The organism is Paracoccus sp. SY (assembly GCF_002901215.1).
GTDB lineage: Bacteria > Pseudomonadota > Alphaproteobacteria > Rhodobacterales > Rhodobacteraceae > Paracoccus > Paracoccus acridae.
This window is the reverse complement of the sequence record NZ_NWMQ01000014.1, coordinates 1-83,561: the sequence shown is the minus strand read 5'-3', so window position 1 is coordinate 83,561 and position 83,561 is coordinate 1. Positions and strand designations below refer to the sequence as shown.

The window sequence follows — 83,561 nt, the reverse complement described above, 5'->3', positions numbered from 1 at the left end:
GCATCCAGGGCCGCGTGGTTGGCAGCCAGCCAGCCACCATAATCCCCTGCCAGAAGCATGGCGATCCGCTGCGACATCGCGGCAGCCGTATCGTTGCGGCCTATCACGCTGTGGGCGTGCTGGCGATAGAACAAGGCTGGTCGCGGATCATGGATCAACGCCGCGCCGGCGCCCGAGGTGACCTGATAGGCCCACCAGTCATGCGACTCGATATCCCGCGCCCGGGCCTCTGGGGCGCAGCGGCGCAGGATCGCGGCGGCGGGCGCATTGAAGACCGAGGTATTGCCCGCCATGATCGCCTGGACCAAGGCATTGCGAAATCCCAGGGGCCGCCGGAAATGGCGGGACTCGGCTGTCGGAACCAGGGCTGCATCGGTGATGATCGTGCGGGCCGCATAATGGGCGGGGCCGTCCTGTCGTGACAGCGCGGCCACGGCGCGGGCCAGCTTGTCGGGAAACCACACATCGTCCTGGTCGCAGAAGGCGATCATGCCGTCTGTCGTGGCCGACAGCAGATGGAGGAAGTTCTGGGTGGCGCCCCGACGCGGTCCGTCGATGATCCGAACCTGCCCCGCAGGGCGCCTAGCCGCGAAATCTGCTGCAATGTCGCGCGTCCCGTCATCCGATCCGTCATCCGAGACGATCAGCCGCCAGTTCCGGTGCGTCTGTGCGGCGATGCTATCCAGTTGCGCTTCGATGAAGGATGCGCCGCGATAGCTGGCCAGAAGGATCGTCACGCAATGGTCATGGGCTGGAAAGGCAGATCGATCCACCGGCTGTGTCCTTGGTCGGGCAGGGCCGGTTTCTGCCCTGCCGCCCGCGCCGATGCAACCGTCAGCCCGCCTGCCGGGCGATATCCTCGATCAGCACGGCCTTGACGGACAGGTCGGTGCTGGCCTGCGCCGCCTTCTGCAATCGTTCGCGCAAGGGGGCCAGCCGGGCCTCGGACGTGAAGTTGCCGTCAAATCCGCCTGTATTGGCATGGATCAGCAATTCGCGCAGCAGCGCGTCCCGCAACCGGTGTTCCTGCTGCTTCATGGCAGGCAGGTCGGCGCCGCCCGTCTCGATCGTCAGGGTCAGGATCATCACCCCGCCCATGTCCCCGTTCCGCATCAAGGGCACGAAGAACTGGCTCGGGAAGGTGAACCAGCCCTCGGCAGGGGCGGCCGTTTCCCCATGGGCGCCCTGGCCCCCGCCATGATCGCTGGCTGCGGCATGATCATCGGCGGGTGGCGGTGCCGGGTGATCCGATGCCGGCTTGGCATGGCCGTCGGGGGCGGCGGCGTCTTCCGCCGCACCGTGATTGCCGGACGTCGCCCCGGTTGCGGCATGACCGGCTTCCTGGGCAGGGCGCAGCATCTCTCCGGCAGCGACGCCGCCCACCAGGGCCAGAACGGGGATCAGAAGGGGCAAGAGCTTCTTCATCGGCGGATACCTCAGTAGGGCAGGATCACATCGACGATCTGCTGGCCAAAGCGGGGCTGCTGCACATCGGTGATCTGCCCGCGCCCGCCATAGGAGATGCGCGCGCCCGCGATGCGGTCATAGGCGATCTCGTTGCTGCGGTCGATGTCGGCGGGGCGAACGAAGCCGCTGACGGTCAGTTCGCGCAATTCATAGTTCACGCGGACTTCCTGCGTGCCCTCGATCTGAAGGGTGCCGTTGGGCAGGGTGTCGATCACCGTTGCGGCCACCCGCAGGGTCAGCTTGTCGCGGCGGCTGATGTTGCCGCTGCCCTTGTAGGTCGAGGACGATTCGGCCTCGGCCAGGTTGTCGAAGCTGGCGCCTTCGGGCAGTTTTTCGTTCAGGCGCTGCGGGATGCCGATCATCTGCGGGATCGACACGCTTTCGCCGGACTGGCGGCTGCGCCCCGAAGTGTTGGTCATCTGCGCCTCGTCGTCGATCTCGATCACTACGGTGAGGATGTCGCCGCGCGTCGCCGCCCGCCTGTCGCTGATCAGGGACGAGGTGGTCCCGGCCCACAGCGACGCTGCCGCCTCGGGGCGGCCGGAATCGACGGGGATCTCCAAAGGCGGGTTGGTCATGGCGATGAACTCTTCGCTGTTGCGCGGAGAGGTCAGGCTGGGCGGCTTTCCCAGGTGATCGGCGCGCGCGCAGGCCGAAGCCGCCAGGACGAGGCAGAGCAGGGGAATGGTTTTCATCGGTGTTCCTTACTTCAGCGCCACAAGGCTGCCGTCCGGCTGGACGACGGCGCTGATCGTTGCGCGGGATTCAAGGTTCATGACGCGGATCACGTCGCCCGCCGCACCGTCCGACAGCGTCCGGGCGGTGGTGACGATCCGCAGGGCACCCCGCTGGAAGACCAGCGAATGCATCTGGTTGCGCCCGATCAGCCTGGGCGCCTGCAAGAGCGACGCCTGCAGCGGGCGGCCTTCGTGGATGGTGATGCGGGTCTGCAGCCCGATGGCCTGGGACGGGTCCGAAAGGCCGGGACGGTCGCCGTCGATGGCGCGGATGTCGGCGGCGGTGATGACAGTTCCGGCGGGCAGGGTTCGCGCGGCGGCCAGCACCGCCGCGGATGCGGGCAGGGGCGCCAGGGCCAGAAGAAGAACCAGCCACCGCATCAGCGCACCTGCGTGGTGGCCGCCAGCATCTGGTCGGCGGCGGTGATGACCTTGGCGTTCAGTTCGTATCCGCGCTGCGCCTTGATCAGTTCGGTGATCTCTCGCACGGAATCGACTGAGCTGTCCTCCAGATAGCCCTGGCGCAGCGCGCCCAGGCCGTCCTGCCCCGGCGTCGTCACCTGGGGCGTGCCGGATGCCGCGGTTTCCAGGAACAGGTTCGAGCCGATCGCCTCGAGCCCCTTTTCATTGGAAAAGCCTGCCAGCGTAAGTTGACCCAGCAGTTCGGGTTCGACCTGGTCGCTGAAATAGGCGTAAACCTCGCCCGCCGCGTTGATGGAAATGGTGCTCGCGTCGTCGGGGATGGTGATGCCCGGCACGACCGGATAGCCGTCCGAGGTCACGATCAACCCGTCGGGCGACCGCTTCAACCCGCCGTCGCGGGTATAGGCAGAAAGGCCGGAAGGCAGCGTCACCTCGATATAGCCCTCGCCGTCGATGGCCAGGTCCAGGTCGCCCCCGGTCTGGGTCAAGGCGCCTTGTTGCAGATTGACGCTGACCGCCGTAGAGCGCACCCCCAGGCCCAGTTGCACGCCTGCGGGAATGACGGTGCCGTCGGCGGCGGTCACGGTGCCGGGACGGGTGGCCTGCTGGTAATGCAGGTCGGCGAATTCCGCGCGCCGGGCGTTGTAGCCGGTGGTGGACATGTTGGCGAGGTTGTTCGAAATGACCTCGACACGGGTCTGCTGCGCGCTCATGCCGGTTGCGGCGATCTGCAGGGCTCTCATGGATGGTCCTTTCAGCGGGTCATGCCGGAGATCGCGCTGCGGATGCGCTGATCTTCGCGGTCAAGGAAGGATTGGCCCAGTTCGTAGGCACGCTGGACCTCGATCATGCGGGTGATCTCGAAAACGGAATCGACGTTCGATTCTTCCAGGAAGCCTTGGCGGATACGGGCGTCGTCAACGGGTTCGGGCGCGGCGTCGGTCGTGAAGGTGGTGCCGCCCTGACGGGTCAGTTGCGCATCCTCGGGGGCGGCGAAGACGCCGATCTTGCCGAAGGCCACGCCGTTCGCGGACAAGGTCCCGTCAGCGCCGACCGCGACCTCGCTGGCGCCTGCGGGAACGATGATCGGTGCCATCCCCTCGTCCAGCAGGCGGAAACCGTCGGCGGTCATCAACTCGCCCTCGGCAGAGGGAAGAAAGGCGCCCGCGCGGGTCAGGCGGTTGCCTTCGGGCGTTTCCACCAGGAAGAAGCCCTCGCCCTCGATGGCAAGGTCATAGTTGCCGTTGGTCTGGGTCAGCACGCCCTGGTCCAGATCCAGCATCCTGCCGCGCGCATGGGCCATGGACAGCGTGTCGCCGCTGCGGTCGAGCGCGGACAGGTGTTCGGCAAAGATCACTCCCTCGCGGCGAAAGCCGGTGGTGTTGGCGTTGGCGATGTTGTTGGCCACCACCCGCATTTCCGCCATCAGCCCGGCCTGCCGGGTCAGCGTCGCATAGATCGCGTTGTCCATGGTCAGCTTCCCGCGATCAGGGGAATGATCTGCCCGAGATAGAAATCGGACAGCGCGGTGGTCATGAAGCTCATGGTGACCCAGAAGACGGCCAGCATCAGCCCGACCTTGGGCACGAAGGTCAGGGTCATCTCCTGGACCGAGGTCAGCGCCTGGAACAGCCCGATCACGACCCCCGCGATCAGCGCGACCGCCAGCATCGGTGCCGAGATGCGGACCGCGATCAGCAGCGCCTGGCGCAGCATGTCGAACAGCAGCGTTTCATCCATGGATCACACCGGCATCCGCAGGATTTCCTGATAGGCCTCGACCACCTTGTCGCGGATGGCGACAACGGTTTCCAAGGCGACCTCGGCTTCGGCGATTGTCTGGACCAGGCGGTGCGTTTCCACCTGGCCGGTCATGGCGCCGGTTGCAACCTGGTCCACCTTGCCCATCTGGGCGGCGAAATCCTCGGCCGCGTTCGACAGCGCCTGGACGGCGGGACCGGGCTGGCCCGGCGCCACGGCGGTGCGGGCGGCGGAATAGGCAGTGGCTGCATTCAAACTGGTGAACATGGGCGACCTTTCTAGCGGCGCAGAAGTTCCAGAAGCGACGCGCCCATCTGGCGCGTCTGCTCGAACATTTTCAGGTTGGCCTCATAGCTGCGGCCCGCCTCGCGGGAATCCGCGATTTCGATCACCAGATCGACATTGGAGCCGAGGTAATAGCCGTCCTCGTCCGCCAGGGGATGCGAGGGATCGTAAAGGCGGGGCAGTTCCGATCGGTCGAGCCGCAGCTTCGAAGCCTCGACCTCGCCGGTCGGGCGGCCGAAGCGGGTCGCCTCCTCGAAGGTGACAAGCTTGCGGCGATAGCCGGGCGTGTCGGCATTGGCGATGTTTTCGGCCGTGTGGCGCAGGCGTTCGCTTTGGGCGCGCATCCCGGACGCGGCCAGGTGCAGGGCGGAAACGGGACGGTCCATCACGCCCTCCGCCCGATGCTGGTGCGCATCAGATCCAGCGCCGAGCTGTAGATGCCAAGCGACAGGTCGTGCCCGCGCTTGACCTCGGCCGCCTTCAGCATCTCCTCCTCGAGCGCGACGGAATTGCCGTTGGGCGACACGCCGGTTTCAACGGGCGTCTGGCGCGTCAGGGGCGACCATTCGGGCGTGGCCAGATGGCGCGGGTCCGTGGTTCGCATCGCGGAGAACGCCGCGCTGCGATAGCTGTCGGCGAAGGACGCCACATCCTTGGCCTTGAATCCGGGTGTATCGGCATTGGCCACATTGCGGGCCACGACAAGATGCCGTTCGCTGGCATGGGCACCCAGGGCGCGGGCCATGCGCATCATTTCGATCTTTTCAAACATGAGGCTTCTCCTCATTGGCGATAATCCGGTCTTAACCGCGATTCGTTTAGAAACGGTTGAGAGGGCCGAAATTCGGCGCGATGTGCCAATGGAGCCTGAGCATCGACGGAGCGCCGATCCTTGCGGGAAAAGGCCAGGTGCCTCAGATCGTCGGTTGGATCGGTCCTGCGCGGAAGACCTGTCGATCAAGAAACCAGGAGGCGTCCGATGATGACGGTCACCGGCTGGTGCCAGACGATTGGCGTGAAACGGGCTGCACTGACCGGTGGCATCCTGGAGAAGCGGTGGATCCCACAGCGAACCATTGAGTCGCTCTTTGCGTCTGGAAGCGCGGCACCGGGGATGGGTGCTGACGTCGATGAGGTTGCCGCTGACGCCAAAGCTTCCTTTGCATTGAGGAGGCTGATGCCTCACGACCGGGTGGCTTTGGGGCTGGGCTGTTCTCTCGACGAAAGATTTCGAGCGGCGAACAGTCCCCTCGGATTCGGTCAGGGCTTTTGTCCCAGACCGAGGTTTGCGGACGAAAGGGCGAAGCCAAGCTGTTGAAATCTGGTGACCCCGACAGGACTTGAACCTGTAACCTGCCCCTTAGGAGGGGGCTGCTCTATCCAGTTGAGCCACGGGGCCGCCTTTGCCCTTTTGACCCGTGACAAGGCATTTGGCAAGGTTGTCGCGGGGTCGGACGAACGCTAACATCGGGCAAAGACCTGATCTTCCGGTGCCAGATGAACGTCCCCAGACCCCGCCGCCCCTTGACCCTTCGGGACGTGTCCGAGGCATCCGGCGTGTCCGAAATGACCGTCAGCCGGGTCTTGCGCAACCGGGGCGATGTGTCCGCCGCCACGCGGGAAAAGGTGCTGACCGCTGCCAAGACGCTGGGCTATGTCCCCAACAAGATCGCGGGCGGGCTGGCCAGCCAGCGGGTCAACCTTGTCGCGGTGGTGATCCCGTCCCTGTCGAACCTGGTCTTTCCCGATGTGCTGGGGGGCGTGTCGGCGGAACTGGACGATACCGGCCTGCAGCCCGTGATCGGCGTCACCAATTATTCCCCCGCGCGAGAGGAGATGGTGCTGTACGACATGCTGTCCTGGCGACCGTCCGGGGTCATCCTGGCGGGGCTGGAACACAGCAAGGCATCGCGCGCGATGCTGGCGAATTCAGGAATCCCCGTGGTCGAGATCATGGATATCGACGGCGAGGGCATCGACACCATCGTGGGCATTTCCCATCGCCGCGCAGGGCGGGAAATGGCTGCCCGGATCCTGGCTGCGGGCTATCGCCGGATCGGCTTCGTCGGCACCCACATGCCCGAGGATCACCGCGCCCGAAAACGCCTGGCGGGGTTCGAGGAGGGCTTGGCCGAGGCGGGCGTCGCGCTGGAGGCGCGCGAATATTACCAGGGCGGATCCTCGCTGCTGAAGGGGCGCGAGTTGACCGAGCGAATCCTGACCCGCGCGCCGGACCTGGATTTCCTTTATTTCTCGAACGACATGATCGGGGCAGGGGGGCTGCTGCATTGCCTGGACAAGGGATACGACATCCCGGGCCGCATCGGACTTGCCGGCTTCAACGGCGTCGATCTGCTGGACGGGCTGCCGGTGCGCCTGGCCACGACCGATGCAAGGCGCGTCGATATCGGCAGGCGCGCGGCCCGGCTGGTCGCTGGCAAGGACATCATCCCCGAAGACCGGATCGTCGCACTGACCCCCACCTTCCTGCCCGGTGACACGATCCGTCATGGCTGACGCTTGCGGCAGGGGCTTGGGGTGATTAACTTTGCCTCATGCGTATTCCCTATCTTGACCGTTTGACGAACAAGGGTCCCCGCGTGTCGGTGATCCGCCTGCATGGCGCCATCGGCATGGCCGGGCGCGGCGGCGGCCTGTCGGACGCGGCGCTTGCGCCCGTGATCGAACGCGCCTTTCGCAAGGGCAAGCCCGTCGCCGTGGCGCTGTCGATCAATTCGCCCGGCGGATCGCCGGTGCAGTCGTCGCTGATCGCCGCCCGCATCCGGCGACTGGCCGACGAGACGAAGACCCCCGTTCATGCCTTTGTCGAGGATGTGGCGGCCTCCGGCGGATACTGGCTGGCCTGCGCGGCGGACCGTATCTGGGCCGATAACAGTTCGATCCTGGGGTCGATCGGCGTGATCTCGGCGGGCTTCGGTTTCCAGGATCTGATCGCCCGCTGGGGGATCGAGCGCCGCGTGCATACGGCGGGGCGGTCGAAATCCACGCTGGATCCCTTCCGCCCCGAACGTCCCGAGGATGTGGAGCGCCTGCACAACGTGTTGGAGCCGATCCACCAGGCCTTCAAGGATCATGTGACGGCCTGTCGGGGGGACCGGCTGGCTGCCGACCGCGATCTGTTCACCGGCGAATTCTGGGCCGGGCGGCAGTCCGTGGCCTTGGGGCTTGCCGACGGCATCGGCCACCTGGTGCCGCAGATGAAGGCGCTTTACGGCGACAAGACGCGCTTTGTCGTCCATGCCCCGCGCCAGTCGCTGTTCCGCAGGCTGGGGCTGTCGGCCAGCACGGTGCTGGACGCAGCCCAGGAACGCGCGGCCTTTGCCCGCTTCGGTGCCGGGGGATGAGTGTCCGCATCGTCATCCTGTTCCTGATGGTGATGGTTGCCCTGGCGCTGATACGCGGTCCGGCCTTTCGCCGCAGCATCCGCCGTCTTCTGGGTATCCCACCGTCCCGTCGCAACCGCAGGTAACCGGATTTGTCCCCGTTCAGGTAAGATTCGTTCAACAAGCGCCTGAAACTGCGCAAGTTTCGCATCTCACGGCTGGCTGTAATAAATTTCCTTTCAAGAACAGCAACTTAAGATATTGCCTAAATTTCAGGCAAAGTCATCATCCTGTAACGATTGCTGGTTGGGAACATCCTGCCTCACAGGACTCTCACAGAGTTATCCACAGCGGCGGTGGACAGCTTTGACCTTGTAATCCTTGCCCCGAACTTGCAGCCCGCGACGGGAATCACCACTCTGACGGACATGACCCAGGACACGACCCCCAAGACCGGCCACGCGCTGATCCAGGACTATCTGCGCCAGCTTGACCGCAGCCCCGGCGTCTATCGCATGCTGGATGCGCAGGGGGCGGTCCTTTACGTCGGCAAGGCGCGCGACCTGAAGGCGCGGGTGTCGAACTATGCCCGGCCCTCGGGCCATTCGGCCCGGATCGCGCGGATGATCCGCGAAACGGCCAGCATGATGTTCCTGACCACGCGCACCGAGACCGAGGCGCTGCTGCTGGAACAGAACCTGATCAAGCAGTTGAAGCCGCGCTACAACGTGCTCTTGCGCGACGACAAGTCATTCCCGAACATCCTGGTCGCAAAATCCCATGCCTATCCGCAGATCAAGAAGCATCGCGGGGCGAAGTCGGAAAAGGGCGATTACTATGGCCCCTTCGCCAGCGCGGGGGCCGTGAACCGCACGCTGACCCAGTTGCAGCGGGTGTTTTTGCTGCGCAACTGCACGGACGCGACCTTCGAATCGCGCACGCGCCCCTGCCTGCTGTTCCAGATCAAGCGCTGCAGCGCGCCCTGTGTCGGCCGGATTTCGGAAACGGATTACGGCGCGCTTGTGTCGGATGCCGAACGCTTCCTGCAGGGCAAGACCACCGTGATCCAGGCGAACCTGGCCCGCGACATGGCCGAGGCGGCCGAGAACATGGAATACGAACGCGCCGCCGCCCTGCGCGACCGGATCAAGGCGCTGACCGCCGTGCAATCGGTCCAGGCCATCAACCCCAAGCGCGTGGCCGAGGCCGACATCGTCGCCCTACACATGGAAAGCGGTCAGGCCTGCGTGCAGGTCTTCTTCATCCGCGGCAATCAAAGCTGGGGCAACCGCGACTTCTATCCGCGCCTGGGCGGAGTGGAATCGCCTGCCGAGGTGATGCAGGCCTTCCTTTTGCAATTCTATGACGACAAGCCGCCGCCCCGGATGGTCCTGCTGTCGCACGCGCCGGACGAACCCGACCTGACGCAGCAGGTGCTGTCCGAACGGGCCGCCCGCCGCATCGTCATCGGCGTCCCGCAGCGCGGAGAGAAGTTCGATCTGGTGGAAAACGCCCTGCGCAACGCTCGCGAAAGCCTGGCGCGCCGCATGTCCGAAAGCGCCACGCAACTGCGCCTGCTGGAGGGCGTCTCCGAGGCATTCGACCTGCCCGCCGCCCCCCGGCGGATCGAGGTTTACGACAACAGCCACATCATGGGCACGAATGCCGTGGGCGGCATGATCGTGGCCGGGCCGGAAGGCTTCATCAAGAGCCAGTATCGCAAGTTCAACATCAAGGGGACCGAGATCACGCCGGGCGACGATTTCGGCATGATGAAGGAAGTCCTGTCCCGCCGCTTCACCCGCCTGCTGAAGGAAGACCCCGACCGCCAGACGGAAGCCTGGCCCGACCTGCTGCTGATCGACGGGGGCGCGGGGCAGGTATCCGCCGTGGACGGAATCCTGGCCGATCTGGGGGTCGAGGACATTCCCATCGTCGGCGTCGCGAAGGGCATCGACCGCGACCAGGGGAAAGAGGAATTCCACCGCCCCGGCCGCGCGCCCTTTGCGCTGCGCATGAACGACCCGGTTCTGTATTTCATCCAGCGCCTGCGGGACGAGGCGCATCGCTGGGCCATCGGCACCCACCGCGCCAAGCGCGCCAAGTCGGTCATGGCCAATCCCCTGGATGAAATCGCGGGCATCGGCGCCGCCCGCAAGCGCGCGCTTCTGGCCCATTTCGGCAGCGCCAAGGCGGTCAGCCGGGCGGGCCTTGCGGATCTGCAGGCGGTCGAGGGGATCTCGGCGGCGATGGCGCAGAAGGTTCACGACCATTTCAACGCGCGGGGCTGACCGGCGCGGGGAAGGATGTTCCAAACTTCGCGGCCTCGGGGGAAAAGGAAACGTGAAGCCGGCGCGATCTCTGGCAATATTCTGGAATAACAAAGACTTGCGTTCTCACCGGGACTGGCCCGGCCGGGCCATTCGCCTGCCAAAGACGTTTGCGGTATCATCCCACCGCAGGCTTCAGCCCTGATCGCGTTATGGTTGCCCCTCTCAACCTGAGAAAGAGGCTATCATGACCCGTTTGCCCGAACCCGGCATCCTTGCCCCGCGGTTCCTGCCTGCCGGCCTGCCCAAATCCACTCGGGGGGATGAATTCAAGCCGCATCTGACGGAACTGACCGGGATCGTGACCGACAACAACAGCAATGGCAGCGATCCGGTGTTGTGCGTCAGCGACGCCGAGGGCCGCAACTGGACGGTCGAGCTGGCCTGCCGCGCAAGGAATGCCGAAATCGGCCTGACCAAGGCCGTGGCGATCCCCGGCGATCCGATCCGCGTCATCGGCCACCGCACCCGCCGCTTTGGCGAACAGCGCATCAAGGCCGTCCACCTGACCATCGCGGGCCGCGCCTATCCCCTGTTCGAGGGCGCGATCGGCTGAACCGGGCCGCAATCCGGGGGCGCGGCGCATTTCGATGCGCCGCCCCTTTCAAAGTCCCGCGCCACGGACTAGCTTGCCCCTATGCGCTGGACCGTCCCCAATATCCTGACCCTGCTTCGGCTGATCGCGGCCCCCGCCGTGCCGCTGATGTTTCTGTATTTCAGTCGCCCCTGGGCCGACTGGGCGGCACTGGCGCTGTTCCTGATCGCGGCCGTGACGGACTGGATCGACGGCTATCTTGCACGCAGCTGGCAGCAGGAAAGCCGCTTCGGCGCCGCCATGGACCCGATCGCCGACAAGGCCATGGTGGTGATCGCGATCGTCGTCATCACGGGCTATTCCGGCATGAACCCCTGGCTGATCCTGCCCGCCACCCTGATCCTGTTCCGCGAGGTCTTCGTGTCCGGCCTGCGCGAATTCCTGGGATCGAATGCGCGGCTGCTGAAGGTCACCAAGCTTGCCAAGTGGAAGACCACCACGCAGATGGTCGCCATCTCGGTCCTGTTCCTGGGCACCGGCCTGGCCTATGTCGAACACGGCCGCCCGCCCCGCGTGGGCGAACCGGGCTTGCCGTTTTCCCTGTCCTGGGCGGATCTGGCGACGCAGGTCGGCCTGCTGCTGGTCTGGATCGCGGCGGTCCTGACGGCCTGGACCGGGTGGGATTATTTCGTGAAGGCGCGCCCCTATCTGCGCGAACCTGGCCATGACGCTTGACGTGCTGTATTTCGCCTGGCTGCGCGAACGCATCGGCCAGCCGCGCGAACGGATCGAAACCGACGCCGCCACCGTCCGCGACCTGATCGCCGATCTGGCCGCGCGGGACGACTGGCACGCGGCCGCCTTCGCCGACCTGGCCGCCGTGCGCTGCGCCGTGGACCAGCAGCTTGCCGGCCTGGACGCGCCGCTTGCAGGCGCCCGAGAGGTCGCCTTCTTCCCGCCTATGACCGGCGGCTGATCCATGTCGGCCCGCGTCCAGACCGCGCCCTTCGACCTTGCCGCCGAACTGGCGGGCTTCGGTGCGGGCGCGGGGGCCATCGTCACCTTCACCGGCGTGGTACGCGACGACACCGGCGCCATGGCCGCGTTGGAGATCGAGCATTACCCCGGCATGACCGAACGCGCGCTGTCCGATTACGGCAGCGAAGCCGCCATCCGCTTTGCCCTGACCGACTGGCGCATCGTCCACCGTCATGGCCGCCTTGCCGTGGGCGAGCCGATCATGATGGTCGCCACGGCCGCCCGTCACCGCCACGCCGCCTTCCAGGGGGCCGATTACCTGATGGACTGGCTGAAATCCCGCGCCCCGTTCTGGAAGCGAGAAATCGGCCATGATGGCGCCGCCGCCTGGGTCGATGCCAAGGCCAGCGACGAAGACGCCCTGGCGCGATGGTAGCTTCTTCGTTGCCCAAATACCCATGCCCGGCCGCCGTCCATGATCCGGCCTGACCTGCGCGCCTGGCTTGCCGCCCGGTCCGAATCCCTGGTCGCCGCCGCCATCCTGCTGGCGGGGCTGTGGCTGGCCCTGCGCGGCGGCTGGTTCTTCGCCGCGATTGGGGCCCTGGTGCTGCTGGTCGGCCTGTCGCTGCTGCTGGGCGCCATCCGCCGCCTGCCATTCCGACGCGGCATCACCGCCCCCGGCGTGGTCGAGGTGGACGAAGGCGCCATCCGCTATTACGGCGCCGCCGTGCTGGGAGGAGAGATCGCCCTGCGCGACCTCGTCGAAATCCGCTTGCTGCGCCTGAAGGGCAGGGGTCACTGGCGGCTGCGCAGCACCAGCGGAGAGGCGCTTCTGGTTCCCGTCGATGCCGCAGGCGCGGATGCCCTGGCCCATGCCTTCACGGCCCTGCCGGGCCTGGACATGGGGGCCGTATCGACGGCTCTCGCCCATGTCGCCGATCAGCGCGACGCCGTCCGCACCGTTTGGCGGAGACCGGGTTGAGGCGGGTTGACTTGGCCCCCGCGTCACGTCACCTGTGACCGGCAAGAACCCAGAAAGGCCTCTGTTTCATGTCGATTCCACAACAGGGCGGAGGCCCGATCGAAAGCCGCGACCAGCTTGCAGCCTATATCGCCAGCGGCGAAAAGCCCCGCGACGCCTGGCGCATCGGGACCGAGCACGAGAAGTTCGGCTATGACAAGGCCAGCCTGATGCCCTTGCCCTACGAGGGCGCCTGTTCGGTCCATGCCATGCTGTCGGGCCTGCAGGAACGCTTCGGCTGGAACCCGGTCATGGAACAGGACAAGCTGATCGGCCTGGAACGCGACGGCGCCAATATCAGCCTGGAGCCGGGCGGCCAGCTGGAACTGTCGGGCGCGCCCCTGGAAACCATCCACCAGACCTGCGACGAGGTGAACCAGCACCTGGCCGAGGTGAAGGAAATCGCCGACCGCATCGGCGCGGGCTTCATCGGCCTTGGCGCGGCGCCGGTCTGGGGCCAGGACGACATGCCGATGATGCCCAAGGGGCGCTATCGGCTGATGACCGACTACATGGACCGCGTGGGCACGCTGGGCAAGCAGATGATGTATCGCACCTGCACGGTGCAGGTGAACCTGGACTTCGCGTCGGAAGCCGACATGGTCCAGAAGATGCGGGTGGCGCTGTCTTTGCAGCCCGTCGCCAATGCGCTGTTCGCGAATTCCCCTTTCCTCGACGGCAAGCCCAATGGCTGGAAAAGCTGGCGCGCCCATATCTGGCAGAACCTGGACAATGCCCGCACCGGGATGCTGCCTTTCGTCTTCCAGGACGGCTTCGGCTATGACGCCTGGGTGGATTACGTCCTGAACGTGCCAATGTATTTCGTTTATCGCGACGGCAAGTATATCGACGCCCTGGGCCAGTCGTTCCGCGATTTCCTGGACGGCCGCCTGCCCGCCCTGCCGGGCGAGGTGCCCACCCTGTCGGACTGGGCCGACCACATGACCACCGTCTTCCCCGAGGCCCGCGTCAAGAAATACATCGAGATGCGCGGCGCCGACGGCGGCCCCTGGCGGCGCCTTTGCGCGCTGCCCGCCCTGTGGGTCGGGCTGATCTATGACCAGTCGTCGCTGGATGCCGCCTGGGATCTGGTCAAGGACTGGGACGACGAGACCCGCGAGGGGCTGCGTCAACAGGCCGGGATCCACGGGCTGCAGGCCAGCGTGAACGGCATCCACATGCAGGATCTGGCGCGCGAGGTCGTGGCGATCGCCGAACAGGGCCTGAACAACCGCGCCCGTCCCGGTGCGGGCGGCCTTGTCCCGGACGAGACGCATTTCCTGAACGCGCTGAAGGAAAGCCTGGACAGCGGCAAGGTGCCGGCCGACGAACTGCTGGAAAAGTTTAACGGCGAATGGAACGGCGACCTGACGCCGATCTATCGCGAATATTCCTATTGACCGGGGCAGGCCGGGTCAGAACCGTCCTATCAGGCCCAGCAGCGGGCCTGCCAATGCCCATCCGCCTGCTTGCCGCCGCCGTAGAGGTCGAAGGAAACTGTTGATCCTGTCGGATGGCAGCCTTGACGGGCAGGGGCGCCCGTCCGTGGCGCCCCTTGCCTTGGGTTCAGGCAGCGGCCCGCCGGCGGCGCAGCAAGGCCAGGCCGCCCAGGCCCGCCAGCAGCAAGGGGGCTGCGGCAGGCAGCGGCACCGGGGCAGGGTGCTGGGCATCGACCACGGTGCGTCCGAAATCGGTATAATCGGTGAAGAAGCCGTCCAGGCCCCAATCCAGCATCGGCTGGATCATGGCGAAGGCCTCGTCCTCGCTGAGGGGACGGAAGGTATAGGCATGGACCTTCAGGCCAAGACTGTGGGCGGCCTGGATGAAGGACTCGGTGATGCCGCCATAGCTGACGCCGACGCCGGTCGCGACCGACGCGATCTGCTCCAGCGTCCTGAACCCGTCGCTGCCGTTCACGCCATAGATGCCGTCCTCAATACGCACTGACCCCAACTGCGCGACCTCGGCCTCCATCCCGTTGGTTTCCAGCAGGCTGGTCAGGTTGATGACGGACTGATGGGCGAAGGATTGCAGGATCACCTTGTCGGCCGCCGTGTCAAAGCCGTTGCTTTTCAGCGAAGCGATGATCTTTGCTTCCTTTTCCGCGTCGAAGGGCGCCTTCGCCTCGGGATAGATGCCGACGGATGTGCCATTCGCGGCGTTCTGGGCGTTCAGGAACACCAGCACCTCGTCCAGGGTCGGTACCTTGTAGGGATCGGCCATGCTGGGGGTGAAGCCGGGATAGGTCGAATCGGGCCGCGACAGCGCGCCGGTGGGCTTGACGGTCAGCGTCTTGATCTCGGCCAGGGTGAAGTCCTTGACGTTGTAGGTCCCGTTCCGGGGCTCGAACAGGTCGGCCACATCGGTGGTGCGGGTCAATGTCGTGTCATGCATGGCGACCAGATGGCCGTCCTTGGTCATCTGCACGTCGGGTTCGATGTAATCCGCGCCCAGCTTGATCGCCAGTTCATAGCTGCCCAGCGTTTCCTCGGGCAGATAGCCGCTGGCGCCCCGATGCGCGACGACGATGGGCGCCTCGCCCGTCAGGGTGTTCCAGGTCGCGGCATGGGCTGCAAGGGGCAGGACCAATGCCGAAAGGGCCGCAAGGGCGGCAAGCTGCATCTTCATGAAAGCGTTTCCCAATCTTTAAACCATCATGCCTGCGCAGCCGGCCGGCGCGCAGCTAGGCGAGGATGCCCAAAATGGTTAACGGTTCTGCGACGCTTTTGTTCTGGTTTTATAAAATCCTTCTGTTCTAAGCCTTTCGGCCGCACCGCACGACAATATGAGCGTCCGGCACCTTGCGCCGTGCCCCCCTTGGTGGCAGGCGTTGGGCAAAGCGAAAGGGGCAGGCGATGAAGGCGGATGCGATGGTGTGGGTGCAGCGGGTCATGGGCGCGGTTTTCGCGGTCGGCGTCGTGTCCCTGGTCGGGGCCATCGTCACCCAGGTCGGCCAGGCCGAAGGGCTGCCGCCGCTGCCGATCTTCGTGGGGCTTTTGGGGATCGTGGTGCTGATCCTGCTGTCGGGCGCCTGCCTGGCGATGATCTCGCTGGCGATTTCGGCGCGGCGCGGGGCCGAGGCGTTGCGCCGCATCGCGGGACAGGGCGGGGCCGCGCCGGTGGTTTCCCCGGTGCGGGTCTTCAACCAGCCCTCGCTGCGCGAGGTGGTATCCGAGCCGCAGCCCGAACCCGCCCCGGCGCGTCCCGCCCGTCCGGCAGGCCGGACCCTGGTGGCCGAACGCTGATACGCCGACCCCGGCCCGTGGCAGCCGGAATGTGCAGGAATCTTTAACGTTGTCCCGAATCCCATCCTGCATTTAGCGTGAAGCGATGCATCGGGGGGATCATGCGTAGATTTTTCCTGGCTATTGCCGTCATCGCAGCACCGCTGACGGCGCAGGCGTCGGTCGTGACCGATGCCTTTACCAGCTTCTGGGCCTTGGGGGACAGCCTGACGGACAACGGCAACCTGCCGCTGCCCGTCTTTGCGGCGGGCCGTCCGGGCGCGCCGATCTCGCCCGAGGCGGGCGAGGCGGCTTATTATGCGCCCAATGACAGGCCGCGTTTTTCGAACGGTCGCACCTTCGCGGAATACGTCGCGGCCGAATTCCGGGCCGCAGGGCGGCCGACCGGCAATCTGGCCCGGGGCGGTGCCGAGGCGGCCGAGCCGATCGATCCCGCGGATCCGACGCCCGGCCTGCTGGCGCAGCGTCAGCAACTGGCGGCGGCTTCCGGGGGGTTCGGGACGCGGCCCTTGGTGTCGATCCTGATGGGGGCAAACGACATCTTTGCGGGACTTGCCAGCGGCGATCCGCTTGCAAATGCCATAGGCGCGGCGACCAGGGCTGCCGACGCCGTTGCGGACACGGCCAGTTTTCTTGGCGCCCATAGGGTGCGCGATTTCCTGATCGCCAACCTGCCCGATCTTGGCGCGACGCCTGCCTTTGCCCTGTTCCAGCCCCAGGCCCGGCTGCTGGCCAGTGCGGCCACCACGGCCTATAACGCCCGGCTTGCGGCGAATGTGGCCGCGCTCGAGGCGGGCGGGCTGAATGTCATCAGCCTGGATATCCATGCGCAGCTGAACGGCATCCTGGCCGATCCTGCAGCCTTCGGCTATGGCGACGCGACGCTGCCCTGCCTGTTTCCCAGCCCGAGCGTGGCCGCTGCGTTCGGACAGGCGCCCGTCTGCAGCGACACGGAATCGCTGTCGCGGCTGTTCTTCGACCCGGTCCATCCCAACCTTTTGGCCCATGCCCAGTTCGGGCAGACCGCGCTGAACCTGATCGAGGCTGATCTGGCGCCGGTCCCGCTGGCGGGCGGGCTGCCCCTTCTGCTGACGGGGTTGGGCGCGTTCGTCGCCCTGCGCCGCCGCAGGGCCTAGCGCCGGCCGATCCGTGGTTCAGACCCGTCAAGCAGGCGGGCGATGTTGGCGCGATGGCGGACACAGATCAGCACCGCCATGAACAGGCTGACGGCGATCAGGTCGCCATGGCCCAGGCCCCAGGCAAAGACCGGCGACAGCGCGGCGGCCAGCAGGGCCGACAGGCTGCTGATGCGGCTGATCAGCGCCGTCAGCAGCCAGATCCCGCAGGCGATCAGGCCCAGCGGCCAGTGCAGCGCGATCAGCGTGCCCAGGAAGGTCGCGACCCCCTTGCCACCCTTGAAGCCCAGCCAGACGGGGAAGCAATGCCCCAGAAAGGCCGCGCCCCCGGCAAGCACCGCCGCCATGTCGCCGCCGAAATGGCGCGCGATCAGCACGGCAATGGCGCCCTTGCCCGAATCCAGCAGCAGCGTCGCCAGGGCGGCAGGCTTGTTGCCGGTGCGCAGCACATTGGTCGCGCCGATATTGCCCGACCCGATCTTGCGCAGGTCGCCCAGTCCCAGGGCGCGGGCGATCACCAGACCGAAGGGGATCGAGCCCAGAAGATAGCCGAAGACGGTCCACAGGATCAGGGTCATGCCGCACCCCCGAAGACGCGCCGGCCCGCGACCCAGGTTCCCAGGACGCGGCCTTCCATCCGGGCGCCGTCGAAGGGGGTGTTCTTCGATTTCGACAGCAGGGTGAAGCGGTCCAGCACGAAGGGCGCGTCGGGATCGAACAGCACCAGATCGGCGGGCGCGTCCGGCGCCAGCCGCCCGCCCGGCAGGCCCAGCCGTTTCGCGGGGTTCAGCGACATCGCCCGCCACAGTTGCGGCAGGCTCAACCCGCCCTGGTGATACAGCCGCATCGCGGCGGGCAGCAGCGTCTGCAGGCCCACCGCGCCGGGGGCGGCGGCCTCGAAGGGCAGGCGCTTGGATTCCTCGTCCTGGGGGGTGTGGAAGCTGGCGATCACGTCGATCAGACCGTCCGCCACCGCCTGCACCATCGCCAGCCGGTCGTCTTCCGACCGCAGGGGCGGGGTGAAGCGGAAGAAGGTGCGGTAATCGCCCACATCGTATTCGTTCAGCGTCAGATGGTGGATCGAGATCCCGGCCGTCACGTCCAGGCCCGCATCCCGCGCGCGCTGCAGGGCGGGCAGGGCGCGGGCGGTGGTGATCTGGTCGGCATGCCAGCGGCAGCCGGTCATCGCCACCAGCGACAGGTCGCGATCAAGCCCGATCACCTCGGCCATCGGCGACACGGCGGGGATGCCATAGATCGAGGCGAACTTGCCGCCGGTCGCTGCCGCCCCGCGCGACAGGCCCGCATCCTGCGGATGGCCCACGATCAGCGCCCCCAGGCCCCGCGCATAGGTCATGCAGCGCGACAGCAGCCGCGTATCCGCCACCTGCCGCACGCCGTCGGTGAAGGCCACCGCGCCCGCATCGGTCAGGAAGCCGATCTCGACCATCTCGCGCCCTTCGCGGGCCTTGGTCAGGCTGGCCATGTGGCGGATGTTGACGGCGGCGTCCGCCGCGCGACGCGTCACGAATTCCAGCGATTCGGGCGTGTCGATGGGGGGCAGGGTGTCGGGGCGGGCGACGATGGTGGTGACACCGCCTGCCGCCGCCGCAAGGCCCGCGCTGCGGAAGGATTCCTTGTGCCGTTCGCCCGGCTCGCCGATCTTGACGCCCCAGTCGATGATGCCGGGGGCAAGCGCGCGGCCATTGCAGTCGATGACGGTTGCGCCCTCGGGGGCGTCCGCGTCGATGCCCGCGATCACGCCGTCGCGGACCAGCAGGCTGCCGGTGGCATCCGTCTGCGCCATGGGGTCGATCAGGCGGGCATTGGTGAAATGAAGAATGGTCACGACCCGGTCTCCGTCCTGTCGGTCTGGCGTGATTGAATGTCCCGGATCATGGCGGCGATCCGGCCCGCCCCGGCGATGCCGATGAAGCCCGCCTCTCGCTGCGGCTTGGGCGGGCGGTTGTCCAGCCAGGGCGGATCGACGATGACCGAGCCCGGTTCCTCGGGGTGGATGGTCAGGTCAAGATCGGGCGTGATGTCCCAGGCGCGCAGGGCCGATCCGTCATGGACCAGCATCCGCCGGTCCGTCAGGGCATAGCGGCAGCGCCGCAGGCGGGCGATCTGGAAGCGGCGCGGCAGGATCCTGCAGATCAGCCCGATGACAAGCGCCACCACGCCGATGCCTCCGAAACCCGCGACGAAATCCGGCTGGGACCGGCCCAGAAAGGCGATCAGCAGGAACAGCAGGCTGCCCAGCGACAGGATCGTGCCCAGCATGGTCCAGAAGCGCACCGGCAGGTCGGGGCGCCCCGCACCGATGGCCCGCCCCTGCCACAAGAGCCGTTCGCCGGGATGCAGCAGGCCGGTCCAGTCCGCCCCGTCCAGGGTCCCGCCCAGGGTTCTGTCCAGCATCAGACCATCACCCCCGCCGCGGCGCGGCCGCGTTCCGCGCGCAGGTTCCGCGCCAGCAGGTCCAGCGCCGCCATGCGCACGGCCACGCCCATTTCCACCTGGTCCTGGATCACCGACCGGTTGATGTCATCGGCGATGGTGCCGTCGATTTCCACGCCCCGGTTCATGGGGCCGGGATGCATGACGATGGCGTCTGGCGCGGCGCAGGCCAGCTTTTCGGCATCCAGGCCGAAGCGATGGAAATATTCGCGTTCCGACGGGATGAAGCCGCCGTCCATGCGTTCCTTCTGAAGCCGCAGCATCATCACCACATCGGCGCCGCGCAGCCCTTCGCGCATGTTCTCGAACAGCTCCACCCCCATCTCGCCCGCCCCGGCCGGCATCAGGGTGGCGGGGCCGATCAGGCGCAGCCGGTTCTCCATCTTGCCCAGCAGAAGCAGGTTCGACCGGGCCACGCGGCTGTTCGCGATGTCGCCGCAGATGGCGATGGTCAGGCGGTGCAACCGGCCCTTGGCGCGGCGGATGGTCAGCGCGTCCAGCAACGCCTGGGTCGGATGTTCATGCCGCCCGTCGCCCGCGTTGATGACAGCGCAGTTCACCTTTTCGGCCAGCAGGTTCACCGCGCCCGAATTCGGATGGCGCACCACCAGCAGGTCAGGCTGCATCGCGTTCAGCGTCAGGGCCGTGTCGATCAGCGTCTCGCCCTTCTTCACGCTGGAATGAGCCACCGACATGTTCATCACGTCCGCCCCCAGCCGCTTGCCCGCCAGTTCGAAACTGGCCTGGGTGCGGGTCGAGTTCTCGAAGAACATGTTGATCTGGGTCATCCCCGCCAGGGTGTCGGCGTGCTTCACCGTGCGGCGGTTTAGGGCGACGTAATCCTCGGCCAGATCCAGAAGGGTGACGATCTCGGGCGGCGAGAGGTGGTCGATGCCAAGCAGGTGGCGGGCGCGAAAGCTCATGGCGGGCCTCAGGATCGGGGTCGCGTTTCTATCGCAGATGGCCGTTCGGGCGGCAAGCGGGCAGGGGGCTGCCTGCCCCCCGCGCGTGCCGCGCGTCCCCCGGGGATATTTGGGCACAGAAGATGTCAGGCCTGGCGGGGGTTGCGGGCGGGCAGGTCGGCCATGATCCGGCGGCGCGCGTCGGGCGACAGGCTGGATCAGGCGGCGATTTCGTCCAGGCTGCGCCAGCAGCCGGTGCAGAGCCGCGTCGCCGGGTCGATCACGCAGACCTTGATGCAGGGGCTTTCGATCATCCTTGCAGATACCGCAGCCGGTCGAGCGCGCCTTGCAGGATGTATCCCGCCGCCACCTGGTCGATCACCTCGGCCCGGCGCTTGCGGGATGTGTCGGCTTCCAGCAGGGCGCGTTCGGCGGCGACGGTGGACAGGCGTTCGTCCCAGAAGCCGATGGAGAGATCCGTCAGCCGTTCCAGGTTGCGGGCGAAGGCGCGGGTCGATTGGGCGCGCGGGCCTTCGCTGCCGTCCATGTTGCGCGGCAGGCCCAGCACCAGCCCCACCAGCCCGCGATCCTTGGCGATCGCCAGCAGTTCCGCCGCATCCAGCGTGAACTTCTGCCGCCGGATCACCGTCAGGGGGGATGCGACCTGCCGCAGCCCGTCGCTGACCGCGACGCCGATGGTCTTGGTTCCCAGGTCCAGCCCGGCGATGGCCCCCACCGGGGGCAGGCTGGACGCAAAATCGGCGATTTCGGGATGGATCATTCGCCAAGCCCTGCCTCGGTTGCGGCCTGCCGCACGATATCCAGGGCCTCAGGCTGGGTGGCGAACCGCGCTTGGGCCTCGGTCCAGATTTCGCGCGCGTGGTCCGCATTGCCGATCACCACCAGCGAGGAAATCAGCCGCGCCCATTCCTCGGGCGTGCCGCCCTGGCTGGCCAGCCGGGATTCAAGCTGGCTGACCATGCCCGCGATCATCTGCTGGCGCTCCTCGGGGGTCATGTCCTCGGCGGCGGCCATGGCCTCCGCGTCGGGGCCAGGCATGGGCACGGGCGGGACGTAATCGGGCTGGCCGGCCAGCCAGGCCAGGTCGGAAATGGCGGTGCGGATCGGCGCGATCCAGGGCGCATCCTCGGGGCCTTCCTCAAGCAGGCTGCGCCAGATCGGGAAGGCGCGGTCGGGACGGTCGTTCTGCAATTGCAGCATCCCCAGCAGATAGCGTGCCTGCGGATGGGTGGGCTCCCTGGTCAGGGCGCGGGCCAGCACCTCCTCGGCCTCGGGGGTGATGAGGCCGCTTGCGGCCTCGATCATCAGGGCCGACAGGCGGACCAGTTCGTCGGCGCTCGCATCGTCGCCGCGCAATTCGACCAGGCGCTGCTGCGCCTCGCGTGCGGCAGCCAGGTTGCCCAGCCGGATCTCGTTCGTGGCCAGCAGGGCCAGACCCTGCGGATCGTCGGGATTTCTGGCGACCGCTTCGCGCAACTGCTGGATCAGCGCCGCAAAGTCCTCGGGCACCTCGGGGGTGACAGGGGCGGGGGCCCTGGCTTCGGCTTCGGCCTGGCTGGGGCGGCTTTCATAGATCTGCCGGGCGTTGGCGATGCGTTGCGCGATGGGAAGATCGTCGCGCCCCGGCTGGCCCTCGCGCACATAGAGCGTCACCGCCCCCGCGAAAAGCAGCGCCAGAACGCCCATGGCCAGCAGCCCGCGCCCGCCCGCCTTGCCTGTCGTGTCCTGCGACAGCCGGCGATCGGCATCCAGAACCTTTCGCCCGATCTCGGTCCGCAGGCGGGCTGCATCCTCGGGCGCGATCACGCCGCGTTCCAGGTCGCGATCGACCTCTTGCAGCTGGTCGCGATAGACCCGCAGGTCGAAGGCCGCGGCGGGTTCGCCCGTTCCACGGTTGCGCAGCAACGGCGCGATGATGGCAAAGCCGACCGCGCCCGTCAGCACGGCGCAGATGATCCAGAACATGCAAGCCCTCCGGTTGAGGCCCCTTTTAGGGCGCTTTGACCGGCGCGGAAAGCGTCAGCCTGTCGCATTTTGCCGTGATCGGGCGCAACACGGCTTGAGCCTGCGCCCGGGTCTGGTCATCCTGTCCGCAAATCGAACGGAGGTTTCATGCCGTCACGCCGTTATTCGGTCTTTGCCATCGCGCGCGAGGCGCTGCGCCAGCACAGCGGCTGGAGCCGCGCCTGGGCCAGTCCCGAACCGCGCGGCCGCTACAAGGTGGTGATCGTGGGCGCGGGCGGGCACGGGCTGGCGACGGCCTATTACCTGGGCAGGAATCACGGCATCACCGATGTCGCGGTGATCGAGAAGGGCTGGCTGGGCGGCGGCAACACGGGCCGCAACACCACCATCATCCGGTCGAACTATCTCCAGGATCCGTCGGCGGCGATCTATGACAAGGCGCTGAAGCTTTACGAAACGCTGTCGCAGGATCTGAACTACAACGTGATGTTCAGCCCGCGCGGGCTGATCATGCTGGCCCAGACCGAACACGAGGTGCGGGGATACAGGCGCACCGTCCATGCCAACACCCTGCAGGGCGTGGCGACCGAATGGATCGAGCCTGCGCGCCTGAAGGAACTGGTGCCGATCATCAACATCGACGGACCGCGTTATCCGGTGCTGGGGGGGCTGTATCAGGCCCGCGGCGGCACGGCGCGGCACGACGCGGTGGCCTGGGGCTATGCGCGCGCCTGTTCGGACATGGGCATGCATGTCATCCAGAACTGCGAGGTCACGGGGATCGAGACCGCGAACGGACAGGTCCAGGCGGTCAACACCACCAGGGGCCGCATCGGCTGCGACAAGCTGGCGCTGGTGGTGGCCGGTCATTCCAGCCAGCTGGCCGAGATGGCGGGCTTCCGCCTGCCCATCGAAAGCGTGCCGTTGCAGGCGATGGTCAGCGAGCCGATCAAGCCCTGCATGGATGTGGTGGTGATGGCCAACACCGTCCACGGCTACATGTCCCAGTCCGACAAGGGCGAGATGGTGATCGGCGGCGGCACCGACAGCTACAACGCCTTCACCCAGCGCGGATCCTGGCACCATATCGAGGAAACCGTCCGCGCCCTGATCGAGACCTTCCCGATGATTTCTCGCCTGAAGATGCTGCGGCAATGGGGCGGGATCGTGGACATGACGGGCGACCGTTCGCCCATCCTGTCCACCACGCCGGTCGGCGGCATCTTCGTGAACTGCGGCTGGGGCACCGGGGGCTTCAAGGCCATTCCGGGATCGGGCTGGGCCATGGCCGAACTGGTGGCCCAAGGCAGGCCCGGTCCCTTGGCCGCCGCCTTTGGGATGAACCGTTTCCGCGAGGGGCGCTTCATCGACGAATCCGTGGCGGCCGGTGTGGCACATTGATCATGGATCCCACCTTGCAGGATCGTTCGGGAACCCAAGGGGCATCGGCGTCATTGTCCGATAACCAAGGGTTGAACCGAAAGGGAAAAGCATGGCCGAACCCAACAGCAATCGCATGTATATCATCATCGGGGCCATCGTCGTCATTGTGGCGCTGCTGTTCTTCTTCATGTCCGGCGGCGACGATCCCGCAGCCGACGCGACGGCAACGGACGGCACAACCACGACCGCGCCGGCAACCACGACCGATCCGGCCGTCGATGACGCCGTCGAAGTCGAACCGGCCGCGCCAGCCACGCCCGGAACCACGGCCCCGGCGAACTGACCGCGCCAGCCTTCGCGTTTCTTCTTCGCTGAAGTATCCGCGGGGGTCCGGGGGCAGCCAGCCCCCGGCCTTTCCGCCCGAACCACCCGCAGCGTTTCCGCGCGGGTGGTTTTCGTCGTTTATCCCCCACCTGCCGAGCCTGTCATGCTGATCCTGACCTGCCCCTATTGCGGCGTCAAAGCCGAGGAAACCGAACTGTCCCCCGGGGGCGAGGCGCATCTGAAGCGCGTCGGACCAGGCGGCACGGCCGAGGAGTTCGAGGCCTATCTGTTCGCCCGCAAGAACATCAAGGGCGTGCATTTCGAACGCTGGCGGCACGCCTATGGCTGCGGCAAGTGGTTCCTGGCCGCGCGCGATACCCATACGATGCAGGTCTATGGCACCTACAAGGCCCAGACGGCGCATGCGACCGACGAGATCGTGGCGAATGCCCGACAGGCCCGGACCGAATGGGTGCCCGACTGGCCCCAGGGATCCGAGGCGGTGGTCGCATGAGCCATACGCCCCCCTTCCGCCTGCCGCGCGGCGGCCGCCTGATCGACCGTGCCTTCCAGCTTGCCTTCCGCTTCGACGGTCGCCACCTGCGCGGGGTCCAAGGCGACACGCTGGCGTCCGCCCTGCTGGCCAATGGCCAGATGCTGATGGGCCGGTCCTTCAAGTATCACCGCCCGCGCGGTCCCATCGCTTCGGGGGCAGAGGAACCGAACGCGCTGTTCGGCCTGGGCCAGGGCGGCCGGTTCGAACCCAATCAGCGCGCCAGCACCACCGCGCTTGTGGCGGGCATGGTCCTGCGCAGCCAGAACTGCTGGCCCTCGTTGGACGCCGATGTCGGCGCGATCAACAACTGGCTGTCGCCGCTGCTGCCCGCCGGCTTCTACTACAAGACCTTCATCCACCCGCGCCCCTTCTGGAAGCACCTGTTCGAGCCGGTCATCCGCCGCAGCGCAGGACTTGGCCGGGCGCCCGTGGGTCCCGACCCCGACCGCTATGAACAGGCCTATGCCTTTGCCGAAACGGTCGTCGTGGGCGGCGGCATCGCCGGGCTGACGGCGGCGCGGGATGCGGCGGACAAGGGCGGCCGGGTGATCGTGCTGGAACAGGACCCGGTCTGGGGCGGGCGCACGCCGACCGATCACGACAGTGGCCAGGCCGCCATTGACGCGCTGCTGGCCGACCTGCACGGGCGCGGCAACGTAACCCTGCGCCGCAACTGCATGGCGACGGGGCTTTACGACCACGGCTATCTTCTGGCGCGCGAGGCTTTGGCCGATCACGACCCGAACCAGGGCATTCCCCGTCAGCGGTTGTGGCGCATCCGGGCGGGACATGTGATCACGGCGACCGGCGCGCTGGAACGCCCGCTGTCCTTTGCCTGCAACGACGTGCCGGGGGTGATGCTTGCTTCCGCCGTGCGCGACTTCATCAGCGACTACGGCGTGGCGCCGGGCCGGCGGATCGTGGTCGTCACCAACAACGACGACGCCTATCGCACCGCGCTGACCGCTCAGGCGGCGGGGCTGGAAGTCGTGGCCATCATCGACGCCCGCCCGCAGGCAAGGGGCGACCTGCCGCAGGCCGCACGCGCGGCGAACATTCCGGTCATGACCGGCAAGGCCGTCGCCAAGGTCAAGGGCGGCACCCATGTCGAGGGCGTGGCGATCTGCGACCAGGCGGGCGACGGGCGCGTGACCGGCAGCCTGGATTGCGACGTGGTCGCCATGTCGGGCGGCTGGTCGCCGGTGGTCCACCTGTACAGCCATTGCGGCGGCCGGCTGACCTGGGACGAACCCGAGGCGATGTTCCGCCCCGACCCGTCGCGCCCGCCCTTGGGTGCGGATGGGAAATCCATGGTCACCGTCCTGGGCGCCGCCAATGGCGATCTGCGCTGCGCGGGCGACCTGGAACGGTCCGAAGCGCCCACCATGCCGGTCTGGGTCATGCCGCAAGACGCGCCCTACAAGCTGCGCGCCAAGATGTGGCTGGATTTCCAGAACGACGTGAAGGTCAGCGACGTGGAACTGGCCGCGCGCGAGGGCTATGCCTCGGTCGAACATGCCAAGCGATACACGACGCTGGGCATGGCGACCGACCAGGGCAAGAACAGCAACATCAACGGGCTGGCGGTGCTGTCGAAGGCGCTGAACCAGCCGCTGGAAGCCACCGGCACCACCACCTTCCGCCCGCCCTATACGCCCCTGACCCTTGGCACCATCGCGGCCGAGGCGCGGGGCGAGGCCTTCCAGCCCCTGCGCAAGACGCCGATGCACGACTGGCACGCTAGCCACGGCGCGTCCTTCGAACCCGTGGGCCATTGGCGCCGCCCCTACAGCTATCCCCGCGCGGGCGAGGACCGGCATGGCGCCGTCAACCGGGAAATCCTTGCGGTGCGCAACGGCGTGGGCACGCTGGACGCCTCGACCCTGGGCAAGATCGTGGTCAAGGGGCCGGACGCCGGGCGGTTCCTGGACATGATGTACACCAACATGATGTCCACCCTGCCGGTCGGCAAATGCCGCTATGGGTTGATGTGCAACGAGAACGGCTTCCTGATGGATGACGGCGTGGTGGCGCGCCTGTCCACCGATACCTGGCTGTGCCACACCACCACCGGCGGGGCCGACCGCATCCACGGGCATATGGAGGACTGGCTGCAATGCGAATGGTGGGACTGGCAGGTCCATACCGCCAACCTGACCGAGCAATATGCCCAGATCGCCGTCGCCGGACCCAAGGCGCGCGAGCTGCTGCAACGCCTGCCGGGCACCATCGACCTGTCGCAGGACGCCTTGCCCTTCATGCAATGGGCCGAAGGCGAACTGGCGGGCATCCCTGCGCGCATCTATCGCATCAGCTTCTCGGGCGAGCTGTCCTACGAGATCGCCGTGCCTGCGGGCCGCGGGCTGGAACTGTGGGAACGGTTGCACGTCGAGGGCCGCGACCTGGGCATCACCCCCTATGGCACCGAGGCGATGCATGTCATGCGCGCGGAAAAGGGATTCATCATGATCGGGGATGAAACCGACGGCACGGTGATCCCGCAGGATCTGGGGCTGCACTGGGCGATCTCGAAGAAGAAGCCGGACTATATCGGCAAGCGCGCGCAGGCCCGCAGCTTCATGAAGGACGGCAGCCGCTGGCAACTGGTGGGGCTGGAAAGCCTTGACGGCCGCGTCTTGCCCGACGGCGCCTATGCGGTGGAACCGGGGGTCAACGCCAACGGGCAGCGCAAGACGCAGGGGCGCGTCACCTCCTCCTATCATTCGCCGACGCTGGACCGCCCCATCGCCATGGGGCTGGTGCGCCACGGTCCGGCGCGAATGGGGCAGGTGCTGGAATTTCCCCTGCCATCGGGCGAGGTGATGAAGGCGCGGATCGTCGATCCGGTCTTCTACGACAAGGAAGGAACCCGTCTGAATGGCTGAGGCGCTTGCAGACATCGCCCGTGTCACCGGGTTGGGAATGGTCACGATCCGCGCCGACCTGGACCGCGCGGGCGACGCGATTGCCGAGGCTGCGGGCCTGGCAATCCCCGGGCAGACCCGCATCGTGACCGATGGCAGCCGGTCGCTTGGCTGGATGTCGCCCGATGAATTGCTGCTGATCCTGCCATCGGCGGAACTGGCCGACGCGATTGCGGCGCTGACCGACGCCCTGGCTTGCGAACATGCGCTTGTCGTCGATATGTCGGACGCCCGCGCGGTCTTCGACGTGACCGGCCCTCATGCGGGCGATGTGATCGCCAAGCTGATGCCGGTCGATCTGGACGACCTGCCGCCCGACGGATTGCGGCGAAGCCGCGCGGCCCAGACGGCGGCGGCGCTGTGGCGCATCCCGGGCGGTTTCCGGCTGATCGGGTTCCGGTCCACGGCGGACTACCTGCGCCTGATCCTTGAGAACGCGGCCATTCCCGGCAGTGGGCTGGCCCCGCGCTAGGAACCCGGCCCGCACCCCTTGCGTTTGACCCGCGAATGCGGGACCGTGCGCCCGACCAAGGCTCAACCCATTCTGAAAGGACAGAAAATGGCTTTCACGCTTCCCGATCTTCCCTATGCGCATGATGCACTGGCCGAAGGCGGCATGTCCAGGGAAACGCTGGAATACCACCACGACAAGCACCACAAGGCCTATGTGGACAAGCTGAACGAACTGGTGGCGGGCACCGAATGGGACGGCAAGTCGCTGGAGGACATCGTCAAGGGCACCTACCAGAAGGGCGCGGTCGCCCAGAACGGCATCTTCAACAATGCCAGCCAGCATTGGAACCACGCGCAGTTCTGGGAAATGATGGCGCCGAAGCCAGGCGCCATGCCGTCGGAACTGGAACGGGCGATCACCGAATCCTTCGGCTCGGTCGATGATTTCAAGAAGAAGTTCACCGAAGGCGGCGTTGGCCAGTTCGGCTCGGGCTGGGTCTGGCTGGTCAAGAACGCCGATGGCGGTCTGGAAGTGACCAAGACGGAAAACGGCGTGAACCCGCTGTGCCACGGCCAGACCGCGCTTCTGGGCTGCGATGTGTGGGAACACAGCTATTACATCGATTTCCGCAATGCGCGTCCGAAATACCTGGAAAACTTCCTGTCGAATCTGGTGAACTGGGAAAACGTCGCCTCGCGCATGTGATCCTTGCCCCATCGGCAAAAGGCCCGGCGGATCCGTTCCGCCGGGTTTTTTCTTGTGATCGGCGCGGCATTGGCTTTCCGCCGCGTGCCGGTATAAGACAGGGCGCAAGACGGTTGCGGAAGGCAAGGATGGCCAATCAGAACGACAACTTCATCGACGAGGTGTTCGAGGATCTGCGCCGCGAGCGCCTGTTCCGGCTGTTTCGCCGCTGGGGCTGGGTCGCGGGCCTGCTGATCCTGGGCATCGTCGCGGGCGTGATCTGGCGCGAATACAGCCAGTCGCGCGCGGAAGCCCAGGCGCGGGCCTGGGGCGATGCGATCGTGGCGGCCCAGGCGGGCGACGATCCGGCGGCGATCATGGCCGTCGATCCGCAGGGCGCTGAATCCCGCCGCGTGCTGGCGGCGCTTCTGGCAGCCTCGGAATGGTCCGAAAACGACGGCGACGATGCGGCGGCCGCTGCCCTGCGCGATGTGGCAGGCGACACCGCGGCCGGCACGGTGCTGCACGACCTGGCCGAATTGAAGCTGGTCATGCTGCAGGGCGAAACGATGGATCCCGCGCAGCGCGACGAAATCCTGTCCCGGCTGTCGCGCGCGGGGGCGCCCTTTGAACTCTTGGCGCTGGAACAGAAGGCGGTTGCGCTGATCGGTGCCGGCCGGACGGAAGATGCCGTGAACCTGATCCGCCAGATCCAGCAAAAGGACGGCATGACCGAGGCCTTGCGCCTGCGCCTGTCCGAGATGATGATCGCCCTTGGCGTCGAGCCGGAACCATCCGAAAACATGCCCGCGGGCTGATCCAGCGGGCAACCGAACGATACGAGGGAGAGGCGAGGAATGACCGCCACGCTGCGACTGACCCTGGCCCTGGCGGCCGCCCTTGGCCTGCAAGCCTGCGGCGAACGGGACACGATCCTGCCGGGGCAGCGGCTGGACCCGCTGGCCGTCACCTCGCCCGACGGGCCGGCCATCGAAGGCCCGGCGCCCGTCACCTCGACCGCCCTGCGGCTGACGGCGCCGGTGACGAATGGCGAATGGACCCATCGCGCGGGCAATGCCGCCCATCAGCCGGGCCACCTGGCGGTGGGTCAGGGCACGACCCGCATCTGGACCGCCGATATCGGCCAGGGCAGCGGCAAGCGCCACCGTATCAGCGCCGATCCGGTGGTCGGCGGCGGCCTGGTCTTCACGCTGGACAGCCGCACGCGGGTGACCGCGACCACGACCGGCGGCGCGACGGCCTGGACCAGCGACATCGCGCCCGCGCTGGAAACGCGCGACAGCGTGTCGGGCGGCGGCCTCGCCTATGAAGGCGGGCGCGTCTATGCCACCAGCGGCTTTGGCGAACTGGTCGCGCTTGACGCGGCATCCGGCCGGGTGCTGTGGCGCCAGCGGGTCGATGCGCCGATCGGCGGCGGCCCGGCGGTGCAGAACGGCGTCGTCTATGTGCTGGGCCGCAACGACATCGGCTGGGCGGTGCGCGCCGCCGACGGCAAGGTGCTGTGGCAGACCTCGGGCACACCCTCGACCGCGGGCGTGATGGGCGTCTCGGTGCCCGCGATCCAGGGCAATACGGTGATCTTCCCCTTCGCATCCGGGCAGCTTCTGGCGGCGGACCGGGAAACCGGCGCGACCTTGTGGACGGCGCAGATCGGCGGGATGCGGATCGGCCGCGCCATCGCCAATATCCGCGACGTGACCGGCGATCCGGTGATTTCCGGCAACATCGTCTATGGCGGCACATCGTCGGGGCGCATCAACGCGGTCGAACTTGACAGCGGCATCGAGGCCTGGTCGGCGCGCGACGGGGCCAACAGCCCGGTCGTCGTGGCGGGCGGGTCGGTCTTTGCCGTCAACGACCAGGCCGAGCTGATCCGCCTGGACGCCGCGACCGGCGGCGTGATCTGGCGCGTTCCGATGCCCTATTACACGACCGAGCGCGTCCGCAAGCAGGACCGCATCCACGCGCATTTCGGCCCGGTCCTGGCCGGTGGCCGCCTGTTCGTCGTCTCCTCGGACGGCGTGATGCGTGTGTTCGACCCCAATTCCGGCGGCCTGGTGGGACAGGCGCAGATCCCCGGTGGTGCCGCCACCGCCCCTGCCGTTGCGGGCCAGACGATCTATGTCGTCTCGCGCGCGGGCCAATTGCACGCATTCAGATGACATTCACACTCGCCATCGTCGGTCGGCCCAATGTCGGCAAATCGACCCTGTTCAACCGCCTTGTCGGCAAGAAGCTGGCCCTGGTCGATGACCAGCCGGGCGTCACCCGCGACCTGCGCGAAGGCGCGGCGCGGCTGGGCGATCTGCGCTTTGTCGTGATCGACAGCGCCGGCCTGGAAATGGCCGAGGATGACAGCCTGCAGGGCCGGATGCGCCGCCTGACCGAACGCGCGGTGGACGAGGCCGACATCTGCCTGTTCGTGATCGACGCCCGCGTGGGCGTGACCGCCGCCGACGAATATTTCGCCGAGATCCTGCGCCGTCGCGCGAAGCACGTCATCGTCGCCGCCAACAAGGCCGAGGGTCGGGCGGGCGAATCCGGCGCGATGGAGGCTTACGGCCTGGGCCTGGGCGAGCCGCTGCGGATCAGCGCCGAACATGGCGAAGGGATGGACGATCTTTATCGCGCCTTGGTCCCGCTGTCAGACCAGATCGAGGCCGAGCGTCCCGCCCCGGTGGCCGCCGAAACCGACATCGACATTTCGGACGAGGATGCCGAGACCGGCGAAGGCGCCGAGGATTGGCGCCCGTCCGCCGCGCGCCCGCTGCAACTGGCGGTGATCGGACGGCCCAATGCGGGCAAGTCCACCCTGATCAACAAGATTATCGGCGAGGACCGGTTGCTGACCGGTCCCGAAGCCGGGATCACCCGCGATTCGATCAGCGTGGCGACCACCTTCATGGGCACGCCCATGCGCATCTTCGACACGGCGGGGATGCGCAAGCGCGCCAAGGTGACGGACAAGGTAGAAAAACTTTCCGTGGCCGACGGCCTGCGCGCCGTGCGCTTTGCCGAGGTCGTGGTGGTCTTGCTGGATGTGGCCATCCCCTTCGAGCAGCAGGATCTGCGCATCGCCGATTTCGCCGAAACCGAGGGCCGGGCCGTCGTGATCGCCGCGAACAAGTGGGATCTGGAAGACGACAAGCCCCACAAGCTGAACGAGCTTCGCGCGAATTTCGAAAAGCTGCTGCCGCAGTTGAAGGGCGCGCCGCTGGTCACGGTATCCGCGCGCACCGGCAAGGGCCTGGACCGGCTGCACGCCGCGATCCTGAAGGCGCACGAGGTCTGGAACCGCCGCATCTCGACCGCGCGGCTGAACCAGTGGCTGGGCGCGATGACCGAAAGCCACCCGCCCCCCGCGCCGGGCGGCCGCCGGATCCGGCTGCGCTACATGACCCAGGTGAAGACCCGGCCGCCGGCCTTCGTGGTCAAGGCGACCCATACGGACAAGCTGCCCGACAGCTATCAGCGCTATCTGGTGAATGGGCTGCGGCAGGACTTCGACATGCCCGGCACGCCGATCCGGCTGTTTTTCCGCGACCAGGGGACCGACAATCCCTACAAGGAAAAGGCCAACAAGATCAGCCAGTCCGGTGCCCTGTCCAAGCACAAGAACCGGCAGAAGCCGAAGGGCGCCTAGGTCGCGGCCCGCACCAGCACGACCCCCATTCCCGATATCCCGATGATCGCCGCCAGGGCGACGCCGGGATTGCTGCCCATCGTGGAAATGGCGACGGCGCAGAAGGCCCAGATGATCGCCAGCGAAAATCCCAGTGCGCGGCCCAGGCGTTCCTGGGCGATCATGCCGATGACCGCGCCGGGCAGGATTGCCAGGATCGCCGTCTGCGGCGTGGTCAGTTCAAGCGGCACGCCGATCAGCGTGGCGACGGTGCCGGTGCCAAGCGCAACGCTCCACCCTGCCAGGAAGCCCAAGGCGGGGCGGCGCTGGCCCTTTGCGCGGATCGCCCCGGACAGGGCCGCCGTCAGCATCAGCAGCGCGCCAAGCGTGGCCAGCGGCTTGTGCAGATCGACCAGCCAGGGCCAGGCCGCGCCCACAGCCAGGGCCAAGGTCAGGGGATGCCAGGCGGGATGGGGACCGTGGTCGGACGGATCAAGATATTGCCCGACCCCGTCCAGCAGCAAAAGCGACCACAACGCGATCAGCAAGGCCCACATCAGCGGGGTCTGCGGCTGGACATAAAGCTGCGGCAATGTCGCGACCGGAACCGGCGCATGGCCCCCGAAGGCATCATAGCCCAGCCCCTGCGACAGCGTAGGCGCGGCGATCTGCAGGGCGGGGCGGCCCAAGGTCGCCAGCAGCAAGCCGCTGGCGACGAACACTGTCACCGATCCCAGGTAAAGAATGTCCGCCGCGCGTGCCATGCAGGACAACGCGGCAACCGGCGGGCAGTTTCTGGGCTGGACCGAAAGTTGGTTAATCAGCCCAGCCTGCCGTCGGCGGCCAGGGTCGTCGCGCCGCCCAGATAGGGATGCAGTGCGGCGGGCAGGACGACCGATCCGTCGGCCTGCTGGCCGTTTTCCAGCACCGCGATCAGCGCGCGGCCCACGGCCAGGCCGGACCCGTTCAGCGTGTGGACGAATTCCGGCTTGCCGGTCTTGTCCGACCGATAGCGCGCGTTCATCCGCCGCGCCTGGAAATCGCCGCAGTAACTGACGCTGCTGATCTCTCGATACTTGTCCTGGCCGGGCAGCCAGACCTCCAGGTCATGGGTGATCCGCGCCCCGAAGCCCATATCGCCGGTGCAAAGCACGATGGTGCGATAGGGCAGTTCAAGGGCTTCCAGCACGGCCTCGGCGCAGCGGGTCATGCGGTCGTGTTCCGCCACGCCCGTATCGGCGTCGGTGATGGACACCATCTCGACCTTCTCGAACTGGTGCTGGCGCAGCATCCCCGTGGTGTCGCGGCCCGCGCTGCCGGCCTCGGACCGGAAGCATTGGCTGTGGGCCACCATGCGGCGGGGCAGGCTTGCATGATCGACCAGATCGCCGTTGACGGTATTGGTCAGCGTCACCTCGGACGTGGGGATCAGCCAGTAACCCTCTCGCGTCAGATAGCTGTCCTCGCCGAACTTGGGCAGCTGGCCGGTGCCGACCATCATCTCCTCCAGCACCAGGACGGGGGCCCAGGTTTCCTGAAGGTCGTGCTTGGTGACATGCAGGTCCAGCATGAACTGGGCAAGCGCGCGGTGGATGCGCGCGACCCCGCCTTTCAGCACGACGAAGCGGCTGCCCGACAGCTTGGCGGCGGTCTCGAAGTCCATGCCCGGCTTGACGCCCGCGATCTCGAAATGCTCGACGGGGGTGAAGTCGAAGGCGCGGGGGCTGCCCCAGCGGCGCAGTTCCACGTTGTCGTTTTCGTCGCGACCTTCCGGGACGCTGTCCAGCGGCAGGTTCGGGATCTCCATCAGCAATTCGCGCAACCGGCCGTCCAGCAGGGACGCCTCGGCCTGCATCCGGGTCACGTCGGCCTTCTTTTCGGCGATCATGGCGCGCAGGTGTTCGAATTCGGCATTGTCGCCGCGCGCCTTGGCGGCGCCCACGTCCTTGCTGGCGCGGTTCTGGTCGGCCTGGGCGGTTTCGGCCGCGACGATGCGGGCGCGGCGATCGGCGTCCAGCGACAGGATGCGATCCGACATGGGCGACAACCCGCGCCGCGACAGGGCGGCGTCGAAGGCTGCGGGGTTTTCCCGGATGGCACGGATGTCATGCATGATCGTCACCGTAGGCTGGAAGCGTTGCCGGGTCCCTAGCCGATGCAGGCCCCTTGCGGAAGCCCGGCGCGGCATTTTGCGCGCTAGCTGCGGCCTGCCTGCGTCAGGAGGTCCGACAATGCCGGATAGAACTGGTCCGCCGTCATGTGGCCTTCCAGCCGCCCGACCTCGGACCCGTTCTCCAGCAGGATAAAGGTCGGCGTGACAAAGGGACGCCGCGCCAGGGCCAGCCCGTCGGGATAGGGGCCATGGATGTCCACGCGCATCAGCGGCGCCGCGCGGCCCGCGTCGGAGGCCGCATAGCCCGGCCCGATATTGCGGTCCCAGGCCTGGCAATAGATGCAGCCGTCCTTCTCGACCATCAGCAGGCGCAGGGGGTCGGCCGCGGCGGGCAGGGTCATCAGGGCAAGGGCGGCAAGGAAACGGATCATGGCGGCATTATCGGATGGCGGCGGTGGCTTGGCAATCGCATCGCCGCCCCCTATCCCTTGACCATGGACGAGCTTCTGGAACCCCTGGTCGCCAAGGACCGGCGCGCCCTGTCGCGGGCGATCACGCTGATCGAATCGACGCGCCCCGATCACCGCGCCCGCGCAGTGGCGTTGCTGGCGGATCTGCCCGACGGCCAGGCGCTGCGGATCGGGCTGTCCGGCACGCCCGGCGTCGGCAAGTCCACCTTCATCGAGGCCTTCGGGACGATGCTGACAGAACAGGGCCTGCGCGTCGCGGTCCTTGCGGTCGATCCAAGTTCCGCGCGGTCCGGCGGGTCCATCCTGGGCGACAAGACCCGGATGGAGACGCTGGCGCGCAATCCCATGGCCTTCATCCGTCCCACGCCGTCCAATGCCCAGCTTGGCGGCGTGGCGCGCCGCACGCGAGAGGCGATCCGCCTGTGCGAGGCGGCGGGTTACGACGTGGTGCTGATCGAAACGGTCGGCGTCGGCCAGTCCGAAACCCTTGTGGCCGAGATGTGCGACCTGTTCGTCCTGCTGCTGGCCCCGGCGGGTGGCGACGAATTGCAGGGCGTCAAGCGCGGCATCATGGAGATGGCTGACCTGATCCTGGTCAACAAGGCCGATGGCGAGTTGCTGGGCACCGCGCGCCGCACGGTCGCGGATTACGCGGGCGCGCTGCGCCTGCTGCGCAAGCGCCCACAGGATCCCCAGGGCTTTCCCAAAGCGCTGCCGGTATCCGCCGCGACCGGCGACGGCTTGGAAAAGGCCTGGTCCGAGATGCGGGCCTTGACCGAATGGCGGCGCGTGCAGGGCCATTTCGCGGCCAACCGGGCCGAGCAGGCGCGGCACTGGTTCCTGGCCGATGTGCGTGCGGGCCTGCTGGCGCGGCTGGAAACCCCTGCCGCGCGGGACCGGCTGATGCAGTTGGGCGATGCCGTGGCCCATGGCGATGCCGTTCCCGCCGAAGCCGCGCAGGACATGCTGGATTGGCTGGCCGCGCAGAAATAGACGCCCGATTTCGCGGCCCGTGCGGCCCCGCGAATCGGCTAGGATCGAAGGCATGGAGAGGGTGAACGACATGCTGGGCCTGCCTGATCACGACACGCTTTATGCCGCGCTTGTGGCGCGAGACCCTGCCTGGGAAGGGCGCGCCCTGGTGGGCGTCGCCACCACTGGCATCTTCTGCCGCCTCACCTGTCCGGCCCGCAAGCCGCTGGCCCGGAACTGCCGCTGGTTCGCATCCGCGAAGGATGCGCAGGCCGCCGGTTTTCGCCCCTGCCTGCGCTGTCATCCCGCTGGCGCCACCGCCGAAGGCGATCCGCTGGTGCGCGACCTGCTGGCCCGGCTGGAGGAACGCCCCGGCCACCGCTGGTCCGAGGGGGACCTGCTGGCGCTTGGGCATGACCCTTCGACCGTGCGGCGGGCCTTCAAGCGGCATTTCGGACAAAGCTTCCTGGGAATGGCCCGCGCGGCACGGCTGCGCAGCGGCATGTCCAGCCTGGCGAAAGGATCGGCGATGATCGAGGCGCAACTGGACGCGGGATTCGATTCGGCCTCGGGGTTCCGGGCGGCCTTCGCGCGGCTGTTCGGCCATGCGCCGCACCAGTTGCGGCAGGGGTCGGACCTGCTGGCCGACTGGATCGACACGCCCCTGGGCGGCATGATCGCCATCGCGGATGACAGCGCGCTGCACCTTCTGGAATTCATCGACCGCAAGGCCCTGCCCGATGGATTGCGCCGCCTGTCGGCCCATGTCGGCGGCCGGGTCGGCCTTGGGCGCACGCCGGTCCATGACCTGACGGAATCGCAACTGGCCGATTACTTCGCGGGGCAGGGGCCGCGGCTGGACGTGCCGGTGACGCTGCATGGCACCCCCTTCCAGCAGGTCGTCTGGCGCGCCTTGCAGGACATTCCCGCCGGTCAGACCCGCAGCTATGCCCAGCTTGCGGCGGCCATCGGGCGGCCCACGGCCATGCGCGCGGTGGCGCGGGCCAATGCCACGAACCGCATCGCCCTGGTCGTGCCCTGCCACCGGGTGATCGGCGCGGATGGCACGCTGACCGGCTATGCGGGCGGGCTGTGGCGCAAGGAAAAGCTGATCGCGATCGAACGCGGCTATGCCTGATTCGGGTTGACGGCCCGCGCGGGTTCCATTAGGGACGCGCAAACGGAATTCCGGGCGCTGCCTCGCGGCGCCCTTTCACTTTGGGCCGGAACCCCCCGCCGGGACCGCCCGCATAGCAAAGACGAAGGATCAACACCATGTCGCGCGTCTGCGAACTGACCGGCAAAGGCCCGATGACCGGCAACAATGTCAGCCACGCCAACAACAAGACCCGTCGCCGGTTCCTGCCGAACCTGAACGAGGTCACGTTGATGTCCGATGCCCTCGGCCGCAGCTATTCGCTGCGCATCTCGGCCGCGGCGCTGCGTTCGGTCGATCACCGGGGTGGCCTGGACGCCTTCCTGGCCAAGGCGAAGGATGCCGAACTGTCGGACCGCGCTCTGAAGATCAAGCGCGAGATCGCCAAGGCCGACGCGCCCCAGGCCTGATCAGGCCACTGACTGCGGCATTATGCCCCGTCGTTTCCACGGCGGGGCTTTTGCATGTCGGTTGCCTTCGCCCGCCTCTTGGCTGATGGTCCTGCCATGCGACACCCGGTCCATCTTGCGCTGATTCTGTGCCTTGCCCTGACCGGCATCGGTCTTGGCGCGGCGCGCGGCACAGTCGTCCGCGCCGAACGGGTCGTGCTTTGCACGGGGCATGGCGTGGTGGTCGTGGATCACCCGGATGCGCCCCGGTCCGCGCAGATCTGCCCCGACATGGCCTTGGCGCTGCTGGCCGCAGTGCCGGATGCGCCCCTGGATGGGCCGATCATGCGCAGTCCCGGTGCGCTTGCGCGGTCCTTGTCGGCCTTGCCCCTGCGGGACCAGCAATCCCCTCGGCCTGCGGCGCGCGATCCCCCTGTGTCACGGTTTTCCGCAACCACAACCGTTTGACACGAAGGACAACACAGATGATCCGCATGACCCTGGCCGCCCTGGCGGTCCTTTCCCCCGCAGCCGCACTTGCCGATGAGGGGCTGACGATCCGCGACGCCTATGTGCGCAGCACCAATCCCAAGACCGCCGCCGCCTTCATGGTGGTGGAAAACCACGGGGCCACCGACTGCCGCCTGACGGGCGTGTCGTCGGATGCGGCCGAAATGGTCGAATTGCACACCCATGCCGAGGTGGACGGCGTGATGAAGATGCAAAAGGTGGAAGGCGGCATCGCCATCCCGGCAGGGACCGAACATGCCCTTGCGCGGGGCGGCGACCATGTGATGCTGATGGGGCTGACCAAGCCCCTGGCCCAGGGCGAAACCGTCGCGCTGACGCTGGACTTCGGTGACTGCGGCACCCGGCCCATCGAGGCCGCTTTGGACAACGACCGCGCCGAGGAAGGCCACGGCGGCCATAAGGGCCACTAGCCCCTCAGCATCTGCCGGACCTTCGGGCCAAGCGCGGCGGCCATCAACCGGATGCCTGCCGCGTTCGGATGGATGCCATCTGCCAAAAGATAGTCGCGATGCCGAGCCTTCGGCAGGGCGGCAAGCGGGGCGTACAGGCTGGGCAGCAGCACCGCGCCGTGACGGTCGGCCAGGCGTGGCCAGATCGCGTGCCAAGCCTGTCTCCAGCCGACTTCGCCCGGAATGGGGTTCAGGCCGACCAGCAGCAGGGGGCGCCCGCCCGCCCCGGCCTGGGTCAGGATCGCGTCCAGGTTCGCCTCGGCCCGCGCGGCGGACCAGCCCAACAGCATGTCGTTGCCGCCAAGTTCCACGATGACCGCATCGGGGCGGTGGCGGCGCAGCGAAAATCCGATGCGCATCCGCCCGCCATAGGTCGTGTCCCCCGACAAGGCGGCCGGGATGATCGTCGCGGGCGTTCCGTCACGGTCAAGCCAGGCCTGCAACTGGGGCACCATCCCCTGTCCCCGCGCCAGGCCATAGCCCGCGAACAGGCTGTCCCCGAAGGCCAGCACGCGCGGTCGCGGCGGGGCCGCCCCGGCCAGGGCCATCGCGCCCGCCCCGGCAAGGACGCCCCGCCGCCCGATCACCGCACGCCCCGCAGGCGCAGGGCATTGCCCACCACGCAGACCGAGGACAGCGCCATGGCCCCGGCCCCCAGCATGGGCGACAGCTGCGGCCCGCCGAAGGGCACCAGCACGCCCATGGCGACGGGGATCAGCGCGGTGTTATAGGCGAAGGCCCAGAACAGGTTCTGCCGGATGTTGCGCATCACCGCCCGCGACAGGCGGATGGCGCGCGGCACCCCCGTCAGATCGCCGGACATCAGCACCAGATCCGCCGATTCGATGGCGATGCTGGTCCCAGAGCCGATGGCGATGCCGGTTTCCGCAGCCGCAAGCGCCGGGGCGTCGTTGATCCCGTCGCCCACGAAGACCGACCCGGCCCCCATGGCGCGGATCGCCTCCAGCTTGTCGCCGGGCATCAGGCTTGCCTGCACGTCGTCGATCCCCAGCCGCCGCGCCACGGCGCTTGCGGTGGCGGGAACGTCGCCGGACAGCATCGCCGTCCTCAGCCCCATGCCGTGCAGGGCGGCGATCATGCCGGGTGCGGTGTCGCGGACCGGATCGGCCAGGGCGAAGCTGGCGACGTGGCGGCCATCGACGGCCAGGTGGACCGGGGTCGCGCCTTGCGCGGCGGCTTCCTCGGCCGCCATGCACAGGGCCGGGGCAGGGACGATCCCGGCATCCGACAGGGCAGGCAGGTTGCCGATCAGCAACCGGCGCCCCTCGACCATGCCCGACAGGCCGCGCCCGGCCGTGGCTTGGACATCGGCCGCCGGGGGCAGGTCCAGCCCGCGTGCGGCCGCGCCCGCGACGATGGCCGCGCCCAGGGGGTGTTCGGACCGCGCCTCGGCGGCGGCGGCAAGGCGCAGGGCTTCGTCCTCGGCGATGCCGTCGGTCTGGATTGCGACCAGTTCCGGGCGCCCGCGCGTCAGCGTGCCGGTCTTGTCGAAGGCGATCAGCCGGGCGTTCGACAGGCGCTGCAGGGCCTCGCCCCGCCGGAACAGCACGCCCAGCTGCGCGCCGCGCCCGGTGCCGACCATGATGGACACCGGCACGGCCAGCCCCATCGCGCAGGGGCAGGCGATGATCAGCACGGCAACCCCAGCAACGACCGCATGAGCCAGGTCGGGACCGAAGGCCAGCCACAGCGCGAAGGTCAGCGCCGCCAGCCCGATCACCACGGGCACGAAGACGCGGGTGATGCGATCCACCAGGGCCTGCACGGGGAGGCGGGCGTTCTGGGCGCCTTCGACCATGGCGACGATGCGCGACAGCGTGGTTTCAGCGCCCGTGGCCGTGACGCGATAGGTCAGCGCGGCGGTGCCGTTCACCGTGCCGCCCGTCACCGGATCGCCGGGGGATTTCTCGACGGGCAGGGGTTCGCCCGTCAGCATGGATTCGTCGATATGGCCCCGGCCTTCGGTGACGACGCCATCGACGGCCACCCGTTCGCCGGGCGCCAGCAGCACCAGGTCGCCCGGCCACAGATCGGCGACCGCCACGGGGACGGGCCTGCCGTCGCGCAGGATGGTGGCGCGATCCGGGGCCAGTTCGATCAGCGCGCGGATCGCGGCCCCGGCCTGGCCCTTGGCGCGGGCCTCAAGCCAGCGGCCCATCAGGATCAGGGTGACGATGACCGCCGCAGCCTCGAAATAGACGTGCCGGGATGCGGGCGGGATCAGGCCCGGCAACAGCACCACCACGGCCGAGAACAGGAACGCCGCCCCGGATCCAAGCGCGACAAGGCTGTTCATCTCGGGCGCGCCGCGCAGCAGGGCGGGAATGCCGGTGGTGAAGAACCGCCGCCCCGGACCGGCCAGGACAAGCGCAGTCAGGATCATCTGCATCCAGTTCAGCGGCGCGGTGCCGACTTGTGCGTGCAGCCAGTGGTGAAAGGCCAGAACCAGATGGCCGCCCATTTCCGCCGCGAAGACCGGCAGGGTCAGGACAAGCGCCGTCAGGAAGGCGCGCTTCAGGGTCGCGGCCTCGTCGGTCCTAGCGACAGGCGCTACGTCTTGGGGAACGGTTGCCGGATAGCCCAGCTTGGTCACGACCCCGGCCAGGTCGGCGGGCGACAGGGTGGGAGCGTGGCGGATGCTTGCGGTGCCCGCCAGCAGGTTGACCTGCGCGTCCGCGACGCCGGGACGGGCCGACAGGGCACGGGCGACGCGGCCCGAACAGGCGGCGCAACTCATCCCCTCGACGGACAGGCGGGTGGTGACCAGGTCGCCCGGAACGGGCAGGTCAGATGATTGAACGGTCATGATGCGTGTTTCCTGAATGCGTGCCAAGGGACGGGTTCAGGAAACGGGGCGGCGCCTGCGGCCGCAGGGGCGCCCACCAGGGAAACTGCGCGGCGATCAGGGCACGCGGGTCACGGCGCGGCGCGCAGAGGGGGCGGGCCACGGCCGGGCGCGCATCCTGGTGGCAGCGGCAGGCCCGGTCGCCCCGGCCCCGGCACAGATGCGCGGGCCGCCGCAGGGGGCGACGCCGGGAATGACGGCAAGGGCGCAGGTGATCGGCCATGGATCTTCAGATGTGGCCGGCAGGGTCCGGGGTCAAGGCCCGTTTTTCCCCGTCCGATACGCCGACGTGAGTTGCCAGTGGCACCAATCCCTTGTTACTTGCGTTTCAGAGCAGAAGAACACGAGACCCACAGGATCACCATGAACCGCCGTGAGCTGATGTCGCTGGCCGTGCCGCTGATGGCCGCCGCCTATTTCGCCCCCTCGCTGGCCTTCTCGCAGGAGGCAGCGCGCGACCCCTATGCCCCGACCGAGGTCGCCATCCGCGAGGATTTCGAGGTCGGCAGCATCGTCGTGGTCAGCAAGGACTTCTTCCTGTACCACGTCATCGCGCCGGGCCGGGCGGTGCGTTACGGCGTGGCCGTGGGCACGGCCGAACTGGTCTGGAAGGGCCGCGCGACCGTAGGCCGCAAGGTCGAATGGCCGTCCTGGACGCCCACGCCCGACATGATCAAGCGCAAGCCCCAGCAATACGCGAAATGGGCCAACGGCATGCCCGGCGGCCCGCAGAACCCGCTGGGGGCACGGGCCCTGTATCTCTACAACGACAAGGGCCAGGACACCGCGATCCGCATCCACGGCACGACCGAGCCGAATTCCATCGGCCGGGCGGTGTCGAACGGCTGCCTGCGCATGCGCAACGAGGCGGTGATGGCGCTGTACGACCAGGTTCCGATCGGGGCGCCGGTCTACGTCTATTGACGTGACGCTGCGACTGACACAGGTTGCGGACCCTGCCTTGGCGGGGTTCGACGACATCATCGACGTCCGTTCGCCCGCCGAATATGCCGAGGATCACCTGCCCGGCGCGATCAACCTGCCCGTGCTGGACGATGCCGAGCGGGCAAGGGTCGGCACGATCTACAAGCAGGTGTCCCCCTTCGACGCCCGCAAGATCGGCGGCGCCCTGGTGGCGGCCAATGCCGCGCGCCATATCGCGGGGCCGCTGGCGGATCGGGACGGAAGCTGGCGGGGGCTTGTCTATTGCTGGCGCGGCGGGCAGCGGTCGGGCAGCTTCGCCACCATCCTGTCGCAGATCGGCTGGCGCGTGGACCGGATCGAAGGCGGATACAAGGCCTGGCGCGGCCTTGTCGTGGACCGGGTGCAGAACCGGCCCGTCCCCGCCCCCGTGATCGTCCTGGACGGCAACACCGGCAGCGCCAAGACCGCGATCCTGCTGCGGCTGGCCGCGCGCGGCTGGCAGGTGATCGACCTGGAAGGGCTTGCCAACCATCGCGGCAGCCTGTTCGGCGGCCACCCCGAAGGCCAGCCCGGCCAGAAGCTGTTCGAGGGGCGGCTGGCCCTGGCGCTGGAGGCCCTGGATCCCGCCCGCCCCGTTCTGGTCGAGGCCGAAAGCAGCCGCATCGGCCGCCTGACGGTGCCCAAGTCCATGTGGCAGGCCATCTGCGCAGCCCCCCGGCTGCGGCTGGACGTCCCGGTCGCCGCCCGCGCCGCCTATACCGCAGCCGCCTATGAGGACATGGTGGACGACCCCGCGCGGATCGAGGCGATCGTGGCCGCGCTGTCCCCCCTGCATCCGGCCGAACGTATTGAGGCATGGCAGGCCGCCATTGCCGCCCGCGACTGGCGCGGCCTGGCGCAGGGGCTGCTTTGCGACCATTACGATCCGCGCTACCTAAAGCACCGCCTGCGCTATGCGGCGCAGGAAAGGGCCGTCGCCACGCTGGATGACCTGCATGATCTGGACAGCGCGGCGGCACGGCTGGAAGAAACCCTGGTCCAGATGGCTCCGATCCGCTGAAGGTGCCGGCAGTGTCGCGGTCTTGTGATCCGGCCCTCGATCCATCCCGCATTAAGCTTGCGCCGAACCCACCAGGAGGATGCGATGAGCCGGATGACCGCCAAGGATTTCCCGCAGGAATTGCTGGAGCTTTACGACTTCTATGCCCATGGGCGGATCACCAAGCGCGAATTCCTAGACCGGGCGGGCAAGTTCGCCGTGGGCGGCGTCACCGCGCTTGCGCTGCTGAACATGCTGCGGCCGAACTATGCCCTGGCCCAGCAGGTCAGCTTCAACGATCCCGCCATCCTTGCGGACTATGTGACCTATCCCTCGCCCCAGGGTCATGGAGAGGTGCGCGGCTACATGGTGCGGCCCACGGGCGGGGACGGTCCCTGGCCCGCCGTGCTGGTCATCCACGAAAACCGCGGCCTGAACCCTTACATCGAGGATGTGGCGCGGCGGCTGGCCAAGGCCGGGTATCTGGCCCTGGCGCCGGACGGGCTGTCATCGGTCGGCGGCTATCCCGGCAATGACGAGGAAGGCCGCGCGCTTCAGGCCCAGGTCGACCCCGAAAAGCTGATGAACGATTTCTTCGCCGCTGCCGAACACCTGGTCGGGCACGAGGATTCGACGGGAAAGGTCGGCGCGGTCGGCTTCTGCTATGGCGGGGGTGTCTGCAACGCCCTGGCGGTGGCTTACCCGGAACTGGCCGCCTCGGTCCCGTTCTATGGACGTCAGGCGCCCGTCGAGGACGTGCCGAAGATCCAGGTGCCGCTGCTTCTGCACTTTGCCGAACTGGACGAGCGCATCAACGAAGGCTGGCCCGCCTACGAGGCCGCGCTGCGCGAGCATGGCAAGGTGTTCGAGGCGCATGTCTATCCCGGCGTGAACCACGGCTTCCACAATGATTCGACGCCGCGCTATGACCAGGCGGCCGCGGAACTTGCCTGGCAGCGGACGCTGGACTGGTTCGCGCGCTATCTCGCCTGAACGGCGGGCGCTTCCCCCAGGAAACGGCGCAATATCCGTTCCAGCTTGGCGGCGCCCAGGGGGGCCATGGCCTTGGTGTGGTCGTGGCTGATGGATTCGTCCGACAGGCCCGCGCCCATGTTGGTGATGACCGAAATGGCGGCGCAGCGCATGCCCAGGAACCGGGCCAGGATGATTTCCGGCACGGTGGACATGCCGACGGCATCGGCGCCCAGGATCCGCGCGGCGCGGATCTCGGCCGGCGTCTCGAAGCTGGGGCCGGAAAACCAGCAATAGACGCCCTCGGGCAGGTCGATCCCCTCGGCTTCGGCGGCGGCCGACAGGGCCGCGCGCATGGCCCCGTCATGGGCATCGGTCATGGGGACAAAGCGGGCGTCGGTCGGCTCTCCGATCAGGGGGTTGGTTCCTGCAAAGGCGATGTGGTCGCCAAGCAGCATCAGCCCGCCCGGCGGGATGTCGGGCCGCAGGGACCCGGCGGCATTGGTCAGGATCAGCCGGTCGCAGCCGAGCGCGGCCAGCACCTCCAGCGGCAGGCGCATCGCATCGGCCCGCCCGGATTCATAATAATGCGACCGCCCGCCGAAGACCGCGACGCGGCGGCCTTCCAACTGCCCGATCACCAGTTGCGGCACATGGCCCGACACCCCCGCATGGGGAAAACCCGGCAGGTCGTCATAGGGGATCGCCACGCCATCCACAGTCCCCGACAGATGCCCCAGGCCCGATCCCAGGATAAGCCCGTATTCCGGCGGCTGGTCGCCCGCGCGGTCGCGGATCAGGCGGGCAAGCTCAACGCTCTTTGACATAGGGCTCTCCTCCGGCGCGGGGCGGGATGGCGCGGCCCACGAAGCCCGCCAGGATGATCACGGTCAGGATATAGGGCAGGGCGTTCATGAACATCGACGGCACCGTGATCACGCCCAGGTCCAGGTTCGGATAGCGGTTCGCGACGGCCTCCAGCAGGCCGAACAGGAAGGTCGCCCCAAGCGCTCCCCAGGGCCGCCACTTGGCGAAGATCAGCGCGGCAAGCGCGATGAAGCCGCGCCCCGCGGTCATTTCCTTGACGAAGCCCGCCGACAGCCCGGTGGCAAGATAGGCCCCCGCCAGCCCGCAAAGCAGCCCGGCGATCGCCACGGCGGCAAAGCGCAGCCGCGTCACCGACACGCCCGCCGTATCGACCGAGGCGGGGTTTTCCCCCACCGCCCGCAGTCGCAGGCCGAAGCGCGTGCGATACAGCACCCACCATGTCAGCGGCACCATCAGGAAGGCCACATAGACCAGAATCGTATGGCCCGAGATCACCTCGGCATAAAGCGGGCCGATGACGGGGACGTTGCCCAAGGTCTCGGCGAAGGGCAGGGTGATCCCGGTCATGCGCGGGGTCGTGGTCAGCCAACCCGCCGTGTCCGGTCCCATGATCCCCGACAGCCAGGCGCGGAACGGACCGACCTGCGCCTCAAGCTCGGCCCCCGGCGTCAGGCTGGGGGTCCGCCCGCCAAGGCCGAAGATCTTCTGGCCCAGCAGCACCGTCAGGCCCGAGGCCAGGAAGTTGATCGCCACCCCCGAGATCAGCTGGTTGCCCCGGAAGGTGATCGAGGCGATGCCGTGGACCGCCGACAGCATCAGCGCGCCCAGAAGGCCCGCCATGGCACCCAGCCAGACATTGCCGGTCAGCGCGGCCACGGTGGCGGCGCTGAACGCCGCCATCAGCATCTTGCCTTCCAGCCCGATGTCGAAGACGCCCGCGCGTTCCGAATAAAGCCCGGCGAGGCAGGCCAGCAGCAGCGGCGTCATCAGCCGCACCGCGCTGTCCAGGATTTGCAGGACGGTGTTCAGATCCATCACGCGCCCCTTTTCCGCATCGCCATGAACATCCGTTCCAGCGGCACCCGCACCATGTTGTCCAGGGCGCCCGTGAACAGGATCACAAGCGCTTGGATCACGATGATCAGTTCGCGCGGGATCGAGGTCCAGAGCGCAAGCTCACCCCCGCCCTGATACAGGAACCCGAACAGCAGCGCGGCCAGGAACACGCCCAGCGGGTGGTTTCGGCCCATCAGGGCCACCGCGATGCCGATGAAGCCCGCGCCCTCGACCGCGTTCAGGACCAGGCGCTCGGCCTCTCCCATCACGTTGTTGATGGCCATCATGCCCGCCAGCCCGCCGGAAATCAGCATGGCGATGACGGTGATGCGGACGGGGTTGATGCCCGCGTAAAGGGCCGCCGGTTCGGACTTGCCGAAGGCCCGGATCTCGAAGCCCAGGCGGCTGCGCCAGATCAGCAGCCAGACCAGGACGCAGGCGATGACGGCGACGAAGAAGCTGATGTTGACGGGGGTGTTCTTGCCCCATTCGACGCCCAGCGACAGCGCCATGTCGGACAGCTTGGGCAGGTGGGTTTCGTTCGGAAAGCGGGCCGAGGCCGGGTCCATGCTGCCCACCGGGCGCAGCAGGTTCACCAGGATATAGTTCAGCGCGGCGGCCGCGATGAAGTTGAACATGATCGTGGTGATGACGATATGGCTGCCGCGCCTGGCCTGAAGCCAAGCGGGGATCAGCGCCCAGGCCGCGCCGAACAGGGCCGCGCCGATCATGGCGGCGGGCAGGGCCAACGCCCAATGCGGCAGGGGCAGCGACAGCAGAACCAGGGCCACGCCCAGGCCCCCCATCGCCGCCTGACCCTCGCCGCCGATGTTGAACAGGCTGGCGTGATAGGCGACCATCACCGCAAGCCCGGTGAAGATGAAGTTCGTCGCATAATACAGCGTGAAGCCCCAGCCATAGCTGGACCCCAGCGCGCCGTCGATCATCGTGGTCAGCGCCTCCCACGGGCTTTCGCCGATGGCCAGGATCACAAGCGCCGAAATCGCCATCGCCAGCACCAGCGAGATCAGCGGTGTCAGCAACACATCGGCCCATTTCGGCATCTTTTCCATCGGCTTCAGCCTTTCATGCCGGAACACAGCGCCAGGAAGGCGCGCGGATCGGCGATCTGGTCCCAGGTGATCGCATCGCCATTGCCCGCCATGCGCGCCAGGCTGCGGGCACGGGGAACCGCGCCGCCCGCGCCGGGAAAGCCGCGCACGGCCAGCAGGTTCTCCTCGGCCCGGGTGGCGCCTTGGCGCGCCTCGCCGGTGCAGCGGCTGCCGTCGGAAAGGGTGGCGAAGGCGATGGCCACGCGGCCCGTGACCTGGGGCGCGGTTGCGGCGCCGGCAGGCATCTGGACCGGGGCGTGGTCGGCGCAGGCGGTGCCCTGCGCGGCGGTCACGCAATTGGCCGCGAAGTCGTTCTCGTAATCCGATTCCCGGACCGGATCGGCCACCGCCCAACTTCCGTCGGGATTGCGGGCGCGGGTCTGGGCGCGCGCCTCGGCGGCCATGACCAGGCGGTCGGGGGCATCGCCGTCGGGCCAGATGTCCATCTTGGGCATCCGGGGCATGGCGCCGCTGCTGCATCCGGCAGCCAGGGCAAGGGAAACAAGGCAGGCAATTCGGGCAGGCGTCATTCAGGGTTCCCGGGAAGGAGGGTCTTGGGTCTGGGGGGCGGCGTCCACGCCTGCCATCAGCAGGCCCAGATCGCCGGTCGTGGTGTCGCCCGGCAGGCGTTCACCCATGATGCGGCCGTCGAACATCACCGCGATGCGGTCGGACAGCGACATGATCTCGTCCAGTTCCACGGACACCAGCAGGATCGCCTTGCCCGCGTCGCGCAACTCCACGATGCGCTTGTGGATGAATTCGATCGCGCCGATGTCCACGCCGCGCGTCGGCTGGCCGATCAGCAGCAGGTCGGGGTTGCGCTCGATCTCTCGGGCGACGACGATCTTCTGCTGGTTGCCGCCGGAAAAGTTGCGCGCGGCCAGGTCGCAGCTGGGCGGGCGGACGTCGAAGCGGGCGATCTTGCCTTCGGCGTCGCGGCGGATGGCGTCGCGGTCCATCAGCGGGCCGCGCCCGTATTCCGGTGCGTCATGGTATCCGAAGGCCACGTTCTCCCAAGCCGCGAAATCCATGATCAGCCCCTCGGCCTGGCGATCCTCGGGGATGTGGCCCAGTCCCTGGCGGCGGCGTTCGGCGGCGTTGCAGGCCGCGCCCGCCACGGGCAAAGGCACGCCGTTCATGCGGATCTCGCCCGAAAGCGTGCTGCCCTTTTCGGGATAACCGCCAAGGATTTCCAGAAGCTGCGTCTGGCCGTTGCCCGACACGCCCGCGATGCCCAGGATCTCGCCCGCGCGGATGGTCAGGTCGATGCCGCGCAGCCGTTCCACGCCCGCCGCATCCGCCATGCGCAGGCCACGGATCTCCAGGATGGGCTTGCCGGGGGTGGCGGGGGTCTTCTGCACGTTCAGCAGGACCTTGCGCCCCACCATCAACTCGGCAAGCTGCTCGGGGCTGGTTTCGGCGGTCCTGACGGATGCCACCATCTCGCCCCGGCGCATGACAGAGACGGTGTCGGTGATCTCCATGATCTCGCGCAGCTTGTGGGTGATCAGGATGATCGTCTTGCCCTCGGCCCGCAGGCCTTCCAGGATGCGGAACAGGTGGTCGGCCTCGGCCGGGGTCAGCACGCCCGTGGGTTCGTCCAGGATCAGGATGTCGGCCTGGCGATACAGCGCCTTGAGGATCTCGACCCGCTGCTGGTGGCCGACCGACAGGTTTTCGACAACTTCGTCGGGATCGACGTTCAGTTCGTATTCCTGGGCCAGACGCCGCAACACGCCGCGCGCCTTGGACAGCGACGGGCGCAGCAGGCGGCCGTCCTCGGCCCCCAGGATGATGTTTTCCAGCACGGTGAAGTTCTGGACCAGCTTGAAGTGCTGGAAGACCATGCCGATGCCCGCGCGGATCGCGGTCTGGCTGTCGGCGATGGTCAGGGGCCGCCCGCCCACCAGGATCTCGCCCGCGTCGGGCTTGTAGAAGCCGTAAAGGATCGACATCAGCGTGGACTTGCCCGCGCCGTTTTCGCCGATGATGCCGTGGATCGTGCCGCGTTCGACACGCAGGTGGATGTCGCGGTTGGCCTGCACGGGGCCGAAGGCCTTGGAGATGGCGCGCAACTCAATCGCCGCAGGGGCGGCCGTTTCCAGCCGCCCCTGTGCCTGCGTCATGGCCGCCACGTTACTGGACCGGGCAGGCGTTGTCGGTCATGTAGTCGTGGACCGTGATTTCCCCGCTGGCGATCTTGGCGCGGGCTTCGTCCACGGCGGCCTGCATCTCGGGGGTCACCAGGGGCTTGTTGTTGTCGTCGATGGCCACGTCCACGCCCTCGGCCTTCAGGTCCATGACCTTGACGCCCGGTTCCACGCCGTTGGTGAAGGTGTCATAGACCGCATTGTCCACACGCTTGACCATCGAGGTCAGCACCTTGCCGGGATGCAGGTGGTTCTGGTTGCTGTCCACCCCGACCGACAGGATGCCGCCGTCCGCCGCCGCCTGCAGCACGCCGATGCCCGTGCCGCCGGCCGCTGCATAGATCACGTCGGCGCCCTGGCTGATCTGGGCCTTGGCAAGCTCTCCGCCCTTGACCGGGTCGTTCCAGGCAGCGGGCGTCGTGCCGGTATAGTTGATCAGCACGCGGCCGTCGGGCTTGGCGGCCTTGAAGCCCTGGGCAAAGCCGCATTCGAACTTGTGGATCAGCGGGATGTCCATGCCGCCGATGAAGCCCACGGTACCGGATTTCGACGCCTGCGCCGCCATGATCCCGGCCAGATAGCTGCCCTGTTCCTCGGTAAAGACGATCGACTGGACGTTGGGCTGTTCCACCACCATGTCGATGATGGCGAACTGGGTGTCGGGATAGTCCGGGGCCACCTGGTTCAGCACGTCGCCAAAGGCGAAGCCGGTCATGACGATGGGATTGGCGCCCGTTTCGGCCAGGCGGCGAAGCGCCTGTTCGCGCTGCGCCTCGGACTGCATTTCCAGTTCCTTGTAGGTGCCCCCGGTTTCCTCGGCCCAGCGTTGCGCGCCGTTGAAGGCGGCTTCGTTGAAGGACTTGTCGAACTTGCCGCCAAGGTCGAAGATCAGCGCCGGTTCCGCCAGGGCTGCGGTGCCCGTCAGGGCCGTCAGCGCCACGCCCGCAAGCAGCGATTTCGTCAGGGACATAAGGAAACCTCATCCTGTTGTTTGCAGGCGATTCAAGCCGCCTGCGAGATGGCCTGATTAGGGCGTATCGACTGCGGCCGGTCAACCGCCTTGTTGGGCGGGCGCCAGGGCCAGGGTCATCACGATCGCGTCCAGTTCCGGGCCATAGTAGCGCCGTCTGCGCCCGGATTCCCTCCAGCCTGCGGCATGATAGAGCGCCTGCGCAGGGGCATTGTCGGCCGCGACCTCAAGGAAGGCGCGGGTGGCGCCGCGGGCTTGTGACGTCGCGGCAAATTCCGCCGCCAGATCGCGGGCGATCCCCTGGCGGCGGGCCTCGGGGGCGACGGCCAGCGTCAGCAGTTCGGCTTCGTCCGCGACCGCGCGCCCCAGCAGGAAGCCCTTGGGCCGGGTCAGCAGGAAGACATGGGGGCTGTCCAGCAGATCGGCGAATTCCGCGCCGCTCCATGGACGGGGATGAAGGAAGCAGCGGCTGTGCAGGGCGGCAAGCCCGTCGGGGGTCACGGCAGGATCAGCGGGGCCGGGTCGCGGGCCGGCGCGGCATCCGCGGGCCGCAGATACAGCGGCGCGGGACGCGGGCCGGGACCTGTGCGGCGTTCCAGGGCAATGCGGGCGATCGCCACCGCGGGCGGGATCGGGGCGATCAAGGGTGCAGGGCCGGGCGGCAGCATGTCGGCCTGGGCCTGTCGGGGGCTGGAGTCCGGTCCGCCAAAATCCTGCCAGACGACCTGGCCCGCGCGCAGCGGCAGCACCACCCGGCAGGGGCGGGGCAAGCCGAAGGCGGCGGCTTCGGTCGCCGTGACGCCGACCGCCGGGATGCCCAGCGACAGTGCCAGCCCGCGCGCCGCCGCGACGGCGATGCGGATGCCGGTGAAATTGCCCGGCCCGATCCCCACGCCGATCACGTCCAGGTCGCGCCAGGACAGCCCGGCATCGGCCAGAAGCCCTTCAAGCAGCGGAAACAGCCGTTCGGCCTGGCCCTTGGTCATCTCCTCGGCGGCCTGGCCCAGCACGCGGTCGCCCCGCAGCAAAGCGGCCGCGCAATGCGCGGCCGACGTGTCGAAGCCCAGGGCAATGGGGTCAGGCAACGGGCCGGACCTCGACCACCTCGGGGATGTAATGACGCAGCAGGTTCTCGATCCCCATCTTCAGCGTCAGGGTGGACGACGGGCAGCCCGCGCAGGCCCCCTGCATGTGCAGATAGACAATGCCCCGGTCGAAGCCGTGGAAGGTGATGTCGCCGCCGTCCTGGGCCACTGCCGGGCGGACGCGGGTGTCCAGCAATTCCTTGATCTGGGTGACGATCTCGGTATCGGGGCCGTCATGGCTGGCATGGCCCGACTGTTCCGCCACGCCTTCGATGGCGGGGGCGCCGGACTGGAAATGCTCCATGATCGCGCCCAGGATCGACGGCTTGAGGTGATCCCAGGGGTGGTCGTCGGCCTTTGTCACGGTCACGAAGTCGCGGCCCAGGAAAACGCCCGTCACGCCGTCCACGGCAAAGATGCGCCGCGCCAGGGGGGATTTCGCGCCGGCCTGCATGTCGGGGAAGTCGGCGGTGCCGCTTTCCAGGACGATTTCGCCGGGAAGGAACTTCAACGTCGCAGGGTTCGGTGTGGTTTCGGTCTGGATGAACATTTTGGCCAAGGCTCCTTTGCACGGGATATGGCGATGCGGGGCCTGCGGGTCAAGCGGGCGGCATCAGGTGATCGCCTCCAGCCGTTCCTTGGATATGTCGGCGGGAACGATGGTGATGGGACAGGGCAGGGATGCGGTGTCGCGCAACAGCCGCGTCAGCACCGGATTCTGGGCCGACCGGTCCGATCCCATCCCCATGGCGACGATGCCGACCTCGGGGTCCTCGTGCAGATAGGCCAGCAGCTGTTCGGCCGGATCGCCCTCGCGGATGACCAGTTCCGGTTCGACTTTCGGACGCATTCTCATCCACTTGGCGAAAACCTCGAAATGCGCCTCGATCCGTTCATAGGCTTCGGCGCGCATCACCTCGGCCACGCCGAAGCCATGCTGGATCTCGTTTGGGGGGACGACCGCAAGCACCGTCACCGCGCCGCCGGAATTGGATGCCCGCATGGCCGCGAAACGCATCGCGTTCAGGCATTCCCGACTGTCGTCCAGCATCACAAGAAATTTCCGCATCATCGCCTTTGCATTGCCGCTTTGGGCAGACAGTGACCCCTTTGCCATGGTCGCGCAAGTCATTCGGCGGATTGCCCCGGGGGGCGGTTTCCATATGTGCCGTCGTATGCTACCGGCAGAAAAGAGTTAATTGTTGCAGGGCAGGCATCGTGACGATCCACCATGACTGGGACAAGACCGGTTCGGCGCGGCTCGCTGCGCCGAAGATGTCCTGGTTCGTGGTCGATGGGCAGTCCCAGACCGGCAAGCCCTCGCCCCGCCGCAAACGGCTGTTCGATGTCATGCTGGCCCTTATCCTCTTGGTGCCGCTGTCGATCGTGATGGGGGTTGTGGCCGTCCTGATGCTGATCAAGCAGGGCCGGCCCGTCTTCTATTCGGCCGAACGGATGCGGGCGCCCGGCCAGCCCTTCCGGCAGCTGAAGTTCCGCACCATGATCCCCGAGAACGAGGATTTCGGTGCCACTGGCGCGCACAAGCACTGGCGAATCACCCCGCTGGGCCATTTCCTGCGGCGCACCCGCATCGACGAATTGCCGCAACTGTTCAACATCCTCAAGGGCGACATGAGCTTTGTGGGCCCCCGGCCGCCCTTGCGCGAATATGTCGAGCGCTTCCCGGCGGTCTATTCGCAGGTGCTGAAAAGCCGCCCCGGCGTGACGGGCCTTGCCACCCTGATCTATCACCGGCACGAGGATCGCATCCTGGCCCGCTGCACAAGCGCCGAGGCGACCGAGCTTGCCTATTACCGCCGCTGCCTGCCCGCGAAGCTGAAGATCGACCTGATCTATCAGCGCCACCGCGATATCCGGCTGGACCTGTGGATCATGTGGAACACGCTGAAGATCGTCCTGACCTCCAGGGACGAGCGCCCGCGCCGCCGGGGCCGATCCTAGCCCACTAGGCCGCGAACGGATCCTTCGGATAGCCGACCCCGCACAGATAAAGGCCATGCGGCGGGCAGACCGGTCCGCAAGCCGCGCGGTCGCGGGCGGCCAAGGCGTCGGCCACGCGGTCCGGCGACCAGGATCCCGCGCCGACCCGTTCCAGGGTTCCGACGATGGACCGGACCTGGTTGTGCAGGAAGGACCGCGCCCGCAGGTGGAAACGGTATTCGCGCCCATGGGGGATCTCGACCTCGTCGATGCGGATCTCGTCCAGGGTCTTCACCGGGCTGGCCGCTTGGCAGATCGAGGATCGGAAGGTCGTGAAATCGTGCCGCCCCACCAGATGGGCCGCCCCTTGGCGCATGGCATCCGCGTCCAGCGGGTTCAGCACCTGCCAGGCCAGGCCGCGATCATGCGTGGCTGGGGCGCGGCGGGCCTGCAGGCGGAACAGATAGCGCCGTTCGACGGCTGAGAAGCGGGCATGGAAATCGTCGGGCGTGCGGGTCGCCGCCAGGACCGCGACGGGGGCGGGCTTCAGGTGGAAATTCAGCGCCTCGGCCAGCCGGAAAGGATCCCAGTCGCGCGCCAGGTCGGCATGGGCGACCTGGGCGGTGGCATGAACGCCCGCATCCGTGCGCCCCGCCGCCGCGATCCGCGCGCCTGCCGCGAAGCCGGCGTCCAGACGGGCAAGGGCGGCTTCGACGGCGGTCTGGACCGAGGGTTGGTCGGCCTGCGCCTGCCATCCGGCAAAGGGACGCCCGTCGTATTCGATCTTCAACGCAAAACGCGGCATCGGAGGATCAGCGCGCCTTGTCCCGGTCGGGGGTCAGCAACCCGTCGAGAAATCGCGCGGTTTCCGTCTGCGGCGCGTCAAGGGCCGCAGGTTCGCTGGCCCGCACGCCTTCGCGCGCCAACCGTTCCCGCAGGACCGAGATCTCGATCTCCAGGTCGGTCTTTCCCCCTTCAAGCAGGCGGCGGGACTTGGCGCTGAAGTCCTTTTCCAGGTCGTCCAGGAAGGTCTCGTAGGACAGCCGCGTCGCCGGATCATTCGTCTGGCGATACAGGTCCGCGAACTTCACCGTCGCGTCGCGGGCCCCCATCAGATAGACGCCCAGATAGCGGCGGGCGGCGGACAGATCGCCCGGATTGCTGCGCACCCGGTCGAACAGGTCGCCGACCGTCCCGGCGAAGCGGTCCACGCGCGCCTCCAGCCAGCGGTCATTCAGGCGGCGGATCGCATCGCGCATCTGGGCCAGATGCGCCTCGGCGTCCTCGATCATCTTCTGGGCGCGTTCCCCCTGGAAACCCTCGGACCCCGACATGCCCTTGTCGCGCATGGGATCCGCGCCGAAGGCCAGCCAGTGCAGCACCATGCCGGTCGCGCCGACGACGCCCGCCCCGGCCAGGCTGCCTGGTTCGGCCATGCCCAGGCCCAGGCCAAGTCCGGTCATGACGCTGCCGAACAGCTTGCGCGGAATGGCGGGGCGCCGGGCGACGCGGCGCACCTGATAGGCGGCCTCGGCGGCCAGGCCTTCGCCGGTCATCCACATGGCGCTAGCGATCACGCCGAAGGCCGCAAGGCTGCCGGCCATACCCGCCGGTTCCTGGAAGAAGGCGCCGAACAGAAAGGGCAGGGCCGCGAAGGTGACGTATTTGGGGCGCCCGGCCAGCGGATGCCGGATCGGCGCCGCGGGCACGGGATTGCGGTTGCCGTCCTGCGGTCCGAGGCCGGGCGAATGGCGCCCGCCAAAGCGTTTCGCCATGCCCTTACCCCGCCCCGAAGGACGCATAAAGCGTCACCAGAACCAGCAGATAGAAGCTGAGCCGCTGAATGGCCTTCTGCGACATTCCTGTCCTTTCCCTGGGGCCGCGCTGGCCCGTCCCGCCCTATATCGGGATTGTGCGCCCGATTGCAAAGATCAGGGGCGCGGAAACAACCGGTCGAGCGCCTGGTCCAGGGGCGCCGGATCCGCGATGGCCAGCCGCACCGGCAGGGTCATCACCCTGGACCGGAAGGACCGGGGCAGGCGGGCCGCGTCCTTTTCGGTGGTGACAAGCTGTGCGCCCAGCAGCCGCGATTCCGTTTCCAGCCGCGTCAGAAGGGCGGGGGTGAAGGGCTGGTGATCCTCCAGCGCCTCGGCCCGGACCAGATCGGCGCCAAGCGCGGTCAGCGTGGCGAAGAACTTTTCGGGGTGGCCGATGCCCGCAAAGGCCAGGACGCGATGGCCCTGCCAGTCCATGCCCATCGGCAGGGGCGCCAGATGCCCGCGCAGATGCGGGGGGGCGTTCGGGGGTGCGTTCGGGGGCACGGCAAAGCGCGCCTGCGCATCCGTCGGGCCGATGGACAGCAGCAGGTCGGCGCGCGCAAGACCGCCGGCGACGGGTTCGCGCAACGGTCCGGCGGGAATGCACAAGCCATTCCCGAAGCCCTTGGCGGCATCGACGACCACCAGCGACAGGTCATGGGCTAGGGCCGGGTCCTGGAAGCCGTCGTCCAGGATGATTGCCTGCGCGCCGTCTGCAACGGCCGCCCCTGCGCCCGCCAGCCGGTCCTTGGCCACCCAGACCGGCCCGAAGGCCGCCATCAGCAGCGGCTCGTCCCCCGTCAGGGCGGCCTCGTGGCGGGATTCGATCACCCGCAGGGGACCATCCGCGCTGCCGCCATAGCCGCGCGACACGACATGGGCGGCGATGCCGCGTGCCTGCAGCGCCTGTTGCAGGTGGATGACGGTGGGGGTCTTGCCGGTGCCGCCCGCATTCAGGTTGCCCACGCAGATCACCGGCACGCCCACCCGCGCCCGCGCGCCGCCCGCCAGCCGCCGGGCGGTGGCACGCGCATAGGCCGCACCCAGGGGCGACAGCAGGCGCGCAGCCAAGGTCGGCGGGTCTTGATACCAGAAGGCGGGTGCGCGTTTCATGGCTTGGCCTTTCCGATGGCGTCCAGGACGGGCGCGCAGATCCGCATGGTCACATCCGCCCCGCCGGTGCTGACCGTCCAGGCGTTGCTGGCCAGCGTGGCGATCAGATCCGGCTGGGACAATTCGGCGATGGCGGCTGCCAGATCATCGGCCGAGTTGACCTGCCGCGCCGCGCCCGCGCCGCCAAGCTGCTGCCATTCGGTCGCATGGCGTTCCGTATGGGGGCCGTGAACGATGGCCGATCCCAGGGCGGCGGGCTCGAAGGGGTGGCGCGCGGCCGCGTCATCGCCCGACAGGGTGCCCCCCAGATAGGTGACGGGCGCCAGGCGATACCACAGCCCCATCTCGGTCGGGCCGTCGGTCAGCATGACCTGGACCTCGACGGTCGGATCCTCGTCCATGGACCGGCGCGCCACGACAAGGCCGCTGGCCTCGATCTCGTCGGCCAGAGGGTCAATGCGGTCGGGGTCGCGCGGGGCCATGAACAGCAGGGCGCGGTGCGACTGTGCAAGGGCCGCGTGATGGGCGGCAAGCACGGCCTGTTCCTCGGCCGGGGGGACGGATGCGGCAAGCCAGGCATGGCGGCCGCGCAGAAGCTGGGCCAGGGTGCTGCGCTCGGCCTCGGAACAGGGCAGGGGGTCGCGGATTTCGGCGACCGGCCCCGTCATCGTCGCGCGCCTGCGGTCCACGCCCATGCGCAGGACGACCGAATGGCTGGCCGGATCGGTCACAAGGACCGCGCGCATCTGGCGCAGCAAGGCGCGGCGCGCGCTGGCCCGCAGCGCCCAGCCCAGGTCTTCCGGCCCGAAGCGCCCTTCGGCCAGGAAGATGGGCAGGTCGCGGCGGGCGGCCGCCTGGATCAGCGCGGCGGGCAGGTCCGACCCCAGCAGAAGCAGGGCGGCAGGACCGGCCTGCATCAGCGTCTCGGCCGCGGCGGGTGCGGGATCGCCCGCGTCCAGGATGCGCAGATCCGGCCTGCCGCGCATCAGGCGCCGCTGGACCTGGGCGAATGCCGCACGGGCTTCGAGGGCGACCTGGACCAGCAGCAGGGGGCCCGCACCCTGCGGGATTTCCGGCAAGGGGGCGTCGGCTGGCGCGACCCGGCGACGCTGCCACCAAAGGCCAAGCTGGCCCATGCCGGTTCCCCTGAACATGCGCCCGCGCCCCGGCGTCCGGTCAGTTCCTGACGTCCAGCTCCTCAGTCGGGCTGGCGGCCGCTTCCTCGTCCCGCAAACGGTGCAGATGGGCGATGAAATAGCGGGTATGGGCGCTGTCCACGGTCCGCTGCGCCTCGGCCTTCCAGGCGTCATAGGCGGCCTGGTAGTTCGGGAAGATGCCGACGATGTGGATGTCGTCGGTGTTGCGGAACTGGGTGCCCTGCGGGTCGATCAATTCGCCGCCGAAGACAAGGTGCAGACGCTGGCTCATGGGTGGTTTCCCCTGGTTGGTTCGGCGCGGACCTTAGACCAGCGGCGCCGTGGATTGAAGCGGCAAGCCGGGGGCCAGCCTGCCGCCGGCCGGTTCTTGAACCGATGGCGCACCGACCGACGACCCCCCGGGATATTCAGGCCAAGGTGAAACAGCCGTCACAGCCCCGACAGTTTCAGGATCGCCGCCCATTCCGCCTCCGCCACCGGCTGGACGGACAGGCGCGAGTTGTTGACCAGCACCATGTCCTTCAGCGCCGGTTCCTGCTTGGCCTGATCCAGCGAAAGGGGCCGGGGCAGGGGCTTCACGGCCTTGATGTCCACGCATTCCCATTTCGGATCGTCCGCCTTGCTGTCGGGATGGGCCTCGGCGATGACCTCGACGATGCCTACGGCTTCCTTGCCGATGTTGGAATGGTAGAACAGGCCCTGGTCGCCAACCTTCATGGCCCGCATGAAGTTGCGGGCCTGATAGTTGCGCACCCCGTCCCATTCCTCGCCCGCGTCGCCCTTGGCAACCAGGTCGTCCCAGCTGAAGACATCGGGTTCGGATTTGAACAGCCAATAGGCCATCAGCCGATCACCTTCTTCCATTCGATGACATCGACGCTGTGAAACAGCCCGGCCGCCTTGTAGGGGTCGTTCGCGGCCCAGTCCTGCGCGGCGGCCAGGTCGTCGGCTTCCAGGATCAGCAGCGATCCGCGCATCTCTCCATCCTCGATCAGGGGGCCGGCCATGCGCACGATCCCGCTGTCGCGGATGAAGCCCAGATGCGCCTCGCGCGTGTCGAGGCGGGTTTGCAGGGCGCCGGGCTTGTCCCGGCAGATCACGGCGAACAGGGGCATCATTCCTCCTTCAGGGGGCGGGTCATCAGCATCTCGGCCGCGTTTTCGACGGAAACCCGGCCTTCGGCAAGGGCCGCGACCATGGCGGCGATGGGCATGTCGCAGCCGATGCGCTGCGACAGGGCGGCGACGGCGCGAGCCGTGGCCGCGCCTTCCACGGTGGTGGCGGCGTCGAAGGGCTGGTGGGCGCCAAGCGCCTGGCCATAACGGAAGTTGCGCGACTGCGCCGAGGTGCAGGTCAGCGTCAGATCGCCCAGGCCCGACAGCCCGGTCAGCGTTTCCGGGCGGGCGCCCAGCCGGGCGGAAAGGCGGGTCATCTCGGCGAAGCCGCGGGTGATGATGGCGGCCCGCGCGCTGTCGCCCAGGCCCGCGCCGATGACCACGCCTGCCGCGATGGCGATGACGTTCTTCAGCGCCCCGCCCAGTGCGGCGCCGGTCACGTCCGTGGTGCGGTAAAGCCGCAGAACCGGCGTGGAGAGGTCGTGTTGCAGCGCCTTGCCCGCTGCTGCGTCTGCGCAGGCCAGGGTCAGGGCGGTGGGCAGCCCGCGCGCGATATCGGCGGCGAAGGACGGGCCGGTCAGGACGGCGACCGTGGCGGCAGGGCAGGCCTCCGTCAGCAGGGTGGATGGGCCGGTCAGCTTGCGCAGGTCGATGCCCTTGGCGGTGCTGACCAGGTGCTTGCCGTCCAGAAGCGCCGCATGATCGGACAGAAACCCGCCAAGCGCCTGCGCGGGCAGGGCCAGCAGCAGCGTGCCCGATTGCGCCGCCATGGGCAGGTCGTCGGTCACGCGGATCGCGTCCGGCAGCGTCACGCCCGGCAGGCGCGGATTGTCGCGGCCCCAGCTTGTGTCCCGCGCCCAGAGCGTCACCGGGCCGTTCGCCGACAGCGCCACCGCCAGCGCCGTGCCAAAGGCGCCCGCGCCCAGGATCGCGATGCTCATGCCTTGGCCCCTTTCTTGCCGCCGCCCAGCATCGGCGCGGCGCTGCGGTCCAGCGGCCAGCGGGGACGGGCGGCCAGGTCCATGCCGTCGCGGTGACCCAGGGCGAAACGCTCGGCCCCGGCCCAGGCGATCATCGCGCCATTGTCGGTGCAAAGCGCCAAGGGCGGGGCGAGGAAGCGGGCGCCTGCATCCTGTGCGACCCGTTCAAGGGCTGCGCGGATGGTGCGGTTGGCGGCGACGCCGCCCGCGACGGCCAGCACCGGGACAGGATGCGCGGCCAGGGCGCGGCGGGACTTTTCGGCCAGAACCTCGGCCACGGCAGCTTGGAAGGCGGCGCAAAGGTCGGCCCGATCCCCCTGACGCAATCCCCCCTGGTCCGCGATCAACTGGTCGCGCAGGCGCAGGGCCGCGGTCTTCAACCCCGAGAAGGACATGTCGCAGCCCGGCCGGTCCAGCAGCGGGCGCGGCAGGGCAAAGCGGTCGGGATCGCCGGTCGCGGCCTCGGCCTCGACCGAAGGTCCGCCCGGTTGGGGCAGGGCCAGCAGCTTGGCCAGCTTGTCGAACGCCTCGCCCGGGGCGTCGTCGATGGTGCCGCCAAGGCGGGTGAAATCCTCGGGCCCCTCCACGCGCAGGAACTGGCAATGCCCGCCGGACACCAGCAGCATCAGATAGGGAAAGCCGATCCCGTCCGTCAGGCGCGGGGTCAGGGCGTGGCCCGCCAGATGGTTCACGCCCACCAGCGGCAGGCCAGCCCCGGCAGCGATGCCCTTGGCGAACATCACGCCCGCCATGACGCCGCCGATCAGCCCCGGCCCCGCTGTGACCGCGACCGCCGTGACGTCGGACAACGCGACGCCAGCCTGGGACAGCGCCTGTTCCACCGCCAGGTCCAGCCGTTCCGCATGGGCGCGGGCGGCGATTTCCGGCACCACGCCGCCGAAATCGGCATGAAGCGCCGTCTGGCCCTGGACCACCGAGGACAGGATCCGACGGCCGCCCGTCACCAGGGCGGCGGCGGTGTCGTCGCAACTGCTCTCGATGCCAAGGAAAATCTGGGTGTCGTCCATGCTCTTGCCGGGCGGGGGAATGACGCTTAGGCCTTAGGCCCTAGCATCGGTCATGGGGTTTGCCAATGTCCAGTCCCGCGCGGCCTGTCCTGCTGCTGACACGCCCCTTGCAAGATTCGCAGCGTTTCGCGGCGATGCTGCCGGACTGGGACGCCGTGATCTCTCCGCTGCAGGAAATCAGGGCCGTGGATCACGACAGCGCGCCCTTGCACGCGGCGCCGGGACTGGTCTTCACCTCGGCCCATGCGGTGCCTTCGGCAGGACCGGGACGCGGGCGGCTGGCGCTGTGCGTGGGCACGCACACGGCGCAGGTGGCGCGCGAGGCCGGGTTCGACGTGCGCGAGGGCAACGGCTTTGCCGAGGGCCTTTTCCCGCTGATCGAGGCGGCGGACGTGCCGCTGATCCATCCCCATGGCCGCCACCTGGCCAAGCGCCTGCCGGTGCCGGGGGTGATCGTCTATGACCAGCAGGCCCTGTCCTTGACCGACCGGGCGCGGGCGCTGCTGGCGGGTCGCGCGCCCGTGGTGCTGCCGCTGTTTTCGCCGCGCAGCGCCCGGCTTGCCTCGGAGGCCGCGCGGGGCGCAAGGGCTGCGCTGTGGCCGGTGGCGATCAGCCATGGAACCTTGGCCCAATGGGACGCGCCTTCCGCCGGTCACGAGGTGGCCGACCGGCCCGAGGCGGCGGCGATGGTGGCGGCCATTCGCCGACTGGCCTTGGCGGAACAATGATGCGCAGGGCGGGTTGAGAAGCGGCCCGGGTCTCATTAGGCTGCGGGCCAGACGCGGCTATGCTGCTGCCGCGAGACGGGGACAAGACGTGAAAAAGCCAAACAAGACCAGAAGCTCCAGCCCATCCGAGACTGCGCAGGACACGCCACCCCCGGTGCCGAAGAAGAATCCGGCCGAACCGGGCATCATCGCCCAGACCGATATCGCCGCTGGCGAACCTGCCGCCGCCCTGGGGGCAGCGACCGACATCAGGCCGGTGGAATCCACCCTGCTGGGCGACGGGACGGACCAGCATCCCCCCGCCGCGCGCAAGACAAAGGCCAAGGCCAAGGATGCGCCCGCTGATACCCCGGCGGAAGCGGCCATGCGCGATGCCCCGGTCTCGGCGATTGCCCCTGCCTCTGCGACCGCCTCGGCCTCGACCCCCGCTTCGGCCTCGGTCCCGCCCGCTGCCCCGTCGCAGAAGGTGACCGTGCAGAAGACCGGCTTCTGGCCCGTGTTCCTGGGCGGGGTCGTTGCCGCGGGGCTGGGATCGGCCGCGACCATCTGGGCGCTGCCGCACCTGCCCGCAGGCTGGCTGCCCGAACAGCCCGACACCCAGGCTGTCGCGCAGGTGGCCCCCGACATCGACGTCGCCGCCATCCGCAACGAGGCTGTGGCCGCCGCCCAGGCCGCGACGGCGGAACAGATCGACGCCCTGCGCGCCGAAATGGCCCAGGCACCCGCGGCTGCGGACGCGCCCGCCGGGCCCACGGTCGAGGATCTGGCCGCGCTGCGCCAGCAGGTCGAGGCCCAGGCCGCGCAGATCCAGGACCTTGCCAGCCGCCCGCAGATCGACCCCGATCTTGCCGCGCGCGTGCAGACCCTGGCCGAGCAGGCCGACACGCTGGAGCAGCAGCTTCAGACCGCAGCCCAAGCCGCGCAGGCCCAGATCAACGCAGCCCAGGCCGAGGCGCAGCAGTTGCAGGAAGCGGCCGCCGAAACCACCCGCCGGGCCGAAGCCGTTGCCGCCGTCGCCGCGCTGCAAGCCGCCCTTGACCGGGGCGTGACCCCGGACGAGGCGCGCCAGACCCTGGAAGGCGTGGGGATCGAGGCCCCCGAGGCGCTGACGCGCGAGGTTCCCAGCCTGGACAGCCTGCAGGCGTCCTTCCCGGAAGCGGCGCGGGCGGCCCTGCGCGCATCCCTGCGCCAGGACAGCGCGGCGGGCAATGGCAGCCTGTTCGGAAACTTCATCCGCGCCCAGACCGGCGCCCGTTCGGTCGAGCCGAAAGAGGGCACGGACCCCGATGCGATCCTGTCGCGCGCCGACGCGGCGGTCGAGGAAGGCCGCATCGGCGATGCCGTGACAGAGATCGAGGCGCTGCCGGAACCGGGCAAGACCGCCACCGCCATGGCCGAATGGCTGGCCGGGGCCACCGCCTATCGCGATGCGCAGGCGGCTTTGTCCGACCTGTCCGCCCCTGCAAACTGAGGTCCGGGCAATGCTGCTGTCCCTGTTGAAAATCCTGTTCTTCTTTGCCGTCGTGCTGCTTGTTTCCCTGGGCGCCATGCGCCTGTCGGAAACGGGGCAGATGCTGCGCCTGGAATATGCCGGCACCGAATACGCGCTGACCCCCGTCAAGGCGGTCGTGGCGCTGCTGGTGCTGATGGTCCTGGCCTGGCTGGTCTTCAAGGCCCTGGGCCTGTTTTTGGCCTTCATCCGGTTCCTGGCGGGCGACGAAACCGCCATCGACCGCTATTTCGCGCGGTCGCGCGAACGCAAGGGCTATGCCGCCCTGGGCGAGGGGATGCTGGCGGTCGCCTCAGGCGAAGGCAAGCTGGCCCAGGACAAGGCCGCCAAGGCCGAGAAATACCTGAACATGCCCCATATCACCAACCTTCTGTCCGCCCAGGCGGCCGAGGTGGCGGGGGACAAGGCCCGGGCGGGCCAGGTCTATCGCACCCTGCTGGAGGACGACCGCACGCGGTTTGTCGGCATCCGCGGGTTGATGCGCCAGAAGATCGACGAAGGCGACACCGCGACCGCGCTTTTGCTGGCGCAAAAGGCCTATGCCCTGAAGCCCAGGCACCGCGAATTGCAGGACACGCTGCTGGATCTGGAAATGCGCGAGCATGACTGGAAGGGCGCGCGGCAGTTGCTGAAGGAAAAGCGCAAGCAGGGCGAGTTGCCCAAGGACGTGCATATCCGCCGCGACGCCGTTCTGGCGCTTCAGGAAGCCAGCGAGGTCCTGGCCGAGGGCAATTCGATCAGCGCACGAGAGGCCGCGATTTCGGCCAACAAGGCATCCCCTGACCTGATCCCGGCGGCGGTGCTGGCCGCGCGCAGCTATGTCGCGCAAAAGGATTACCGCAACGCCTCGCGCGTGCTGGAAAAGACCTGGTCGGTGCGCCCGCATCCCGATGTCGCGGCGGCCTATGCCGAGATCGTGCCGGACGAGACTCCGGCGGCCCGGCTGACGCGCTTTGAACGGCTGATCGCCAAGAACCCCAATGACGAGGAATCGCGCCTGCTGCGGGCCGAACTGCTGCTGGCGGCCGAGGATTTCCCCGGCGCCCGCCGTGCGCTTGGCGATCTGGCGGAAAAGCACCCGACCGTGCGGACCCTGTCCATCATGGCGGCGGTGGAGCGTGGCGAAGGGGCCGACGACAGCGTCGTCCGCGGCTATCTGGCACGCGCGTTGACCGCGTCGCGCGGCCCGCAATGGGTCTGCGACAAGTGCCACAACGTGATGTCCGACTGGGCGCCGGTCTGCGACAGCTGCGGTGGTTTCGACACGCTGACCTGGCGGGAACCCGACAAGGCCCAGGCCGTCGCCACCGCGACCAAGGGCGCCGAGATGCTGCCCCTGCTGGTCGGCGGCCCGAAACCCCAGCCCGGCAGGTCTGACAGGGCGGAAGACGGGGCCCTTGCCGATCCCGTGCCCGAGGTGTCGCCGCCCCCGGCTGCGAAGCCCAGGTCCGATGCGCCGAAGATCCGCCGGACCGAGGTTGCGGATGTGGCCCCCGGAATGGTGCCGCGTGAAAGCGACTATGTGACGATCGAGCCCGTCAGCACCGTCACAACCCCCGAGCCGGCGCCCGTGATGCCGGAGCCCGTCAAGGTCGAGGTGCAGCCCATGCCGGCGCCGCAGGCGTCCCCCCAGGCAACAGCCAAGCCCGCCCCCGAGCGGCCTTTCGACAGGGATGAGCGTCCCGAACCCGTCCTGGTCCGCCCGGACGTTCTGCCGCCCGAGGATGCCGACTGGACCGAGGGCAAGGCGCGCCCGTGACCGATATCCTTGGGGGGCGTGCAGAAAATGTGCCGCGCCCCCTTTCCCCCCGCCGGGGAACCTGATATCGGGCGCGTCACCAGATGCCGGTGTAGCTCAGCTGGTAGAGCACGTCATTCGTAATGATGGGGTCGGGGGTTCGAGTCCCTTCACCGGCACCACGGATCCAGAAACGGCCAGTCCCCTTGGGGCTGGCCGTTTCTGCATTCAGGACCTGCAAGGATGGTGCGGGCGGCGGGACTTGAACCCGCACGAGCGATGCTCCAGGGAGTTTAAGTCCCATGCGTCTACCATTCCGCCACGCCCGCGCCTTGAATTCGCTAGCGGGCGGGACGGGGAATGGCAAGGGCCGGAAGTTGCGGCCCTAGAAGCTGCGGGTGGGGCGGTCGAAGACCTTGCGGCCCATCAGGCTGCCCACCAGATCGACCATCAGCTTGGCCGTGCGGCCGCGTTCGTCCAGAAACGGGTTCAGTTCCACCAGGTCCAGCGAGGTGACAAGGCCGGATTCGTGCAGCAGTTCCATCACCAGATGCGCTTCGCGGAAGGTGGTGCCGCCGGGAACGGTCGTGCCCACCGCAGGCGCGATCGAGGGGTCGAGGAAGTCCACGTCCAGCGAGACATGCAGCATCCCGCCCGCCGCCCTGACCCGGTCCAGGAAGGCGCGCAGGGGCGCGACGATCCCCTGTTCGTCCAGAACCCGCATGTCGTTCACGGTGATATCGACGGACAGCATCGTGGCATGTTCGGCGGGATCGACGCTTCGGATGCCGAACATGCAGATGTTTTCGCCGGGCACGGGATGCGGGAAGGGCGGAAACGGATCGAAGCCCGGCAGACCCAGGGCATAGGCGATCGGCGTGCCGTGCAGGTTGCCCGAGGTCGTCGTCTGGACCGTGTGGATGTCGCTGTGGGCGTCCAGCCACAGCACGAACAACGGCCGTCCCTGCCGCTGCGCATGGATTGCCGCCCCCGCCACGGTGCCCAGGGCCAGGGCGTGATCGCCCCCCATGATGATCGGCAATCCCTCGGGCAGCGCCTGGGCCACCGCTTCTTGCAGCGCTTGCGTCCAGGCGATCATCTCTGGCAGGTGATGCACGGCGGGATTGGCGCAAGTCACCTGGGGCGCCGGTTCCGGCTGGACATCGCCCATGTCCCGGACCGTGTGACCCAAGGCCGTGAGGGTGCCCGCCAGCCCCGCCACGCGATAGGCGGCCGGTCCCATCAGGCAGCCGGGGCGACGCTGGCCTTCGTCAAGGGGCGCACCGATCAGGATGCAATGGGTCATGCCGTGCCTTTCGTCCTGGGATGGTCATCCCGAATAAACGCAGGCGGGGTGGGAATGTCCACCGCCACGCGGCGTTACTGGCGCACGCCCTTGAAACGCTCGACCCATTCGGCGCGCTGTTCGTCGGTGATCTTGGCGAACATGACATCCGGCACGGTGAAGGCATGGCCCGCCGGCAGGGCGGTCAGCGCCGCCGACACGTCGTCGGGCCAGGCGCCGTCGCCCGTTCCCATCGCCTCCAGCATCGCGCGGGACGCGAAGGGGATGAAGGGCGCGGACAGGACGGCATAAAGCCGGATCAGGTTCAGGCCCAGGCGCACCTGCATCGCCGCCTTGTCCGCGTCGGTCTTGTGGGTGGACCAGGGGGCTGCCGATTGCAGGTATTCGTTGCCCAGGACCCAGATCGCGCGCAACTCGGACGCGGACTTTCGGACCTCCATCGCGGCCATGAAGCCTTCATAGGCGCGGATGCGCGCGGTCAGCGCCTCGACCAGGGCGGTTTCCTCGGGGCCGTAGGTGCCGCCCTCGGGCACCGTCTCGCCGAACTTGGACCGGCAGAACTTGGTGATGCGGCTGACGAAGTTGCCCAGCACATCGGCCAGGTCCTTGTTCACGGACTGCTGGAAATTTTCCCAGGTGAATTCGCTGTCCCCGGATTCCGGCGCGTGGGACAAAAGCCACCACCGCCAGTAATCGGCGGGCAGGATTTCCAGCGCATGGTCCATGAAGACGCCGCGCCCCTGCGACGTGCTGAACTGCCCGCCGTCATAGGTCAGGTAGTTGAAGGACTTGATGTAATCGACCATGCGCCACGGCTCGCCGGACCCGATCAGCGTGGCGGGGAAGGACAGGGTGTGGAAGGGGACGTTGTCCTTGCCCATGAACTGGGTATAGGTCACGTCATCCGCCCCTTCGTCGCGGCGCCACCAGCGGCGCCAGTCGGCGTCGGACTTGCCATGCGCATCCGCCCATTCGGCGGTGGCGGCGATATATTCGATGGGGGCGTCGAACCAGACATAGAAGACCTTGCCCTCCATCCCCGGCCAGGGCTGGTCGCCGCGCCGCACGGGCACGCCCCAGTGCAGGTCGCGGGTGATGCCCCGGTCCTGCAAGCCTTCACCGTCGTCCAGCCATTTGCGCGCGATCGAGGTCGTCAGGATCGGCCAGTCGGTCTTGCTGTCGATCCAGTCGCTGATCTGGTCCTTCAGGGCGGACTGGCGCAGATAAAGGTGCTTGGTTTCGCGCACCTCCAGGTTGGTGCTGCCGGAAATGGCGCTGCGCGGGTCGATCAGGTCGGTCGGATCAAGCTGTTTGGTGCAATTCTCGCACTGGTCGCCGCGGGCCTTGTCATAGCCGCAATTGGGGCAGGTGCCCTCGATATAGCGGTCGGGCAGGAAGCGGCCGTCATCGACCGAATAGACCTGCTTTTCGCTGACCTCGGCGATATAACCGTTCTCGGCCAGCCTGCCCGCGAAATGCTGGGTCAGCGCGTGGTTCTGCGGGCTGGAAGACCGGCCGTAATGGTCGAAGGACAGCCCGAAGCCCCGCGCCAGTTCCGCCTGCACCCCGTGCATCCGCGCGCAGTATTCGGCCACGGGTTCGCCCGTCTTGGCGGCGGCCAGTTCGGCGGGGGTGCCGTGTTCGTCGGTGGCGCAGATGAACATCACCTCGTGTCCGCGCGCCCGCAGGAAGCGGGCGTAAAGGTCGGCCGGCAGTTGCGACCCGACAAGGTTGCCCAGGTGCTTGATGCCGTTGATATAGGGCAGGGCGGAGGTGATGAGGTGGCGGGCCATTCCGGTTCCTGTGAATCTGATCGGCCCCGTATCTATAGACGCCCGAAGGGGAAGACCAGCATTTCGCCGCCTGCTTGATCCCCCTGTCCCCGGCCCTTAAGGTCGCCCCTTCGTGCCAGCCGCCAGAACCGGAGCCATCCTTGCGCCACAGTGATTTTCAACCCGCGACGGCGCTGTCGCTGATGCTGGCAGCCCTTGTCCTGATGCTGGGGGTGGACTTGCTGCTGCACGACACCATCGCCCAGATCTTCGACGAGGGTCACACGATCGAGTTCCTGTCGGGCGTCTATTATCTGGCCGCCGCCGTGCTGCTGGTCGCCGTGATGCCCCCCGGCATGCGGCGCAGCCAGTGGCACCTGCCGGTGATCCTGGTCCTGATGTTCTTGCGCGAATTCGACATGGACAAGGCGCTGACGACCGAAGGGGTGCTGCAACTGCGGCTTTATTCCGGTCCTGCGCCCCTGGCCGAGAAGATCGCAGGGGCGGCGGTGATCGCGCTGATCCTGGTCTGTGCCTGGCGGCTGACCGCCCGGACCGTTCCCCCCTTCGTCCGCGGGCTGCGGCAAGGGCGGCCGGACAGTTGGCTGGTCCTGCTGGCGGGCGTCACCGTGATCGTGTCGAAAAGCCTGGACGGGATCGGGCGAAAACTGTCCGCGATCAATCACGAGATCGGCGCCGAGACCGTTGTCCGCGCCTCCAGGATCGAGGAGATGCTGGAACTTGTCGCCTCGATGGCATTGGTGATGGCCGTGGTCATGGGCCACCGGATCGGCTGGGAACGTCGGGACTGAACGTCCTGTCGCGAAGGGGCCTTGTCGCGGCGCCCGCGCCGGTGCAGCGTCGCGGCCATGATCGACGAATCCGAAATCACCTTTGGTGGCAGCTATCTTGACCGCGCGGACCGGCTGCGGGGCGATGCCGGGACCATGGCGCGTTACCTGGCCGATCCCGCCAGCCGTGTCCTGCCCTTCTGGCAGGGCAAGCCCTTGTTCCAGGAAAATGGGCTGGGGCCGCGGCTGGTCTGGCTGGCCGCCGACGACGCAAGGGTGTCGGGCCAGGCGGAGGGCGCGCTGTTCCTTGGCCTGGACGATAGGGGAACTGCGCATTTCGCGGTTGATGTGTCCGGCCTGGTGCCGCCCGACGGTGATCCCGCAGCCTGCCTGTCCCTGGCGCCCTTGCAACGCTTTGCCGATCTGCGTGCCATCCTGGGCGACCTGGATCACCGCGATGCCGCCATTGCCGCCCCCGCCAAGGGGATTTTCGAATGGCGCCGCAGCCACGGCTTCTGTTCGAATTGCGGCGCACGCAACACGGTCGCCCATGCGGGCTGGCGCTTCGATTGCCCCGCCTGCGGGCGGCCGCATTTTCCGCGCACCGACCCGGTGGTGATCATGCTGGTGCTGGACGGCGACCGCGTCCTGCTTGGCCGTCAATCCGGCTGGGACGAGGGGATGTATTCGCTTCTGGCGGGCTTCGTCGAGCCGGGCGAGACGATCGAGGAAGCGGTCCGCCGCGAAGTGCACGAGGAATCAGGGATCGGCGTGGGCGATGTGCGCTATCTGACGTCCCAGCCCTGGCCGTTCCCGGCCTCGCTGATGATCGGATGCTTGGCGCGGGCGGAAACGCGCGACATCACCCTTGATCCAGGCGAACTGGAGGACGCGATGTGGATCGGCAGGGCCGAGGTGGCCGAGGCGCTTGCAGGACGGCATTCCCGCATCCGCCCCGCCCGCAAGGGCGCCATTGCCCAGACGATCCTGCGGGCCTGGGTGGAAGACCGGCTGGACGTCCGTTAGTCCGTCTCGACGCAGGATTGGGTATCGGCGGGGTCCAAGGCGTTGGTCAGGCTGGCGTCGCGGCCCTTGGACCACCATTCGTATTCGCCCGAAACATACCGGGCGCCGGACGCGGCGATCACGCCGACGAAGATCCGCTGTTCGCCCTTGATGGGCAGCAGCGCCAGGCTGTTCGGCCCGGCGTTCAGATAACGCACCTCGACCACGGCGCCGCTATTGCAGAAATAGGTGGTGTCGTTCAGCGTCGCCCCGTCCAGCGGCAGGGTCAGCGTGGTCTGCGACTGGCCGGGACCGGCCAGGGCGGCCGTTGCGGCAAGGGTGAGGCAGGACAGGCGCATCGGACGCGAACCCCGTATGCCGGACCCTTAACGCCGCCGGTCGCGACGCGAGCTCATCGGCTGGAAGGCCACGCTGACATGGGCCTCGCAGTAAGGCTTCCCCGCTTGGCTGGGCAGGCCGCAGAACCAGAACTTTTCCGTCGCGGGATCGCCGATCGGCCATTTGCAGGTGCGTTCGGTCAGTTCCATCAGGGTCAGCTTGCGGGCGCGCTTTTCCACCTCGCGGACCGAGGCCAGCGTCTCGGGGCTGATCTCGTTGGCCGAAGGCTGGGGCGGCAGGGGCTGGCCCGCCGGCACGATCGGGCGGCGCGGAACGGGGGTAAAGACAGGCTGGGACACGGGTTCTTCCGGGGCAGGGTCGGCCGGGACGGCCGCGACTTCGGGCTGGGGTTCGGGACGGGCGGGTTCGGCGGCAGGCGCGGGCTTGCGGTCGATCTTCTTGTCCGCCACGGGTTCGGGGGCAGGCGCAGGGGCGGCCTCGGGTTCATCGTTGCGGTTAGACAGCCCAAGGCGATGGACCTTGCCGATGACCGCGTTGCGCGTCACGCCGCCCAGTTCCTTGGCGATGGCACTTGCCGACTGGCCTTCGGACCACATGCGCTTCAGCGTCTCGACGCGTTCATCCGTCCAGGACATGATTGCCTTTCCGGGCGGGTGTCGTCCGCCGCCCCATCTTGAAACCTGCGATTGCCCCCGTCAGAAACGGGATGCCGAGATTTAGCCGCCGATGCGCAGAAATTCAAGGACCGCCTGATGCCCTCTACGATCCGCACCGACACCCCCGCCATGGGCGTGCGCCGCTTCGGCCGCGTCAACTGGCTGGGCCTGCGCACCCTCGCCACCCGAGAGGTGATGCGCTTCATGGCCGTCTGGCAGCAGACGATCTTTGCGCCCCTGATGACGGCGGCGCTGTTCGTGCTGATCTTCGCCCTGGCCATGGGGCAGGGCCGGGGGCAGGTGATGGGCCTGCCCTATCTGGTCTTCCTGGGGCCGGGCATCCTGATGATGACGGTGATCCAGAACGCCTTCGCCAACACCTCAAGCTCGATCACCTCGGCCAAGGTGCAGGGCAATATCGTGGACACGCTGATGCCGCCCCTGTCGGCGGGGGAATTGCTGGCGGGCTATCTGGCAGGTTCCGTGGCCCGCGCAGGACTGGTGGGTCTGGTGATCGGCACGGGCATGGTGCTGGTCACGGGGCAGGGGGTGGCCCATCCCCTGTGGGCGCTGACCTTTGTCCTGCTGGCCGCGCTGATGCTGGGGGGCCTGGGGATCCTGGCCGGGGTGCTGGCACAGAAATTCGACCAGATGGCCGCGATCAGCAATTTCATTATCACACCGCTATCCTTCCTGTCGGGCACCTTCTATTCCGTCCAGGCCCTGCCCGAACCCTTCCGCACGCTGTCGCACTGGAACCCGGTCTTCTACCTGATCGACGGCGCGCGCTTTGGCGTCACCGGGGTCAGCGACGCGCCGGTCGGGCGCGGTCTGGTCATATGCACCGTCGTCGTGGCGCTGATCCTGTGGCTGGCATGGCGCTGGCTCAAAACCGGCTATCGGATGAAAGCGTGATTGCGCGATGCGCGAATCGGCGCTATGGCCGAAGCCATGATCACGCGGACCGCCATTCTTGCCCGTCCCCGACGTTGACGCCCCGTCACCGTCCGATCCCGCCTGCCCTCACATTCCGTCCTGCCAATCGGGGAGTCCCCAATGATTTCGCACGTCCTGCCGACCTATAACCGCGCACCCATCGCCTTTGAAAAGGGCGAAGGGGCTTGGGCCATCGCCACGGACGGCAGCCGATACTTGGACCTGGGCTCGGGGATCGCGGTGAACGTGCTGGGCCATACGAACCCCGACCTGGTGGCCGCGCTGACCGAACAGGCGGGGAAGATCTGGCATGTCTCGAACCTTTACCAGATCCCGCAGCAGGAAAGGCTGGCCGACCTGCTGGTCGAACACACCTTCGCCGACACGGCCTTCATCACCAATTCCGGGACCGAGGCCGCGGAACTGGCGATCAAGATGGTCCGCAAGTACTGGCACGACCGGGACCAGGACCGCATCGAGATCCTGACCTTCGAGGGCGCCTTCCACGGCCGGTCCACCGGGGCCATCGCGGCCTCGGGGTCGGAAAAGATGACCAAGGGCTTCGGCCCCCTGATGCCCGGCTTCCGCACGCTGCCCTGGGGCGATCTGGACGCGCTTCGGTCCGCCATCAGCGACAGGACCGCCGCCGTCATGCTGGAGCCCGTGCAGGGCGAAGGCGGCATCCGCCCGCTGCCCGACGCCGACCTGCGGGACATCCGCGCGCTGTGCGACCAATACGGCGCGCTGCTGGTGCTGGACGAGGTGCAATGCGGCATGGGACGCACCGGCCGCCTGTTCGCCCACGAATATGCAGGCATCGCGCCGGACATCATGATGGTCGCCAAAGGCATCGGCGGCGGCTTCCCGCTGGGTGCCGTCCTTGCCACCGAAAAGGCCGCCGCCGGCATGGTCGCGGGCACGCATGGCTCCACCTATGGCGGCAACCCGCTGGCCTGCGCGGTGGGTGCCCGCGTGATGGAGATCGTGGCCAACGACGCCTTCCTGGCCGAGGTGAACCGCAAGGCCGCCCTGTTCCGCCAAAGGCTGGAAGGCCTGGTCGCCGCCCATCCCGATGTCTTCGAAGCCGTGCGCGGCCAGGGCCTGATGCTGGGCCTGAAATGCAAGGTCGCGCCCACGGATGTGGTCAAGGCGGGATACGCGCAGCACCTGCTGACCGTGCCGGCGGCCGACAATACCCTGCGCCTGCTGCCGCCCCTGAACATCACCGATGACGAGATCGCCGAGGCGGTGGCGCGGCTCGACCGCGCGGCGGCAAGCCTTGCGTGACCTTGCGCCCCTGCATGGCACTGGCGGCGGGGATCATCCCTGCCGCCTGCTGACGCGCCGACGATAACCGCTTCTTCGTTGCTCAAATATCCCGGGGGAACGCGCGGCACGCGCGTGGGGGCAGCGCCCCCTCTTGACCCGGTCACGCCAAGCGGGCTTCCTTGCCCAAATCGCGAAAGCCACAAAGATGAAGCATTTTCTGGACATCCACACCACCGACAAGGCGGATCTGCGGTCGATCATCGACCAGGCCCTTGCCATGAAGACCGCCCGCAACAACCGCCCCAAGGGCACGCCCGACGACGAACAGCCGCTGGCCGGCCGCATGGTCGCGCTGATCTTCGAAAAACCCTCGACCCGCACCCGCGTCAGCTTCGACGTGGGCGTGCGCCAGATGGGCGGGCAGACGATGGTCCTGTCGGGCAGCGAAATGCAGCTGGGCCATGGCGAGACCATCGCCGACACCGCCCGCGTGCTGTCGCGCTATGTGGACCTCATCATGATCCGCACCTTCGAGGAAGCGACCCTTCTGGAAATGGCGGAACATGCCACCGTCCCGGTCATCAACGGCCTGACCAACCGCACCCATCCCTGCCAGATCATGGCCGACGTGATGACCTTCGAGGAACATCGCGGCCCCATCGCCGGCCGCAAGGTGGTCTGGGTCGGCGACGGCAACAATGTCTGCGCGAGCGTGATCCATGGCGCGGGCCAGTTCGGCTACGACTTCACCTTCAGCGGCCCCCCGCCGCTCGACCCCGAACGCGATGCCCTGGAGTTCGCCCGCGCCCAGGGCGTCCGGGCCGAGATCGTGCGCGACCCGGCCCAGGCGGTCGAGGGCGCGGACCTGGTCATGGCCGATACCTGGGTGTCGATGCACGATCCCCAATCGGCCAAGGAACGCCGCCACAACCAACTGCGCGGCTATCAGGTCAATGAATCGCTGATGGCGAAGGCCAAGCCCGACAGCCTGTTCATGCACTGCCTGCCCGCCCACCGCGAGGACGAGGTGACAAGCGCGGTGATGGACGGCCCCCATTCGGTCATCTGGGACGAGGCCGAGAACCGCCTGCACGCCCAGAAGGCGGTGATGCGCTGGTGCCTGGGCGTCTGAACGGACCCGCCGGACGCCCGCCATCCGGCGGGCGTTTTCGTCAAAGCTTCACAAACCTGACGCATCCCTGTCGCACCGCCCCCCTAATCGCTGCCCGACAGGCCCCGTGGCCTCAACGACAGCCAGGAGAGCGCGATGCGTGACCAGCAAACCCGCAACATCTTTCGCACCAGCAAGCTGGAGGAGGCCGACGGCCCCGGCCTCAATCCCACCGCCAGCCGCACCATGGGCGAGATCATCGCGGCCCGCTTTTCCCGCCGGGGTTTCCTGAAAGGCTCCATGGCGGTGACGGCGATCTCGGCCACGGTCAGCCCGATGGCGCTGCTGTCGGCGACCGATGCGCAGGCTGCCCCGGCCTCGGCCTTCAACTTCCCCGAAGTCACCGCAGGCGTCGATGCCGATCACCATGTGGCCGAGGGCTATGACGCCGATGTGCTGCTGCGCTGGGGCGACAAGGTGTTCGCCGACGCCCCGGATTTCGACCCGCTGAACCAGTCCGAGGCCGCGCAGGAACGCCAGTTCGGATACAACAACGATTTCGTGGGCTTCATCCCGTTGGATGGGGCGGATGATCGCGGGTTGCTGGTCGTGAACCACGAATACACCAACGAACACCTGATGTTCCCCGGCATCGTCACCATCAAGGACGGCGAGATCGAAGTGTCCGAGGCCGACGAGGCCCGCGTGAACATCGAGATGGCGGCCCATGGCGGCACGATCATCGAGATCCGCAAGGTTGACGGCAAATGGCAGCCGGTGCTGGACGGGGCGCTGAACCGCCGCATCACCGCCAAGACTCCGATGGAACTGACCGGCCCCGCCGCGGGCCATGCCCGCCTGCAGACCGTAGCCGATCCGACGGGACGCGCCGTGCTGGGCACGATCAACAACTGCGCGGGCGGCGTGACCCCCTGGGGCACCTACATCATGGCCGAGGAAAACATCCACGGTTATTTCACCGGCACGCTTCCCGAAGGCCATGCCGAGGCCGCGAATTACGAACGCCTGGGCATCCCGGATTCGACCTATGCCTGGGGCAGGTTCCACGACCGCTTCGACGTGTCCAAGGATCCCAACGAGGCCAACCGCTTCGGCTGGATCGTCGAGGTGGACGTGATGGACCCGAACTCGACCCCGAAAAAGCGCACCGCCCTTGGCCGCTTCAAGCACGAGGGCGCGGAAAGCGTGGTGGCCAAGGACGGCCGCGTGGTCTTCTACCTGGGCGACGACGAACGCTTCGATTACGTTTACAAGTTCGTCACGGCGGGCAAGTACAACCCTGAGGACCGCGCCGCCAACATGGACCTGCTGGACGAAGGCACGCTTTATGTCGCGCGCTTCGATGAGGGCGGGCGGGTGGAATGGCTGCCGCTGGTGCAAGGCGAAGGCCCGCTGACCGCCGCCAACGGCTTTGCGACCCAGGCCGATGTCCTGATCGAGACTCGCCGCGCCGCCGACCTGCTGGAAGCGACCCCGATGGACCGCCCCGAGGACATCCAGCCGAACCCGCTGACGGGCCGCGCCTATGTCATGCTGACCAACAACACCAAGCGCGAGGAAGCCAATGCCGCCAATCCGCGCGTTGACAACGCCTTCGGCCATATCATCGAGATCATCGAGCAGGACGGCGACTTCACCGCGACCAGCGGCACCTGGGAAATCCTGGTGAAATGCGGCGATCCCTCGATTGCCGAGGTGGGGGCCACCTTTTCGACCGAAACCACGGTGGATGGCTGGTTCGGGATGCCCGACAACGCCGCCGTGGATGCGGAAGGGCGGCTCTGGGTTTCGACCGACGGCAACTCGATGGCCGATACGGGGCGCACGGACGGGCTCTGGGCCCTGGACACCGAGGGCGCGGCGCGCGGCACATCGCGGCTGTTCTATCGCGTGCCGGTGGGCGCCGAATTGTGCGGCCCCTGCATCACCGAGGACATGACCACCTTCTTCGTGGCCGTCCAGCATCCGGGCGACGGCGGCGAGGACTGGGAAGGCCATGGCCGCCCGTCCTATTACGAGGATCTTTCCACCCGCTGGCCGGATTTCGACGATGCCATGCCCGTGCGCCCGGCCGTGGTGGCGATCACCAGACAGGGCGGCGGCCGGATCGGGTGATCCCGCAGGGTGCGTGCTTGCACGCACCACGGTTCTTGCGCAGTCGGTGCGTGCAAGCACGCACCCTACGTACCAAAAGAAAAAGGCCGCGCTATCTGCGCGGCCTTTGAATTTTGGATGAGCGATCTCAGCCGATGGCCGCCGCGCGAACCTCGTCGTCGATGGCTTCCAGATATTGCGCGAAGTTGTCGCTGAACATCTGCACCAACTTGGCGGCCTGCTTGTCATAGGCGGCGGGATCGGCCCAGGTCTGTCGCGGATCCAGCAGCTTCTCCTCGACGCCCGGCACGCTGACCGGAACCTCGAAGCCGAAGTTCGGATCCTTGCGGAACTGCACGTCGTTCAGGCTGCCGTCCAGTGCGGCCGCCAGCAGGGCGCGGGTTGCGGCGATGGGCATCCGCTTGCCGGTGCCGAAGGCTCCGCCGGTCCAGCCGGTATTGACCAACCAGCAGCTTGCGCCGTGCTGGGCGATCTTTTCCTGCAGCAGCTTGCCATAAACCTCGGGGCGGCGCGGCATGAAGGGCGCGCCGAAGCAGGTCGAGAAAGTCGGGATCGGCTCCACGATACCCACCTCGGTCCCCGGCGTCTTGGAGGTGAAGCCCGACAGGAAGTGATACATCGCCTGCGCAGGCGTCAGCCGCGCGATGGGCGGCAGCACGCCATAGGCGTCGCAGGTCAGCATGATCACGTTCTTCGGATGCCCGCCCAGGCTGGTATCCGACGCGTTGCCGATGGCCTCCAGCGGATAGGCGCAGCGCATGTTGTCGGTGATCGAGTTGTCGTCGAAATCCAGTTCCAGCGTTTCCGGGTCGAAGACCATGTTCTCGATCACCGTGCCGAAGCGAGAGCAGGTGGCATAGATCTCGGGTTCGGCCTTGGGCGACAGGTTGATGGTCTTGGCGTAGCAGCCGCCCTCGAAGTTGAAGATGCCCTTGTCCGACCAGCCATGTTCGTCATCGCCGATCAGCACGCGCGAGGGGTCGGCCGACAGCGTGGTCTTGCCGGTGCCGGACAGGCCGAAGAAGACGGCGCTGTCGTCGGGATTGCCGATGGCGTGGTTGGCCGAACAATGCATCGGCATGATGCCCTTTTCCGGCAGCAGATAGTTCAGCAGCGTGAAGACCGATTTCTTGTTCTCGCCCGCATAGGCCGTGTTGCCGATCAGGATCAGCTTCTTGGCGAAGTTCAGCGCGATCACCGTTTCGCTGCGGCAGCCGTGGCGTTCGGGATCGGCCTTGAAGCTGGGGCAGTTGATGATGGTGAATTCGGGCGCGAAGCTTGCCAATTCGCTGGCATCGGGGCGCCGCAGCAGGTGGCGGATGAACAGCCCGTGCCAGGCCAGTTCGGTCACCACGCGCACGTCCAGGCGGTTGTCGGCATCCGCGCCGCCGAACAGATCCTGCACGAAATAGTCGCGGCCCTTCATATGGGCCAGCATGTCGGCGTGCAGGCGATCGAAGGCCTCCGGCGACATGGGCTTGTTGTTTTCCCACCAGATCGTGTCCTCGACCTCGGGGCTGCGGACCACGAACTTGTCCTTGGGCGAACGCCCGGTATGCGCGCCGGTGGAGACCAGGAAGGTGCCGCCCAGGCCCAGCTTGCCTTCGCCGCGGGCCACCGCCTCGGTCATCAGCGCCGGCTCCAGCAGGTTGTAGTAAACCCGGCCGAGGCCCTCGATTCCCTGATCCTCAAGCTTGCAGTTCGGGTTTACGCGGCTGGACATGGTCTCTCCTCATGCGATGGCATGCGACACTTTCGTGAAGCATTATGGGGCGGCTATAGCATGGGCCGAAGCGCGAAAAAGAAGTTGGCGCGAATAGTTAGCGGAAACAGACAATGTTATCGCCAACAGGGACAAGATGCGCTGCTTCTCAACCCTGTATTAGCGAAATCTGCCGATGATGGGATCAGGGGGTGATTCGGAATGCAGCTTCATGCGACCACGGTATCCATCCGCAATGCCGGCCTGATGATCCTGGGGCCTTCTGGCGCAGGCAAGTCGACACTGGCGCTGGAACTGCTGGCGGTGGGCGCTTCGCTGGTCGCCGACGACAGGACCGACCTGCGCCGCGACGGGGCTGATGTCATTGCCAGTTGCCCGCCCGCCTTGTCGGGGCGGATCGAGGCACGGGGGATCGGCATCCTGGCGGCGGACGCTGCCGGGCCGGTCCGGGTCGCACAGGTGGTCGATCTTGGCGCCGGGCCTGATGATCGCCTGCCACAGTCGCGCAGCTATGATGTGCTGGGGGTGGCCGTGCCCCTTGTCACCGGCCCCTATCGACCGCATCTTTACGCTGCACTGCGGCAGCTTTTGCTGGGCGGCCGCGTCCTGTGACGAACGATCTGTATCCCTTGCAGGCAGGAAAGATGATCGATCTGGGTGACGATCCCACCACTATGCCCGTTGAACTTCCTTCGGTATCCGATGAGGGGGTGCAACGGCTGGTTCTGGTCACTGGGCCATCCGGCGCTGGACGGTCCACGGCGATCAACGTGCTGGAGGATCTGGGGTTCGAGGCCATCGACAACCTGCCCTTGTCGCTGATCCCGCGCCTTCTGGACGGGCCAAGCCGGCCCGAGCCGCTGGCCTTGGGGCTGGACGTGCGTAACCGGGATTTTTCCGCCAGCAACCTGATCGAGCTGATCGACCGGCTGACCCGCGATCCGCGCTACGCCCCCGAGGTGCTGTTCCTGGACTGCGCGCCCGAGGTGTTGGAACGCCGCTATAACGAAACCCGGCGGCGTCATCCGCTGTCGCCCGACAGCGCGCCCGCGGCAGGCGTCATGGCGGAAATCGACCTTCTGTCCCCCATCCGTGTCCGGGCTGATGTTCTTGTCGATACCTCGGATCTGTCGCCCCACGACCTCAAGGCGGAACTGACGCGGTGGTTCGACATTCGCCCGAACCGCAGGCTCAGCGTGTCCCTGCATTCCTTCAGCTACAAGCGGGGGGTGCCGCGGGGCATCGACATGATGTTCGATTGCCGCTTCCTGACAAACCCGCATTGGGAACCCGCGCTGCGCCCCCTGACCGGGCGCGACGCGGCGGTGCAGGACCATGTGGCAAGCGACTCGCGATTCGCCGACTTCCTGGATCGGGTGTGCGAGATGATCCTGTTTCTGCTTCCGGCCTATGTCGAGGAGGGAAAGTCCCATCTGGCGGTCGGATTCGGCTGCACCGGCGGACAACACCGTTCCGTCACTTTGGCTGAAAAGGTGGCACAGGCGCTTGCGAAGGCCGGTTGGCCGGTGTCAATAAGGCATAGGGAACTCGAGCGTCGCAATCCGACGCCGCCGGTCTTGGGCGATGCCGCAGGCAGCGCGCAAGAGGCGGGTCGGCTGCGCGCTGTTGAACGTGGTGGAACGCGTTGATTGGAATCGTGATCGTGGCGCATGGCGGCCTGGCCAGGGAATATCTTCTGGCGGTCGAACATGTGGTGGGACCGCAAAGCGGCATTGCAGCCGTCGCGATCGAGGACGATCACGACCGCGCCGCCAAGACGGCCGAAATCCAGGCGGCCGCCAATGCCGTTGACGACGGCAGCGGCGTGGTTGTGGTGACGGACCTGTTCGGGGGATCGCCGTCGAACCTGTCGCTGCCCGCCTGCGCCGTGCGCGACCGCACCATCCTGTACGGTGCGAACCTGCCCATGCTGGTCAAGCTGGCCAAGTCGCGTCACCTGCCGGTGCCTGACGCGGTGGCCTTCGCCAAGGAGGCGGGGCGCAAGTACATCAATTCCTATAATGTTCCCGTCGAGGCGGTCTTCGACACAGGACCGCGCTTCGGATGACCGGACCGATCACCCGCCGGCTTGCCATCATAAACGAAAAGGGCCTTCACGCGCGGGCCAGTGCCAAATTCGTCGATCTGGTCGAACGCTTCGACGCGCAGGCACAGGTCGAAAAGGACGGCATGTGCGTGTCGGGGGATTCCATCATGGGCCTTCTGATGCTGACCGCGCCGCGCGGCAGCCAGATCACGGTGACGACCAGCGGCCCGGACGCCTTGCCCCTGGCCGACGCGCTTGAAGCCCTGGTGGCGGATTACTTCGGCGAAGGCATGTAGGTGCCCGACCGCAAGACCTATCACCACGGCAACCTGCGCCAGGCCCTGGTGGATGCAACGGCTGTGCTGATCCAGGAAACCGGCCCCCTGGCCTTTACCCTGACCGAGGCCGCGCGCCGGGCGGGCGTGTCCCCAGCCGCGCCTTATCGCCATTTCAAAGGCCGCGACGACCTGTTGGAGGAAGTGGCCCGGCAAGGCTTCGTCGATTTCGGCACTCGGCTGGAACAGGCCTTCGACGAAGGCAGGCCGCGCCCCCTGACGGCCTTCATGCGGATGGGGCAGGCCTATCTGGACTTCGCGGCCGAACAGCCGGGCTATTACATGGCGATGTTCGAATCCGGGATCTCGATCGCCGGCAACGCCGATCTTGCCGCCGCCTCGGACCGGGCGCAGCGGGCGCTGATCCGCGCGGCCGAAAGCATGGCCGAACGCCTGCCGCCCGACCGCCGCCCGCCCGCCCGGATGGTGGCCAATCACATCTGGGCGCTCAGCCATGGGGTGGTCGAGTTGTTCTTGCGCGGCAAGCCCGGCGGGCGCAGTTCCATCGGCGCGTCCGAGATGCTGGAAAGCGGCGCGATCATCTATCTGCGGGGGCTTGGTTTGATCGGCGAATAATTTTCGCCCCTCCGCTTGACGGAACCTTGGTGCCGCCTACTTATGTAAATGTGATTAACATTAACATGGGAGGTTCCCGGATGCACAGCGCATCATATCGAATGCCCGCCTATTCCGTGCCGTCGCGTGTCCAAGGCCCGCTGATCCGCGCCCGCGACTGGCTGGATGCCCGCGGCAAGCCCGCCTGGATCATCGCCATGATCCTTGGCTTCGTCTTCTTCTGGCCGCTTGGCCTTGCCCTTCTGGCCTATATGATCTGGAGCAAACGCATGTTCGGTTGCAGCAATCGCCGGGTATCGGCCCGCTATTACGCCCCTGCCACGGGCAACAGCGCCTTTGACGCCTATCGCGAGGAAACGCTGAAACGCCTTGAGGACGAGCACCGCGAATTCGTGGACTTCCTCGAAAAGCTGCGCGAGGCCAAGGACAAGGCCGAATTCGACCAGTTCATGCAGAACCGCGGCGAAAAGAACGACGCCCAGCAGGGCGCGTGACGAAGGAAGGGCCGGGATGACCGGCCCTTTTGCTATTCCCCCCGCGGGAAGCGCTGGCTTTCCTCCAGCACGTTCAGGTCCATGTGGTTGCGCATGTAGCGTTCCGAGGCCAGTTGCAGCGGCTGATGGTCCCAAGGGTAATAGGCCCCGTTGCGCAGCGCCTCATAGACGATCCAGCGGCGGGCCTGGGACTGGCGCACCTCGGCGTCATAGGCGTCCAGATCCCATTGCTGCATCGCCAGGACGCGCAGATGGGCCAGGGGCACCGCATGGCCGGGATCGCCCGCGACGTTGTCGCGTTCCTCGGGGTCGGTTTCCAGGTCGAACAGCATCTCGGGGTCAGCCGCGCAGGCGATGTATTTCCACCGTCCGTCGCGGATCGCCACCATCGGCGCCACGCTGCCCTCGGCCGCATATTCCATCGGCACCGGCCCCCGCTCTGCGCCGCGGGCCAGCGAATGACCATCCGTCCAGGGCGCGATCTCGTCCATCGACAGCCCCGCCAGGTCGCAAAGCGTCGGCAGGACGTCGATGGTGCTGACCGGCTGGTCCACACGCCCCGGCGCCATGCCGGGGGCCGAAATCATCAGCGGCACGCGGCTGGACGGTTCGAAGAAGTTCATCTTGAACCACATGCCGCGTTCGCCCAGCATCTCTCCGTGGTCGGACAGGAACAGGACGATGGCCTCCTGCCGGGTGCGGTCCAGCACGTCCAGGATCTCGCCGATCTTTTCGTCCACATAGGTGATATTGGCGAAATAGCCTTGCCGCGCCCGGCGAACATGATCGTCCGTGATGTCAAAGGCGCGCCAGTCGCAGGCATCCATCAGGCGACGCGAATGCGGGTCCATGTCGTCATAGGCGATGGCCGCAGGCGGTTCCAGTTCCGGGATGCCCTCGTACAGGTCCCAGTATTTGCGGCGCGCGACGAAGGGGTCATGGGGATGGGTGAAGCTGACCGTCAGGCACCAGGGCCGGTCGTCCTTGCCCCGCGACAGGTCGTAAAGCTTGCGGCAGGCGTTGAAGGCCACCTCGTCGTCGTATTCATACTGGTTGGTGATCTCGGCCACCCCTGCGCCCGTGACGGAACCCAGGTTGTGATACCACCAGTCGATCCGTTCGCCAGGGCGGCGGTAATCGGGGGTCCAGCCGAAATCGGCGGGATAGATGTCGGTGGTCAGCCGTTCCTCGAAGCCGTGAAGCTGGTCGGGGCCCACGAAATGCATCTTGCCCGACAGGCTGGTCTGGTATCCGCCCCGCCGCAGGTGATGGGCATAGGTCGGGATGTCTGACGCGAATTCCGCCGCATTGTCATAGACCCGCGTCCGCCGCGGCAACTGCCCCGACATGAAGCTGGCGCGCGCGGGTGCGCAAAGCGGGCTGCCGGTATAGGTGTTGGCGAAACGCGTGGACCGTTCGGCCAGACGCTTCAGGTTGGGCGTATGCAGGAAAGGCGCCGGGCCGTCGGGGAAAAGCACCCCCGACAGCTGGTCCACCATCAGGATCAGGATATTCGGCTTCACGGTCTTATCCGGCAATTGCCGCCTTCACCGCATCCGCGCCCGGCTGGCCGTCCAGCGTGGTCACGCCCTCCAACCATGCGTCCGCAGCCTCGGGGTTCTCGGCCAGCCATTCCCTTGCGGCGTCCCTGGCGTCCATGCCGTCGTCCAGGATCTTGCCCATCAGGACGTTTTCCATCGGCACGTCGAAGACCAACTGGCTGAACAGCTTGGCGGCATTGGGGCAGGCCGCGACCCATTCCTTGCGCGCCAGGGTATGGACGGTGGCCCCGCCGAAGTCCGGCCCGAACTGCGCATCGCCGCCCGACAGATAGGTGATGTCGATGGCTTCGTTCATCGGATGCGGCGCCCAGGCCAGGAACACCACGGGGCTGTCGCCGCTGCGCGTGACCTGCGCCAGCATCGCCTGTTCACCGGATTCCACCAGTTCCCAGTCGCCCAAGCCGAATTCGTCCGCGTCGATCATCGACTGGATCGACTGGTTCGCGGGCGCGCCAGGTTCGATGCCATAGATCTTGCCGCCGAAGGCGTCCTTTTGCGCATCCAGATCGGCGAAATCCTTGACCCCCGCATCGGCGCCGGCCTTGTTGACGGCCAGGGTGAACTTGGCGCCTTCCAGGTTCTGCGCCAGCACGTCGATGGTGCCTGCCGCATCCAGGTCGTCGCGGAACTTCTGCTGCGCGGGCATCCAGTTGCCCAGGAACACATCGGTCTGGCCGCCCTTCAGCGCCTCATAG

95 protein-coding genes and 3 tRNA genes are annotated in these 83,561 nt (G+C 67.6%); 46 read left to right on the top strand and 52 right to left on the bottom strand.

What is annotated here, in order from left to right:
• The 11 genes from CK944_RS12625 to CK944_RS12570 all read right to left on the bottom strand — a co-directional run.
• On the bottom strand, positions 1-773 hold a 773-nt coding region (locus tag CK944_RS12625; protein WP_103173414.1), incomplete at its 3' end, for a glycosyltransferase family 2 protein.
• A gap of 61 nt (positions 774-834) precedes the next feature.
• Positions 835-1,425: a hypothetical protein gene (locus CK944_RS12620; protein ID WP_103173413.1), complete on the bottom strand. Its 591-nt coding sequence runs from the start codon at positions 1,423-1,425 to the stop codon at positions 835-837.
• A gap of 11 nt (positions 1,426-1,436) precedes the next feature.
• A complete protein-coding gene (flgH, locus tag CK944_RS12615) occupies positions 1,437-2,162 on the bottom strand; it encodes a flagellar basal body L-ring protein FlgH (protein WP_103173412.1) in 726 nt (241 codons plus the stop codon).
• 9 nt (positions 2,163-2,171) lie between these two features.
• The gene (gene flgA, locus CK944_RS12610; RefSeq protein ID WP_103173411.1) at positions 2,172-2,585 is read right to left on the bottom strand and encodes a flagellar basal body P-ring formation chaperone FlgA; all 414 of its coding nucleotides are present in this window, start codon (positions 2,583-2,585) and stop codon (positions 2,172-2,174) included.
• Positions 2,585-3,370, bottom strand: a complete 786-nt coding sequence (gene flgG, locus CK944_RS12605; RefSeq protein WP_103173410.1) for a flagellar basal-body rod protein FlgG — start codon at positions 3,368-3,370, stop codon at positions 2,585-2,587. Before flgG ends, flgA begins: the two co-directional genes overlap by 1 nt.
• 11 nt (positions 3,371-3,381) lie before the next feature.
• Entirely contained in the window at positions 3,382-4,098 is a 717-nt protein-coding gene (locus CK944_RS12600; protein WP_103173409.1) for a flagellar hook-basal body complex protein, read from the bottom strand.
• A 2-nt stretch (positions 4,099-4,100) separates the two neighbouring features.
• Positions 4,101-4,367, bottom strand: a complete 267-nt coding sequence (locus CK944_RS12595) for a flagellar biosynthetic protein FliQ (RefSeq protein ID WP_103173408.1) — start codon at positions 4,365-4,367, stop codon at positions 4,101-4,103.
• Positions 4,368-4,370: 3 nt separating this feature from the next.
• On the bottom strand, positions 4,371-4,655 hold the full coding sequence (gene fliE / locus CK944_RS12590; RefSeq protein ID WP_103173407.1) for a flagellar hook-basal body complex protein FliE: 285 nt from the start codon (positions 4,653-4,655) through the stop codon (positions 4,371-4,373).
• A gap of 11 nt (positions 4,656-4,666) precedes the next feature.
• The gene (gene flgC / locus CK944_RS12585; RefSeq protein WP_103173406.1) at positions 4,667-5,059 is read right to left on the bottom strand and encodes a flagellar basal body rod protein FlgC; all 393 of its coding nucleotides are present in this window, start codon (positions 5,057-5,059) and stop codon (positions 4,667-4,669) included.
• On the bottom strand, positions 5,059-5,445 hold the full coding sequence (locus CK944_RS12580) for a FlgB family protein (RefSeq protein ID WP_103173405.1): 387 nt from the start codon (positions 5,443-5,445) through the stop codon (positions 5,059-5,061). The genes flgC and CK944_RS12580 overlap by 1 nt, the downstream gene beginning before the upstream one ends.
• A gap of 550 nt (positions 5,446-5,995) precedes the next feature.
• Positions 5,996-6,072 (bottom strand) — tRNA-Arg (locus CK944_RS12570).
• Between the two features lie 98 nt (positions 6,073-6,170).
• Here CK944_RS12570 and CK944_RS12565 point away from each other — a divergent pair.
• From CK944_RS12565 to CK944_RS12525, 10 genes are all read left to right on the top strand, one after another.
• A complete protein-coding gene (locus tag CK944_RS12565) occupies positions 6,171-7,190 on the top strand; it encodes a LacI family DNA-binding transcriptional regulator (RefSeq protein WP_103173403.1) in 1,020 nt (339 codons plus the stop codon).
• 38 nt (positions 7,191-7,228) lie between these two features.
• Positions 7,229-8,038, top strand: coding sequence for a S49 family peptidase (locus CK944_RS12560; protein WP_103173402.1), 810 nt, complete (start codon positions 7,229-7,231; stop codon positions 8,036-8,038).
• Positions 8,035-8,163 carry a hypothetical protein gene (locus CK944_RS24200; RefSeq protein ID WP_256388126.1) on the top strand — a complete coding sequence of 43 codons (129 nt, stop codon included), beginning with the start codon at positions 8,035-8,037 and terminating at the stop codon, positions 8,161-8,163. The genes CK944_RS12560 and CK944_RS24200 overlap by 4 nt, the downstream gene beginning before the upstream one ends.
• A gap of 282 nt (positions 8,164-8,445) precedes the next feature.
• Positions 8,446-10,308: an excinuclease ABC subunit UvrC gene (gene uvrC, locus CK944_RS12555; protein ID WP_103173425.1), complete on the top strand. Its 1,863-nt coding sequence runs from the start codon at positions 8,446-8,448 to the stop codon at positions 10,306-10,308.
• A 226-nt stretch (positions 10,309-10,534) separates the two neighbouring features.
• Complete coding sequence (locus CK944_RS12550) at positions 10,535-10,903, top strand: hypothetical protein (RefSeq protein WP_103173401.1); 369 nt, start codon at positions 10,535-10,537, stop codon at positions 10,901-10,903.
• Between the two features lie 81 nt (positions 10,904-10,984).
• Positions 10,985-11,617 (top strand): CDP-diacylglycerol--glycerol-3-phosphate 3-phosphatidyltransferase, encoded by a 633-nt coding sequence (pgsA, locus tag CK944_RS12545; RefSeq protein WP_103173400.1) that lies wholly within the window; start codon positions 10,985-10,987, stop codon positions 11,615-11,617.
• On the top strand, positions 11,607-11,858 hold the full coding sequence (gene moaD, locus CK944_RS12540) for a molybdopterin converting factor subunit 1 (protein ID WP_103173399.1): 252 nt from the start codon (positions 11,607-11,609) through the stop codon (positions 11,856-11,858). The genes pgsA and moaD overlap by 11 nt, the downstream gene beginning before the upstream one ends.
• A gap of 3 nt (positions 11,859-11,861) precedes the next feature.
• Positions 11,862-12,296: a molybdenum cofactor biosynthesis protein MoaE gene (locus tag CK944_RS12535; protein WP_103173398.1), complete on the top strand. Its 435-nt coding sequence runs from the start codon at positions 11,862-11,864 to the stop codon at positions 12,294-12,296.
• 39 nt (positions 12,297-12,335) lie between these two features.
• Complete coding sequence (locus tag CK944_RS12530; protein ID WP_103173397.1) at positions 12,336-12,842, top strand: hypothetical protein; 507 nt, start codon at positions 12,336-12,338, stop codon at positions 12,840-12,842.
• A gap of 68 nt (positions 12,843-12,910) precedes the next feature.
• Complete coding sequence (locus tag CK944_RS12525) at positions 12,911-14,281, top strand: glutamate--cysteine ligase (RefSeq protein WP_103173396.1); 1,371 nt, start codon at positions 12,911-12,913, stop codon at positions 14,279-14,281.
• A 166-nt stretch (positions 14,282-14,447) separates the two neighbouring features.
• Here the strand turns inward: CK944_RS12525 and CK944_RS24000 are convergent, their stop codons facing one another.
• The gene (locus tag CK944_RS24000) at positions 14,448-15,509 is read right to left on the bottom strand and encodes a glycerophosphodiester phosphodiesterase family protein (protein ID WP_103173395.1); all 1,062 of its coding nucleotides are present in this window, start codon (positions 15,507-15,509) and stop codon (positions 14,448-14,450) included.
• A 227-nt stretch (positions 15,510-15,736) separates the two neighbouring features.
• Between CK944_RS24000 and CK944_RS12515 the strand changes: the two genes are divergently transcribed.
• Together CK944_RS12515 and CK944_RS12510 are read left to right on the top strand one after the other, a co-directional pair.
• Entirely contained in the window at positions 15,737-16,126 is a 390-nt protein-coding gene (locus CK944_RS12515) for a hypothetical protein (protein WP_103173394.1), read from the top strand.
• 101 nt (positions 16,127-16,227) lie between these two features.
• Positions 16,228-17,262: an SGNH/GDSL hydrolase family protein gene (locus tag CK944_RS12510; protein ID WP_146038654.1), complete on the top strand. Its 1,035-nt coding sequence runs from the start codon at positions 16,228-16,230 to the stop codon at positions 17,260-17,262.
• Here the strand turns inward: CK944_RS12510 and plsY are convergent.
• From plsY to ccmI, 7 genes are all read right to left on the bottom strand, one after another.
• Positions 17,259-17,840, bottom strand: coding sequence for a glycerol-3-phosphate 1-O-acyltransferase PlsY (gene plsY, locus CK944_RS12505; RefSeq protein ID WP_103173392.1), 582 nt, complete (start codon positions 17,838-17,840; stop codon positions 17,259-17,261). The genes CK944_RS12510 and plsY overlap by 4 nt on opposite strands.
• On the bottom strand, positions 17,837-19,069 hold the full coding sequence (pyrC, locus tag CK944_RS12500; RefSeq protein ID WP_103173424.1) for a dihydroorotase: 1,233 nt from the start codon (positions 19,067-19,069) through the stop codon (positions 17,837-17,839). Before pyrC ends, plsY begins: the two co-directional genes overlap by 4 nt.
• 38 nt (positions 19,070-19,107) lie before the next feature.
• Positions 19,108-19,680: a hypothetical protein gene (locus CK944_RS12495; protein WP_103173391.1), complete on the bottom strand. Its 573-nt coding sequence runs from the start codon at positions 19,678-19,680 to the stop codon at positions 19,108-19,110.
• Entirely contained in the window at positions 19,680-20,642 is a 963-nt protein-coding gene (locus tag CK944_RS12490) for an aspartate carbamoyltransferase catalytic subunit (RefSeq protein WP_103173390.1), read from the bottom strand. The genes CK944_RS12495 and CK944_RS12490 overlap by 1 nt, the downstream gene beginning before the upstream one ends.
• A 197-nt stretch (positions 20,643-20,839) precedes the next feature.
• Positions 20,840-20,935, bottom strand: coding sequence for a DUF1289 domain-containing protein (locus CK944_RS12485; RefSeq protein ID WP_103173389.1), 96 nt, complete (start codon positions 20,933-20,935; stop codon positions 20,840-20,842).
• Positions 20,932-21,402, bottom strand: coding sequence for a Holliday junction resolvase RuvX (ruvX, locus tag CK944_RS12480; RefSeq protein WP_103173388.1), 471 nt, complete (start codon positions 21,400-21,402; stop codon positions 20,932-20,934). The genes CK944_RS12485 and ruvX overlap by 4 nt, the downstream gene beginning before the upstream one ends.
• Positions 21,399-22,607: a c-type cytochrome biogenesis protein CcmI gene (gene ccmI / locus CK944_RS12475; protein ID WP_103173387.1), complete on the bottom strand. Its 1,209-nt coding sequence runs from the start codon at positions 22,605-22,607 to the stop codon at positions 21,399-21,401. Before ccmI ends, ruvX begins: the two co-directional genes overlap by 4 nt.
• Positions 22,608-22,754: 147 nt before the next feature.
• Here ccmI and CK944_RS12470 point away from each other — a divergent pair, with 147 nt between their 5' ends.
• The 9 genes from CK944_RS12470 (at position 22,755) to der (ending at position 32,596) form a co-directional block, all read left to right on the top strand.
• Entirely contained in the window at positions 22,755-24,008 is a 1,254-nt protein-coding gene (locus tag CK944_RS12470; protein ID WP_103173386.1) for a sarcosine oxidase subunit beta family protein, read from the top strand.
• A 91-nt stretch (positions 24,009-24,099) separates the two neighbouring features.
• Positions 24,100-24,333: a hypothetical protein gene (locus CK944_RS12465; protein WP_103173385.1), complete on the top strand. Its 234-nt coding sequence runs from the start codon at positions 24,100-24,102 to the stop codon at positions 24,331-24,333.
• 144 nt (positions 24,334-24,477) lie between these two features.
• The gene (locus CK944_RS12460) at positions 24,478-24,828 is read left to right on the top strand and encodes a sarcosine oxidase subunit delta (RefSeq protein WP_103173384.1); all 351 of its coding nucleotides are present in this window, start codon (positions 24,478-24,480) and stop codon (positions 24,826-24,828) included.
• The gene (locus CK944_RS12455; protein ID WP_103173383.1) at positions 24,825-27,755 is read left to right on the top strand and encodes a sarcosine oxidase subunit alpha family protein; all 2,931 of its coding nucleotides are present in this window, start codon (positions 24,825-24,827) and stop codon (positions 27,753-27,755) included. Before CK944_RS12460 ends, CK944_RS12455 begins: the two co-directional genes overlap by 4 nt.
• Entirely contained in the window at positions 27,748-28,266 is a 519-nt protein-coding gene (locus tag CK944_RS12450) for a sarcosine oxidase subunit gamma (protein WP_103173382.1), read from the top strand. Before CK944_RS12455 ends, CK944_RS12450 begins: the two co-directional genes overlap by 8 nt.
• 87 nt (positions 28,267-28,353) lie before the next feature.
• Complete coding sequence (locus CK944_RS12445; RefSeq protein ID WP_103173381.1) at positions 28,354-28,953, top strand: superoxide dismutase; 600 nt, start codon at positions 28,354-28,356, stop codon at positions 28,951-28,953.
• 128 nt (positions 28,954-29,081) lie between these two features.
• The gene (locus tag CK944_RS12440; RefSeq protein ID WP_103173380.1) at positions 29,082-29,750 is read left to right on the top strand and encodes a tetratricopeptide repeat protein; all 669 of its coding nucleotides are present in this window, start codon (positions 29,082-29,084) and stop codon (positions 29,748-29,750) included.
• 39 nt (positions 29,751-29,789) lie between these two features.
• Positions 29,790-31,115: a PQQ-like beta-propeller repeat protein gene (locus tag CK944_RS12435; protein WP_103173379.1), complete on the top strand. Its 1,326-nt coding sequence runs from the start codon at positions 29,790-29,792 to the stop codon at positions 31,113-31,115.
• The gene (gene der / locus CK944_RS12430; RefSeq protein ID WP_103173378.1) at positions 31,112-32,596 is read left to right on the top strand and encodes a ribosome biogenesis GTPase Der; all 1,485 of its coding nucleotides are present in this window, start codon (positions 31,112-31,114) and stop codon (positions 32,594-32,596) included. Before CK944_RS12435 ends, der begins: the two co-directional genes overlap by 4 nt.
• On the opposite strand, the gene CK944_RS12425 is transcribed toward der, so the two are convergent.
• From CK944_RS12425 to CK944_RS12415, 3 genes are all read right to left on the bottom strand, one after another.
• Positions 32,593-33,339 carry a hypothetical protein gene (locus CK944_RS12425; RefSeq protein ID WP_103173377.1) on the bottom strand — a complete coding sequence of 249 codons (747 nt, stop codon included), beginning with the start codon at positions 33,337-33,339 and terminating at the stop codon, positions 32,593-32,595. The genes der and CK944_RS12425 overlap by 4 nt on opposite strands.
• Before the next feature lie 56 nt (positions 33,340-33,395).
• Positions 33,396-34,688 carry a serine--tRNA ligase gene (serS, locus tag CK944_RS12420; protein WP_103173423.1) on the bottom strand — a complete coding sequence of 431 codons (1,293 nt, stop codon included), beginning with the start codon at positions 34,686-34,688 and terminating at the stop codon, positions 33,396-33,398.
• Between the two features lie 83 nt (positions 34,689-34,771).
• The gene (locus CK944_RS12415) at positions 34,772-35,119 is read right to left on the bottom strand and encodes a SoxS protein (protein ID WP_103173376.1); all 348 of its coding nucleotides are present in this window, start codon (positions 35,117-35,119) and stop codon (positions 34,772-34,774) included.
• Positions 35,120-35,182: 63 nt separating this feature from the next.
• Between CK944_RS12415 and meaB the strand changes: the two genes are divergently transcribed.
• The 5 genes from meaB (at position 35,183) to CK944_RS12390 (ending at position 38,616) form a co-directional block, all read left to right on the top strand.
• Positions 35,183-36,151, top strand: a complete 969-nt coding sequence (gene meaB / locus CK944_RS12410) for a methylmalonyl Co-A mutase-associated GTPase MeaB (RefSeq protein ID WP_103173375.1) — start codon at positions 35,183-35,185, stop codon at positions 36,149-36,151.
• A gap of 52 nt (positions 36,152-36,203) precedes the next feature.
• Positions 36,204-37,268: a bifunctional transcriptional activator/DNA repair enzyme AdaA gene (locus CK944_RS12405; RefSeq protein WP_205049029.1), complete on the top strand. Its 1,065-nt coding sequence runs from the start codon at positions 36,204-36,206 to the stop codon at positions 37,266-37,268.
• 137 nt (positions 37,269-37,405) lie between these two features.
• Positions 37,406-37,696: a 50S ribosomal protein L28 gene (gene rpmB / locus CK944_RS12400; protein WP_103173374.1), complete on the top strand. Its 291-nt coding sequence runs from the start codon at positions 37,406-37,408 to the stop codon at positions 37,694-37,696.
• A 96-nt stretch (positions 37,697-37,792) separates the two neighbouring features.
• Positions 37,793-38,143 (top strand): hypothetical protein, encoded by a 351-nt coding sequence (locus tag CK944_RS12395; protein WP_146038653.1) that lies wholly within the window; start codon positions 37,793-37,795, stop codon positions 38,141-38,143.
• Positions 38,144-38,160: 17 nt separating this feature from the next.
• Positions 38,161-38,616 (top strand): copper chaperone PCu(A)C, encoded by a 456-nt coding sequence (locus tag CK944_RS12390; protein ID WP_103173372.1) that lies wholly within the window; start codon positions 38,161-38,163, stop codon positions 38,614-38,616.
• Here CK944_RS12390 and CK944_RS12385 read toward each other — a convergent pair.
• Genes CK944_RS12385 through CK944_RS22900 form a run of 3 tightly spaced genes read right to left on the bottom strand, consistent with a single transcriptional unit; the run spans position 38,613 to position 41,744 of the window.
• A complete protein-coding gene (locus CK944_RS12385; RefSeq protein ID WP_229665127.1) occupies positions 38,613-39,242 on the bottom strand; it encodes an arylesterase in 630 nt (209 codons plus the stop codon). The two genes, CK944_RS12390 and CK944_RS12385, sit on opposite strands and share 4 nt — an antisense overlap.
• Positions 39,239-41,482: a cation-translocating P-type ATPase gene (locus tag CK944_RS12380; protein WP_103173371.1), complete on the bottom strand. Its 2,244-nt coding sequence runs from the start codon at positions 41,480-41,482 to the stop codon at positions 39,239-39,241. The genes CK944_RS12385 and CK944_RS12380 overlap by 4 nt, the downstream gene beginning before the upstream one ends.
• Positions 41,463-41,744 carry a hypothetical protein gene (locus CK944_RS22900; RefSeq protein WP_146038652.1) on the bottom strand — a complete coding sequence of 94 codons (282 nt, stop codon included), beginning with the start codon at positions 41,742-41,744 and terminating at the stop codon, positions 41,463-41,465. The genes CK944_RS12380 and CK944_RS22900 overlap by 20 nt, the downstream gene beginning before the upstream one ends.
• Positions 41,745-41,884: 140 nt before the next feature.
• Between CK944_RS22900 and CK944_RS12375 the strand changes: the two genes are divergently transcribed.
• The 3 genes from CK944_RS12375 (at position 41,885) to yghX (ending at position 44,477) form a co-directional block, all read left to right on the top strand.
• Entirely contained in the window at positions 41,885-42,445 is a 561-nt protein-coding gene (locus CK944_RS12375) for a L,D-transpeptidase (RefSeq protein ID WP_103173370.1), read from the top strand.
• 1 nt (position 42,446) lies between these two features.
• Entirely contained in the window at positions 42,447-43,505 is a 1,059-nt protein-coding gene (gene mnmH, locus CK944_RS12370) for a tRNA 2-selenouridine(34) synthase MnmH (RefSeq protein ID WP_103173369.1), read from the top strand.
• Positions 43,506-43,589: 84 nt separating this feature from the next.
• Positions 43,590-44,477 (top strand): YghX family hydrolase, encoded by an 888-nt coding sequence (gene yghX, locus CK944_RS12365; RefSeq protein ID WP_103173368.1) that lies wholly within the window; start codon positions 43,590-43,592, stop codon positions 44,475-44,477.
• On the opposite strand, the gene CK944_RS12360 is transcribed toward yghX, so the two are convergent.
• The 10 genes from CK944_RS12360 to CK944_RS12315 form a co-directional block, all read right to left on the bottom strand.
• Positions 44,465-45,283 carry a purine-nucleoside phosphorylase gene (locus CK944_RS12360; RefSeq protein ID WP_103173367.1) on the bottom strand — a complete coding sequence of 273 codons (819 nt, stop codon included), beginning with the start codon at positions 45,281-45,283 and terminating at the stop codon, positions 44,465-44,467. The genes yghX and CK944_RS12360 overlap by 13 nt on opposite strands.
• The gene (locus tag CK944_RS12355) at positions 45,267-46,319 is read right to left on the bottom strand and encodes an ABC transporter permease (protein ID WP_103173366.1); all 1,053 of its coding nucleotides are present in this window, start codon (positions 46,317-46,319) and stop codon (positions 45,267-45,269) included. The genes CK944_RS12360 and CK944_RS12355 overlap by 17 nt, the downstream gene beginning before the upstream one ends.
• Positions 46,319-47,413 carry an ABC transporter permease gene (locus CK944_RS12350; protein ID WP_103173365.1) on the bottom strand — a complete coding sequence of 365 codons (1,095 nt, stop codon included), beginning with the start codon at positions 47,411-47,413 and terminating at the stop codon, positions 46,319-46,321. Before CK944_RS12350 ends, CK944_RS12355 begins: the two co-directional genes overlap by 1 nt.
• A gap of 5 nt (positions 47,414-47,418) precedes the next feature.
• Positions 47,419-47,907 (bottom strand): hypothetical protein, encoded by a 489-nt coding sequence (locus CK944_RS12345; protein ID WP_158247995.1) that lies wholly within the window; start codon positions 47,905-47,907, stop codon positions 47,419-47,421.
• A 75-nt stretch (positions 47,908-47,982) separates the two neighbouring features.
• Positions 47,983-49,581: an ABC transporter ATP-binding protein gene (locus CK944_RS12340; RefSeq protein WP_103173420.1), complete on the bottom strand. Its 1,599-nt coding sequence runs from the start codon at positions 49,579-49,581 to the stop codon at positions 47,983-47,985.
• Positions 49,582-49,591: 10 nt separating this feature from the next.
• Positions 49,592-50,575, bottom strand: coding sequence for a BMP family protein (locus tag CK944_RS12335; RefSeq protein ID WP_103173363.1), 984 nt, complete (start codon positions 50,573-50,575; stop codon positions 49,592-49,594).
• Positions 50,576-50,656: 81 nt separating this feature from the next.
• Positions 50,657-51,076, bottom strand: coding sequence for a GNAT family N-acetyltransferase (locus CK944_RS12330; RefSeq protein WP_103173362.1), 420 nt, complete (start codon positions 51,074-51,076; stop codon positions 50,657-50,659).
• Positions 51,073-51,660, bottom strand: coding sequence for a tRNA (adenosine(37)-N6)-threonylcarbamoyltransferase complex dimerization subunit type 1 TsaB (gene tsaB, locus CK944_RS12325; RefSeq protein ID WP_103173361.1), 588 nt, complete (start codon positions 51,658-51,660; stop codon positions 51,073-51,075). The genes CK944_RS12330 and tsaB overlap by 4 nt, the downstream gene beginning before the upstream one ends.
• A complete protein-coding gene (locus CK944_RS12320; RefSeq protein WP_103173360.1) occupies positions 51,653-52,210 on the bottom strand; it encodes a NifU family protein in 558 nt (185 codons plus the stop codon). The genes tsaB and CK944_RS12320 overlap by 8 nt, the downstream gene beginning before the upstream one ends.
• 63 nt (positions 52,211-52,273) lie before the next feature.
• Positions 52,274-52,729 (bottom strand): universal stress protein, encoded by a 456-nt coding sequence (locus CK944_RS12315; RefSeq protein WP_103173419.1) that lies wholly within the window; start codon positions 52,727-52,729, stop codon positions 52,274-52,276.
• 149 nt (positions 52,730-52,878) lie between these two features.
• On the opposite strand from CK944_RS12315, the gene CK944_RS12310 reads away from it, so the two are divergent.
• Entirely contained in the window at positions 52,879-53,622 is a 744-nt protein-coding gene (locus tag CK944_RS12310) for a sugar transferase (protein WP_239986060.1), read from the top strand.
• 4 nt (positions 53,623-53,626) lie between these two features.
• Here CK944_RS12310 and truA read toward each other — a convergent pair whose 3' ends face one another.
• From truA to tsaD, 9 genes are all read right to left on the bottom strand, one after another.
• Positions 53,627-54,406, bottom strand: coding sequence for a tRNA pseudouridine(38-40) synthase TruA (gene truA / locus CK944_RS12305; protein ID WP_103173359.1), 780 nt, complete (start codon positions 54,404-54,406; stop codon positions 53,627-53,629).
• Between the two features lie 7 nt (positions 54,407-54,413).
• On the bottom strand, positions 54,414-55,376 hold the full coding sequence (locus CK944_RS12300) for a 5-bromo-4-chloroindolyl phosphate hydrolysis family protein (protein ID WP_103173358.1): 963 nt from the start codon (positions 55,374-55,376) through the stop codon (positions 54,414-54,416).
• Between the two features lie 156 nt (positions 55,377-55,532).
• Positions 55,533-56,531 carry a tetraacyldisaccharide 4'-kinase gene (gene lpxK / locus CK944_RS12295; protein ID WP_103173357.1) on the bottom strand — a complete coding sequence of 333 codons (999 nt, stop codon included), beginning with the start codon at positions 56,529-56,531 and terminating at the stop codon, positions 55,533-55,535.
• Positions 56,528-57,685 carry a 3-deoxy-D-manno-octulosonic acid transferase gene (locus tag CK944_RS12290; protein ID WP_103173356.1) on the bottom strand — a complete coding sequence of 386 codons (1,158 nt, stop codon included), beginning with the start codon at positions 57,683-57,685 and terminating at the stop codon, positions 56,528-56,530. Before CK944_RS12290 ends, lpxK begins: the two co-directional genes overlap by 4 nt.
• A gap of 22 nt (positions 57,686-57,707) precedes the next feature.
• Positions 57,708-57,959, bottom strand: coding sequence for a DUF4170 domain-containing protein (locus CK944_RS12285; protein ID WP_103173355.1), 252 nt, complete (start codon positions 57,957-57,959; stop codon positions 57,708-57,710).
• Between the two features lie 158 nt (positions 57,960-58,117).
• Positions 58,118-58,531 carry an EVE domain-containing protein gene (locus CK944_RS12280; protein ID WP_103173354.1) on the bottom strand — a complete coding sequence of 138 codons (414 nt, stop codon included), beginning with the start codon at positions 58,529-58,531 and terminating at the stop codon, positions 58,118-58,120.
• Positions 58,531-58,806 carry a YciI family protein gene (locus CK944_RS12275; RefSeq protein ID WP_188715030.1) on the bottom strand — a complete coding sequence of 92 codons (276 nt, stop codon included), beginning with the start codon at positions 58,804-58,806 and terminating at the stop codon, positions 58,531-58,533. The genes CK944_RS12280 and CK944_RS12275 overlap by 1 nt, the downstream gene beginning before the upstream one ends.
• Positions 58,803-59,744 (bottom strand): NAD(P)H-dependent glycerol-3-phosphate dehydrogenase, encoded by a 942-nt coding sequence (locus tag CK944_RS12270; RefSeq protein ID WP_103173352.1) that lies wholly within the window; start codon positions 59,742-59,744, stop codon positions 58,803-58,805. The genes CK944_RS12275 and CK944_RS12270 overlap by 4 nt, the downstream gene beginning before the upstream one ends.
• Positions 59,741-60,811, bottom strand: a complete 1,071-nt coding sequence (gene tsaD, locus CK944_RS12265; protein WP_103173351.1) for a tRNA (adenosine(37)-N6)-threonylcarbamoyltransferase complex transferase subunit TsaD — start codon at positions 60,809-60,811, stop codon at positions 59,741-59,743. Before tsaD ends, CK944_RS12270 begins: the two co-directional genes overlap by 4 nt.
• Before the next feature lie 65 nt (positions 60,812-60,876).
• Between tsaD and CK944_RS12260 the strand changes: the two genes are divergently transcribed.
• From CK944_RS12260 to CK944_RS12245, 4 genes are all read left to right on the top strand, one after another.
• Positions 60,877-61,539, top strand: a complete 663-nt coding sequence (locus CK944_RS12260) for a uroporphyrinogen-III synthase (protein WP_103173350.1) — start codon at positions 60,877-60,879, stop codon at positions 61,537-61,539.
• A gap of 154 nt (positions 61,540-61,693) precedes the next feature.
• On the top strand, positions 61,694-63,010 hold the full coding sequence (locus CK944_RS12255) for a COG4223 family protein (protein WP_103173349.1): 1,317 nt from the start codon (positions 61,694-61,696) through the stop codon (positions 63,008-63,010).
• A gap of 10 nt (positions 63,011-63,020) precedes the next feature.
• Entirely contained in the window at positions 63,021-64,808 is a 1,788-nt protein-coding gene (locus CK944_RS12250) for a heme biosynthesis HemY N-terminal domain-containing protein (protein ID WP_103173348.1), read from the top strand.
• Positions 64,809-64,893: 85 nt separating this feature from the next.
• Positions 64,894-64,969, top strand: a tRNA-Thr gene (locus CK944_RS12245).
• 62 nt (positions 64,970-65,031) lie between these two features.
• On the opposite strand, the gene CK944_RS12240 is transcribed toward CK944_RS12245, so the two are convergent.
• The 3 genes from CK944_RS12240 to metG all read right to left on the bottom strand — a co-directional run bounded on the left by CK944_RS12240 (position 65,032) and on the right by metG (position 67,886).
• A tRNA-Leu gene (locus CK944_RS12240) sits at positions 65,032-65,116 on the bottom strand.
• A 56-nt stretch (positions 65,117-65,172) separates the two neighbouring features.
• Positions 65,173-66,093 carry an arginase gene (rocF, locus tag CK944_RS12235; protein ID WP_103173347.1) on the bottom strand — a complete coding sequence of 307 codons (921 nt, stop codon included), beginning with the start codon at positions 66,091-66,093 and terminating at the stop codon, positions 65,173-65,175.
• A 74-nt stretch (positions 66,094-66,167) separates the two neighbouring features.
• On the bottom strand, positions 66,168-67,886 hold the full coding sequence (metG, locus tag CK944_RS12230; RefSeq protein ID WP_103173346.1) for a methionine--tRNA ligase: 1,719 nt from the start codon (positions 67,884-67,886) through the stop codon (positions 66,168-66,170).
• A gap of 140 nt (positions 67,887-68,026) precedes the next feature.
• Between metG and CK944_RS23750 the strand changes: the two genes are divergently transcribed.
• Positions 68,027-68,677, top strand: a complete 651-nt coding sequence (locus CK944_RS23750) for a hypothetical protein (RefSeq protein WP_103173345.1) — start codon at positions 68,027-68,029, stop codon at positions 68,675-68,677.
• 57 nt (positions 68,678-68,734) lie between these two features.
• A complete protein-coding gene (nudC, locus tag CK944_RS12220) occupies positions 68,735-69,682 on the top strand; it encodes an NAD(+) diphosphatase (protein WP_103173417.1) in 948 nt (315 codons plus the stop codon).
• Here the strand turns inward: nudC and CK944_RS12215 are convergent.
• Positions 69,679-70,020 (bottom strand): MliC family protein, encoded by a 342-nt coding sequence (locus tag CK944_RS12215; RefSeq protein WP_103173344.1) that lies wholly within the window; start codon positions 70,018-70,020, stop codon positions 69,679-69,681. The two genes, nudC and CK944_RS12215, sit on opposite strands and share 4 nt — an antisense overlap.
• A gap of 27 nt (positions 70,021-70,047) precedes the next feature.
• The gene (locus CK944_RS12210; protein ID WP_103173343.1) at positions 70,048-70,656 is read right to left on the bottom strand and encodes a GcrA family cell cycle regulator; all 609 of its coding nucleotides are present in this window, start codon (positions 70,654-70,656) and stop codon (positions 70,048-70,050) included.
• Positions 70,657-70,773: 117 nt separating this feature from the next.
• On the opposite strand from CK944_RS12210, the gene CK944_RS12205 reads away from it, so the two are divergent.
• From CK944_RS12205 to CK944_RS12190, 4 genes are all read left to right on the top strand, one after another.
• Positions 70,774-71,592: an ABC transporter permease gene (locus CK944_RS12205; RefSeq protein ID WP_229665128.1), complete on the top strand. Its 819-nt coding sequence runs from the start codon at positions 70,774-70,776 to the stop codon at positions 71,590-71,592.
• Positions 71,593-71,733: 141 nt separating this feature from the next.
• Complete coding sequence (locus CK944_RS12200; protein ID WP_103173342.1) at positions 71,734-72,900, top strand: aspartate aminotransferase family protein; 1,167 nt, start codon at positions 71,734-71,736, stop codon at positions 72,898-72,900.
• Positions 72,901-73,087: 187 nt separating this feature from the next.
• Positions 73,088-74,014 carry an ornithine carbamoyltransferase gene (argF, locus tag CK944_RS12195; RefSeq protein ID WP_103173341.1) on the top strand — a complete coding sequence of 309 codons (927 nt, stop codon included), beginning with the start codon at positions 73,088-73,090 and terminating at the stop codon, positions 74,012-74,014.
• Positions 74,015-74,149: 135 nt separating this feature from the next.
• A complete protein-coding gene (locus CK944_RS12190) occupies positions 74,150-76,129 on the top strand; it encodes a PhoX family phosphatase (RefSeq protein ID WP_103173340.1) in 1,980 nt (659 codons plus the stop codon).
• Positions 76,130-76,256: 127 nt separating this feature from the next.
• On the opposite strand, the gene CK944_RS12185 is transcribed toward CK944_RS12190, so the two are convergent.
• A complete protein-coding gene (locus CK944_RS12185) occupies positions 76,257-77,852 on the bottom strand; it encodes a phosphoenolpyruvate carboxykinase (protein WP_103173339.1) in 1,596 nt (531 codons plus the stop codon).
• Positions 77,853-78,053: 201 nt separating this feature from the next.
• Between CK944_RS12185 and CK944_RS12180 the strand changes: the two genes are divergently transcribed.
• From CK944_RS12180 to CK944_RS12155, 6 genes are all read left to right on the top strand, one after another.
• The gene (locus tag CK944_RS12180) at positions 78,054-78,464 is read left to right on the top strand and encodes an HPr kinase/phosphorylase (protein ID WP_103173338.1); all 411 of its coding nucleotides are present in this window, start codon (positions 78,054-78,056) and stop codon (positions 78,462-78,464) included.
• 62 nt (positions 78,465-78,526) lie between these two features.
• The gene (gene rapZ, locus CK944_RS12175; RefSeq protein ID WP_229665135.1) at positions 78,527-79,501 is read left to right on the top strand and encodes an RNase adapter RapZ; all 975 of its coding nucleotides are present in this window, start codon (positions 78,527-78,529) and stop codon (positions 79,499-79,501) included.
• The gene (locus tag CK944_RS12170; RefSeq protein WP_103173336.1) at positions 79,498-79,920 is read left to right on the top strand and encodes a PTS sugar transporter subunit IIA; all 423 of its coding nucleotides are present in this window, start codon (positions 79,498-79,500) and stop codon (positions 79,918-79,920) included. Before rapZ ends, CK944_RS12170 begins: the two co-directional genes overlap by 4 nt.
• On the top strand, positions 79,917-80,195 hold the full coding sequence (locus CK944_RS12165; RefSeq protein WP_103173335.1) for an HPr family phosphocarrier protein: 279 nt from the start codon (positions 79,917-79,919) through the stop codon (positions 80,193-80,195). Before CK944_RS12170 ends, CK944_RS12165 begins: the two co-directional genes overlap by 4 nt.
• Positions 80,196-80,810 (top strand): TetR/AcrR family transcriptional regulator, encoded by a 615-nt coding sequence (locus tag CK944_RS12160; protein WP_103173334.1) that lies wholly within the window; start codon positions 80,196-80,198, stop codon positions 80,808-80,810.
• An 80-nt stretch (positions 80,811-80,890) separates the two neighbouring features.
• Positions 80,891-81,304 carry a DUF2852 domain-containing protein gene (locus tag CK944_RS12155; RefSeq protein ID WP_103173333.1) on the top strand — a complete coding sequence of 138 codons (414 nt, stop codon included), beginning with the start codon at positions 80,891-80,893 and terminating at the stop codon, positions 81,302-81,304.
• Positions 81,305-81,336: 32 nt separating this feature from the next.
• Here the strand turns inward: CK944_RS12155 and betC are convergent, their stop codons facing one another.
• Together betC and CK944_RS12145 are read right to left on the bottom strand one after the other, a co-directional pair.
• Positions 81,337-82,827 carry a choline-sulfatase gene (betC, locus tag CK944_RS12150; protein ID WP_256388123.1) on the bottom strand — a complete coding sequence of 497 codons (1,491 nt, stop codon included), beginning with the start codon at positions 82,825-82,827 and terminating at the stop codon, positions 81,337-81,339.
• 4 nt (positions 82,828-82,831) lie between these two features.
• On the bottom strand, positions 82,832-83,561 hold a 730-nt coding region (locus CK944_RS12145; RefSeq protein ID WP_103173332.1), incomplete at its 5' end, for a glycine betaine ABC transporter substrate-binding protein.

Bases quoted from the DNA above. Each gene is read 5' to 3' on its own strand.
- plsY (WP_103173392.1), bottom strand. From the start codon at position 17,840: ATGACCCTGATCCTGTGGACCGTCTTCGGCTATCTTCTGGGCTCGATC.
- rocF (WP_103173347.1), bottom strand. From the start codon at position 66,093: ATGACCCATTGCATCCTGATCGGTGCGCCCCTTGACGAAGGCCAGCGT.
- CK944_RS12375 (WP_103173370.1), top strand. From the start codon at position 41,885: ATGAACCGCCGTGAGCTGATGTCGCTGGCCGTGCCGCTGATGGCCGCC.
- rpmB (WP_103173374.1), top strand. From the start codon at position 37,406: ATGTCGCGCGTCTGCGAACTGACCGGCAAAGGCCCGATGACCGGCAAC.
- CK944_RS12165 (WP_103173335.1), top strand. From the start codon at position 79,917: ATGACCGGACCGATCACCCGCCGGCTTGCCATCATAAACGAAAAGGGC.
- fliE (WP_103173407.1), bottom strand. From the start codon at position 4,655: ATGTTCACCAGTTTGAATGCAGCCACTGCCTATTCCGCCGCCCGCACC.
- CK944_RS12460 (WP_103173384.1), top strand. From the start codon at position 24,478: ATGCTGATCCTGACCTGCCCCTATTGCGGCGTCAAAGCCGAGGAAACC.
- metG (WP_103173346.1), bottom strand. From the start codon at position 67,886: ATGGCCCGCCACCTCATCACCTCCGCCCTGCCCTATATCAACGGCATC.
- CK944_RS12335 (WP_103173363.1), bottom strand. From the start codon at position 50,575: ATGTCCCTGACGAAATCGCTGCTTGCGGGCGTGGCGCTGACGGCCCTG.
- CK944_RS12510 (WP_146038654.1), top strand. From the start codon at position 16,228: ATGCGTAGATTTTTCCTGGCTATTGCCGTCATCGCAGCACCGCTGACG.
- CK944_RS12415 (WP_103173376.1), bottom strand. From the start codon at position 35,119: ATGATCCGTTTCCTTGCCGCCCTTGCCCTGATGACCCTGCCCGCCGCG.
- CK944_RS12280 (WP_103173354.1), bottom strand. From the start codon at position 58,531: ATGGCCTATTGGCTGTTCAAATCCGAACCCGATGTCTTCAGCTGGGAC.
- meaB (WP_103173375.1), top strand. From the start codon at position 35,183: ATGGACGAGCTTCTGGAACCCCTGGTCGCCAAGGACCGGCGCGCCCTG.
- CK944_RS12530 (WP_103173397.1), top strand. From the start codon at position 12,336: ATGATCCGGCCTGACCTGCGCGCCTGGCTTGCCGCCCGGTCCGAATCC.
- CK944_RS12450 (WP_103173382.1), top strand. From the start codon at position 27,748: ATGGCTGAGGCGCTTGCAGACATCGCCCGTGTCACCGGGTTGGGAATG.
- CK944_RS12355 (WP_103173366.1), bottom strand. From the start codon at position 46,319: ATGGATCTGAACACCGTCCTGCAAATCCTGGACAGCGCGGTGCGGCTG.
- CK944_RS12455 (WP_103173383.1), top strand. From the start codon at position 24,825: ATGAGCCATACGCCCCCCTTCCGCCTGCCGCGCGGCGGCCGCCTGATC.
- CK944_RS12550 (WP_103173401.1), top strand. From the start codon at position 10,535: ATGACCCGTTTGCCCGAACCCGGCATCCTTGCCCCGCGGTTCCTGCCT.
- pgsA (WP_103173400.1), top strand. From the start codon at position 10,985: ATGCGCTGGACCGTCCCCAATATCCTGACCCTGCTTCGGCTGATCGCG.
- der (WP_103173378.1), top strand. From the start codon at position 31,112: ATGACATTCACACTCGCCATCGTCGGTCGGCCCAATGTCGGCAAATCG.
- flgG (WP_103173410.1), bottom strand. From the start codon at position 3,370: ATGAGAGCCCTGCAGATCGCCGCAACCGGCATGAGCGCGCAGCAGACC.
- CK944_RS12155 (WP_103173333.1), top strand. From the start codon at position 80,891: ATGCACAGCGCATCATATCGAATGCCCGCCTATTCCGTGCCGTCGCGT.
- CK944_RS12275 (WP_188715030.1), bottom strand. From the start codon at position 58,806: ATGATGCCCCTGTTCGCCGTGATCTGCCGGGACAAGCCCGGCGCCCTG.
- CK944_RS12395 (WP_146038653.1), top strand. From the start codon at position 37,793: ATGCGACACCCGGTCCATCTTGCGCTGATTCTGTGCCTTGCCCTGACC.
- CK944_RS12200 (WP_103173342.1), top strand. From the start codon at position 71,734: ATGATTTCGCACGTCCTGCCGACCTATAACCGCGCACCCATCGCCTTT.
- CK944_RS12215 (WP_103173344.1), bottom strand. From the start codon at position 70,020: ATGCGCCTGTCCTGCCTCACCCTTGCCGCAACGGCCGCCCTGGCCGGT.
- CK944_RS22900 (WP_146038652.1), bottom strand. From the start codon at position 41,744: ATGGCCGATCACCTGCGCCCTTGCCGTCATTCCCGGCGTCGCCCCCTG.
- CK944_RS12490 (WP_103173390.1), bottom strand. From the start codon at position 20,642: ATGAGCTTTCGCGCCCGCCACCTGCTTGGCATCGACCACCTCTCGCCG.
- flgC (WP_103173406.1), bottom strand. From the start codon at position 5,059: ATGGACCGTCCCGTTTCCGCCCTGCACCTGGCCGCGTCCGGGATGCGC.
- CK944_RS12340 (WP_103173420.1), bottom strand. From the start codon at position 49,581: ATGACGCAGGCACAGGGGCGGCTGGAAACGGCCGCCCCTGCGGCGATT.
- ruvX (WP_103173388.1), bottom strand. From the start codon at position 21,402: ATGATCCATCCCGAAATCGCCGATTTTGCGTCCAGCCTGCCCCCGGTG.
- CK944_RS12565 (WP_103173403.1), top strand. From the start codon at position 6,171: ATGAACGTCCCCAGACCCCGCCGCCCCTTGACCCTTCGGGACGTGTCC.
- CK944_RS12345 (WP_158247995.1), bottom strand. From the start codon at position 47,907: ATGCCCAAGATGGACATCTGGCCCGACGGCGATGCCCCCGACCGCCTG.
- flgA (WP_103173411.1), bottom strand. From the start codon at position 2,585: ATGCGGTGGCTGGTTCTTCTTCTGGCCCTGGCGCCCCTGCCCGCATCC.
- CK944_RS12595 (WP_103173408.1), bottom strand. From the start codon at position 4,367: ATGGATGAAACGCTGCTGTTCGACATGCTGCGCCAGGCGCTGCTGATC.
- CK944_RS12185 (WP_103173339.1), bottom strand. From the start codon at position 77,852: ATGTCCAGCCGCGTAAACCCGAACTGCAAGCTTGAGGATCAGGGAATC.
- CK944_RS12300 (WP_103173358.1), bottom strand. From the start codon at position 55,376: ATGGCGAAACGCTTTGGCGGGCGCCATTCGCCCGGCCTCGGACCGCAG.
- flgH (WP_103173412.1), bottom strand. From the start codon at position 2,162: ATGAAAACCATTCCCCTGCTCTGCCTCGTCCTGGCGGCTTCGGCCTGC.
- CK944_RS12315 (WP_103173419.1), bottom strand. From the start codon at position 52,729: ATGCGGAAATTTCTTGTGATGCTGGACGACAGTCGGGAATGCCTGAAC.
- CK944_RS24200 (WP_256388126.1), top strand. From the start codon at position 8,035: ATGAGTGTCCGCATCGTCATCCTGTTCCTGATGGTGATGGTTGCCCTG.
- CK944_RS12495 (WP_103173391.1), bottom strand. From the start codon at position 19,680: ATGCTGGACAGAACCCTGGGCGGGACCCTGGACGGGGCGGACTGGACC.
- CK944_RS12435 (WP_103173379.1), top strand. From the start codon at position 29,790: ATGACCGCCACGCTGCGACTGACCCTGGCCCTGGCGGCCGCCCTTGGC.
- CK944_RS12180 (WP_103173338.1), top strand. From the start codon at position 78,054: ATGCAGCTTCATGCGACCACGGTATCCATCCGCAATGCCGGCCTGATG.
- CK944_RS12620 (WP_103173413.1), bottom strand. From the start codon at position 1,425: ATGAAGAAGCTCTTGCCCCTTCTGATCCCCGTTCTGGCCCTGGTGGGC.
- CK944_RS12320 (WP_103173360.1), bottom strand. From the start codon at position 52,210: ATGTTCATCCAGACCGAAACCACACCGAACCCTGCGACGTTGAAGTTC.
- argF (WP_103173341.1), top strand. From the start codon at position 73,088: ATGAAGCATTTTCTGGACATCCACACCACCGACAAGGCGGATCTGCGG.
- CK944_RS12360 (WP_103173367.1), bottom strand. From the start codon at position 45,283: ATGTCAAAGAGCGTTGAGCTTGCCCGCCTGATCCGCGACCGCGCGGGC.
- CK944_RS12350 (WP_103173365.1), bottom strand. From the start codon at position 47,413: ATGGAAAAGATGCCGAAATGGGCCGATGTGTTGCTGACACCGCTGATC.
- CK944_RS12390 (WP_103173372.1), top strand. From the start codon at position 38,161: ATGATCCGCATGACCCTGGCCGCCCTGGCGGTCCTTTCCCCCGCAGCC.
- rapZ (WP_229665135.1), top strand. From the start codon at position 78,527: ATGCCCGTTGAACTTCCTTCGGTATCCGATGAGGGGGTGCAACGGCTG.
- lpxK (WP_103173357.1), bottom strand. From the start codon at position 56,531: ATGAAACGCGCACCCGCCTTCTGGTATCAAGACCCGCCGACCTTGGCT.
- CK944_RS12440 (WP_103173380.1), top strand. From the start codon at position 29,082: ATGGCCAATCAGAACGACAACTTCATCGACGAGGTGTTCGAGGATCTG.
- CK944_RS12600 (WP_103173409.1), bottom strand. From the start codon at position 4,098: ATGGACAACGCGATCTATGCGACGCTGACCCGGCAGGCCGGGCTGATG.
- CK944_RS12465 (WP_103173385.1), top strand. From the start codon at position 24,100: ATGGCCGAACCCAACAGCAATCGCATGTATATCATCATCGGGGCCATC.
- CK944_RS12425 (WP_103173377.1), bottom strand. From the start codon at position 33,339: ATGGCACGCGCGGCGGACATTCTTTACCTGGGATCGGTGACAGTGTTC.
- serS (WP_103173423.1), bottom strand. From the start codon at position 34,688: ATGCATGACATCCGTGCCATCCGGGAAAACCCCGCAGCCTTCGACGCC.
- pyrC (WP_103173424.1), bottom strand. From the start codon at position 19,069: ATGGCGCAGACGGATGCCACCGGCAGCCTGCTGGTCCGCGACGGCGTG.
- CK944_RS12190 (WP_103173340.1), top strand. From the start codon at position 74,150: ATGCGTGACCAGCAAACCCGCAACATCTTTCGCACCAGCAAGCTGGAG.
- CK944_RS12515 (WP_103173394.1), top strand. From the start codon at position 15,737: ATGAAGGCGGATGCGATGGTGTGGGTGCAGCGGGTCATGGGCGCGGTT.
- CK944_RS12560 (WP_103173402.1), top strand. From the start codon at position 7,229: ATGCGTATTCCCTATCTTGACCGTTTGACGAACAAGGGTCCCCGCGTG.
- uvrC (WP_103173425.1), top strand. From the start codon at position 8,446: ATGACCCAGGACACGACCCCCAAGACCGGCCACGCGCTGATCCAGGAC.
- CK944_RS12525 (WP_103173396.1), top strand. From the start codon at position 12,911: ATGTCGATTCCACAACAGGGCGGAGGCCCGATCGAAAGCCGCGACCAG.
- CK944_RS12250 (WP_103173348.1), top strand. From the start codon at position 63,021: ATGCTGCTGTCCCTGTTGAAAATCCTGTTCTTCTTTGCCGTCGTGCTG.
- truA (WP_103173359.1), bottom strand. From the start codon at position 54,406: ATGCCGCGTTTTGCGTTGAAGATCGAATACGACGGGCGTCCCTTTGCC.
- moaD (WP_103173399.1), top strand. From the start codon at position 11,607: ATGACGCTTGACGTGCTGTATTTCGCCTGGCTGCGCGAACGCATCGGC.
- CK944_RS12485 (WP_103173389.1), bottom strand. From the start codon at position 20,935: ATGATCGAAAGCCCCTGCATCAAGGTCTGCGTGATCGACCCGGCGACG.
- CK944_RS12205 (WP_229665128.1), top strand. From the start codon at position 70,774: ATGCCCTCTACGATCCGCACCGACACCCCCGCCATGGGCGTGCGCCGC.
- CK944_RS24000 (WP_103173395.1), bottom strand. From the start codon at position 15,509: ATGAAGATGCAGCTTGCCGCCCTTGCGGCCCTTTCGGCATTGGTCCTG.
- CK944_RS12405 (WP_205049029.1), top strand. From the start codon at position 36,204: ATGGAGAGGGTGAACGACATGCTGGGCCTGCCTGATCACGACACGCTT.
- CK944_RS12285 (WP_103173355.1), bottom strand. From the start codon at position 57,959: ATGAGCCAGCGTCTGCACCTTGTCTTCGGCGGCGAATTGATCGACCCG.
- ccmI (WP_103173387.1), bottom strand. From the start codon at position 22,607: ATGTTCTGGATCATCTGCGCCGTGCTGACGGGCGCGGTCGGCTTTGCC.
- CK944_RS12270 (WP_103173352.1), bottom strand. From the start codon at position 59,744: ATGAGCATCGCGATCCTGGGCGCGGGCGCCTTTGGCACGGCGCTGGCG.
- CK944_RS12535 (WP_103173398.1), top strand. From the start codon at position 11,862: ATGTCGGCCCGCGTCCAGACCGCGCCCTTCGACCTTGCCGCCGAACTG.
- CK944_RS12445 (WP_103173381.1), top strand. From the start codon at position 28,354: ATGGCTTTCACGCTTCCCGATCTTCCCTATGCGCATGATGCACTGGCC.
- CK944_RS12470 (WP_103173386.1), top strand. From the start codon at position 22,755: ATGCCGTCACGCCGTTATTCGGTCTTTGCCATCGCGCGCGAGGCGCTG.
- nudC (WP_103173417.1), top strand. From the start codon at position 68,735: ATGATCGACGAATCCGAAATCACCTTTGGTGGCAGCTATCTTGACCGC.
- CK944_RS12580 (WP_103173405.1), bottom strand. From the start codon at position 5,445: ATGTTTGAAAAGATCGAAATGATGCGCATGGCCCGCGCCCTGGGTGCC.
- CK944_RS12380 (WP_103173371.1), bottom strand. From the start codon at position 41,482: ATGACCGTTCAATCATCTGACCTGCCCGTTCCGGGCGACCTGGTCACC.
- yghX (WP_103173368.1), top strand. From the start codon at position 43,590: ATGAGCCGGATGACCGCCAAGGATTTCCCGCAGGAATTGCTGGAGCTT.
- CK944_RS12260 (WP_103173350.1), top strand. From the start codon at position 60,877: ATGTCCAGTCCCGCGCGGCCTGTCCTGCTGCTGACACGCCCCTTGCAA.
- CK944_RS12210 (WP_103173343.1), bottom strand. From the start codon at position 70,656: ATGTCCTGGACGGATGAACGCGTCGAGACGCTGAAGCGCATGTGGTCC.
- CK944_RS12290 (WP_103173356.1), bottom strand. From the start codon at position 57,685: ATGTTCAGGGGAACCGGCATGGGCCAGCTTGGCCTTTGGTGGCAGCGT.
- tsaD (WP_103173351.1), bottom strand. From the start codon at position 60,811: ATGGACGACACCCAGATTTTCCTTGGCATCGAGAGCAGTTGCGACGAC.